Below are 83,419 nucleotides of genomic sequence, written 5' to 3' on the forward strand. Positions count from 1 at the left end.
GTTGCGCTTCACGCCGGGAGAGCTGAGGATAAACGCGCTGTCCGGGCCAAAATGCGCGCCCATTTTGTTCATCAGCGAGGCGATGCGCGCACGCGGCGCTTTTCGTACTACCAGATTGAGCACCGATTCCGGCAGCAGCCAGGCAATGACGGGCAGGAACAGCAGGGGAAGTGCGCCGCCAAATATTAACACGGCAGGCCAGTTAAACCGGGCCAGCAGCCCGGCGGCAATGAATCCGCCCAGTCCTGAACCGATATTGAATCCGCTGAACATTAGGGTAATCATGATGCCTTTGCGGCGCTCGGGCATATATTCCGACAGCAGCGTCACACAATTTGGCATCACCGCACCCAGCCCAAGACCGGCGATGAAGCGTAACAGCGCCATCTGTGTCGCCGAAGCGGCGAAGGCGCAGGCAAGGCTGAAGGCCGAGAAAATCAACACTGAAACCAGAATGACGCGCTTGCGGCCGATCCGGTCAGAGATGGGGCCGGCAATCAGTGCGCCCAGCGCCACGCCCGCCATCGCCGCACCCAGAATCGGGCCCATCGCCGGGCGGCTGATGCCCCATTGTTCAATCAGTGCCGGGGCGATAAAGCCCATCACGGCGGCATCGTAACCATCAAACATAATAATGATCAGACACAGCACCAGTACGCGCCATTGGAAGGAAGAGACCGGGCGTGCATCAATCCACTCTTTTACATTAACCAGGTTATTCGCTGTCATCGGGTACGCTCTCTGCTTTGCTACCAGCGGCAGCTTCGTTGGGGTGAGAGAAAAGTAACAATCCGATGACACGGTAAGCGGGGCCCCTGGCCGTGTCTGTCAAAAAAGGCTTTTAGCGGTATGAGTTAGCTTTATAGTGTGATGCGTCTGGCATTGTCGCTCAGCGGCTAAAAGGCGATGACAAGCCAGACAGAGCCAGTGCGGGTGACAGCCATCATGATTACCGCTATGAGTTTCATTTAGGCTGTTAGCGCAAGTGTCTCATCAATGCAACGCAGCAGCGCCTGGGTGGCAGGCGAATGCAGCGCTCCCGGACGAAACGTTAACCCTATTTCGCGGCGCGTATCGGGTAAGTTCACCGCCAGCGGCGTCAGTATTCCGGCCTGTAATTCATATTCAAGCTGATGTGATGAAACCACCGCCACCATATCTGAATTGAGCAGTAGCCCACGCACAATCGCCAAATCACCACTTTCCACTACCGGCTGAGGCGCCGGCATCCCGGCGGCCTGAAACGCGCGATCCAGCAGATGTCGGGCAGGAGAGTTCTCTCGCGGCAGGATCCACTGCGCTTGCTGCAGATCCTCCGGCGTGACCGGACGCCCGCTCAGAGGATGATGCGGACGCGTCAGCAAAATCAGTTCCTCATCGAACAGCACCTGATTCTGGATATCTGACGCGCTGTGGTGCTGACGCAGTGCGCCGAGGATAAAATCAAGATCGCCGGCGCGCAGTTCTTTAATCAGCGCGTTAAAGGCGCTCTCGTTGGTTACCACTTTAATACCGGGATAACGCGTGACCAGACGGGTAATCGCCAGCGGCAACAGGCTACTGCGGCACAGCGGCAGTGCACCGACATGCACTGTTCCGGTCAGAATGCCGCGCTGTGCGGCGAGATCTTCCGGGATATGGCGTATCTCATTCAGGGCACGACTGATAAACGGGGCGATCTCCTGTCCCGCTGACGTAGGCATCATGCCTTTTGGCGTGCGCTGAAACAGCGGCATCCCGGCCCCTTTTTCCAGCACTTTCAACGCCGCGCTCACCGCCGGCTGGCTGATGCCCAGCAGCGTCGCCACGCTTTGGGTGTGATGAAGCCGGTCCAGCGCTAAAAATATTTGCAGACGTCTCAGGTTAAATAACCAGATGGGTTCCGCCTCTTCACGTCCGTTATCCCGCCGACGCATTTTGCTGAGTATCGGGGGAATGGCGTGCAGTTCGGTAATGGCTCGCCGGGCGCGCGGCAACGCACACTTTCCCATCTCAGTCAGCAGCATTCCGCTGGCATGCCGCTCAAACAGCGGCGTCTGTAAACTGTGTTCCAGATCACGCAGGGAGCGAGTGATCGCCGACTGGGTGCGAAATAAATTTATCGAGGCTTCGGAAATCGTACCGTAGTCTGCAATCATACAAAATGCCCGTATTTGCATGATTTTAATGCTAAATTCTGGTTTGTCGTTTTCCATTTTTTTTATGCCTGCAATGAGCCCTGACTCACAACATAAATAAAAGTCATAACCCATGCAACGAAAGACATTATCCAGCCACAGAGGCGCATGCCAGGATGAAAAAAACGGCAAATGCAGGATGAGATAATGGAAAAGATGAGTAAAAAGAGTGCGTTAGTGGTCAGCGCCCACTCGGCTGATTTTGTCTGGCGTGCCGGTGGTGCCATTGCGCTGCATGCATCGCAAGGTTATGAGGTTCATGTGGTTTGCCTCTCCTATGGCGAGCGGGGCGAATCGGCCAGACTGTGGCGCAGCGGAAATATGACCGAGGCGAAAGTGAAACAGAGCCGTCAGGAAGAAGCGGAGGCGGCTGCCCGCATTCTCGGTGCCAGCATCGCCTTCCTGGATTTAGGCGATTATCCGCTGCGCGCTGATAAAGAGACGCTGTTCCGGCTGGCGGACATATTCCGTCAGGTGCAGCCGCACTTTGTCCTGACGCATTCGGTTAACGATCCCTATAACTACGATCATCCGCTGGCTGCTCATCTGACGCAGGAAGCGCGGATCATTGCGCAGGCGGAAGGTTACCGCCCCGGTGAAACCATTATTGGCGCGCCGCCGGTCTATAGCTTTGAGCCGCATCAGCCAGAACAGTGCAACTGGAAACCTGACGTGTTACTCGATATCAGTGCGGTCTGGGACAAAAAATATGCGGCCATCCAGTGCATGGCGGGTCAGGAACACCTGTGGGAATACTATACGCGGGTAGCTTTGCAGCGGGGCGTTCAGGCGAAACGTAACGTTGGGATCAACTCATCGACAGTAATCAGCCACGCTGAAGGCTATCAGAGCCTGTTGCCCCGGGTGACGGAGGATCTGTCATGAGTCTGGTGAATAAAAAAGGGATCGTGGTCCGGCACATTGAGCGTGCTGATGCCGCACTGGTTGCCGGTTTTGCACGTTATGGCGTGGCGACCACCCATGAAGCGCAGGGTCGCAGTGGTCTGCTTGACGTTCGCGTCCGACCGATTCAGCAGAACTGCGCGGTAGCTGGCAGCGCGGTGACCGTGCTGGTTTCACCCGGCGATAACTGGATGTTTCATGTGGCGGTTGAGCAGTGCCAGCCCGGTGATATCCTGCTGGTGGCCCCGACCTCAGATTGCCACGATGGTTATTTTGGCGATTTGCTGGCGACTTCTTTACAGGCACATGGCGTGGTCGCGCTGGTGGGTGATATCGGGATTCGTGACAGCCAGACGCTGAGAGAGATGCAGTTTCCGGTCTGGTCGCGGGCGGTTTACGCACAGGGAACGGTGAAAGAGACGCTGGGTTCCGTTAACGTACCAGTCATCTGTGCCGGGCAGCTCATCCATCCGGGGGACATTGTTGTCGCGGATGATGACGGCGTGGTGATTGTGCCGCGTCAGCGGGCTGAATCCGTCGCGGCTGCAGCGCAAAAACGGGAAGCGCTGGAGCAGAGCAAACGCCAGCGGCTGGCCGCGGGTGAGTATGGCCTCGATATCTATCAGATGCGTCCACAGCTGGCCGAAAAAGGGCTGCGCTACGTTGACTCCCCTGAACAACTGCAGCAGAGCGGCACATGAAACAGACTCTGATACCCTGCATGCTGATACGCGGCGGCACCTCAAAAGCTGCCTGCTTTCTGGCGGCGGATCTGCCAGGGGAGAGCGCAACGCGCGATCGTGTCCTGCTGGCAGCGATGGGTTCCCCGGATGCCCGGCAGATTGACGGTATCGGAGGTGCCGATTCGCTGACCAGTAAAGTGGCGATTATCTCTTCTTCATCGCGTCCGGATGCTGACGTGGACTACCTGTTCGCTCAGGTTAGCGTGGATAAAGCCGTGGTGGATTACGGACAGAACTGTGGAAATATTCTTGCCGCAGTGGGGCCGTTTGCGATTGAAAAAGGGCTGGTACCGGTAACCGGCGCGGTAACATCGGTGCGCATTTATATGGTCAATTCCGGACAAATCGCTGAAGCCGCGATCGTCACGCCGGAGGGCAGCGTTGAGTATGAGGGTGATACCCGCATCGATGGCGTGCCGGGTTGCGCCGCGCAACAGGTCCTGAATTTTCAGGATATCGCTGGATCGAGTTGCGGTACGTTGCTGCCGACCGGTAACGCACGCGACAACATTGATGGCATTGAAGTGACCTGTATCGATAATGGTATGCCGGTTGTGGTCATACGTGCCGACGATCTGCAGCGCAGCGGACGGGAAACGCCGGAACAGCTGGATAAGGATGAGGCGCTGAAAGCACGACTGGAGTCGATTCGCCTAAAGGCGGGACGGTTAATGCAACTGGGCGACGTGGCTCAGCGCAGCGTGCCAAAAATGACGCTGATTTCGGCACCGGTTCACGGCGGCGCGATAACCACCCGGACCTTTATTCCTCACCGCTGCCACGCAGCCATCGGCGTATTTGGGGCGGTCAGTGTCGCTACGGCCTGTCTGGTTGCCGGTTCGGTAGCTGAAGGGCTGGCCAGCATCAGCGCTGCGGCTGAACAGCGGCTGAGTGTTGAACATCCCAGCGGTGAATTTAGCGTCGTGCTAACGCGTGATGCGGCGGGTGAGGTGATCAACAGTGGCCTGATCCGCACAGCGCGGCTGTTGTTTGACGGGCGGGTGGCCATTTCCGGTTCAATCTGGTCACGGCAGGAGGGCTAATAACATGAGGCGTATAGCGATTATCGGATTTGGCGAGGCGGGGCAAATTTATGCCCGCGATCTGGCAAGGGTGGCGCAGGTACGAGTCTGGGATAAAAAATTCTTCGGCCACCAGGCGTCATCCTTGTGGGAAATAGCACACCAGTCTGGCGTACAACCGGCGGCTTCCGTGGCTGAAGCTGTCGAGGGTGCGGACTGGGTAATATCGCTGGTCACCGCATCAAACGCACTCTGCGTTGCGCGCGAGGTATCGCCATTACTGGTGAATGGCCAGCTTCTGCTGGACTTTAACTCAGTCTCACCGGAGACAAAGCGTGCCGCCTCGAGGGCGATTGCCGCAGGCGCGGGCGCGTATCTGGATGTGGCGGTCATGGCGCCGGTGCCGCCTGAACGGCTGGCGACACCGCTGTTAATGGGCGGGCCGACCGCTGGCAAGGTTACGCATCAGCTGAATAGTCTGGGCCTGAACGCCCAGGCTGCCAGCGAGCGCGTCGCGATGTCTCAGCCATTAAGATGTGCCGCAGCGTGATGATTAAAGGACTGGAAGCACTGACTACCGAATGCCTCAGCGCAGCGCGGCAATACGGGGTCGAAGAGGCGGTGTTAGCTTCGCTGGCTGCCAGTTTCCCGTCGCTGGGATGGCATGACAAACTGCCGCATTATCTTATCAGTCGGGTTGCCGAACATGGCGTCCGGCGGGCAGAAGAGATGGCTGAGGTGGTCAAAACCTTACAGGATGTGGCCGTAGCAGGCCTCATGAGCCAGGCGACTCAGCAGGTGCAGGCGGAATTACCTGCCCGTATGGCGGCGCTGGCAATAGATTACCGGGAACTGACTCCCTTTAAATGGCAGGAGGCACTGGACCGCCTGAGATAAATTTACCTGGTTTCGCATTCACCGGTGGACGTTTGCTGAACGCATCGGCTGTTGACGCCATCACACAATAAAGGAAACGCCTCTCTGACCAGGTAAAATCCACTGATCACCAGAGAGAAAAGGCGGTAACGTCTGACCCTAAAATAAAAACATCGGTACGCCTACGCAAATAAGGAGGTCCTCATGACCACAGCGCATTCTGAGCCTTGTCATGATATTGCACATCTTGCACATGTTGAGATTTATACCGACAAGTTCGAGGAGAGTCTCGCCTTTTTCGTCGACGTTTATGGACTGACGGTCTCGGCCAGGGATCACGATCACGCGTGGTTGCGCGCCTGGGACGATTATGAATTCCACACCCTAAAACTGACGCGTCATTCGACTACCGGAGTGGGACATATCGCTTACCGGGCCAGTTCTGAGGCGGCATTGATGCGGCGCGTGGCGGCCATTGAAGCCAGTGGATATGAGGTGATTGGCTGGAAAGAGGACGATCAGGGCCACGGGCGTGCATTCCGTTTTGCCGATCCCTTTGGTCATGTGTTCGAGATTTACTATGATACGGTTCGCTATCAGGCAGAAGCGGATGAGCGGCCGTCATTAAAAAACCTGGCACAACGCTATCACGGTCGTGGAGCGTCTCCCCGGCGTATTGATCACCTCAATCTGCTGGCGGAAGACGTCAGTGAGTTCAAACGTTTTATGGAAGTCTGCCTCGGTTCACGGGTCACCGAGATGATCGCGCTGGATAATGGCCGGATTGGCGGCTGCTGGTTCACCATCAATAACAAAACCTACGATCTGGCCTGTACTGAAGAGCAGGGAGGCGGCAGGGGCCGTTTGCATCACATCACCTATGCCACGGACAGCCGGGAAGATATCCTGCGTGCCGCCGATATTTTTCTGGAAAACAGGGTACATATTGAGACCGGCCCGCATAAACATGCCATTCAGGGCACTTTTTTCCTTTATGTCTGGGAACCGGCCGGCAACCGAGTGGAGCTGGCCAACTCAGGTGCGCGGCTAATTCTGGCACCCGACTGGCAGCCGATTATCTGGACCGAAGCGGAGCGCAAAAAAAGGTCAGGCCTGGGGCCTCAAGACAATTGAAACCTTCCACACGCACGGTACGCCGCCAGTTGTGAAGTAAACAGAGATCAGCCAGATGACGGATTGGTGCAACAGGTCATCTGGCTGATGTTAAAAACAGGGTTTAAGCAGAAAAATAGCAGAGAAAGCGAAATTTCCAGCCAATATTAGTTACATCATACATTGATTATAAATTAAATAATGCATCAGACATCGTGCCAGTATCTATTAGCTAAACAGCGTAAGAAATCGAACTCAATGGGATTTCAGCGGAGCCGATCAGTCAAAGCAGCTGGAATTAACACGCTGAACGCTGACTCGAGACACGACCGGCATTGACCACAGCAACGAATCGTCATGAATGCTGACAATAAAAATGCTAAAAGAGCAGGGCGTACGCAGTGCAAATGAGCTGTCAGGCGGATAATCGCGGCTGCAGCTGGTAAATCCAGGCGGATAACTGCTGATTGTTGCCAGTGTTGACCGTGACTTCAACCCGATCGTAACCCTCTTCAAATTCATCCAGCATCGGCCAATGCGCTTCGAGCCGATCGGAGATAAACAGATAACCCGGCACGGGTGCCGCTTGATCATCAAGAATAATGCCGGGGAAATCAGCCGCCGCACCCCAGCCACGCGGGTAGAAAATGCCGGACACCGAACCGGACAGCCATTCACCGCCAATCTTTTCCAGGATATGGGCATTTTCACGGCCAGGGCAAAGCGTGCCATAAACAAATAAGCGTTTCATTTTTCATCGTCAGGATTACAACCGAAGCCGGCAACTTTAACCTGGCTGAAAGGCGTTGTCATGCAGGCCGGGTGCATTTCAGTGTTCATTATCAGGCGTTGATTCAGGCAGTAATAAAATGACGCGCTGTGATAAATTCTGCGACCCAACAGTCACGCGTCTGGCGCAGAATTCACGTAGCGTTGTCAAAATCGCGGAGTGTTTCGACAGTTTTAACCCGATTGGTCGATAAAGAAGGCAGACGATCGCAATCGGGCAATTTAGCGTGTTAGCTATAGCGCAGGCCGGTTTAGTGGGTATTAGCGGGCAGAAAGATAGCAATGACTAAGCCTGGTACAGTGCGCATTAACTGGCAGTGCGGCAACCAGCAACCACGTCGCGCCGTTTAAAATGAATGGTGCAGGTCATCGGTTGCGGCCGCGAACGTGTCGTTGCAGAACAACGGTTGCCGCAAGGGGTACTGAAGCAAGACGTGTTGCATTAAAGAATGTTGAGCGAGAACGGTGTCGCCATGAGGATTGCAGAATAGTAACCGGCGATACCGCGAGCCTGACGCAGAGAGGAATATTTCCCGTATCGGTCGCGGGCGGATTATGACAAGGAACAGAATCCGGGGAATAATGTAAGTGCATTGGCTGGCTATGATAAACGTAAAGTGAATTTTTGAGTCAGCCAGTCAGGATCAACGGTCGAACGGCCAAATGACAGAAAACGGCAGAATTAAGCGATGTCCGGTCAGCATAATCAGGCCGTTATCTAAGGGCGCATAATGTATATTATGTTAAATTAGAGGCGTGCTTGTATTATGTCTACGTTCAGCCCGCTTTATTTCAGGCAGACTTTTGTGCTCTGGCTACTAAACGTATCCCCTGACCTACCCGTGCCAATCCTCAGGCCAGTCGTTTTAAATAGAGATCATAATTGTCCGCATCAAAGCAGACTAAGTTAACCTTCCCGATTTTACTGTTCTCAGCGATGCAATGTTTGATGACCTCTAAGGCAATCTCTGCGGCACGTTCTTTAGGGAAACCATAAATTCCTGTGCTGATGTTGGGAAACGAAACCGTTTCGATGCCATGCTGGTCGATGAGTTTAAAACAACTCAGGTAAGCACTTCTCAACAGCGCATCTTCGTCATGTTGTCCATCGCTCCAGCGCGGACCAACGGTATGGATGACGTAATCAGCAGGCAAATTGCCTGCACCTGTAATTACCGCATCACCGACTTTGCAGCACCCCTGACGATTGCGGATTGTCTGGCACTCAGCCAGAATCGCCGGACCGCCTGCGCGGTGGATTGCGCCATCAACGCCACCACCACCCAGCAACGACGTATTGGCTGCATTGACAATAGCTTCTGCCGCGACTTTGGTAATATCACCCTGAATTACGGTTATTTTATTCATCATATTCCACGATTTTTAACTTTAGTGACTGGTGCGTACCCACTGGCTGTGCGCTTCGCTGTCTTCAGCAGAAGACCTGTTTTCTCCTGATATCAGGAGAATTTTTATCAAGGCGCAATGATTGCTTACTATAGATGACTCACTACAGAATAGAACAGTCGTTCGCAATCCTGCCCGAAAATCGGTGAGTCTGCCAGGCGCCTCTGGCTGGTCGTTTATAATGAATGCCTTCTCAGTGCCCTGATTCCGGCGCCGCACCGTTCACCCCTGACGCTGCTGTATAGCTGCGCACGAAAGAAAGACCCAGCCGCCGGGCTGAGTCTTATATGCAGGAAAGACGTTCAGGAAAGAAGATAATTCGGACGGCTTCATCACTACCGCCCGGCTCCCTTATTTCAGATGTAACCGCAGCGCTTCACCCGCCTGGTTGATGGCCGTTCTGACGGTAGGTTCCTGGCTCAGTGCGTTCAGCAAACCGTAATCATGGATCATGCCGTTATAGCGTGTCACGGTAACCGGCACGCCTGCCGCATCCAGTTTCCGGCCAAAGGCTTCACCCTCATCACGTAACACATCCAGCTCTGCGGTCTGAATCAGTGTTGGCGGCAACCCTTTCAGCTGCCCGGCAGTTGCGCGCAGCGGCGATGCCAGGATGTTATTACGATCTTTCTCTGATGTGGTGTAATTATCCCAGAACCACTTCATCATGTTCTTCGTCAGGAAATGGCCATCGGCAAACTGATCATAGGAAGCGGTGTCAAAACGCGCATCGGTAACCGGCCACAGCATCACATCATAACGGATCGCTGGGGTTTTAAACTGCTTCGCCTGCAAGGCAACCGCAGCCACCATATTACCGCCGACGCTGTTACCGACCAGCGCCAGACGTTTACCATCCACGCCAATTTCAGCACCATGTTCTGCCACCCATTTCGTGGCTTCATAAGCCTGCGTAATCGCCACCGGGAAATGCGCTTCTGGCGACGGTTCATAATTAACAAATACTGCCGCCGCGCCGGAGGCATTCACCATGTCACGAACCAGACGCTCATGGGTCGGGAAATCGCCCAGCACCCAGCCACCGCCGTGGAAGAACATAAACACCGGCAACGTCGCGCTGGCATTCTCTGGTTTTACGATAGTCAGCGTCAGTGGCTTGCCCAGTACCGTAATGATCTTTTGTGAAACCTGTGCCGGCGGCAGTTTTGCGCCCTTTTGTGCCCCGGTCAGCACCGCACGGGCGTCTTTGACAGAGAGCTGCTCGATCGGCTTGCCTCCCCCGCTGTTGAGCGCCTTCAGAAAAGCGGCAACACCTGCGGTCGGTTGCGGATTATTTCCAGTAGGTGCAGCAATGGCGGCACTCATCTGGCTGGCTAATAACAGTGCGCTGGCGGTCAGTTTCATGTTCATCAGGGGCTTCCTTTAATTTGCTATTAAGTAGTGCGCTATCTGGTTGACGCAACAATGCCACGCTGCATTTTGATTGTAAACTATTAAATAGCGTACTATTAAATAGGCAGATTGACCTTTCTCATCCTTTTTCGTCGTTTATAGATGAGTTTGACGCTATCTGCGGCGATTACCTACCAGCTTCACCCTTCCTGAAAGGAAGAAAAAAAATAAAAAAAACCATCCGGCGCGATTTTTTTCTGTATGGCGAATGAAAACTGCACCTTGTCTGATGATTGTTAGTTGAAAGAATGACTGTATGATGTAACTAAAATGACTTATAACCCACGACTTCTGATCGCTCCACCTCAGAAATTTCACATTTTCTGCCGCAAAATATCGCTTTGCGGTTATCCACCCTACTATTGCTGCAAATAACCCCGTCAATAAAGGAAACATTGATGAAAACCTCACATGCTTTGATCGCAACTCTACTTCTGGCCACTGGCGTTTCTGCTTCTGCTGTTGCTGCGCAACCCGCTGCGGCTAAAAATCCGTTAAGCGTCCACGTTCTGAATCTGCAAACCGGACAGCCTACCGCCGGCATTGAAGTGGAGTTGGATCAGAAGCAGCAGGATAACTGGGTGAAGCTGGCAACCGGCGTCACCGACAATAATGGCCGCATCAGCGCCCTGTTCCCGCAGGATAAAACGGCCAGCGCTGGCAGCTATCGCGTCGTGTTCAAAACCGGTGACTTCTATAAAAAGAACAACCAGAAAACCTTCTTCCCGGAAATCCCGGTTGAGTTCAATATGGACGCCAACGGTGAGCACTACCACATTCCGTTGCTGCTGAGCCCGTTCGGTTACTCGACCTATCGCGGTAACTAAGATTCTGAATGAATCCGGCGCGCCTGCGTGCCGGATTCCTCTTCTCCCGCGACCCGCCGCGGAAACCAGTCTGCCAGCCAGTCAATAAACACCCGCAAGCGATGCGTAACGTGTCGATTCTGAGGATAAACCAGATGAAACGGATAACCCGCTGGACGCCAGTCAGGCAGGACTTCCACCAACTCTCCCTGCTGTAAAAGCGCCCCAAGGCTATAGCTGAATGTCTGAATGATCCCCAGACCCGCCAGTCCTGCCGCCAGATGAGCATTACTTTCATTGACCCCGATGCGATGCGCACACGTAATCTCGATTTTTTCGCCATTGCGCTCGAAACGCAGCGGAAATGGTCTGCCGCTTTGCGGAGAGAGATAGCTGACCAGCCGGTGACCGTTGCGCAATTCGTCCGGATAAGCAGGCACGCCGAAGGCTTTCAGGTAGGCCGGCGTTGCGCAGGTCACCAGCGTGGCATAACCAATGTTGCGGGCAATCAGGGAGGAATCGACCAGCGGCCCGCCGCGTATTACGCAGTCAACGTTATCGCTGATCAGGTCAATCGGCCGATCGGCCACGCCAAGATCCAGAGTAATGTCGGGATATCTGGTAAAAAAATCGGGCAGCAGCGGAATCAGCACCTCTCTGGCGGTGGAACCGCCGATATCGATACGTAAATGTCCGCGCGGCTTGCTGCGGACCGCATTGAATGCGGCGTCAATATCGTCGAGATCGTGCAGGATACGCAGCGATTTTTCATAATATTCCCGCCCTTCGGCGGTGACAGTGACCCGCCGGGTAGTACGGTGCAGCAGTCTGACGGACAGATGGGTTTCCAGCGCCTGCACCAGTTTGCTCAGCGTCGCTTTCGGCATATTCAGTGAGTCAGCCGCCCGGGTAAAGCTGCCGCTCTCCACCACGCGTGAGAAGGCTTTGATTGCCAGTAACTGATCCATTCTCTTTCTCCTATTATCCACAGCGGTGGATAGTCATTTTCATTTTACCCGATTTATCTTCCAATCCTCTCTCTTTACAGTCGTCATCAGCCCGGCATCATCATGGCCCGAGGCAAATCAGATTGATCACCCTTTTATCCGGAGAGCAGCAGATGAACGCATTACTGGCAGGAAAAATTGCACTGATTACTGGCGGCACCAGCGGAATTGGCCTGGCGACGGCTATCGAACTGGCATCACAGGGCGCGCAGGTCTTTATCACCGGTCGACGCCAGGCCGAGCTGGACGCCGCCGTGGCAGAAATCGGCAGCGCCGCTACCGGTATTCGCGCCGATGCCTCACAGCTGCATGACCTTGACAAAGTCTATGCTCAGATAGCGAGTCAGACCGGACGGCTTGATATCCTCTTCGCCAACGCAGGCGGCGGCGACATGATGCCATTGGGGGCCATCACCGAAGAACATGTTGACCGTATCTTCGGCACCAACGTGCGCGGCGTGTTGTTTACGGTACAGAAAGCACTGCCGCTGCTGGTCGACGGTGCTTCTATTATTCTGACCGGTTCAACCACCTCGATTCAGGGTACCGCGGCTTTTAGCGTATACAGCGCCAGCAAAGCCGCGGTGCGTAACTTCGCTCGTTCCTGGGCGCTGGATCTGAAAGACCGGGCCATTCGCGTCAACGTGGTCAGTCCCGGCCCGGTCCGTACACCTGGCCTGGGCGAGCTGGTAAGTGAGGATCAGCGTCAGGGATTGTTTGATGCACTGGCGGCACAGATTCCTCTCGGTCGTCTGGGAAACCCCGGCGAAATCGCTAAAACGGTGGCGTTTCTCGCCTCGGATGCGGCCAGCTTTATCAATGCCACGGAGCTGTTTGTCGATGGCGGGATGGCGCAGGTCTGATTCTCAGCCCGCGAATTACCGCAGAGAGCGGCGCAGTCCGCTCATTCTCTGCGGAGAAAAGCGTTATCTCACCGCGCCGTCTGCGTCGGGCGGCAACGCTAAGCGCACGAAAATCCCCCGCCCCCGCGCGCTGACATAAAATGTCACCGTGCGCCGCCCCCGATCCGCCCAATCGCCCGCTATAGTTATTCCCTGTCACGTTAGTCATAAAACCATGGAGATAACATGAGCCAACTTTTTTCACCTGTCTCACTGGGGGAACTTACGCTGGATAACCGCATTGTGATTGCGCCGATGTGCCAGTATTCAGCCGATGCTGGCAACGCGTCCGCCTGGCACCGTATTCATCTTGGTCAGCTGGCCTTTTCCGGCGCCGGCTTGCTGATTATTGAAGCGACCGCCGTCGAAGATATTGGTCGTATTTCTCCCGGCGATTTGGGGCTATGGAATGATGACAATGAAGCGGCCCTGAAAAGCGTGCTGGAGGATGTACGCCGTTACTCTTCGATTCCGATTGGCATTCAGCTGGGACACGCCGGACGCAAAGCGTCATGTGCGGTGCCGTGGGAAGGCGGCAAACAGATTGCGCCTGATGCTGCCGAGGGCTGGCAAACCGTCGCGCCTTCTGCACTGAGCTACAGCGAAGGTGAAGCCAGACCGCTGGCAATGGATCGCGATGCGCTGGCGCGGGTCAAACAGGCCTTTGTCGACAGCGCCCGTCGGGCAGTGAAACTGGGCATTGAGCTGATTGAGGTACATGGCGCGCACGGTTATCTGCTGCATCAGTTCCTTTCACCGCTGTCGAACCAGCGCAGCGATGAGTACGGTGGCTCACTGGAAAACCGGATGCGCTTCCCGCTGGAAGTGTTCCAGGCGGTGCGTGATGCGGTACCGGCATCGGTGCCGGTCGGCGTGCGCATTTCGGCCACGGATTGGGTAGAAGGTGGCTGGGAAGTGAATCAGTCGATCGCTTTCTCACGCGAGCTGGAAGCGCGCAACTGCGCCTATATTCACGTTTCCAGCGGTGGCCTGTCAGAGAAGCAAAAAATCAGCGTCGGCCCGAATTACCAGGTACCGTTTGCCCGCGACATCCGTGAGCAGGTCTCCATTCCGGTGATTGCGGTGGGCCTGATTACCGAGCCACAGCAGGCGGAAGATCTGCTGCAACAGGGCGAAGCCGATCTGGTGGCGCTGGCGCGCGGCATTCTCTATGATCCGCGCTGGCCGTGGCACGCAGCGGCCGCGCTGGACGGTAAAGTCCAGGTTCCGCCGCAGTATCTGCGTTCAGAACCGCACGATGTCAAAGGTATCCTGACCCGCGACGAATAAGCACATTGGCAGGCCGTGTCGCTGCGGCCTGCCAGCCTGACGGCGTGCTAAAGAATGCCTTTCAGCCGAAGATGCAGCAGCATGATGGTTTTGGCATCCATGATTTCACCGTCCGTAATCGCTTGCAGCGCCTGGTCAAAATCCATCTCCAGTACCTCAATATCCTCGCCCTCTTCTGCGATGCCACCGCCTTCACCGCTGCGCTGCTGATCGGCATATTCAGCAATAAAAAAATAGAGCTTTTCCGTGACCGAACCGGGACTCATAAAGGCTTCAAACACCTTTTCTACCCGCGTAACACGAAAACCGGTCTCCTCTTCGGCTTCGGCGACAATGCGCGCCTCCGGGGAGGCGTTATCCAGTAACCCCGCCGCCGCCTCAATCATTTTGAAGAGGCCACGGTAAAACGCGCACTGGCTGGCCGGGCAGCGGAAACCGTGGTGATGGCCTCAGCGGAGAAGCTCAATTCCGCCTCCGCCTTTGCGATTGGCGATCTCTCGCTGGCCAGTACGCTGATCGTCGATACCCCGCCGGGCGAGCCACTGCAGCAGGCGCTGACCGACCACGGCGTCACTCTTATCTGAGGGCATAGCAGGCCTGCAAGGCCAGATGCGGGCCGGTCAGCGGTCGCTGGCCGACAGCAAACCGCTGCGCCACCGGCGTCATGGAACTTTGCGCCAGCGCCACCAGACCGGCGCCCTGCTGATAAGCCTGCTCTGTCGCATCGGCAATCAGAGCAAAGTAACGCGCATTATCACCGGCTTTGAAAGCGGCCCAGGCACCGGCCACCAGCCGCACTTCAACCTCTCCGCCGGCCTGGCAAAACAGTGCACGGGTCGCCTCAAGCGTCGATTCCGCTGCACAGAGTGCCACCGAGGGCCCTTTATGACGCTGCAGCGCCTCGGACAGCATTTTATCGCTGCGCAGCACCCAGCCAGGCTGACCGGCAGCGGCAAAATCATCAGCAACCGGCGCCAGGGTTGAGCAGGTGATCACTATCGCATCCATCTGCGGCAGCAAAGCATCAATCAGCCGGGCAATCCGGGCGCGTAATTCCGCGCTCATCCCGCCGCTGCGTTCCGCCTCCGCCAGCCATTCCGGCATCACCAGATGGTTAAGCGGGCGCGCAGTCACGGCCAGCGAGGCAGCAGCGTCATCGAAAATGGCGATATTACTGGCCGCAGTATGAAGACAGAGCAGGTTCATGGTTCTCTCCGGACAGGGTTAGCGGTGAGTGGAGTAAGCAGCTAACCAACTTACCGCGTTTATGCACTCTGTCCAGCGCCTGAGGCGATCCGTTGACGTAAGAAGTCGATAAATCCCCGTACCTTTTCCGGAACGTGGCGGGTATCCGGATAGACGGCGTAGATGCCCTGCATCGGAAACGCGTAATCCGGCAGCAGGTGACACAGGCTGCCGAGATCGATCGCCTCCCTCACCAGCCACGCCGGCAGCAGCGCGACCCCATTCCCCTGCAGCGCAAATGCCATCAGTGCCGCCGCGCTGTCCGCCGAAAACCTGACCGGCTGGGTTATCTCAAACGCTAACGGCTGACGGTCCGGACCACTAAGCGGCGAGCGCAACGGGTCAGCCTGCCCGTGTCGCTGCTGACGCTGTTACTGGCGGCCTGCTGGATCCGACGCGAGCCAGGGCCAGCAACCCGACCGGCCGCTGCACGTTGCTGGCCTGGTCAGCGGCTGTGGTGCGCTGGCCGCCCTGCTACTGGGATTAACCTGGATCAGCGATCCGGCCCGGCGGCTGCAGGCGGTTGCGCTGCTGCTGACCGGCGGGCTGCTGGCAACCCTGTTTATCCGCAGCAGCCGTCGCCATACCCATCCATTGCTGCCGATGCATCCCGGTCAGCTGATGCGTTTCTCCATGACGGTCTATCAGTGCGTGCCGGGGATGTTTATCGGTATCAGTCTGATCGCCATGTTCTATCTGCAGGCACAGCTCGGGTTGACGCCGGTGGCGTGCGGAATGCTGATGCTGCCGTGGTCACTGGCCTCAGGACTGGCGATCGTGCTGACGGGTAAGTGCTTTAATCACACCGGCCCGCGCCCGCTGATCGTCACCGGCTGTCTGTTACAGGCGCTGGGGATTGGCGTGCTGGCGCAGGTGACCGTTCCGGTTCCGCTGCCAGGGCTGATGCTGGCCTTTGCCTGATGGGGGCCGGCGGCAGCCTGTGCAGCAGCACTGCGCAGAGCAGCGCGTTTCTTGAGACCGACGACGACGCGCTGCCGCACGCCAGCGCCCTGTGGACAGTTAACCGCCAGCTCAGCTTTTGCTTTGGCGTGGCCCTGCTGAGCCTGTTGCTTGATCTGCTCTCCGCCCATCTGGCGTTACACCAGGCCTGGCGGCTGACCTTTTACAGCGCCGCGCTGATTAGCCTGCTGCCGATTCTGGCCAGTTTTGGACTTGATAACCGCGCCATTGTCCGGCGTTTGTCCCCCTACAAGGAGTCTGTATGAACCGTTATTTTCGTGAAGTCATCGAAGCACACCAGGCGATTGAAGCCTGGCTGAGTGAAGGCCGCGGCGACGCGCTACTGAGCCGATTTGATGCCGACTTTTCAATGATTACTCTGAGCGGCGTCGCTATTGATCACGCTGCGCTAAGCGCCATGTTCAGCAGCCAGCGCGCCGCCCGCCCTGGGCTGCAGATCACGATCGATCAGCTCACCCTACTGGCGGAATGGCCGCAGGGGGCGGTGGTGTTATACCGTGAACATCACCACCAGCCGGACCAGCCGCCCATTGTCCGCTGGTCCAGCGTGCTGTTCACGCGACAGGGTGAGCGGCTGCTGTGGCGGCATCTGCACGAGACACGTCAGCCAGAGTAGTCAGGGTTGCCAGGCGGCGTGCTGCAGGACCACCCGATAGCCATCGGCATCCATAAAGGTGACCCCCTGCCGATCCCAATAAGGATTGAAGGCCGGCCGCCGCTGGAACCCTGCCTGATCCATGCGTGTGCAGCAGGTCAGCCACGGCTCTCTGACGGGAATATAGAGCACCAGCAGGTCGTCGTCGGAAACCTGCGGCGTCAGCGGATGCGCATCACAGCGGGTAAATTCCAGATGCCAGCTTAAATCGGCCCGACCCAGCATCACGCCGCTGAATCCCTGATGCTGTTCAAACGCGCCGATCCGGTGCAGCGCCAGCCCATGACAATACATCTCACTGCTTCTGATCAGATCGGCCACCGGCCGTGCGATACGCAGGTGCTGAATATTCATCACTTTCTCTCCGTCGGGTTTACTGTTATTTATCACAAGATTCCGATCCTCCCGTTACGCCAGGTGCGCAACCGCATCCCGCCGAGGCTGAAAATGTTGCAGAGTGAACGATTACTGTTACGGCCGGTGCGGCCAGAAGATGAAGCCGATCTGTTTCGGATATATGGCGACCCCGCCACCAACACCTTTAATCCTGCCGGCCCGATGCGCGATCGCCAGCAGGCCCATAGCGTGCTGCGTAACTGGTTACAGGGCTGGCAGGATGACGGCTTCGGCCGCTGGGCGATTGCCCGTCTGGCGCAGCCCGATCACCCGATCGGCTTTGGCGGGCTGAGCGTGCACCTGCAGGATGAGCGACGGATGAATAATCTGGGATATCGCTTTGAAACGGCCGCCTGGGGCCAGGGATACGCCACGGAGTTTGCCCGCTTCACGGTCGTTTATGGTTTTACCGCGCTGGGACTAAGTACGATTGAAGCGCGGGTCAGAAAGCACCATCAGGCGTCAATTAAGGTGCTGGAGAAAGCCGGGTTGCATTATGTCAGTGAGATTCAGGATGTCGCTGATGCCCCACCGAGCCGGCTTTATGCCCTGTCACAGGCTGAGTGGCTTGCCCGGCGCTAATCCACGCGCAATTTTTTCCAATATTCCCCTGGCCGGTTAGTGATGAACTCGGGTTTTCTTTCGACAGATAACAGGAAACCCCGATGCCATACCACACTCATAGCAGTACTTCACCCTCAGGCGGTGAAGAATGATGCCCTTTTCGAATGGTTTTCTGCTGAGCCTGTCGCTCTGTCTGGATATCGGTATCGCTAATATTGCCATGATCACCCTGGCGATGCAGCGCGGCTATTTCCAGGGATTCTGGCTGGGGATCGGGACCTGCATCGGTGACCTGTTTTATGCCCTGCTGGCGCTCTCTGGCATGGCGGTGCTGCTGCAGTTTACTCCGGTACGCTGGGTATTGTGGCTGGGCGGCAGCGCGATGCTGCTGTGGTTTGCGGTGAAAATGGCAATGTCCGCATGGCAACCCGCCGCGCCAATTGCCTTTGAAAAAGCCGCACCGCCGCGTCCACTGCGACAGGAATTTTCCCGTGGCGTGCTGCTGGCGATCTCCTCGCCCAGTGCGATTCTGTGGTTCGCCACCGTCGGTGGCGCGCTGATTTCCCGCATCGGTCAGCAGAGCGCTGGCACTTCCGTCGCCTTTCTCAGCGGTTTCTTTATTGCCGGTGTGATCTAGACCGGCGCGTTGTGCCTGGTCGGACATCTGGGCGGTCGGGCGTTGGGTCAGCGCTTACTGAAATATTGCGCCATCGCCTCGGCCATCATCTTCAGCTATTTCGCGATCACCGTGATCGTCTCTGGCTACCGGGAATTTATACTGCGCTGAACTCTTTGCTGCGCATAGTCGTGCGGCGTCACGCCCATTACTTTACGAAACGCATTGATGAAATGACTCTGATCGTAAAAGCCGAGTTCCAGCGCCGCTTCCAGCGGATGCACCCGATTACGCAGCAGCTGACGGGCGCGATGCAGACGCAACTGCATGTGATATTGCAACGGCGGCAGACCGGTATGTCGGGTAAAGCAGCGCACCAGATAATACTTGCTGACGCCCGCCTGACTGGCCAGATCGTCCAGCGAGGGTTTGATCTCAAGCGTCGCCAGCAGTGCTTCTTTAACGCGGGCCACCAGCCGATGCTCCGCCGGGTCGGCGGGCGGGGCGGGTTGCAGCAGTTCACTGCACAGTGACAGCAGCTGCTGTTGCTGTTCTGTCAGGCTATCGCAACTGCTTGCCTGGGCGAAGCGGCACAAGGCGCTGAACAGACGAGGTTCATCCAGCACCCCTTCGCGTAACGCCGGAGCCTGATGGTGACTGGTCAGGTTGTGCTGAGTGGCGAGATTTTGCAGCAGCGACTGCGGCAGATGCACGCTGATAAAATTCACACCCTGATGATCAAAGCGCGAGGCCTGCAGCGTAGCCGGATTGTAAAGCGTGACCTGCCCGGCCTTCACCTCGGCACTTTTGCCCGCCAGCCAGATCTGCTCTACGCCGGTCAGGTTGGCACTGATCACATACTCGTCATGCAGATGACGCGGAAACACGGCGTCGTGGGCGCTGACCTGCGAGCATTCAATGCCGTTGAAACTGAACCACGCCGAGGAGTGTAACGCCACGCTGTCGATCCTTTTGCAAGCGGATATTTCTATCACGATGATTCATCACACCATTTTGCCGCCGCTAATGCAATTGCCGCTGCGCGCCGCACAACTTACATCTGCCCGCGCCATTCCTTTACCGCCCACAGCGCTAAACGCACACCGCCAGATGTCATCTACACTTTGTCGACGTTCACCCGGCAGTGCACTGCGCATTGCCCCGCAATAAAAGGATGACAGCATGACTGAACACGCCAGCCAGAATCACGCATGGTTACTGGCTTCTCGCCCACAGGGTGAGCCGACCAAAGAGAATTTCCGCTATGTGGCGCAGCCCACCCCGGAACTGAAAGAGGGTGAAGTGCTGCTGCGCACTGTCTATCTCTCGCTCGACCCGTATATGCGGGGCCGGATGGATGAGGGAAAATCCTACGCCGCGCCCGCCGAGCTGGATCAGCCGATGGTCGGCGGTACCGTCTGTCAGGTCGCCGAATCCAAAAACAGTGACTTTAAGACCGGTGACTGGGTGCTGTCACAGAGCGGCTGGCAGGAATATGCCGTCTCGGATGGCAAAGAGATCGCAAAGCTGGGCAATGACCTGCCACACCCGTCATGGGCGCTGGGCATTCTCGGGATGCCAGGCTTTACCGCCTATATGGGGCTGATGGATATCGGCCAGCCTAAAGCAGGCGAAACCCTGGTCGTCGCGGCAGCCACCGGACCGGTCGGCGCAACCGTCGGTCAGCTGGGTAAACAACAGGGCTGCCGGGTAGTCGGTGTCGCAGGCGGAGAAGAGAAATGCCGTTACGCGGTGGAAACGCTGGGCTTTGATGCCTGTCTCGATCATCACAGTGCCGATTTTGAACAGCAGCTGAAAAATGCCTGCCCGGATGGCATCGATATCTACTATGAAAACGTTGGCGGCAAGGTGTTTGATGCGGTGTTCCCGCTGCTGAATACCGCGGCGCGCGTGCCGGTCTGTGGTCTGGTTTCCGCCTACAGCCAGCGCGAGTTGCCTCCCGGCCCGGACAGAACCTCGCTGATCATGGCGGGCATCCTGAAACGCCGCATTCGTATGCAGGGCTTTATCATCTTCCAGGATTACGGTGACCGCTATCCGGAGTTCCTTGAGGCGATGCGCCCGCTGGTGGAAAGCAAAAAAATCCATTATCGCGAACATATGATTGAAGGACTGGAGAATGCGCCACAGGCGTTTATCGATATGCTGAACGGCAAAAACTTCGGTAAGACCGTGGTGAAAGTCGCATCCTGACGGACAGCGTGCAGCGTCAATGACGCTGCACGCCCGCTCATCAGTGTGGCAGTCGCGAAACGTGCTCTGCCGCCGCCCGGTTCGCCTCCTCCACCGCAGTCGCCAGCGTTGCCCCGTCGCTTAAGCGCTGACACAGCACTCCGACAAAGCAATCACCCGCACCATGCGTGCTGACCAGCGTGACTTTTTGCGCCGCCAGACTGCCGGTGTCGCCCGCCTCGCTATACGCCACCCCATGTTCGCCTGCCGTGACTACCACCTGCGCGAAGCGTCTGCCCAGCGCCTCGGCGGCGGTCCGCGCCGAAGCCAGATCCTGCACGCTGATCTGACACATATCGCGCGCCTCAATTGCATTCACCACCAGCAGATCGATACAGCGTTCGAACTCCGCCGACAGCGTTCTGGCCGGAGCGGCATTGACGCACACCGTAATGCCGCGTGCCCTGGCCGCCTGTGCCGCCCGCAGATTGACTGCTTCCGGCACCTCATTTTGCAGCACCAGCATCGACACATCCTGCCAGTAAGCGGGCTGCTCAAACACCGACAGTGCAATGTGCTGATTGGCGTTTGAGACCACCACCGCACCATAATCGCCTTCGGCATCGGTAATCGCCACGCTCATACCGGATGGCAGATGATCAATGGTGGTGACAGCAGTGCAATCCACCCCCGCCTGTTGCAGCTGATCCAACAGGAAACGACCTTGTGGATCATCACCCACCGCCCCGGCAAAGTGCACCGCTGCGCCCGCGCGGGCCGCCGCCACCGCCTGATTCCCGCCCTTGCCGCCAAACTTATAGTGACAGGCACTGCCCATCACCGTTTCGCCTTTCTCCGGACGATGTGGCGCGTCCAGCATAATGTCGTAATGAAGACTGCCGGTGACTGCAATTTTGCTCATAGCTAGAATTCCCGCAGATCCTGAACCGCATGCTGGGTTTTCATCAGGTTTTTCTCCGCCCGCTTTAAATCTTTTTTTGCGATAGCGACAAACAGCGCATCCAGAATATTGAGCTGGGCGATGCGTGACGCGGCGTTTTCACCTAACAGATGCGATCCCTGAGAGGTTGAATTGAGGACCACATGCGCGCTGCGAGCAATCGGCGATTCGGCATAGTTGGAAATGGCGATCACCTTCGCGCCATTCCGTCCCGCCAGTTTCACCGGATCGTTCACGGCACGCGTGGTACCCGAATGACTGATGGCGATAACCACATCGTCATCAGATAACACGGCGGCGGACATCAGCATAATATGGGCGTCATCATAGGCGGTCGACTTAATGCCTATCTTCAGCATCTTATGCGAGAGATCGCGCGCAACGGCGGCCGATCCACCTACTGCATAAAGATCGATATGACGCGCTTTAAAGATAATGTCTGCCGCGCGATTAAATTCAGAGACATCCAGAATCGACAGCGTTTCTTCGATTGCCTGAATGGAGGTTCTGAATACTTTTGCCAGCAATTGTTCCGACGAGTCATCCGGCTCAATTTCCGCATGCAATCCCGCCACCTCAGACTGGTTGTAATAAATCAGGCTGCTTCTGAAATGCCGGAAACCGGTGAAGTTAAGCTTTTTAGTGATCTTAACAATCATCGCTTCAGAGACATTATTCTCACCGGCAATCTCTTTTAATGACGACTGCTCGGTAATATCGGTTCTGGCGATAATCGCCTCAACAACACGGCGTTCTAACGGCGTCAGCTGGGGCAAACGCATACGAATCTGAGCACCAATGGCTCGCGGATCTTGCTTCATTACTTGCCTCGGGTCGCCCGGTCAATCAACATCGCTATGATAATAATAAGGCCGGTAGCGAGCAATTGATAAAAGGCCTGAATGTTCAGTAAGGTCAAGCCATTACGTAACGCACCGAGGATAATCACGCCAATCAGGGTGCCGAAGATGCTGCCCTTACCCCCCATTAATGACGCGCCACCAATCGCCGCCGCCGCGATGGCATCCAGCTCCCACAGGTTACCGATGGTTGGCTCCGCCGCGCCCAGTCGGCCAATCAGGATCAGCGATGCCAGTGAGGCCAGTAATCCGGAGAAGATATAGACCGTCACTTTGGTGCGTTTCACCGGGACACCGGCGACCCGCGCCGCCTCTTCGTTGCCGCCAATCGCCAGAATATATTCGCCCAGCGGGGTTTTGTTCATCACCGTCCACAGCAGCAGCGCGATTACCGCGACCACCACTATCGGCATCGGTACGCCGAACAGCGTGCTGTTCACCAGGCTGCGGAACGACGGCGGAATGCCAAAGATCGGATTGCCGCCGGTGTAGATCAGCGCAATAGCACGGAACAGTGACAGTCCGCCCAGCGTGACAATAAAGGGTTGCAGGCCCGCATAGGCAATCAGGGTGCCGCTGAACAGGCCACACAGCGCACCGACGCCGAGGGTAGCGAGGATCGCCAGCGGCACCGGCACGCCCGACACCATCAGGGTTGCGCCGAGCACTGCCGACAGTGCCGCGCTCGGACCCACCGAGAGATCGATACCGCCGGAAATAATCACCAGCGTCATCCCCAGGGCGATTAACGCATTAATCGAGGACTGTTGCAGAATATTCAGCAGATTCGGCAGGGTAAAAAATACCGGCGACAGAAATGAAAATGTCACCACGATGATTAATAATCCAATTAAGGTGCCGGCATCGCGTAGATTAAATTTCAGCATCGCGGGCATGCGTACACCCGCTGGTGTGGTGGTCTGAGTCATCATAGTTATAACCTTCAATAGAGTCCGATAAGAGGTCAGGTGGTCTGTTCAATCTCTTTAATGGCAAAGCGGGCAATATTCTCTTCCGTGATCGCGCTACCGGTTAATTCTTTGGTAATTCGCCCTTCGCGCATCACCAGCACCCGGTCGGAGATCCGCATGATTTCAGTCATTTCGGACGAGACCACCACAATGGCCTTGCCCGCCTGGGCCAGTTTTTCAATTAAGTGATAAATTTCAGACTTGGCACCAATATCAATACCGCGGGTCGGCTCATCAAATAAAAACACCCTGGCATCCGCCGCCACCCAGCGACCAATAATCACCTTTTGCTGATTTCCGCCGCTCAGCGTGCCGATGCTTTTTTCGATATCCAGCGGGCGCAGTTTCAGATCGCCCATCACCGTCTGCGCTTTGCGGTTCAGCCGTACCTGGCTGAGCAGGCCGCCAAAGGTGAAATGGTGCATCGAAGGCAGCGCCATATTCATCTTCACCGCCCGCTCCTTAATGATGCCCTCTTTTTTTCGGTCTTCCGGTACCAGACCAATACCCGCTTTGATGGCGGCCCGCACGTTGTGATTTTTCACGGCGGTGCCGTTCACGCTCACCGTACCGCTGGTGCGCTTGTCGATACCGGCAATCAGTTTAAGCAGCTCGGTACGGCCTGCACCCACCAGACCGGCAATACCCAGCACTTCACCAGCCCGTACGCTGAAGTTCGCCGCCATCACCTCATTGCCGCGCCCGAGGTTCTCCACCCGCAGCACCTCGCGGTCACTGACGAAGGCTGATGATCGAGCTTGTCAATCTTACGCCCGACCATTTTGGCGACGATGCTCTCTTCATCCTCATCACAGATATTAACCACCCCAACCTGCTTGCCATCGCGCATGATGGTGGCCCGGTCACAGACCCGGAAAATCTCATTCATCTTGTGTGACACGTAGATCAGTGAGACGCCGGTCGATTTCAGATCGGCAATCAGTTCCGCCAGCCGATCAAATTCGGTCGGCGTCAGGCTGGAAGTTGGCTCATCCATTGCGATGATTTTGGCGTCATCGAGCAGCGCCCGGGCGATTTCCACAATCTGCTGCTGCGACACCTTGAGATTTTTGATCGGCGTGTTGGGATCGATGCTCGGGTCCAGCGTTTTCAGGATCAGCGTCGCCCGCGCCAGCTGGGCCGATTTATCCACCCAGCAGCCGCCGGCTTTGGTCAGCGGGCGACCGAGAAACATATTCTGCGCCACTGAGAGTTCCGGAACGTGCTGCAACTCCTGATGAATCATCGCAATACCGGCGTGACGGGCGCTGAGTGGATTCTTCATCTGCACCGGCTGACCGTTCACGCTGATTTCGCCACTGTCCGCCGCCCGCACGCCGGAGAGAATATTCAGCAGCGTCGATTTACCGGCACCGTTCTCGCCAATCAGGGCATGAACTTCGCCAGGCCGCACTGAAAAATCGACACTCTGTAGCGCGGCGGCGTTGCCGTAGGTTTTACTGATTCCACGCATCATTAAACGATTCTGTTCCATACGCGCTCCGCCTGACTTATTACTGGGTCAGCAGCTGACGCAACCGGCTGTTGTCTTTGGTCGAAAAGGCCTCGACATTCTCTTTGGTGATCAGCGCCTGCGGCGTCGAGATTACCCGGGAGAGTTTCTGGCCGTTGACCAGGCGAATCATCACGTCCATCGCCACTTCGCCGGTCAGCACCGGGAAACTGTCTACCGTGCCGGTCAGCTCACCGCGCTTGATCGAGGCATAGGCATCAGAGATACCGTCGGTGCCAAAAATCGCCACCTGTGACGCTTTATTCTGCGCCCGTACCGCTTCCACCACACCGAGTGCCATGGTGTCGTTGTTGGCGTAGAAACCAATCAGGTCCGGGTGCTGTTGCAGAATGGTCGAGGCGGCATTGAACGCCTGCTCGCGGCTCCAGTTGGCCGGTACGCTGGCGGCAAGGGTGAATTTGCCGTTGGCCTGCAACGTCTCCTTAAATCCACGGGTGCGCTGTCCGGCGGCATAGACGCCCGGCTGCCCTTCAATCACCGCCACTTTACCGCCCTGTGGATGGTGTTCGATAAACCATTTGGCTACCCGTACGCCATTATCTTTCTGCACGTTACCCACGTAATACTGTGCATTGGGCATCACCGCATCGTTGACGTTAACCACCGGGATATTCTTGCTGTTGGCCGTTTCCAGCGCGGGTTCCAGATTGCTGTCGGTCTGCGGCGAAACCAGCAGGCCGTTAAAGCCCTGGGAGATCAGGGTTTCGGCGATAGAGAGCTGACCCAGCTGATCGTCTTCATTGGCTGCCGCCTGATACGCAACGGTGAAGCCATATTTTTTCGCCACGTTCTGATAACCCTGGCCGAGTGAGCGCCAGTATTCATTGGTCAGGGTTTTCGATACCCCACCAACCTTCAGCGTCTTGTCCACTTTTGGCAGAGCGCCATATTTCGTATCAAGCTGGGTCCAGTCAGTGCGATCCGGTTCAGTGTCGGACTGCAGCGGTGCCAGTTCCGCCGCATACACGGTGCTGCACAGCAGTGAGGAAGCAATGACGGCGATCAGGAGTTTCTTCATACGATGACCTTTCTTCTCTGGGTGTTGGGTAGAGGTTGTTAACTTTTTTACCGGCGGTGTGACCGTTAGCGTGCCAGCATGATGTCATTGACGATCTGTTGTGAAGCCACGGCATCCTGACAATCGATTGCCGCCTGTAATGCCGCGTTATCATCCAGTTGCTCACACAATTTCAGTAAACGGATGACGGTGGCGATATTGCTTTCCGCTTCCCGAATCGGGTCGAGTCCGCTGGCGTCCGGAAAAGTATCGAAGTAGTAAGCGCCGCTGTAGCCGTCACGCTGCATCTGCCAGAGAAACTCCAGCGTGGCGCGCGGATTCACCGAGCCGACCATCAGCCCGTCATCGCGTTTACCCCAGCCGTCGTTCAGATCAAGTCCCAGCAGACGGGAACGGCGCGCCACCATCGCCGCCGCGTAAGCCGGGATCTCATTGGCAAACAGCACGTGGGCGAAGTCGAGCGTAATGCCCAGGTTTGGACAGCCCGCTTCCTCCACCGCCAGCAGACAGGTGGTGGCGTTAGGGAAAATGCTGTAAGCACGCGGCTCGTTGGGTTTGTATTCAATGCTGACGTCGACGTCGGGCGCATAGTCCGCCACTTCACGCACCGCACTGACCGCGTCTTCCCAGATCTTTTTGTAATCTGCCTGGAAGCAGTAATCGAAACCATCCTGCCCCATCCATAACGTCATCAGCTTTGAGCCAAACTCCCGGCCGGTATCAATGCCGCGCTTGGTCAGCTCGATCGCTTCACGACGCACTTTCGCATCGGGATGGGTAAAGGCGCCGATTTTGAACTGTGGTGCGTCCCAGCGCATCTGCATCCCGTTGACCGCCAGACCGGCATCAGCAATCGCCTGCCGCAGTGTGGCAATGTCGCTGGTGAGGTGCTGCGGGAAATTGAGATCAAGGTGGGTTAAACCCTTTACCTTACCGGCGCGGTCAATCATCTGCAGTACCGACGGTTTGCCCTGCAAATCAGGCCAGTAAAGATGAGCGCCCGAGGCGAAGGAGTTCAGACGGGTGGCAAATTTCAGTTCGGACATGAGGATTAATCCTTCAGATAGTGACTTGTGATGTACTTTCCATATTCACGATTATTTGTGAAGTTATACATTAATCTACTCTCTGTACTCTGGCGCGCAAGCGTCTCCGGCCGGGATAATCGCCAAATTGAGAGAGCTGTCACGAAATAGTTTCGGGACGTCATTAAGTCAGATACCCAAAGAGACAGAAGAAAAATCTGGTGAAACAAGGGGTTAAACGGGAAGGCCAGGCGAAGCTGAGAAGAGAAAAACGGGGAAAGAAAATCAGAAAAGCTGAGCGCCAGTCACTGGCGCTCAGCCTGTCAGGTTACTTCAGACGGAAAGCGACCACGCTGTCGCCCGCCGTGGTGCCGAGCGAACCGTGTCCGCCTGCCGCAATCACCACATACTGCTTACCATCTTTACCCATAAAGGTGGATGGCGTGGCCTGTGTGCCTGCGCTCAGTTCGGTCTGCCACAGCAGCTCGCCGGTGGTGCTGTCATAGGCACGGAAGAAGTTATCCGCCGTCGCACCGTGGAACACCAGATCGCCCGCGGTCAGTAACGGACCGCCGTGTGCCACCATCCCCATCGGGAAACCGATTGGGAAACGGCCCGGCAGGAAGCTGGTTTTCAGGTTTTTGGTGTTGCCCACCCGACGCAGCCATTCGGTTTTACCGGTTTTCAGATCGACACCCACCATGCGTCCCCACGGTGGCGCGATGCACGGAATACCCAGGCCGGAAGCCAGCTGCTGGATGTGAATCGCATAATCGCCGTGGAAGTTTTCATTCCAGTACGGCGTGCCGTCCTTGCTGAAGGTACGCTGGGTTTCGGTTTCCGGCGTGCGCTTGATCAGGGTGTATTTGTAAGCCAGACGGACCGGCGCAGCAATCAGCATCTGACGCTGCGGATCGACGGCCACTGAGCCCCAGTTGAAGACCCCGATGTTGCCCGGGAAAATCAACGAGCCTTTCTCGGTTGGCGGCGTCCACGGGTTACCGTCATAACGCAGCTCACGGAAACTGGCCCGGCAGCTCATCTGGTCAAACGGCGTGATCCCCCACATCGACTTTTCAGTCAGCGGCTGCGGGATGAAGTTCAGGCTGGAGACTGGCTGAGTGGCGGCATACTGCTCGCCCTTGATGCCGTCAGTCGAGACCTTAACCTGCTCCACCGGATAGATCGGTTCGCCGGTCAGACGGTTCAGCACAAACAGGTTGCCGGTTTTGGTCGGCAGGATCACCGCCGGTTGTGACTTGCCCTGATAGTCGATATCAATCAGCGAAGGCTGCGAAGGGTTATCACGATCCCACAGGTCATGGTTCGAACTCTGATAACGCCATTTAAACGCACCGGTTTTCAGATCCAGCGCCACCAGCGCATCGCGGAACTTCTCGGTGTTGCTATTGGGATCACGTTCGATGCCGACTTCATCCGGCGAGGCGTTGCCAAACGGCACATAGACCAGGCCATTTTTCAGATCAGCACTCAGGGTCGCCCAGGCAACCGGCGTATCCTGCGGATAAGTAGCTGCCGTATCAAGCGGCGCGGTATTCGCCGGATTCGCCGGATCGAAGTTCCACACCAGACGACCGGTGATCGCATCGTAGGCACGGATCACGCCAGACGGGTTACCGGTATTGAAACCGTTATCCATCACCGAGCCGCCGACAATCACCAGATTGCCTGCCACCAGCGGTGCCGCGGTCTGCATCAGCGCATGAGGACGCAGATCGCCCATGTTGGCGCGCAGGTTCACTACACCGTTATCACCGAAATCGGCGCACGCTTTACCGGTATCGGCATCCAGCGCGATCAGGCGGGCATCAGTGGTGGCGTTGAAGATACGCTTGCGGCAGATCGCCGGCTGTGCGCTGCTCTGCTGCTGCGCCTGCTGACCGGCGTCGAAGTAGCTGACGCCACGGCAGGTCTGGTGCTGCTGCAGATAGGAGCGGTTTTTATCCGGCGCGGTCTTCCACTTCACCGCACCGGTTTCCGGATCGAGCGCGTGTACTTCGTTATGCGGTGTACAGAAGTAGAGCATGCCGTTGGCTTTCAGCGGCGTCGCTTCAAAGGTGTACTCGGTGGCATCATCACCCTGACGCAGATCCCCGGTATGATAGGTCCACGCCACTTCCAGATCTTTCACGTTATCTTTGGTGATCTGATTCAGCGCCGAGAAGCGCTGGCCGTCTGTGGTTCCGCCGTAGGCGCTCCACTCGTCTGCCGCGCCATTGCTGGCTGCCGGGGTCCGTGCGTTGTTGATGGTGCCCTGCTGGGGGATCGGATCGTAGAAGCAGAGGCCGATCACCAGCAGCACCATCAGCATGACCGTGCTGCCGAGGAAAGGATGGAAGCGGCGCTGCCCCTGATAGAGTGGGCGAACCACCCAAGGCAGGGCCAGCCAGACACCCAGCACGCCAAACAGGTCACCGCGTGGGATCCACTGCCACTTATCGAAGCCCACTTCCCAGATAATCCAGAACAGGGTGATCCACATCAGCAGCGCATAGAGCATCAGCGCGCTACGCTTGTTCATAAAGAGCAGGATAGCGCTGAGCAGAACGCCTACGCCCATCAGCGCATAGAATGCACTGCCTCCCACCAGCAGGAGTTGTCCTCCCATGTAAATCAGGGCGATAGAAAATATCGCCATGATTACACTGGTAATTTTGTTAATCATGATCCATCCTCGGGTCATTAGCGGTGGTAGAAAATCAAATTTGAAAACATAAAATCAACGGGATTTTAACTAACGTAAGAAATATGTAAAAACATGTCGAAAGGTAAGACATTAGACAGCCTTATTAATCCCCCTCTCCGTAAGAGCGTAACGGCAGGTTTTTTTACTTTCCGAAGCGGCAATTACGCGACTTCCATCACAAAAAATTAATCATTGGGCAAAACAAACCGCACCTTTTGTTCAAAGGTGTGGATTAAACAGACAAATTCTGCTTCAGCAAATCCCGTCCGGGGGCGATCCGGCTGTGACAGTGAATGTCAAAAATTAATAATCAGTGCCCTGCCGTACGGCTGTAATAAATCTTATGCCGCTGCGGGAATATCCAATGCGAGTTTTACGTAATGTAAAATGATTCTGAAAAATAATTCCTCCGCACAACCGGTTAGCCCCTGGTCGTTTCGTCTTGATTAATTTCATTCCGACGTTTTACAACTCACAATCTTTTTACATCCTCTCCCGAAATCCCGGAAAAACATTAATTACCCTGTTAAATATAACGTGTTTAAACGCTTTAAGATATTCCTCAGCCTGGCAGCTCTTTATGATGTGATATAAATAGAAACACATCCCCCTTCTTCTCTGCGGGCGCAGCAGGCTTTGCGTGGCAGGATAAACAGGCAGGCTAATCATGTCCGCACTACACGCTATCTATCGTAAATTTCGTTTCCCGTTTAAATTAATCAATGCGGCGATCCGTTATCCGGCGGCGCAGGCGCAGGTTAAACGTTATTCGGTGATGTCGATTGAAGAGACTATCGATCTGTTATTAGCGAACCCGCAATTATCGCTGGCACGCTACGGGGATGGTGAACTGGAGATGACCTACTATAAAAATATAGGTTTTCAGCCTTTTAACCCGCAGCTTTCGGCCAGGCTGAAAGCGCTGCTGCAACAGGGACCGCAGGCAAATCCTCACTGTCTGCTCTGCCTGCCGGATGCCTTTCGCACCACGCGAAATATGCGTTCAGGTTCGGCACTGTTCTGGTTCTTTCACAAGTCATTTTATTTTAAATATTATGCTTCTCTGCTCAATTCTCAGTACCAGTATGGTAATACCTCTGTCACCCGTCCTTATCACGATTATAAAACTAAACAATTGTCCCAGACGATATTTGATAAATTTAAGCAACTCTATAAAGACCAGCGGCTGTTAATTGTGGAGGGCAGCGGAACGCGGCTGGGATTAGGCAATGATTTACTGGCAGATGCGCGCGAAGTTAAACGCATCACCACGCTCAACCGTAATGCCTTTTCGGTTTATGACCGTTTATTCGCCGCGATATTAGCGCACGCCTCTGATTATGATCTGGTCTTAATTTCATTAGGTCCCACCGCAACGGTACTGGCCTATGATCTGAGCCAGCATGGCATTCGCTGTATTGATAGTGGTCACGTTGATATTGAATATGAATGGATGCTGGCCAGTGCCACCACAAAAATGAAAGTGGCGGGTAAAAACGTTAATGAAGCGGGTGTGCTGCTCAGTGAACAGAGTGCAGTAGCCGATGCCGGTTATCAGATGCAGGTGCTGCAACATGTCGGCGAAACGGCCGAACCCCCGGTAGTTCCGCTGCCCCCGGACCCGCTGGCGCAGCACAGCGCGGCCTGATGGTTTGCCCTGCGCTCCCTGTTTTCAGGCAGCCACTGCACCGGATGGATGCGCAGGCGAATAATTAGCCGGGTAATTCTCCATGCCGGCTATCCGATGCGGCAGCGGGAAACGTCCGTCGTCGCGGGCAATCCGGTCCTTTTTCCCCTTTCCGCCATTTCCGGCACTTATTTTGCTTCATCGATCCTGTTATCCCCATTCAGGAGAAGTGAGATGAAGGCCAGCCGTTACCGTTACACGATATTTTCACTGTTGTTCCTGATCGCCCTGATCAACTACATCGACCGCGGCGCGCTCTCGTTTGCCGCCAATGCAATTGCCACAGAGTATCACTTCAGTAAAGTTCAGCTGGGCGCAGTGCTGGGCTACTTTGGCTTCGGCTATCTGTTTGGTTCGCTGTGCGGCGGCTTTCTTGCCGATCGCATCGGCACCAAAAAAGTGTGGTTAATGGCAGGCGTACTCTGGTCACTGCTGGAGATTGCCACTGCCTGGGCCGGTGAGCTGGGCATAGCGCTGTTTGGCGGTTCCGCCATTATGGGGTTTGCCGCCCTGCGCATCCTGTTCGGCTTCTCGGAAGGCCCCGCCTATGCGCTGATGAACAAGGCGATTGCCCACTGGGCACCGGATAACGAGCGTGGCTTTGCGCTTGGCATTGGTCTGCTCTCTACTCAGGTCGGCGCACTGCTGACTGCGCCGATTGCGGTCGGGTTGCTGCTGCTGACCGGTGACTGGCGCATGATGTTTATCCTGCTCGGCGTTTTTTCGCTGCTGGCGATGATGCTGTTTGCCCGTACCTTCAGTGACGGCCCGGAGAGCAGCCCTGCCACCAGCGCAGCAGAACGCAGCCTGATCCGCGACGGCCAGCGCCAGCGCACCACCGATGGCGTGGCGCTGCCGTGGTGGCGCTTCTTCACCAGCCGCACGCTGGTGTGCAACGCGCTGGGCTATTTCTCCTTCCTCTACATCACCTTTACCCTGGTGACGTGGATGCCGAAATACCTGCAGGACAATTTCCATTACGATCTGCATTCGCTGTGGTACGTGGCGATGATTCCGTGGAGCGGTGCCTGCCTGACCGTGCTGCTGGGCGGACGCATCGCTGATATCCTGCTGGCCCGCTTTAACAACCTGCGGCTGGCGCGTAATCTGTTTGCTGCCGTGACGCTGTGCGGTACCGCCTGCTGTTTTATGGCGATCCCCTACGTGTCGTCAGCTGCCGGAATTATTGCTCTGATGACGCTGGGTAACGCCCTCAATGCGCTGGTGAATAATGTCTACTGGTCAGTGGTGATTGACGTGACACCCAAAGCCTCGGTCGGAACCTACAGCGGCATGACGCTGGCGATCGCCAACCTGGCGGCAATTATCTCGCCAATGCTGTGCGGCTGGCTGGCAGAATATTATGGTTATAACGCGATGTTCACCGTCACCGCGTTGATCGCCTTTGGCAGTATGCTGGCGATGACCCTGCTGCAGCCGGAGAAAACGCTGGTGGCGGAGACCCCGTCATCTGAGGTGGCGGAAACCTCCGCCGCCTGACAGGTCGCCTCTCCGCTTAACCCCGGGGGGCGCTATGTTGATCTGATGGCTGATCGGAGGTCGTGACGCTGGCAAAACTGTTCAATATCGCCGTGCTGAAAGTCCGCCAGGTTGGCCAGCAGTTTCTCCAGCGGCCAGTCCCACCAGGCAATACGTTGCAGGCTGGCCGCAATCGCCGGGGTAAACCGCACCCGCAGAGGTTTCGCCGGCACGCCACCCACCACGCTGTAAGGCGCCACATCTTTGGTCACTACCGCGCCCGCGGCCAGTACCGCACCATCGCCAATGGTCACGCCCGGCAGCACGATCACCCCGTGACCTATCCAGACATCATGACCGATGATCACCCGATCGGCCCGACGCGCAGCGAAGAAGCCGTGATCGCGCGTGGCGTCTGTGTGGTAATACTCCGGGCAGTAGGTGAAACGATGCTGTGAGGCGCGGTTCATCGGATGATTGGGTGCCCCGATGCGCACCTGATTGGCGATGGCGCAGAAGCGGCCAATCTGGGTATCGGCGATGCTGCAATGCTCCCCGACGTAAGAGAAGTCACCCAGATCGCAATATTCCAGCGTCGAATGCGCCAGAATTTCACACTGCTGACCGATGCGGGTTTCACGCATACGCACACTCTCATCAATCCGGGTGTGCTGGAGTCTGGCGGGCATAACGGCGGCAACTGACATAATGCTCCCGAGGGTAAAAGGCGACACCAGGCTGGCGTCACGCTGCCGCACTACAATATCCGGCCAGCATGACAGCCAATTGACAGCGAAAAAAGGCGGAGTGGTTAGCTCCGCCTTGTTTCAAGTTCCGGTTAACCTGCGTGACCGGTCAGTTGCATAAGGGCAACGATGATCTGCAAGATGACCCGGATGAGATCCAGAATCAGCTTAGTCAGTTCCATCACTTTCCTTCTCCTTTAACAGGAGCGCGCTGTTCGGCAACCGAGGCTTTGACTCTACCCGCCGGGCGCCTAAGCACATCTTTGTGGAGAGGGCTGAGCGGCACTCATGGTTAAAGCCACAGGCCAGCACCACCTGATGCCTGCCGGGATTTTAGAAACCGTGCCCCTGGGAGCGGCCAGTCGACAATGAGGCTTTGCTCAACACCCAACACATGTATAAACATACAGTATTTTAGCGAAACTTGAAATCCTTAGCCGCACATTTTACAATCTGCTGTGTGGAGAGTGCTGAGCACCTCGTTCGCAGCGCGGTTACCAGCCGGGTGGCGAACAAAAAAATAAAGGATTTGGCATCATGCCAAATCCTTTTTTTTATGCCCGTCATAAACCTATTAATTGGCGGCGCTGATCCGCCAGACGGTATTGCCGGCGTCATCGGCGATTAACACGCCGCCCTGCTGGTCGCTGGCCAGGCCAACCGGCAGACCCCGCACCTGCTTCTCATCCTCCGTCAGGAAGCCGGATACCACCGTTTGTGGCTGTCCGACCGGTTTGCCGTTTTCAAACTTCACCCAGACCACTTTATAGCCGTTGAGCGGCGTGCGGTTCCAGCTACCGTGTTCGCTGATAAAGGCGCCACCGCGATACTGCGGCATGTTATCTGCGCTGTAAAACAGCAGTCCCAGCGGTGCAACGTGCGAACTCAGCGCGTAATCCGGCTTTATCGCCTTCTCAACCAGGTCAGGACGCTGCGGTTCGGCACGGCTATCAACATGCTGACCAAAGTAGCTGTAGGGCCAGCCATAAAAGCCCTTGTCCTGTACCGAGGTCAGATAGTCCGGCACCAGATCGGAACCAATTTCATCACGCTCGTTAACGATGGCCCACAGTTTGCCGCTCTGCGGTTCCCACTGTAAGCCGGTCGGATTGCGCAATCCGCTGGCGTAGATACGGCTGGCCCCGCTGGCGGCGTCCACTTCCAGTACCGCCGCGCGCCGGTATTCCGCCCCAATGCCATTTTCGGTGACGTTACTGTTCGAGCCGACGCCGACATAAAGTTTGCTGCCATCCGGGCTGGCTAACAGCGATTTGGTCCAGTGGTGGTTAATCGGGCCGCCCGGCAGCTCGGTCACCTCTTCTGGCGGCGTGCGAATCTCCGTTTGCCCTTCCTGATACGGGAATTTCACCAGACTATCGGCATTGGCAACGTAGAGCGTGTTACCAATCAGCTGCATACCAAACGGCGAATGCAGATTTTCGATAAAGCGGTGCTGCTCCCATTTCCCGTTGACGTTACGCAGCAGCGTAATGCGATTCCCGCCGGCACCGCCTTTGCCTGACGCCTTCTGCACGATGCCCATAATCAGCTGCTTGGGACGGGTGGTCGGCTTGGGCGGTCCGTTTGATTCTGCCACCAGCACATCATTATTCGGTAGCACGTAAACCTGGCGTGGGTGCTGCAGATTCTCCGCGATTTTCTCGATTTTCAGCCCCTGCGCCACTTTTGGCATCTCGCCCGCTTTCCACGGTGTCCCTTCCGGCACCTGCATGGGCGGCATAAAGAAATTCTGCGCCTGCGGCAGTTCCGGGTTGGGTCCAATCTGTTTTTGCGGATCGACCAGCGCACCATCATCACAGCCGGCCAGCAGAGCCGTCAGGGTGAGCGCCAGTAAGGATTTATGCTGCATTTTCATGGTGGCTCCTCCTTAAGCGCTACGCTGACGTAACGCAAGTTGCACATTCGCCAGCAGCAGCAACGCCACCACCAGCGTGGAAAGCGTTACACCAAGCGGTATCACGGCGGCGGCATCGCGGCTGTGGATAAACGCATTAACGATGGCAATGACGATCGCCGCCAGCCATAGCCAGAAATGGCTCTTTTCTGCGCTGTCGCTGCCGCGAAACAGATAAACCAGCGCGATGAGTCGTGGCACAATCGCCAGCATCAGTCCCAGCGCGATCAGCCAGCCAGCCGCATCGGTCCAGAACAGCACAAAGGTCTGGCTATAGAGGATGTCAAACAGCCAGGCGGCGACAAAAAAGCCCAGCGGCACCGGCTCCAGCAGAGCGTACAGCGTCACGGCGAACGCCGATCTTCCCGAGGTATTGCGCATGTTTCTCTCCATTTTAGCGATGAAAGCGGATCGGTCCAGCGGTGAAGCTGCCGGCAACAACCGATCTCGCGCCTGTAAAAGATTAGTAAACATGAAGAAAAGCGAAGGGTTAATTCAACAGGAAGTGAAATTCAGGGCGGTGACAGCAAGGTCACCGCCAGGGGATCAGGACTTATCGGCGGGCAGCGTCACCCAGTAACCCGGCTGATACGGCAGCGGCAGGAACTGCTGATGGAACGTGCGGAAGGTCGCATCCGGATCGAGATCGGCAAACAGATCGGGATGCAGCCATTTGGCCAGCACCTGAATCGCAACAAACTGATACGGGCTGTCATAGAACTGATGCCAGATGGCGTGTGCCTTGCCGTTATGTGCCACTGGCAGGGTTTTAAACGCGTCCCGCATCATCAGGGTTTTCAGCCGTGCGATGGCTTCTGCCTGATTCGCGCCCGGTCCGACGCCGACCCATTTACCGACGGTGTTGTAGTTCTTCCAGTTCGCCCCGGTGACCACCACCACATCCGGCTGGCTGGCGATAATCTGCTCCGGATTAACCGTGCCAAAGGTGCCAGGGATCAGATCCTTAGCGATGTTACGGCCGCCAGCCATCTCCACCATCTGACCGAAGTTTTCATTACCAAATGACATGCAGCATTCGTCGCTGTAGCCGCCAGCCCGGTCAATCATCACTTTGGGGCGGTAGCCGGTGAAATTCGCCAGTTTTGACGTGACCCGATCAATCTGCTGCTGACGAAAATCGATAATCGCCTGCGCCCGCTCAGGTTTATTCAGCAGTTCGCCCATAATGCGGATACTTTTCTCCGCATTCACAAACGGGGATTCACGGAAATCGATAAACACCACCGGTACACCTACTGCCTGCAGCTTCTCGATCAGTTTGCCTTCGTCGGTTGCTGCTTTCGATTCCAGGTTCATCAGCACCAGGTCGGGCTTGAGCGTTAACGCCTGCTCCACGTTAAAAGTGCCATCTTTCGCGCCGCCAAAGGTCGGTAGCTGCTTAATCTGCGGATAGCGCTGTTCATAGGCCTGATAGCCATCCCAGTCCGCTTTCGGAAAATCATCGCGCCAGCCAATCACCCGCTTAAACGGCGCGTCGGTGTCAAACGCAGCCAGCAGGTAGATCTGGCGTCCCTCGCCCAGAATGATGCGTTTTGCTTCCTGCGGCACCTCAACCTGACGGCCAGCCACATCGGTAAGGGTTTTGGCTGACGCCATCCCTGCCAGTGTTATTAGCCCCAGCGCTAAAAACCATTTTTTCATTGTTAACACCCAGAGTAATGATAATGAGAATTATTAATATAAAGCGGCGTTACTATCACTTAAAAACAGCATCATGGGAAGTGATGACAGGAAATCTTTTAGCACCCGCGCTACCTGAATTAACAGTGCCCGCCAGGGCAGTCGAAGCTGACTGAACACTTTTATCGTCCTGATCACGCCGGAAAGCGGCTGTGTCACTGCTCACAAAATGGCCAGCTTTCGTGAATATGCTCACAGCGCCCAGGGCGATTGCCCACATATTCGCCATCAATGTAATCGGTTTGGCTAATGCGTTAACAAAATGTTGCAGTTAGATTGAAAAATGAAACGACGTTTTAATAATCGTCAGGACAGTCAGCCACAGGAGCTCAGCCGTGAAGATTAGCGCAATTGATGTCACTCTCTTTACCTATCCGACCCAACGCTGTAGCGACAGCGCCGGGCATTCCCATCCCGGTCCGGAAAATGAGGCGCAGATGGCGCTGCTCACCCTGACCAGCGAGGACGGTGACTGCGGTTACGCCTTTGCCCCGCCCGAAGTGATCCGGTCGCACGTGGTTAATGCCTTCTTCCGTAAAGTGCTGATCGGCCAGAACGCCTTTGATCGTGAGCGCTTATGGCAGGACCTGGTGCACTGGCAGCGCGGCAGCGCTCATCAGCTTACCGAGCGGGCACTGTCGGCGGTAGAACAGGCGTTGTGGGATATGATTGGCCGCAAACTTAATCAGCCGGTGCATAAGTTGCTGGGCGGCTACCGGGAAAAAATCCCGGCCTATGGCAGCACCATGTGCGGCGATGAGTTGCACGGCGGGCTCTCTACCCCGGATGAGTATGCGCAGTTCGCTGAAAAACTGGTGGCGCGGGGCTATCAGGCGATCAAGTTGCACACCTGGATGCCGCCGGTCTCGTTTGCGCCCAGCCCGGCGATGGATATCAAAGCCTGCGCCGCGGTGCGGGAAGCGGTCGGCCCGGATATCGCGCTGATGCTGGATGGCTACCACTGGTACAGCCGCAGCGATGCCCTGACCATCGGCAGGGCGCTGGAAAAACTCAACTTCGCCTGGTTTGAAGAGCCGATGGAAGAGGAGAGCATGGCCTCTTACGCCTGGCTGGCGGAGAATCTGTCGATTGACGTCCTCGGCCCGGAGAGTCTCGGTGGCAAGCATCACAGCCGCGCCGACTGGGTGCGCGCCGGTGCCTGCGACATTCTGCGTGCCGGGGCCAATGGGGTCGGCGGTATCTCTGCCACCCTCAAAGTGGCTAACCTCGCAGAGGCGTTTGGTATGGACTGTGAAGTTCACGGCAACGGTGCCGCCAGCCTGGCGGTGATCGGCGCAATCCGCAACTGCCGCTGGTACGAACGGGGATTGCTGCATCCGTTCCTCGACTATGAGACGCCACCCGCCTATCTCAACAGCCTGGTCGATCCGATGGACGCGCAGGGTTTTGTCACCCTGCCGACCCGCGCCGGACTTGGCGAGGACATTAATTTTAGCTGGATCGAGACCCATACGCTGAATCGCTGGTAAGTCGCGAATGCGCGACAGCAAACAATAATAATCCCGCCTCGCTACCGGCTTCCCGCCGACCTGACTGCGGTCAGTCCGGCTGACAGGCGGGTAGCCGATCGGGAAACCTCTGACCTGGCGGATCCGACTTATGAAACTGATTCACTGTTGCCGCACGTGGCTGATTGCGATACTGCTGATCGGCAGCCCGTTGCTGCAGGCACAAACGCCTGACAACCAGCTAATCGTTGGTATGAACATGAATAACCTGCTCACCCTGGATCCGGCTGCGATGACCGGCAATGAGGTGGTGGGTATCGTGGTTAATCTTTATGACGGGCTGGTCGAACTCAACCCGAAACAGCTGACCGACGTGCGTCCGGCGCTGGCCGAACGCTGGTCCATTAGCCCCGACAAGACAACCCTGACCTTTACCCTTCGTGACAATGTCACTTTCCATTCCGGCAATCCGCTGACCAGTGACGATGCTGTCTGGTCGATGCGGCGGGTACTGCACCTTAATCTGGCGCAGGCGTCGGTCTGGAAATCCTATGGGTTCACCCGTGACAACGTTGACCAGATGATCACCGCCCCTGACGCCCGCACCGTGGTCATTACCCTGCCGAAACCCAACGACCCGCAGCTGGTGATCTATTCGCTGGCCGCGCTTGGCAGCATGGTGGTACTGGATCGTAAAACGGTGCAGCAGCATGAGGTCAATGGCGACTGGGGTAACCGCTGGCTCACTACGCATGAAGCGGGTTCCGGTCCGTTCCGGCTGGATCTCTGGCAGGCAAAAGATGTGCTGCGCATGAGCCGGGCCGCCGGTTACTGGCGCGGCGAGGCAAAAATGTCTCGGGTGGTGTTCCGTCATCTGCAGGAGTCGCAGACGCTGCGACTGATGATGCAGAAAGGCGATCTCGACATCGCCAGTAATATGTCGATTCCCGATGTACGCGCCCTGCGCCACGATCCCGATCTGGCGATTGATACCGTCAGAAGAGGCACGATCTACTACCTGGCGATGAGTATGAAGGACCCGCACTTTAACGACCGACGGGTTCGCGAGGCGGTGCGTTATCTGGTGGATTATCAGGGGATCAACAAGAGCCTGATGACCGGCTATGGCGAACTGCATCAGCGGCCGATCCAGGCGGGTATGCCGGCCACGCTGCCGACCCGGGCTACCGGCTGGATGTGCCGCGTGCCAGGGCGCTGCTGGCCGAGGCAGGCTACCCTGACGGTTTCGACACCACGCTGCGGGTGCTGGCCGATCAGCCGTTCCTGAATATTGCCATTGCCATTCAGTCGACGCTGCTGCAGGCGGGCATCCGCGCCAGAATCATCACCGGCACCGGTAACCAGATCTATGGGGCGATGCGCGATCGTCAGTTCAACCTGCTGGTCGGCCGCGGCGGCAGCGGCGTGGAGCCGCATCCTCACTCCAGTCTGCGTTCGCTGGTTTATAACCCGAATAATGCTGACAGCGCCCGTCTGACCAATTTCCAGGGCTGGCGCACCGGTTTTTATGATGCGCAACTCAACAGCATGATCGATCGCGCGCTGGTGGAACGCGACAGCGCCCGGCAACAGCAGGCCTATTTCGCCATTCAGCAACGCTATGACCAGCTGGTGCCGGCGCTGATGCCGCTCTCCCAGATGCTCGATTCGGTAGTGATCAACAATCGGGTGCAGGATTATCAGCCACATCCGTCGGCCACCACCTTTCTGCGCGACGTCTGGAAAACCCCTGATAGCCTGGCCGGAGGTGCACAATGACCCTGACACTTACCCGAAATCACTGTCGTCGCATCAGCAAACGCGGCCTGCAGGTGCTCATCACCCTCTCTGGCCTGCTGATGCTGACCTTCTTTATCGGGCGGGTCATGCCGCTTGATCCGGTGCTGGCGATTGTCGGACCGGATGCCGATCAGGCGACCTACCAGCAGGTTTATCATCAGCTCGGTTTTGATAAGCCGCTGTGGGTCCAGTTTGGCATTTACCTCAATGCGCTGCTGCACGGCGATCTCGGCCATGCGCTGCTCACCGGCCAGCCGGTGGTCAACGATATTCTGCGCGTTTTTCCGGCGACGGTTGAACTGGCAACGCTGGCGATTGTGCTGGGTGCCGGCCTCGGCGTGCCGCTGGGGGTGCTGGCCGCCGCCCGTCGCAACAGCGTCATCGATTATCTGGTGCGGATGATCAGCCTCGCGGGTTACTCCACGCCAATCTTCTGGGTCGGGATGATGGGCCTGCTGCTGTTTTATGCCCACCTCGGCTGGGTCGGTGGCGCGGGTCGGGTTGACTTCAGCCTTGATGGCCTCGTGCCACGTCGCACCGGCTTTATGCTGATCGACGCCCTGCTGGCCGGTAACAGTCAGGTGTTCTGGAATGCGCTGAATCATCTGGTATTACCCGCCTCACTGCTGGGTTTTCATTCGCTGGCCTACATCAGCCGCATGACGCGCAGCTTTATGCTGGCGCAGCTGTCGCAGGAGTTCATCCTCACCGCCCGGGTGAAAGGCTTAACCGAGTGGCAGGTGATCTGGCAACACGCCTTCCGCAATATTCTGGTGCAGCTGCTGACCGTGGTTGCGCTGGCTTACGGTTCGCTGCTGGAAGGCGCGGTGCTGATTGAAACCGTCTTCTCGTGGCCGGGCTTTGGTTCCTATCTGACCGGCAGCCTGATGCTGGGCGATATGAACGCGGTGATGGGCTGCGTACTGGTGGTGGGCCTGATTTTCGTGCTGCTTAACCTGCTCTCCGACCTGCTCTATCAGGTGTTTGATCCGAGGACTAAAGTATGACGATTTCCTTTGATGCGCCGGCCACCAGCCCCACGCGTGAGCGACTGGCGCGCTGTCGCCGTTTCGCTGCCCGAAGCGGACACTTTATCTGGCGCATGGCCTGTAATCCGCTTACCGCCATCGGCGGCGGCATTGTGCTGCTGCTCTGTATCGTGGCGCTGTTTGCGCCGTGGATCGCCCCTTATCATCCGCTGATTCAGGATCTGAACAATGCGCTGATGCCGCCAGGGGCGGCGCACTGGTTCGGCACCGACGAGTTTGGCCGTGACATCTTTAGCCGGCTGGTCTGGGGGGCGCGCATCACCCTCTATATCGTGCTGCTGGTGTCGGTGACCGTCGGGCCGCTCGGCCTGCTGCTGGGCGTGACCGCGGGTTATTTTGGTGGCAAGGTCGATGCCGTGCTGATGCGGGTCACCGATATTTTTATCTCCTTTCCCAGCCTGGTACTGGCGCTGGCTTTCGTCGCCGCGCTGGGTCCGGGACTGGAGCACGTGGTGATCGCCATTACCCTTACCGCCTGGCCGCCGATTGCCCGCCTGGCGCGGGCAGAAACCCTGTCGCTGCGTCAGGCAGACTTTATCTCTGCGGTGCGTTTACAGGGTGCCTCGCCGCTGCGGGTGCTGTGGAAACACATCATCCCTCTCTGCCTGCCGTCGGTGATTATTCGCATCACCATGAACATGGCGGGCATTATTCTCACCGCCGCAGGCCTTGGCTTTCTCGGCCTCGGTGCGCAGCCGCCCGATCCTGAATGGGGCGCGATGATCGCCAGTGGTCGTACCTACATGCTGGAGTGCTGGTGGGTGGTCACCGTACCCGGTCTGGCAATCCTGATTAACAGCCTGGCATTTAACTTCTTAGGAGATGGCCTACGTGACCTGCTCGATCCCCGCAGTGAGTAACGCTTCGCCGTTGCTCGACGTGCGCGATTTGCACGTAAATTTTGTTAACGGACGTCAGAGCACCCCGGCGGTACGCGGCGTCTCCTTTCAGCTCGGCCAGGAGAAGCTGGCCATTGTGGGTGAATCCGGCTCCGGCAAATCGACCGTTGGCCGGGCGCTGCTGCAACTGCTGCCGGCGAAAGCGCGGATTGAGGCCAGCCGGATGCAGTTTGGCGATGTCGATTTATTGCACGCCAGCCCGGCCCGGATGCGCGAGATCCGCGGTAAACGGATCTCGATGATCATGCAGGACCCGAAATATTCGCTCAATCCGGTGGTACGGGTCGGCGAACAGATTGCCGAGGCGTGGCGCAGTCATCATCGCGGCCAGCAGGCGGCAGCTCGTCAGCGGGCGCTGGCGATGCTGGAAGTGGTACAAATCCGCGACCCTGAACGGGTCTATCAGCTTTATCCGCATGAAATTTCCGGCGGTCAGGGACAGCGCGTGATGATAGCCATGATGCTGATTACCGAACCGGAGCTGGTGATTGCCGATGAACCGACCTCCGCGCTGGATGTGTCGGTGCGCCTGCAGGTGCTGGCGCTGCTCGACGATCTGGTGAAGGCACGCGGATTGGGGCTGATTTTTATCAGCCACGACATAAATCTGGTCCGCCGTTTTTGCGATCGGGTGCTGGTAATGTATGCCGGCCGCGTCGTGGAGTCGCTGGCCGCCAGCGAACTGGATCGGGCACAGCATCCCTACACCCAGGGGCTGATGGCGGCGCTGCCGGACCTCGATCACCGTCGCAATCGCCTGCCGGTGTTACAACGTCACGCCAGCTGGTTAACCGAATAAGGGAAAATCATGATTACCGTGAATAATCTTAATCTCAGCTTTGGTGAAGACAACGCCCGCAGTCAGGTGCTGTTCGACGTCAACCTTCAGGTCAGACAGGGCGAAATCTTTGGGCTGGTCGGCGAGTCAGGCTCAGGCAAAACTACGGTGCTGAAATGTCTGGCGGGACTCTTTAACCACTGGCAGGGTGCGCTGGAGATTGACGGACAACCACTGGCGCACTGTATCGATCGGGCGCGCTGCCGGCGGGTGCAGATGGTGTTTCAGGACCCCTACGGTTCGCTACATCCGCGCCATACGATTGGCGATATCCTCGAAGAGCCGCTTCAGATTCAGGGCATCGGCCAGCGTCAGCAGCGGGTGATCGCCATGCTGGAAAAGTCGGATTAAATCGCGCCTGGCAGACCCGTTATCCGCACCAGCTCTCCGGCGGTCAGCGTCAGCGCGTGGCGATCGCCAGGGCGCTGATTCTGGAACCGGCGGTGCTGTTACTGGATGAGCCGACCTCGGCGCTTGATGTGTCGGTACAGGCGGAAATCCTTAATTTGCTAAGCGACCTGCAGCAGCAGGATAACCTGACCTATCTGATGGTAACGCACGATCTGGGCGTGGTGGCGCACCTCTGCCATCGGGTGGCGGTGATGCAACAGGGCAAGGTGCTGGAGACGCTGGATGTGCCGACGCTGGTGAGCAATCGGGCAAGTATGCCTTATACCCGAATGCTGGTGGAGGCGAGCCGCCACGCTACCCCGGTAGCGGCGCACTGAGCACGGCGTCGGGCAACAGGCATAAAAAAGGCCAGGTTACCCTGGCCTTCAGCACGTCTGAGCGCTTACTGCGTCAACTGACGCACAAAGGAGGCAATCTCCGTGTTCTGTCCATGCTCAAACAGGCACTGCTGGAAGCGTGGGCCGCTGACCGCGGTCTGCACCAGTTCAGGATCGATGGCACGCAGCGTATCAAGGTAGTTCTCTTTGATTACGGCCGCTTTAACCTGGTTCAGCAGACCGGCATTGCGCACCTGTGGCTCTCTGCGCTCTGGCGGATAGCCCATGCCTTTCTCGCCGGTAAAGGCTTTTTCGAAGATAAAGCGCAGGTTGAGTTCTGCGCCCCAGCCGAAGCCTTTCGCGAACGGCAGCGCCAGCGCGTTACCGTTGTTAATCTGCGCAAACAGATAGGCATCAGCCGGATCGATACAGTATCCGCAGTTGACGCCCGGATGAATATTGAGCGACATCAGAGCGCCCTGTCCGGTGCCGCAGCCGGCCACCACGAAACCAACCGCCTTGCTGTTCAGCAGCAGGCTGGCCTGAATGCCGAGGTGAATATAGGTCAGATGGTGATCCTGTTCGTCGCTCATCCCGACGTTGAAGACCTGATGGCCCAGCGGCTGCGCGACGCCTTCCAGTTCTTTCAGCACGATAGCGTTTTTAGCCGCCTGGCTGTTTTCCATCATTAACGCGATTTTCATGATCTACCCTTAGCATTTAATTGAAACACCGTTTCATTTTAATGAAAAACCGCTAAAGTGCATGGACTAATTCACCTCCTCGCTGTGAGTAGCGTCACAAAACGGCTACCCTGGCGTCCACCTGCATAAGGAAGTTCTGATGTTTATCTACAAAAAAGAGCGGCCACTGGAAGATTTAGGCAACGGCGTGACCCGTCGGGTGCTGGCGTATGGCGGTACCATGATGGCGGTCGAAGTCAGTTTCGAAAAAGATGCCGTCGGTCCGTTGCACCACCATCCGCATGAGCAGTTAACCTATGTGCTGAGCGGCCGTTTCGCCTTTACCATTAATGGTGAGACGCGGGAAGTGGGTCCGGGCGATACGCTGTACAAAGCGCCCGATGTAGTACATGGCTGCGTCTGCCTCGAACCCGGCGTACTGCTGGATACCTTTACCCCACAACGTGAAGATTTCCTGCCCGCCCGCGACACCACCGCCTGATAAAACGTGAATCAGCCGCCGGGCAACCTGTCGCACGGTGGCTGATGCTGAACGATACCCCGCCTGCATATTGCGTTCATTCGACGGCTCTGGCTAACACTGGCCGGGCCGCGGATTATTTTTTTAACTTTTTTACCAGCAGACTCCTTAGCTAACCAAATGATTAGCAGGCTTTTAATATTTACCGGCTGCGTAATAGCCGGACGCTGCCACTCCGCATCCCCCGCCAGCCGCGGCCTGCTCGACTATTCTTATTGTGTTTCCCCCGCCTCTGATACCCGTTTCGCTTAAAAAGATTTCCACCAAAACCTGTACAAAAATCAGATTACTGCATAGGTTTAAAGCATTCATCAGGTCATTTTTTAACCCAAAACAGGACAATTCTATGAACTACACAGAGAGCAATACCCTGGCCGTGAAGGAAAATGTCCACTTGATCCCTCCGGCGTATCACGCCACTGAACAGGACAAGCTGATTTTTCTGGTCGAAGAGCTGATGGAAGCGGGCAAGGAAACCAGTTGCATGGCGCTGCTGCGTCATCTGGCAGCCGCAGAGAGTGCGGAAGAAGAGGCGTGCTGCCGGGAATTGCTGACTTTACTGATGGCGAAACAGGCGTGATGCTGACCGTTTGCAGCAAAGCGGTGGCTGCGCCCCGTTGCGGGTTACTGATAGCAGGCTGTCACCGCGCCCGCTGATCCTCCGTCCCGGTGCTCCGCCGCTGGCTGGTCCATCCCCCGTCAGTGCTGCGCGGCAGCCATTCCTGTCAGGCGACAGTGGCGCGATATCCGGCTGATTAATCCCGCTTACTTTGTTAGTCTCACAGGATGGACCGATACGCTTTACCTCAGTCAGAGAAGATTAACACCGCTTGCATTGCGGTGGGATAGCCTGTCTCTCTCCCGCCGGTAAGGCGGGCCTTACCGGCGTTAACCCGATAAGGAACCTTATGAATCGTGATACCGTGACTCCCGCAACGCTGCACCTGCTGTGCGGCAAAATCGCTTCCGGTAAATCAACCCTTGCTGCCCGTCTGGGTGCAGAACCGGGTTGCGTGATCCTCAGTGAAGATCACTGGCTGGCTGCGCTCTACCCGGATCAGCTGCAGTCGGTCGCCGACTATATCCGCTGTGCGGCGTGGCTGAAAACGGCCATGACCCCGCACCTGTTGGCGCTGCTCCGGACAGGTGTCTCAGTGGTGCTCGATTTTCCCGCCAACACCCAGGCGAATCGTGCCTGGATGAGATCGCTGATCACGCAATCCGCGGCGCAGCACCAGCTGCATTATCTCGACCTCCCCGACGACCTGTGTAAATCCCGTCTGCGTGCCCGCAATCAGTCAGGCACCCATGCCTTCGCCACCAGCGATGAGCAGTTCGCGTTAATCACCCGCTACTTTGAGCCACCGCAGGAGAGCGAAGGGTTTAATCTGGTGCGGCACCGTTAACGCACGGCAGCGGATAAGGCTGAGCCTTCCAGTGCCGGATTTAGCCGATGACGCTACGCCAGCGTCAGCGCGGCCAGCACGTCAGCAACCTGCTGAGCATCCGTTGCTGAAAGCGGCAGTAACGGACGCGGCAGACAATCTGGCGCGGTCAGGCCTGCAATGGCCGCCGCCGCTGCCATCACCCGCAGACTGCCGCCATGCTGACGGAACAGCGCCCATAAAGGTTGCAGCTGCGCATCCAGCGCGCTGACACGCTGATCATCATCCGCCTTCGCCGCCGAGGTGATCGCCTGTGCAATCCGGGGAAACAGCCCGCCGCAGACCGAGTACCAGCCATCGCAGCCCGCCAGCAGACCGGTAGCGGCAAATGCATCGCCGCTGACCCCGATTGAGACCGTCTCCGGCAGCAGGGACCGCAGTTGCGCAATGCGCTCCCGGGCAGCCTGCAAATCTGCAGGTACGCCGGGTATTTTTATTGAGGCAATACCCGGTAGCGCGGCGATGCGGCCAAGCAGCGCATCGGAAAAAGCAAAATGAGTAGTACCCGGATTGTCATAGACGCAGATCGGCACCGAGACGTGACGCGTCACCGTCTGGTAGAGCGTGAACACCTCGTCTTCCCGCAGTGCCTGATAGCCGAGTGGCGGCAACAGCAACGCCGCCGCACCTGCCTGCTGGGCATCCTCTGCCAGCTGCAGCACTTCAGTCGTACTGACCGCACCAATGCTAACCATCACCGGAATCGCCTCTGAATGGGCAACCGCCAGTTCGGTAATTCGCCTGCGCTGGGCGCGGGTCAGATAGGCGTAACTGCCGGTGGAACCCAGCACCCCAAGCGAATCGACCTTCGCCTCCGTCAGCCGCTGCAACAGCCGTAAAAATGCCGCTTCATCCGGCTTATCCGCCGCAAAAGGGGTCAGGGGAAACGCACTCAGTCCGGTAAACATTGTCACTGCTCCATAATGGGGGATTACCTGGCTGGCTCACTCATCTCGTCAGCACAGGGAGATTTCGTTACTGGCCGAAGCATCACGCCGCCCCGCCCGCTATTTTACTGCTGACACCCAAAGGAGGAGGCTGGTCAGAGAGTATGCCTCTGAACAGGAGGTAAATTACAATGTTTGATCTTAATGTGATCCTGCAAAAGCGTTTCGGCATCCCGACACCTGGCCCGCAGCTATGACGATTGCCTGGCGGGAGAGGTTGCGGTGCAGATCTGCGACGCTCTGCTGCAACCCGCGGACGGCAGCGCCGTCACGCTTTACGACCAGCAACAGTCTGCCATCCCAGGTGGTCAGCGTCAGGAGACCGCCAGCCCCGATTCACGTCAGCTGTAACACAGTTATGAATTCTGTCACATTTCTGCAAACTGACGTCGCGGGCAACATGACCGGGTGAAGATTGCACCTGACGACTAATCACCTGATATTGCTGACTTTATGGCTTCACCCTGTCTGAATCATGCAGGTCACGCATCAATCCATGCCCTTTTTGCACTTATTTACCGCTGGTCGCTGATCCACTCTTCGATGACAGGCGCGGTAAAAAGCGTCATTCACAGACTGGAGCTCACTGATGCAAACCCCCTCACCCTCTACGCTTTCCACCCGCGCCCGGATCGGCGCAATATTTCGTGTTACCTCAGGTAACTTTCTTGAGCAGTTTGATTTCTTCCTGTTTGGTTTTTATGCCACCTACATCGCCCATACCTTCTTTCCGGCCAGCAGTGAATTTGCTTCGCTGATGATGACCTTTGCCGTGTTTGGTGCCGGTTTCCTGATGCGTCCGCTCGGCGCGGTGGTGCTGGGTGCCTATATTGACAAAGTGGGCCGCCGTAAGGGGCTGATTGTGACGCTGTCAATCATGGCAGCAGGCACCTTCATGATTGTGCTGATCCCCTCTTACCAGAGTATTGGCCTGTGGGCGCCGCTACTGGTGCTGCTGGGACGTCTGCTGCAGGGCTTTTCCGCCGGAGCGGAGCTGGGCGGCGTTTCTGTCTATCTGGCCGAGATCGCCACACCAGGCCGTAAAGGCTTCTATACCAGCTGGCAATCGGGCAGTCAGCAGGTGGCGATCATGGTAGCCGCGGCAATGGGCTTTATCCTCAACGCAGTGCTGGAAGAGAGCGCCATCCGCGACTGGGGCTGGCGCATTCCGTTCCTGTTTGGCTGCATGATCGTGCCGTTTATTTTCGTGCTACGCCGCAAGCTGGAAGAGACTCAGGCGTTCAACGACCGTCGCAGCCATCCTGATGTGAAGCAGGTATTCCGCATCCTGCTCGCCAACTGGCAGGTGGTGATTGCCGGGATGCTGATGGTGGCGATGACCACGACGGCGTTTTACCTGATTACCGTCTACGCGCCGACCTTTGGCAAGAAAGTGCTGCTGCTCAGCGCCTCTGACAGCCTGCTGGTGACATTACTGGTGGCGGTGTCGAACTTTATCTGGCTGCCGATTGGCGGCGCGCTGTCAGATCGTTTTGGCCGCAAGCCGATTCTGATCACCATGACACTGCTGGCGCTGGCAACCTCCTATCCGGCGCTGAGCCTGCTGGCGGCGGCTCCGGGCTTCTCGATGATGCTGGGCGTATTGTTGTGGCTTTCAATGATCTACGGCCTGTATAACGGCGCGATGATCCCGGCACTGACCGAAATTATGCCAGCCGAAGTGCGGGTGGCGGGCTTCTCGCTGGCCTACAGCCTGGCGACCGCGTTGTTTGGCGGCTTCACGCCGGTGATGTCTACTGGCCTGATTGAGCTGACCGGGGATAAAGCCTCGCCCGGCTACTGGATGAGTTTTGCCGCAGTCTGTGCCCTGCTGGCAACCCTCTACCTCTACCGCCGAACCAGCGAGCGCCTGCCGCAGACCCGTAAATCCTTCAGCTAAGGAAACCTGCATGAAACGTTGTTTATTATTCATTGCTCTGCTGAGCAGCGTCGCGGGCAGTGCCTGCGCGCAGACCAAAGAACTGACCGTGATGATCTCCGGCGGCTTTAAAGCGGCATGGGATAAATTATCACCGCGCTATGCGCAACGTGAAGGCATTCAGATCCGGACCGTCGCTGGCCCCTCGATGGGCAGTACGCCACAGGCGATCCCGGCCCGGCTGGCGCGGGGTGAATCCGCCGACCTGGTGATTATGGTGGGCGACGCGCTGGGCGATCTGGAAAAACAGGGCCGCACGCTGCCCGGTTCACGGGTTGAACTGGCCGATTCCCGCATCGGTGCGGTGATCAGTCAGGGTGCAACGCCGGTGACTATCGACAGCGAAAGCGCGCTGCGCCGCACGCTGCTCAATGCCCGCTCGATCGCCTATTCAGACAGTGCCAGCGGCAAATACGTCAGCAGTCAACTTTTCAGCCGACTGGGGATTGAGGATCAGGTCAGGGCGAAGGCATTTAAAGTCGAACGCATTCCGGTCGCCTCGCAGGTCGCGGCAGGCAAATACAGCATCGGGTTTCAGCAGGTCAGTGAGCTGCTGCCGGTCGCCGGGGTCACTTTCGTCGGCGAGTTGCCGGACACATTACAATACACCACCCGCTTTGCCGGTGCGGTGGTCCGGCAGTCCGCGCAGCCGGACGAGGCGCGTCAGCTGCTGCGCTGGCTCGCCTCGCCCGAGGTTCAACAGGTGGTACGTGAGACCGGGTTGCACCCGATCGTGACGTCGCAGCCGACCCGCGTCACCCAGCCTGATACTGTTCAATAATCAGCGTTTCCAGCTCGACGGCCAGATGCGACAGCGTCCGACCGGTTTTACGCAGCAGACCCACGGTGCGTAAAACCGGCGGATCGGTCAGCGGCACCGAGGCCAGCGCAGAATGCCCCGAAACCGGCATCGACATCGCGGGCACCGCAGCAATGCCCAGGCCCGCTTCGACCATGCCCAGCATGGTGGTGACATGCCGGGTTTCGCAGATGCACGCCTTCTCCGGCACGATGTGCGCCAGCGCCTGATCGAGCAGGTTACGGTTACCGGAGGTTTTATCCAGCCCGATCCAGGCCTGCTGATAAAATTGGTGCCAGCTCAGGCTCGCTTTCGCCGCAATCGGGTGCTCATGCCGGCAGGCCGCCACATAAGGATCGTCGCGCAGCGGCAGAAAATGCACATCGGGCTGGCTACGGCCGGAGAAGCTGATACCAAAATCCGCCTGACCGCCTATCACCGCGTCATAAACATTGGCGGCGCTGCTATCGATCAACTTAACCCGCACCCGCGGATAGCGAGCCTGAAATAGCCGGATGATATTGGGCATGAAGTAATAGGCGGCGGAAGGCACACAGGCGACGGTGATCAGGCCGGTACGGGTCATGCTGACCTCACTCAGATCGGCCATCACCTCTTCAAAATCCACCAGCAGCTTGTCCGATCGCTCGGCAAAGGCGTGTCCCTTTAACGTCAGGGTGACCCGCCGTGTGGTGCGTTCAAAGAGGCGAATACCCAGCACCGTTTCGAGCTTGTCTATTCTGCGGCTCAGGGCCGACTGCGACAGGCAGATCGAATCCGCCGCGAGGCGAAAATTGCCGTACTCCACCAGCGCGCGGAACGCATAGAGATCGTTGAGATCAACATTAACCGGCATAGTGACTTCCTCCTCTTCTGCGCATCAGGCCTCCTCCCGCTCGTCGCCACGCAACGCGCTGAAATCGTTGACGAAACGCTGCAGTAACTGCTCCAGCGCGGCACGATCCTCCTCCGGCCAGTGCGCAAACACCCGCTGGTAGATCTGCACCCGTTGCGCATCAATTCTATCGGTCATTGCTGTGCCGGCCGGGGTGATTGCCGCCTCGTTGATGCGTTTGTCACTGCCATTTTTCTGGCGCCGGACCAGACCGGTCTCTTCCAGCTTCGCCACCTGCCGACTGACGGTGGTGTAATCGCGCCCCACCCGATCGGCCAGTTCCCCGACGCCGATCGGTCCGAACCGGCCGACCTGCACCAGCAGTGGGAACAGTGCGCGATCAAGTTCAATGCCAGCACCCCTGATCATCGCCAGGTCGCGCTGAGGGCGGTTAAACGCCCCGACAAGGGTCAGTAAGCTGTTGTGCAGTGCATCAAACTGACCATTATGTGTATTTTGCACCTTTTTCATTGACGCCATCCCGAGGCAGGAATAATGTGTGTACTCTACACTCATTTAACCGCTGACAGAAGGCCACCCTCTATGAAAGCAGCCATCATCGCGCAGTCAGGTGAAAAACCGCACTACGGTGATTTTCCTGAACCCCAGGCGACCGCACAGCAGCTGCGGGTCAGGGTGAAAGCCGCCGCCATCAGCCAGCTGGCGAAATCTCGTGCGGCGGGCACCCATTACAGTTCAGCCGCGCACTATCCGTTTATTCCCGGCATTGACGGCACCGGCTATCTCGATAACGGCGATCCGGTCTACTTTCTGGCGTTTGACGGAAGCTGGGGCAGCATGGCAGAGACCACCCTGGTGCGTCGCGAAAGCCTGATTCCGCTGCCGCCGACGCTGGACCCGGTCATCGCCGCGGCGATTGCCAATCCCGGTATGTCCTCGTGGACGGCCCTGACCCGCCGGGCGGCGCTGCGGCCAGGGGAAACGGTGCTGATTAACGGAGCCACCGGTACCTCAGGTCGGCTGGCGATCCGCATCGCACGCAGTCTGGGCGCCGGGAAAATCATTGCCACCGGCCGCAACAAAGAGACGCTGCAACAGTTACAGCACGAGGGGGCTGATATCATCCTGACGCTGGATACGCTGACGACAGAACTGCCCGCACTGATGGCGCAAGGCGTGGATGTGGTGCTGGATTATTTATGGGGTGAGAGTGCGCTGGCGATCATGGCGGCGGCGGTGCGCGGCGGCGACAAGGTAGTGCGCTTTGTGCAGATTGGTTCGCTGAGCGGACAGGAGATTCCGCTGCACAGTAAACTGCTGCGTTCATCCGGATTGACGCTGATGGGCAGCGGCCTCGGCAGCGTCTCTGATAGCGAGTTAATCGCCTCAATTGGCGAAATGCTGCAGGCCGCCGGACCACACCATTTTTCAGTGCCTTTCCGCACACGTCCGTTAAGCGAGGTCGCGCAGGCGTGGGACGAAGACGACAGCCGCTGCCGGACCGTGTTTACCCTGTAAATTCTCAATCCGCTTCAGCGCGGCGGTTACAGTGGATGCAAAAAGCGCTCAGGATAATCGGGCGTAATCGCCTGCTGGCTGTCGTAGCGGCCAAACAGCTTATAGCGATTTAAGGCGATGCGGTCGTAAGCGAAATTGCTGATGGCATCAGGGAAATGGCGCAATACGCCGAGGCCGCGCCAGGGTGCCGGCAGATGCCGCATAACGCGAAATACCGCCTGTGCCCGCAACCAGTGCTGGTCACCGGCGATATAGACAATGGTACTGACGTTCTCTTCTGGTAAGCCCGCCCAGCGCAGCAGCGCCTTACCCTGCTCGCTCTGTACCGCCGCAAAACGAACCTGCCGCGCCAGCCGATGGCGCAGCAGGAACCGGACCCAGCCGTTGCACAGCTTACAGACGCCGTCATACAGCACGGCACTCTCACCGGTTTGCAGATAAGGGGGTGATGACATCCTGCAACTCCTCAATGGTCGGACATTGAGGTGAAGTGTAGCTGTTTCTCTCCAGCTGTTGCTGTAACCAGCGCGTGACGGCGGCCTCATCCTGGGCGACAGTGTTGACGGGCAGCACCGGCCCCAGCGCCATCGGCTGCGCCTGTTGCGCCAGCTGATGCAGTTCTGGCAGGTATTCCGCACCGGGATGACCGGGCAACCGCTGTGTCAGCCGCGCCTGATAACGCGCCACGGCCTCCTCCGGCGTGATCTGCATCCACAGCTCCAGTACCGCGCCAACCCCAGCCTGTTGCAGCCCCTGCTCCAGCAGCGCGCGCGGCTGGAAGCCGAACCAGGCGTCAATCAGCCAGATCTGACTGGCTGGTGCCTGGCCGACAATGTTCCAGATCGCCTGATAGGCAGCGCAGCCGAGCTGCCGGTTGCGCTGCCGATCCACCGGCGCGAAGCAGGCCATAAAAGGTTCCTTCAGGCTATCGAGTGTCAGGATCGGCCAGCCGAAACGCTGAGACAGCGCCCGCGTCAGCGTGCTTTTGCCAGAGGCGGGAATGCCGTTGACCAGCACCACGCGCTTTAACGGATTTTTAGTGATCATAAGATGTCGATAACCTCCGCGACGCTGCTGGCCTGGCGCAATTTCACCAGCGTCTCCGCATCCTCCAGCAGCGACACGATGGCGCGGATACCCTCTTCGATGTGCGCATTGCTGTCACGGGCACCAAACATAATCACAATGTCGGCTTTATCGCTGCCGTCAAAGGAGATCGGCTCAGCCAGCACAATCAGGCTGAAACAGTCACGAATCACCCCGGCCTCCGGCCGCGCATGGGGAATGGCAATCCCCTCTTCAAACACATAATAGGCACCATGAGCCAGGGTATTGGCGATCACCGCATCCGGGTAGCTGGCGTGAAGATAGCCACCGCTGACCAGCGGCTCGGCGGCCAGCGCAATCACCTGACGCCAGTCCGTGGCGTCAATCCCGACCTGAATCGCGTTGGCTTGCTGCAATAACTGCTTAATGCTCATCACGGCTCCTTAAATCGACTGGCGAATGACATTGCGTAATTCATCGATTTTGACAAACAGCGCATCGATTTCATTGCGGTAGTGACGACTTTTAGCAAATACACTTAATGCCCGATTATATTCCAGCATTAATTGCTTTTGCGTTTCGCCATTACGCGGATCGATTGCCAGCTTATTTTCCAGTTCGGTTATTTTTTCACGGCTTATTTGCGCCAGATGATCCTGCTGATCGTCGTCCGGCTGAACCTCCGCCGGCGACTTTTTTAAGAATCCAAACATAGCGTCTCCTGCCCCGAATGGCGCCGGGGCACCTCAGATTATGGCTTAATTAACATCGGAATGGCCGGTGAACAGACGGGCTGACGACTGTCACGCCCTTATCCCCACCGGTTAACGGAATAACTGCATCTTCTCTACCAGCACGCTGGTTACCGCATCATTGGCTGGCACCAGGAAATTACGCACGCTGTCGTTGACCTTGCCTTTTTCAAAGGTGCTTTTGCACTGCGCCACCCACTGCACGTTCATTTCCGTGCCGACATTCACCTTTTCAATGCCGCTGCTGACCGCTAAACGCATATCTTCGTCACTGACCCCGGTCCCGCCGTGCAGCACCAGCGGCGTATGGGTGGCGGCAGTGATGTCCGCCAGCCGCTGATGCTGGATATGCGCTTTACCGGTATAGAGGCCATGCACGGTGCCGATTGAAATCGCCAGCATATCGACGCCGGTCTCCTCGACGAAGCGGCATGCATCTTCTACCGGCGTAAACGCTATCGCCTCCATCTCCACGCATTTACCATCTTCCGACCCGCCAATCGCCCCGAGTTCCGCTTCAACCGAGACATTATGTGGCCGCGCCATATCGATCACCCGGCGGGTATTGGCAATATTCTCGTCAATAAGCAGATGTGAACCGTCATACATTACCGAACTGAAGCCCGCATCGATAGCGATCTGAATCGCCGCTAAATCGGAACAGTGATCGAGATGCAGACAGGTTGGCACGCCGGTACTTTCGGACAGCGATTTAATTGCATCAACCAGCAGTTTATGGCCGAGATATTTCGCCGTGCCGGTAGAGATCTGAATCATTAACGGGCTATTGGTTTTTCCGCCGCTTTAAAATAGGCGGGCAGCATCTCCAGACAGTGCAGATTAAATGAGCCGACCGCTTTAAAATCGCGTTGCTTAGCCAGCTGTAACAGATCGGCGAAATTATAAAGTTTCATGAATTTTTTCCTCTTGTGGCTTAGTGGATTTCCCGTTAACAAACCAGGCGAGTGCAGTTACGAAAGCGATAAACAGCGCGACAAACAGCCAGTTGTTCTGGAAGGCGTGGCCCAGTACCAGACCGGTGCTGATCACGTCGGAGTCGCTGAAGGTGACACCGGTGAAGCCGTAGCTCTCCAGCATCGGGACCAGAATGGCGGGCAGTAGCGTGATGAACAGGCCGTGGACAAAGCCGCCAATCATCGCCCCGCGCCGGCCGCCGATAGCATTACCAAACACCCCGGCAGTGCCGCCGGCGAAGAAGTTGGTCAGCAGTCCCGGCAGGATCATCGCCAGGCCAAACATCGGAAAGACGAGCATGCCAACGATGGAGCCGAGGGTGGTGGCCAGGAAACCGACAATCACCGCGTTCGGCGCGTAGGGAAACATCACCGGGCAGTCGAGCGCCGGTTTAGCGTCCGGCACCACCCGCATCGCAATGCCGCGGAACGCCGGCACCAGTTCGTTAAGCAGCAGACGGACCCCGCTATAGAGCACGAACACCCCGGCAACGAACTGAATCGACTGCATAAAGGCGTACATCAGGTAGTTCATGCCGTTACTGTACTGAGCGATAAATGCCGGACCGGCCGCCACCGCCGGAATCAGGTACATCGGCACCATCACCAGCGCCATCGACAAATAAGTGTCCTGCAGGAATTTGAAGTTATCCGGCAGCTTGAGATCTTCGGTCGAGCGCGAGCCTTTGCCGACCACTTTTGCCACCGCCGCCGTCACCAGATAGCCGATGGTGCAGAAGTGACCCAGCGCGACATCATCGGAATCCGTAATCCGGCGGACGACCGGTTGCGCCAGCGCAGGCATCACCACCGCCATAATCCCGCCGAAAATACCGCCGGTGAGGATCAGCGGCAGGCCGGTCAGCCCGGCTTTGTAGCCAATCACTGCACCAATCGTCGCCATCCACAGCAGCGCCTGGCCGGTGAGGAAAATGTACTTAAACGGCGTAATACGGGCGATGATGATATTGACGATAAAGATCACCAGCAGCGTCAGCGCCACTTCCGATCCCAGCTCCCGATTCGCCAGCCCGGCAATCGCCGCCACATCGGTGATATAGCCCTGCATGCCGAAGCCGTGGGTAAAAATGGTGTTGAGGAAGGTCAGCGTGCCGACAATGATATTGATCCCGGCCATCATAATTAAAAAGCCCAGCAGGGTTTTAAAGGTGCCTTCCACCACCTTGCCCGCCGATTTTTTTTGCAGTAACAGACCGATCAGGGCAATAAAGGCGATCAGAATCGAGGCCTGCCCTAATAAATCTTTTACCAGGAAGTCGATCACACTATTCATGGGCAGCGACCTTCATGTTGCGTTCCTTTAAAAAGGCCACAATCTTCTGCTCTATTTCCGCTTTATCGGTGAGCTTATTAAGAATAATGACCCGTTTGATCTGTTCCGGACTGGCGTCGGCATTTAACACATCGGCAAAGGCTTTTTGCGTCAGAATCATGTCTGATTTAAACGCATTGGCTTCTGAAATGGTGGTGTGATCAATATCCGCGTCAATTTCCAGCTTTTTTAATACCGCTTTTGCGCTCATCTCAATCGCAAAGCTGGACCCTAATCCGCAGCCACAAACACATAAAATTTTCAGCATGGTTATCTCCTCACAATATATTCAGTTGTTTAGCGAGTTTGTAATGATGCCCGTCAGTATCGACCAGGCGTTTTTGCATGCTTATTAAATCAATCGGAATCGGTTTATTGCTGCCATTAATAATGACGGCTTTATTACGCATTCCCGACTGAATACAACGCACCACTTCACTGGCCATAATGGTGCCCTGATAAATTTCCTCGCAGGTCGGCTCACCATTACGCAATCCGTAACCGAGAATGGTTTTGCGGATACGCACACCAATTAACGGTTCAAGCTGTTTGATTAAGGTATCGATCGCCCCCTGAAAACCGGGCGAGTATTCACGGGTGTAACCTTCTGAGCAGAGGATCACCACGCTATTCTGCTGCGCCAGCCGCTGGGTGATACGCTGGGCCAGCTGCGGCAGCGGGATCTGACACTCCGGGATCAGGGCAAAATCGGCGTTGGATTTCAGGGCCGACTGCAGAGTTAACTCGCCACAATAGCCGCCGAGCAGCTCCAGCATAAAGACTCGTCCGGGCAGTGCGCGCCCGGTATTACGCAGTTTTGCCACCTCTTTCAGCACCTGCTCGCAGGCGGTGGAAAAGCCGAGGGTATAGTCACTGCCAAATACATCGTTATCAATCGTCATGCCGACACCAAAACAATTGACGCCGAACTCCGACAGAGTATGCAGAAATTGCAGTGAGCCGTCCCCGCCCGCCATGATTAATAGATCGATGCGGGCGCTTTTCAGCTGGCGGGCAATTAATTCATATTCACTGCGCAGTAATTTTTTTGCGTCCGGCCTGATTGCATCACCGGGATCGGGGCGATAGCAAAGTCGAGCAGATCGCGCGGGCTTATATCACGATGATGATGCGCTAATAAGCCAGGAATGCCCCCATCGAATATAACGATCTCCGCCTGTGTCAGACGACCGAGCTGAAAAACAAAATTATTAATACCGCTGACATCGCCGCCGCTAATAACCATTCCGATTCGCATCACTTTTACCCCGCTGACGTAATTGGTGCTGGCGTTCATTGTTCCGGGATAAGGAGTTGTTATTTGCAATGGAGATCACAATTACGCACGGTATTTTTTTCCGGGCAGAGATTGACAGCGTTTAATTAACCGGTTTATTTGTGAGTCAGATCACAAAATAAAGCCACGCCGGAAATTTGCAGAATATAAAAAAATCAGTGACTTAGACTTTCATGGGCGGAAATAATGCTGAGGGTTCGCCCGCCGCGATAACAGCTCCGTGTTGTCGTTACAGATTTGTGATTTTCACCTCATTTTTTCCGGTTCGCTGGCTATTTTCGCGTTACACGCACCGGTAAAAATGAATTAAAAACACACTGAACACGCTTTTTTTGTTATTTCGCGGATGATTGATGATTGACAGAGGAATGTTGCTGACGGTCCAATGAGAACCCTTATTAACCAGAATAATGAGATGAAATGACTTCCTCGCAGCATATGCTTCGCCAGCTCGGCGATCTGGTCGGTGAGAAACATTTGCTCACTGAACGAGATGATAAGGCGTGGTACACCAAAGGATTTCGTGTTGGTCGGGGGGAAGCCCTGGCGGTGGTAGTGCCACAGACGCTGCTTCAACTTTGGCAAATCCTGCAAATCTGCTGCGCCAGCGACGCCATCGTGCTGATGCAGGCCGCCAATACCGGCGTGACCGGCGGCTCCACACCGGATGGCAATGATTATGACCGCGAGGTGGTGATTGTCAGTACCCGCCGGTTGAAAGGCGTACAGGTGATCGATCAGGGGCATCAGGTGATCGCCTTTCCGGGTGCTACCCTGACCGAGCTGGAAAATATCCTCGCCCCACTGGGCCGGGAACCGCACTCGGTCATTGGATCGTCCTGTATCGGCGCATCGGTGATCGGCGGCATCTGTAATAACTCCGGCGGATCGCTGATCCGACGCGGGCCGGCCTTTACCGAAAAATCACTGTTTGCACGTCTGCATAACGATGGGCGGCTGGAGATGGTGAATCATCTGGGTATCGATCTGGGGGAGACCCCGGAAGAGATGTTGAAGCGGCTGGAGCAGCAGAACTACACCACCGGCGATCGACCAGACTGGGCGGGAAAAATCTGGGCTGACGACTACGCCAGCCAGCTGCGTGATACCGCAGCGGACAGCCCATCGCGCTTCAATGGCGATCGGCGATATCTGCATGAAAGCGCTGGCAGCGCTGGTAAAGTGGTGGTGTTTGCGGTGCGTCTGCCGACCTTTGAAGCCAGTCCGCAGACCCGGACCTTCTACATCGGCAGCGACGATGAGCAGCAACTGGTGGCGCTACGGCGGATGCTGCTGGCAGAGATGCAGGCGCTGCCGATTCAGGCTGAGTATATCCATCGCAACGCTTTTGATCTCACGGTGCGTTACAGCAAGCATATGATGCTGGCGATTGGCAAACTCGGTCCGCAGGCGCTGCCCGGCCTGATGGCAAAAAAAGCCCGCTGGGATGTGCGGGTCAGCCATCTGCCGTTTTACCGCGAAACAGTGTGGACCGATTGCTACAATTCTTTAATCAGATTACGCCGCGTGCGGTTGCGCCTCGCATCCTCGCCTATCGCGATAAATTTGAACATCATCTGATGATCAAAGTGGAGGCACCGCAAACGGCGGAGCTTGAGAGTCTGCTGACCCGCTTCTTTAATGAAAATCGGGGTGACTTCTTCCTGTGTAACGACCGGGAAGCCCGTGATGCGTTTCTGGTACGCTTCGGCGTCGGCGGCTGCACTATCTCCTACTGCGATTATCTGGGCTATGACCCCGATCAGCGGCTGGTGGCGTTTGACGTGGCGCTGCGGCGTAACGATGAGGCCTGGCGAATCGCGCTGCCCTCTCATCTGGCGGAACAGGTGCAGGTCGACTCCTGCTGTGGCCATTTTTTCTGCTACGTCAATCATCAGGATTATGTGCTGAAACCGGGCGTGGATGCGAAGGCGTTTAAGCAGGCGGTGATTGCGGTGCTGGAGCAGCGCGGTGCGAAGTATCCGGCAGAACACAATGTCGGCCATCTCTATCACGCGTCAGACGAACACGCGGCGCACTGGCAGACGCTGGACCCGACCAACAGTTTTAATCCGGGGATAGGCAAAACCAGTAAGAAGAAATTCTGGCTGTCATGACAGCCACGCAACAGAAACTGCTGCCCTGTTGCATGGCGCGCTGTTACTTCGCGTAGGCTTCTGTCGACAGGGTCAGCTCAACCTCATCACCGACCGCCGGCACATATTTATCCAGCTTAAAGTCGGAGCGCTTGATGGTGCCGGTGGCATCAAACCAATCGCCTGCTTCTTCACCATCGGATGCTCGCCCTGCTTGTTCAGCGTCGCGTGCAGCGTCACCGGTTTGGTGATCCCTTTCAGGGTCAGATTGCCTTCAACGTCAAACTTGTTGTCGCCCTTCGCCACCACTTTGGTGCTGTGGAAGGTCGCGGTCGGGTATTTCGCGGTGTCGAAATAGTCTGCACCGTTAAATTCTTTGGTCAGTGCCGCAACGTGGCTGTCGATTTTGCTGACCGGCAGCGTGACGTCAACGCGGGACTGCTCAGGATGGTCTTTATCAAACACCAGCGACCCGCTGGCATCCGGGATGTCTGCGGTCGGATGTGAGAAACCGAAATGATTCCAGCTGACCACCACTGAGGTATGCTCCGGATTGAGCTGGTAGTGCATCGCTTCTGCCTGAGAGAAAGGGACATACAGACTGGCAACGGCTAACAGGGGCAGCGCAACACGCTTGAGGTTCTTCACGGTAAATTCCTTGTACAACTCAAAATGTAAGGTGAGTGTGGTGCAATTCGGCGGGAATAAACAGTGAAGAGATTTGTCGGTAATTTTCAAATAAATTCAGCAACCTTGCCGATGGTGCTTAGGCTGCGCCACCGGCAGTAAACAGCACCCGCCAGCGGCGACGGGCCTGAATCAGCTCCTGATGCAGCTGCTGTAACCTCGCGTGGTCCAGCGTCTCAATCGTCGCCGAGTCCGGCTCAGCCAGGCCATTCAGCTGGCGTAACCGGGCCAGCGCCGTATCAGAGCGCTCGCGGTGCAGAGCAGCCTTTAACGCCGCCAGGTCGCAGGTCGCCAGCGTCCCATTCAGCGAACGCAGGAAATTACGGCAGTAGCGCAGCAGCGACAGCGCGCTGTAATCGGGCGACTGCAGCGCAAACAGCACGCCATCCTGATCGGCACAGCGCAGATAGCGGCTGCTGACCACGTAGCCTATCTGCTGCTCCACCCGGTAACGCTGGAAAAAACGCGGCTCATACAGCAGCGCCAGCGCCTGTAGCGCCACCCGTTGCCGGGCATCCTGTGGTACCGAATGGGAGGCATTGTGCAGCGGAATAAACAGCAGCAAGGCGTTGTCGCGGCTGGCATGTGGCAGCACGGTCATGCCACTCTGTGCCGTCATCCGCATCGGCGGTGACGCCGGATTGACCGGCAGCGACAGTGCGCTCAGCCGTTGGCTAATCAGGGTATGCAGCGCCACGCTGCCGCCTGTCAGCAGAGCACGCCAGCTGCCCGGCGTAAAGTGGGTTGCCAGCTGGTAAGGCAACTGCCGGAGCAGCGCACGGATGGCAATCGTATCGGGTGCTGATGGCGATTCCGCTTTGACCGGCGGCGTCAGTGCCAGCACCAGCTGATACAGCGCCCAGTCGGCCACCTTCAGATCGGCGGTCAGTTGCAGCGTCAGTTGCCACACGCCCTCCACTTCCTGCCATTCGCCCCGGCCGCCCAGATGACGCAAGGCGGCAAACAGCGGACGCAGCCGACGGCCATAAGTCTCACCCATGGCCAGGCTGAATGTCGAAAAAAACTCCGGTCGCAGCAGCAGCGTGGCGGTGTTGCTGGCCGGACCGGCGTCGGAATGAGGTTCAGCGCCCGGACTGGCCGGGTCCGGATCGGGAGAACAATGCGGTAACGGCACCGCCTGTGACGGCAGTGGCCCGGCGGTCAGTTCCGCCGCCAGCGGGTAGAAGGTAAAGTCTGGCGCCAGGTGGGCGGTGGGCGGCGCGGGCTGCCAGGGATGCAGCGCCAGACTGAAGCCCTGAGTCAGCACGTTTTCCGCCGCCGCCTGCGGGCTGCAGACCAGCGTGGTGCCGGGCGCATCTGCCAGCGAGGCCAGCAATGACGGAAACACGTCGATTGCCGCCTGCGGCGCCTGCGCCTCAAAACCGAAGGCGCGCTCACGTAACTGATCCAGCGGGGTCAGCGCCATGAAACGCTGTTGCGCCAGCTGAAGATAGTGCCGATGCTGCGGTTCACCGGTTTGTCTGAGTACGGTTAACCAGCGGTCGAAAAGCGCGTTGACCGCCTCAGGCTGATCCGTCTCAATACCAACGGCCAGCCAGACCGCGTTATCCGCCTGATAGAGCCATTTCAGGCTCAGGCTCTCCGCCAGTTGATGTTGACGAAGCGTGGCCAGCAGTGAACCCGGCGCTTCATCCAGCAAAAACTCGCGCCATAAAGTGACACCGTCACTACTATTCAGCAGCCAGCTACGCCACAGCGCCGCAGGATTGCTATCACTCAGCCGGAACGCGGCGCTGGCGGGCAGCTCGGGGCGTGACGCCTCCTGCTGCCACTGGCCCTGCGGCAGTTCCGCAGCAAAGGCGTGCGCCAGCTGCTCCAGCTGATCCAGCGACTGCGGGCCCTGCAGCCAGAGCTGCATATTGCCGGCATAAAAATGGCGCTGATGGAACTGGCGTAACGCCTGTTGCAGCGCAGTTGTCTCCTCGCCAAACGCCGCCCGACTGCCCACCTGAAAGCGCTGAAATGCCGCCGGTGAAGCAGCCAGATGCAGCAGCGCTGCCTCAGTACGGGAAGGCTGATGATGCTGTATCAGCTGATATTCGGCATCAATCACCGCCACTTCCTGACCAATCGCCTGATGATCGAGCAGCGGATGGGCGATCATATCCTGCAGCCGTGCCAGCCCGTCAGCCAGCCGGGACGGCGCAACCTCAAAGAACCAGGCGCTGCGCCGCGCCAGCGTAGTGGCGTTAACCCGACCGCCCTGCGCCTGAATCCAGCTCATCAACCGCCCATCCTGCGGCCAGCCCGTGCTGCCGGTGAACAACAGATGCTCCAGCAGGTGCGCCAGTCCCGGCCAGCGGTCTGGTTCATCATGGCTGCCCGCGCCGACCTGAATTAACGCAGCGGCCTGGCGCGCATCGGGCTGATGTACCAGTTCTACCCGCAGGCCGTTAATTTCCAGGCGGCGCACCGTTACAGATTCCGGGTCTTGTAGATCAGCTGGGAATTACTGCGATTACGGAACTGCAGCTGACCAATTTTGATGTCACTGCAATCCGCTTCGCGGCGGGCTTCAAGGATTTTGCCATGATGCGGTGATTTGCTGCAGACCGGATCGGCGTTGTCGGCATTGCCGGTCAGCATGTATGCCTGACAGCGGCAGCCGCCAAAATCTTTCTCTTTTTCGTCGCACGAGCGGCACGGCTCAGGCATCCAGTCGTAACCGCGATAACGGTTAAAACCAAACGAGTGATACCAGATGTCATCCAGCCGCTGATTCAGCACCGACGGGAACTCCACCGGCAACTGGCGCGCGCTGTGGCACGGCAGCGCCGTCCCTTCCGGGGTAACGCTGAGGAAAATCGCACCCCAGCCGCCCATACAGCCTTTAGGACGTTCTTCATAATAATCTGGCGTGACGAACAGCAGATTGGTCAGGTTGCCGCTGGCGCTCATCTGCTCCCGGTAACGGCTGACCACGGCTTCGGCGCGGGCGATTTGCTCGCGGGTCGGCAGCAGGCCTTCCCGGTTGAGCTGCGCCCAGCCATAAAACTGGCAGGTCGCCAGTTCAACGTCATCCGCTTCCAGTTCGATGCAGAGATCGATGATTTTATCGATCTGGTCAATGTTATGGCGGTGCAGCACGAAGTTCAGCACCATCGGGTAGCCGTGTGCTTTCACCGCTTTCGCCATCTCCAGTTTCTGCTGGAAGGCTTTTTTCGATCCGGCCAGCGCGGCATTCAGAGTTTCATCACTGGCCTGGAAGCTGATCTGAATATGATCCAGCCCGGCTTCGCTGAACGCATCCAGCTTTTTCTCGGTGAGGCCAATGCCTGAAGTGATCAGGTTGGTGTAGAAGCCGAGGTCGCGGGCGGCTTTAATCAGCTCCGGCAGATCCTTACGTACCAGCGGTTCACCACCCGAGAAACCGAGCTGTACGCTGCCCATGGCGCGTGCCTGACGGAACACCTCGATCCACTGTTCGGTGGTCAGCTCTTTCTCCTGCTGCGCAAAATCGAGCGGGTTCGAGCAGTACGGGCACTGCAGCGGGCAGCGATAGGTCAGCTCAGCCAGCAGCCAGAGCGGCGGATTTACACCAGGTTTATGCGGGGTCACGGAACTGTATCCACTTCTGTTCATAGGCTGATTGCAGGAACTCTTTCACATCGTCACCGACGCCGCCCGCTTCCGGGAACTGGCTATCCAGCGTGGCGATAATCGCGGCGATATCCTGTTTACCGTCCACCAGCGCGAGGATCGCCGCCGCCGTTTCGTTGAGCTTCGCCATTCCTTCCGGGTAGAGCACCACATGGCTATCCTGCGCCGCTTCCCACTGTAGCCGGTAGCCGCGGCGGAACACCGCAATAGATTTTTCGTTCATCATTTATACCAGTCGGGTGGTGTGCCACGCCGCCTTGTCGGTGACGGTGTGGTAAGGCGGCCGTTTCAGCTCATAGGCCATGGTCATCGCGTCGAGCATACTCCACAGAATATCGAGCTTAAACTGCAAAATTTCCAGCATCCGGTTCTGCTTTTCGGCGGTGGTGCAGAATTCCAGCGCCAGCGCCAGACCGTGTTCCACATCGCGGTTCGCCTGGCTCAGGCGGCTGCGGAAGTAGAAATAGCCCTCTTCTTTGATCCACGGATAGTGCTGTGGCCAGCTGTCGAGGCGCGACTGATGGATCTGCGGCGCAAACAGCTCGGTCAGCGAACTGCAGGCCGCTTCCTGCCAGTTAGCGCGGCGGGCAAAATTGACGTAAGCGTCAACCGCAAAGCGCACGCCCGGCAGCACGTGCCGCTCAGAGATCAGCTCTTCACGCGTCAGCCCGACCGCTTCGCCCAGCTGCAGCCAGGCTTCAATGCCGCCCTCTGCGCCGTTGCTGCCATCGTGATCGAGAATACGCTGCACCCATTTGCGCCGGGTCGACGGATCGGGGCAGTTGGCCATGATGGCGGCATCTTTCAGCGGAATGGTGGTCTGGTAGTAAAAACGGTTCGCCACCCATCCCTGAATCTGCTCGCGCGTCGCCTGACCGTTATGCATCGCGATGTGATACGGATGATGAATATGGTAGTAAGCGCCTTTGTCGCGCAGCGCCTGTTCAAAAGCCTGCGGCGAGAGCGTGTCAGTGATCTGCATGATTTAGTCCTGAAGGTGGATCGCCATCCCGTCCCAGCTCACCTCTATCCCTTGCTCGGTCAGAAACTGACGCTGAGGTGACTGCTCGTTGAGGATCGGATTGGTGTTGTTAATGTGAATCAGAATTTTGCGTTTAGCCGGCAGCGAGGCCAGCAGTGCCATCAGCCCCTGCTCTTCCGCCAGCGCCAGGTGGCCCATCGCTTTGCCGGTATTTTTACCCACGCCGGTGGTCAGCAGCTCATCATCCTGCCATACCGTGCCGTCAATCAGCAGGCAATCGGCTTTCTGCAGCCACGGCAGGATCACCGCATCCGGCTCACCGAGTCCCGGCGCATACAGCAGCGTCTGGCCGCTGGCGCGGTTTTCGATAAACAGCGCCACGTTATGGCCCGGCAGGGGCCGATCGCGGTAAGGCGAATATGGCGGTGCGTTGCTGAGAATCGGAATCGCGGTGAACTGCAGATCGCGGCAGACGTCAACGCTGAACGGCGTCAGCGGCGCAATGGGCCGGTGCTGCAGACCGCCGTTCCAGTGGGTCAGCATCGGGAAGACCGGAAAGCCGCTGCTGAGATCCTGATGCACTTCCGGCGTACACCACACCTGATGCGGACAGCCTTCGCGCAGGCTGAGCAGCCCGGTGGTGTGGTCGATCTGGCTGTCGGTCAGGATAATGGCGCCGATCGCCGTGCCGCGCAGCACCCCGTGACGGACTAATTCAGGCGTATGCAGGATCTGCTGACTGATGTCGGGCGAGGCGTTACATAACACCCAGTCTTCGCCATTATCGCTGAGAATAATCGATGATTGTGTACGGGGACTGGCCTGTAGGGTGCCAGTGCGCACGCCGTGGCAGTTGGCGCAGTTGCAGTTCCACTGCGGAAATCCGCCACCCGCGGCCGAGCCGAGGACTTTAATAAACATGAAGGAAAACCAGAAGTTGAAACAAAATGCCCGCACAGAGGGCGGGCAGAATTATTAACGGTTGGAGATGTACAGCGTCACTTCCAGGCCGAGACGCAGATCAACGAAAGTTGGTTTTTTCCACATGAGTTTTTCCTCTTTAGTAACAGTAAATTAGCGGCCATAAAATAACGGCCGGGTGTGAAACGCGATCCGAGTCACAAAATTGCCGACAGATGTTGCGCCAATGGCGCGTCGAGATCAACCCGAAAGAAGTAAGAAAATTGTTATCACAGACCGGTTTGTCTTAAAACCCGCTGCCAGTTTCCCCACGCCAGCTTCTCTGTCAGTCTCTGATCATAGCCCGCTTCCCGCAAAGCGGCGAGCAGACGCGGTAAACCGCTGACATCGCCCAGGGCTGCTGGCGGCGTGATACCGTCAAAATCGGAGCCAAAGGCCACATGGTCGCTGCCCATTATCGTCAACAGATGATCACAATGCTTAACAATTTCTGTCAACGGGGTGTTACTGTCGCGCTGTCCGTCGGCGCGCAAAAATGCGTTGCCGAAATTGATACCGACCAGCCCGCCGCTGTCGCGTATCGCCAGCAGCTGAGCATCGGTCAGATTGCGCGGCTGTGGACAGAGCGCATGCGCATTGGAATGGCTGGCGACCAGCGGCGCACTGGAGAGACGCGCGGTATCCCGGAACGCTTTTTCGTTCATGTGCGAGACGTCGATCATCATCCGCAGCGCATTGGCCTGCTGGATCAGCGCTTCACCGGCCGATGTCAGCCCGGGTCCGGTATCGGGCGAGCCGGGAAACGCCCCATTCACCCCGTGACCAAAGCGGTTCGGCAAATTCCAGAACGGGCCGATGCTGCGCACACCAGCCTGCCAGAACGCCTGTAACGCCTCGCCGTCACCGTCCAGCGCATCGGCCCCTTCGATATGTGCCACCATCGCCAGCACGCCCGCGGCGCGGCAGGCCGCGATCTGCTCGCTGTCACGACAGAGTTGCGCCCGCCCGTCCGATTCATCGGCCAGCTGCTGCAATATCGCCAGCTGTTGCCACATGATCTGCTGCGGTTGCCACGGCTCCGCCGCCCGTTCCGGTGCCATCCGGGCGACATATTCCTGCGGCGGAACGAAAATCGCAAACAGCCCGCCGCCCATGCCGCCCTGTTGAATGCGCGGGAAATCGAGGTGCCCGTGCGCAATGCCGCGATAAAACGCCTGCACCGGCGCATCACGGTGATGCAGCCACAGGTTCAGCAGCAGATCGTTGTGACCATCAAAAATCAACATAAACACCCGACTGTAAGAAAGATCGCGCCATGCTACCGCTGCAAGGCGGATTCATCAAACCCGAGCGCACCCAGCGTTCAATGGCGGTATGGGTCGCACTTGTCACTTTTGCGCATCAGGTTGTCAGCATTGCGCGCGCGCCACTGCCGCGCTGCCGCCAGACTGGTAAAAAACCACCAGGAGAGAACAATGCTGACCCATCCCGCTGAGAAATACTGTCCATCCCCGCTGATTACCCTGCCCGATCGCCAGTGGCCTGCCCGTCAGATCACGCAGGCACCGCGCTGGCTGGCGACCGATCTGCGCGACGGTAATCAGGCGCTGGCGCAGCCGATGGATCGCGCCCGCAAAATGGAATTCTGGGCACTGCTGCTGCGCTGTGGCTTTAAAGAGATTGAGGTTGCCTTTCCCTCCGCCTCGCAGACCGATTTTGATTTTGTCCGCGATCTGATTGAACAGCGCCGGATTCCTGATGACGTGACCTTGCAGGTACTGACCCAGGCGCGCCACGATCTGATTGAGCGCACCTTCGAAGCATTGCAGGGCGCGCCACGGGCGATTGTGCATCTGTATAACGCCACCGCCCCGCTGTTCCGTGAGCGCGTGTTTAAACAGAGCAAAGCGGAGATTGTGGCGCTGGCAACGGCCGGTGCGCAGCAGATCCGCGCCGCCTGCGAGGCGCAGCCAGAGACGGCATGGACCTTTGAGTATTCGCCGGAAACCTTCTGTTTTACTGAAATGCCGTTTGCACTGGAGATTTGTGACGCGGTGGCCGATATCTGGCAGCCAGCTGCCGATCGTCCGATGATCATCAACCTGCCCGCCACGGTGGAGGTCAACACGCCCAACGTTTATGCCGACCAGATTGAGCTGTTTTGCCGCCAGTTCAGCCGCCGTGATGCGGTCTGTATCAGCGTGCATCCACACAACGATCGCGGTACCGGCGTCGCCTGTGCCGAGCTGGCGCTGCTGGCGGGCGCAGACCGGGTCGAAGGCTGCCTGTTTGGTAACGGCGAGCGCACCGGCAATGTCGATCTGGTGACGCTGGCGCTCAATCTCTACACCCAGGGCGTGGCACCGCAGCTGGATTTCAGTCAGATGAGTGAGGTGATCGAGGTGGTGACCCGCTGTAATCAACTGCCGGTCCATCCGCGCCATCCTTATGCCGGTGAGCTGGTGTTTACCGCCTTCTCCGGTTCGCATCAGGACGCGATCCGTAAAGGATTCGCCTGGCGTGCCAGCCAGCCGGAAGCCCGCTGGCAGATGCCCTACCTGCCGCTCGATCCGGCCGATATCGGCTGCAGCTATGAAGCGGTGATCCGCGTGAACAGCCAGTCAGGCAAAGGCGGGGCTGCCTGGCTGCTGGAGCAAAATCACGGCTTGCAGTTGCCGCGCGGCTTACAGCAGGATTTCAGCCGCTGCGTACAGCAGCACACCGATCGTCACGGCGGCGAAATGACGCATTACGCGCTGTGGCAGCTGTTTTGCCGTCACTATGGCGTGGACCAGCCGAGGCTGCAGTTGCTGAATGCCCGCAGCCAGAGCGACAGCGGTGGCGAGACGACGCTTAACGCCAGCGTCAGCGATCGGTCGCGTACCCTGACGTTACAGGGCCGTGGCAATGGCTGGCTGTCGGCCGGCGTGAATGCCCTGCGCCACTGCTTCGACCTGTCGCTGACCATTGAGGATTATCACGAGCACACGCTGGGTAAACGCAGCGAGAGCCGCTCGGTCGCCTACATCAGTTGTCTGGACGCCAGTGGCAACCGCTACTGGGGCGTGAGCATCGATAATGATACGGCGCGCGCCGCACTGCAGGCGCTGTTTAATGCGGCGAGTCGTTTGAGGGAAAATAGTCCGTCGGCGCCACGCCCAGCAGGCGACGAAACATCGCGCTGAAGGCACTCGGACTCTCATAGCCGAGATCCAGCGCCACCTGCAGCACCGAATCGCCCTGTGCCAGCCGCGTCAGGGCGATGGCGAGACGGGCGCGCCGGACCCAGTCGCTGAACTGCAGGCCGGTTTCGCGGCTGAAGTGGCGCGCCAGCGTGCGTCCTGAGACGTTGAGGCTGTCGCTGGCACGCTGCAGCGTCCAGCTCTCGCCAGGCGTCTGCTGAATGCGGTCACACAGCGCCTGCAAGCGGGGACTGTGTGGCGCTGGCAGCGCAAACGGCAGCACGTCCATGCCGCGAATTTCATCCAGTATTAACTCCACGATCCGTTCAGCCCGACTGTCAGCCGTATAGGCGTCTGGCAGGCTCAGCGCGCTGACAATCAGCTCGCGCAGCAGTGGGGTAATTTGCACCACCTGGCAACTGGCGGGCAGATCGGCGCGCGCCAGCGGATGGATAAACAGCGTACGGGCCGCCACCCTGCCGGTGATCTGCAGCGCATGACGGGTGAAGGCCGGGAGCCAGACGCCACGACTAGGTGGCACAATCCAGCTGCCATACTCGGTTTCGACCCGCACCACGCCGCTCAACGTGTGGATCAGCTGGGCGCAATCATGCTGGTGCCACGGCTCGCTGGCACCGTGCGCATAATCATGCGCCAGCGGCACCAGCGGACGCTGGCTGAAGTCAAAACCCGGCGGACAACTCATTGCGCCTTCAGATAGCGATAAACCACCGCCAGATCCTGTTCGCCGAGGCCGTCATCCACCGCCTGCTGCCAGAAATCTGCAATATTTGCCAGTGCTGGCAGTGGCGTGTCGGAGGCTTCCAGCGCCAGCCGCGCATCTTTCAGCGCCCAGACCAGATTCATCTGCGGGGTGTAGTCGTCGCTGGCGATCATGCCCAGCTTCATTTTTGCATAGGGTGCTGCCAGCGGACCGCCCTCCAGCACCTGCCACAGGTCGTCGGTCGAGAAACCAAACTGCGCCGCCAGTTGGGTGCTCTCCGCCAGGCTCTGCATCATGCCGATTAGCCAGCTGTTGATCACCAGTTTCATGCGCGAACTTTTGCCCGCCTCGCCCAGCCACTGCGTGCCTTTACCAATCGCAGCGAATACCGTTTCCGCGGCGGCGGCGCGGCTGCGATCGCCACTGGCCAGCACCAGAATCTGGGCATTTTCCGCCGGCGCTTTGGTGCCGGAGACCGGCGCATCAATAAACAGCATATCGCCGCGCGCTTCAGCGAATAACGCGATCAGCGCGTCGGTTTTTTCCACGCCAATGGTGCCCATCTGACACAGGATGGCACCCGATTTAAACGCATCCTGACTCTGCTGCAGCACCTGCCCGGTGGTCTCACCATCCGACAGCATCGCAATCACTACATCTGCCTGCGCCACGGCCTCCGCAGGGGAATCGGCCAGCTGCAATCCGGCGTCCAGCAGATCCTCGCCGCGCGCGCGGGTACGGTTCCAGCCATGAACCTTAAAACCTTTCTTCAGCAGGTTGGCGGCAAACGCGTGCCCCATTGCACCCAATCCCAGAACCGCCACTTCAGGTTGTTGACTCATGCTGACTCCCTTTGATCATTATCGAGGTGATGCGGCACCACCCCGCAGGCATGGGCGCATCATGGGTAAAAAAGGCCGTCCCCAGCCTGGCGGCAAATGGCCAAAAAATCCAGCGTAACAGCACGAGGAACCACTGGAGAATGCGGCAGTGGCGCTGCAATTCCCCGCAGAGAATATCCCTGGCGTCAGTACAATCTCTTTTTTTGCGTCCATGAAACAGGTTCAGGTTTGCCGCAGGCAATCGGGACGGGGAATATTCCGCATTCCGGTACAGACTCATTTTGCGTACTGCCACCCCAGAACTATGCTTTATTCACTTTCATTTCTGAGAGCGCCCCTTATGCAGCAATTTGATCCGCAGATGCTTCTGTTACTTTATTTCGTATTACCCGTCTGGCTTATTGCTGGCTTTGCCGACTGGATCTGTCATCGGGCGACCGATATTGAAAACACCACCGGCCTGAAAGAAACCTGGATCCATATTCTGATGTTTTTAGAGATGGGGCTGCCGTTATTGTCGGCCCTGTTTTTAGAAGTGAATGCGCTGGTGTTCGCCTTTATGATTGTGCTGTTTTTCTGTCACGAAGCCACCGCGCTGTGGGATGTCAGCTACGCGGTGACGGCGCGCGAGGTCAAGCCGATCGAGCAGCATATTCACAGTTTTCTTGAGATGGTGCCGCTGATGGCGCTGCTGCTGGTTATTTCACGGCACTGGTCGCAGTTCCAGGCGTTATTTGGTTTCGGCGATGAGCGCCCCGTTTTGAGCTGATGTGGCGCGCCGATCCGCTGCCAACCGGTTATATTATTTTCGTGCTGTCCGCTATTTTCCTGCTGGAGATGCTGCCCTATCTGGAAGAGTACTGGCGCGGTAAAAAAGCGCGTAAGCGTGCCGCGAATAAAGCCGCAGCCGGCGATTAATCCCGCAGTCTGCTGACGGTGGTTATTTGCGCACAGCAGACGAGCAGAAAATAAAATAACCGCTGTCGGCCGCAGAACCGATATAACAGAGGCTGCGGCTGCGCGGCGTCGGGTGAACGGAATAAGCCTGACGACACGTAAAGATCTATACCAGAACCCGGCAAAGCATTACCATACGCGCCAATTGTTCCAGCTGGTTCATTATTCATCTTTTTCAGGCCGCTAAAAATGAAAATAACGTTACTGCGTCAGGCGACGCTGCCGCTGTTGATCCTGCCCGCCCTGTTTCCGCTTTCGCTGCTGGCAGAAGAGAATGACAACACCCTGGTGGTCAGCGCGACCCCGTCCGAGAGCGGCCTGAATGTGCTCGACACGCCCGCCGCGGTCAGTGTGGTCAGCGGTGAGGAGATGCGTCAGGCCGCGCCACGCGTCAACCTGTCGGAAAATCTCAGCAGCGTGCCCGGCCTGCAGATCCAGAACAGACAGAATTACGCCCAGGACCTGCAGCTGTCGATTCGCGGCTTTGGCTCACGCTCGACCTATGGCGTGCGCGGTTTACGCATCTACGTCGACGGCATTCCGGCCACCATGCCGGACGGCCAGGCGCAAACCTCGAATATCGATATCGGTTCAATCGACCATGTTGAAGTCTTGCGCGGGCCGTTTTCCGCGCTGTACGGCAACGCCTCTGGCGGCGTGGTGAATGTCACCACCCAGGCCGGGCAACAGCCACCCACGCTGGAGGCCAGCAGCTGGTACGGCAGCTATGGCAGCTGGCGCAACAGCGTCAAAGCCAGTGGCGCGACCGGCGACGGCAGCCACGCCGGTGATGTGAACTACACCGTTTCCGCCTCACGCTTTACCACTCACGGCTACCGTGATCACAGTTCAGCGCAGAAAAATCTGGGCAATGCCCGGCTCGGGGTGCGGATTAATGATGTCAGCAGCTTAACGCTGCTGTTCAACAGCGTGCATATTGATGCGCAGGACCCGGGCGGGCTGACGCCGTCCCAGTGGCGCGACAACCCGCGCCAGGTGGTAAGCAACGTTTCGCTCTACAATACCCGTAAAACTGTCGATCAGACCCAGGGCGGCCTGCACTACCAGCGTCAGATGAGTGAAAACGACGATCTCAGCGTGATGGTGTATGCCGGTGTACGCGAAACCACCCAGTTTCAGTCGATTCCCGCCAGTGTTCAGAGCAGTCCCAGCCATCCCGGCGGCGTAATCGACCTGACCCGCCACTATCAGGGTATTGATACCCGCTGGACGCACCGCGACATGCTGCTGTCGATTCCGGTGACCCTGACCGGCGGCCTCGATTACGAAACCATGACGGAGCGACGTAAAGGCTACGAGAACTTCACCGTCAGCAACGGCGTGACCCATTTTGGCGATCAGGGCAACCTGCGCCGCAATGAGCGTAACCTGATGTGGAACCTCGATCCCTATCTGCAGACCGCCTGGCAACTGACCGATAAGCTGTCGCTGGATGCCGGCGTGCGCTTCAGCACCGTCAATTTCGACTCCAATGACTTCTACGTTGGTAACGGCAACGGTGACGACAGCGGCAATGCCCGTTATCACAAATGGCTGCCAGCGGCGTCGCTGAAATATGCATTTGATCCCGGCTGGAACGCCTATCTCTCGGCCGGTCGCGGCTTTGAAACCCCGACCATCAATGAACTATCTTACCGTTCAGATCGCCAGTCAGGCCTGAATCTTGGTCTGAAACCAGCCACCAGCGACACGCTGGAGATCGGCAGTAAGAAACGGATTGGCAATGGCCTGGTGAGTGCAGCGCTGTTTCAGACCGATACCCAGGATGAAATTGTCGCTGATGCCAGCAGCGGCGGACGTACCACCTATAAAAACGCCGGAGAAACCCGACGTCGCGGGCTGGAGTTAGCGCTGGATCAGCAGTTTGGCTGGGACTGGCAGTTGAAAATGGCTTATACCCTGCTGGATGCGCGCTATCGCAGCAACGCCTGTGGCAGCGACAGTTGCGACGGCAACCGCATTCCGGGCATCGCCCGCAATATGCTCTACGCCGGACTGGGCTATGTGCCGGAACAGGGATTCTATGCCGGAGCTGAAATGCGCTATCTGAGTCAGATCGCCGCCGACGATCAGAATGACGTCAAAACGCCGTCCTACACCGTCGTCGCGCTGAACAGCGGCTATAAATGGCAGGTCAGTGACTGGACGCTGGATCTGTTTGGTCGGGTCGATAATCTGTTTGACCGGGAGTACGTCGGGTCGGTGATCGTCAATGAGAGCAATGGCCGCTACTTCGAGTCGGCACCCGGCCGCAATTACAGCGTCGGATTAACGCTGGGTTACGCTTTCCGCTAATCTGCCCGCGGGCCGCCCCGTGCGCGGCCCGCCTGAGGTATTACCCTTCAGCGCTGAGCTTCGCCATAATATCAGCGCTGCTGCCGGTCTCGCCTAACCGTGGGAAGATCAGGTTCACGCTATTGTTGTGCGTATTGAGGTCCAAATCGGTCATCGCATCTGTCGCCAGCGTGACGTTGTAACCGAGCTCGTACGCCTGACGTGCGGTCGATTCCACCCCAATACTGGTGGCGATGCCACAGATAACGACCTGCGTAATTCCGCGTTTCTGCAGCTCTTCATGCAGTGGCGTCGCATGAAACGCGCCCCAGGTTTTTTTGGTAATGGTCAGATCGTTCTGCTGAGGCGTCATCTCCGGCACCAGTGTCGCCCAGTCAGCCGGCAGTTCGCCGCCATGACGCGCCTGCTCAGTCCGACCCGGCGCTCCGCCCGCTACGTTAACCAGTACTACTGGCAGATCGCTGGCACGAAACGCCTGTGCCAGGCGCGCGCAGTGTTCAATCACCGGCTGCGGCTGATGGACCAGCGGCAGCGCAACGATGCCATGCTGCAGATCAATAACAATCAGCGCCGTTTTCGCATCAAGTGTGGTTACAGCCATATCGGTTCCTCTCAGGATTTATGTTCAGTCAGTCGTTGAAGTAGTGGAATGGCATCGATCAACTGCTGCCGCTCGACCGCATTTAGCTGCGTCTCAAACGCGCCGATCAGCCAGTCATCACGCCTCGCACGGCTGGACGCTATGACCGCCAGGCAGGCTTCTGTGGGACGATAGCGGGTTTTGCGCCCGTCATGGGGATCGGGCTCACCGGTCACCATGCCCGCGTCCAGCAGCGTTGCCACCGTGGCGCCCATTGACTGGCTGCGGACGCTTTCCGCCGCCGCCAGTTCGGTGACCGTCATCGCCCCATCACGCACCAGATAACCCAGTACGGCCACCTGCGACCAGCTGAGATCGTCGGGTGGCGCGGACTCGCGCAGTCGACGGCCCAGCTTACCCACCAGCATACGCAAAGTGGCAGCAGGTTCGCTTAAATCGCACATCGCCCTTCTCCTCAGGTTTGACGGCCAGTATAGAGATACGAAGGTAAACTGTGTAGTTTAGCCTGGTTTCAATTTGTAAGTTCGGGGCGCTGCAGATAGTGGATCAGGCTATGAAATCGCAGCGGAGTGCTGAGCGGATTACGGTAGCTGTGGGTCACGTCAGCACGGAACTGAAACGCTGCGCCGCGGGGCAGACGCCGCCAGAGATCGCCAACCCCAAGCAGCAGTTCCCCCTCAATCACCACCACCTGCTCAACGCAGCCCGCTTCATGGGGCGAAGAGATGCTTTGTGCGCCGGCGGCCAGTTCAACCGCCAGCAGATCAAACCGCAGTTGCGGATCGTAGGGTAGCAGTGGCTGGACCGACATCTCGGCGTTGGGCTGACTGAACGCCGCAGGGGCGCCAGGCAACGGATTACCGTCGATAAAAAACGAAAACGGCACGTTAAAGCCAGTGGCAATTTTCCACAGCGTCGCCACCGTCGGGCTGGATTCGCCGCGCTCAATCTGGCCCAGCATCGCTTTGCTGACGCCGGTTCGTTCAGCTGTCAGCGTCAGGCTCCAGCCGTTAGCCTGACGTAACTGTCTGAGCGCGTTGCTCAGATGGTGCTGAATGCTCTCCATTTCTGCTCCTGATTCTGGCGCCAGTCCACGTGCTGGCCTTATGGCGGCAGTGTAGCACTTGTGCGTTATAGCGCATCATGCGACCATGTGCGCTATAACGCACAATCTGGCTAACATCATGTCTCAGACTCCTGCTCAACCCCGCCTGACCCTATCGATGCTGGTCTCTGGCTTTGTTGCCGTGCTGGTCGGCTACAGCAGCACCGGCGCGATTGTTTACCAGACTTTTCAGGCGGCCGGCGCGTCGCCCAGCCAAATTGGCGGCTGGCTGGCGGTGCTGGGCATTGCTTTGGGTATTGCCACACTGGGATTATCGCTGCGCTACCGCATGCCGGTGCTGGCCGCCTGGTCAACCCCTGGCGCGGCGCTGCTGGCGACCAGCTTTCACGGTATTTCCCTCAACGAAGCCGTCGGGGTATTTGTCTTCGCCAATCTGCTGATCGTTCTTTCCGGCGTGACTGGCCTGTTTGCCCGCCTGATGAACTTCATTCCCGCCTCGCTGGCGGCTGCGATGCTGGCCGGTATTTTACTGCGCTTTGGCCTGCAGACCTTTGCCGATTTGCAGACCAATTTTGCCCTGTGCGGCAGTATGTGTCTGGCGTGGCTGCTGGCCCGCCGCTGGCTGGCGCGCTACGCCATCCTGATCACCCTGCTGATCGGAACCGGGGTCGCGCTGGCGCAGCAGGCGATCCATTTCCCGCCACAGCCGATTGTGCTGACGCTGCCGCAGCCGGTGATGCCGCATTTTACCCTGACCACGCTGATCGGCATTGGCCTGCCCTATTTTCTGGTGACCATGGCGTCACAGAATGCGCCCGGCATCGCCACGCTACAGGCGCATGGCTACCGACCGCCGGTTTCATCACTGATAAGCTGGACCGGTCTTATCGCGCTGTTACTGGCACCGTTTGGCGGCTTTTCGGTCTGTATTGCTGCCATCACCGCCGCGATCTGCATGAGTGATGAGGTGGATGCCGATCCACAGCGGCGCTGGCGGGCAGCCGCGCTGGCAGGGCTGTTTTATCTGCTGGCGGGTGCGTCCGGTGCGCTGATCGCGGTGTTATTCAGTGCGCTGCCGGCGGTGCTGATACAGGCGCTGGCCGGACTGGCGCTGCTGGCCACGCTGGGCGGCAGCCTGCAACGGGCACTGGATCAGCCAGCTGAGCGCGACAGTGCGCTGATCACCTTTCTGATCACCGCCTCGGGCGTCTCGCTGCTTGGCATCGGCCCGGCGTTCTGGGGGCTGGTCGGCGGCGTACTCGCCCATCTGCTGCTGGTGCGAAAATTACGCTAAGCTGCCGTCCGGGCAGGTTGTTTTTGCGCCAGCCGGTGAAAAAACCGCTGCATTTGGCCCCTTTTCCGCCGTTTGATTTGTCATTGTCCCGCGTAAAATCAACCCAATCGTCGATAACACGCGATTTTCTGCCTCAGACAACGACCGATAAGGGCCCAACAGGTGGCAAAAACTTTTCTGCGCAGCGGTAATTTAGATGCGGTTCTGGCGTTAGGTGAAAATGGCCAGCCGGTCTACGCCTCGGCGCAACAAATTCGTGAGACCCTGCGCCTGCGCCGTCAGCGCGCACTGGCAGACTGCCTGGCCATTCCTCAGGCCAATGAACGGGGCGATCGCCTCGACTGGTATGCGCCCTTCAGCGGCAGGGTAAAATCCTGGCTGGGCGCCAGCGATCATGAACGTCGCGCCGCCCTGCAACACCTCACCGCCTGCCAGCAGGATATGCAGGACCTCAGCACGCGCGCGCGCGCGGCTGAGAATCCGGCGATGCGCCTGTTCGGCGCCTTGCTCAGCAAAAGTCTGCAGTTTCCCGATCAGCAATATGTTTATCTGGTGGATGGCAAACCCGTTATCACCTTCTGGGGCTTTGTCGATGCGCAGGCCCGTAGCCGTGATGACGCGCTGGCCTGCCTGCGCGACACGCTGGAAGAGAGCCTGCCGACCGTGCTGGTTGAGCCACCCGTACCGGTCGCCGAACCGGTCAGCGCCGAGCCGGTTATGGCCGAGCCGCTGCCAGTTGAACCGCAACCCGAAGCGGACCCGGTGGTTGCGTCTGAGCCGCCTGTCGCCGTCACGCCACCAGGGGTAGCTGCCCGTGGTCGTTTCCGGGTCTGGATGATTCTGCCGCCGCTGGCGATTGCCGCTGCCGTGGCGATGACGGTGCTGCTGTACCGCCCGCAACCGGTTCCTGCCCCGTCAGCGATGCCGGCAGTTCAGGCGTCGTTGACACAGAGTAAACCGCCGGCCGTAGTCAATGCCGCCGGGAAACTGGCGGCCTCACTGCCACAGAAACCCGCCACGGTCAACGCCGCCAGCGCGCCGCCCGCGCCCGCGGCTGCTACCCTTGCCAGTGTGGTCACACCGGCCGTGCCAGCCCGGCCTGACGATCTGATTGTTACCCCGGATGCGGTACGCGACGGCCAGGTTGAGGTGATTGATGGCCGCTGGCGCGTTACCATCGGCCCGATGCCAACCCCAACCGGCAAACTTCCGGTGATGCAGTTCCAGTTTAAAAACGGTAAAGGCAGCGTGCAGATTGCCCAGGGCAACACCCGCTGTAAGGCGGATGTCAGTGCGGCAATGACCAGCGCCGGCAATCTGGTGATTGAAAGCCGCTATACCGCCCGATGCGAGAACAAATCCCGCTATCGTATGCCGCTGCTGATCTGCCATGCCAGCATCGGTGCCGCGGTCTGCGAAGCGCAGTATGGTGATGACCGGGTTTTCCCGATGACGATTAAGCGTGAGAGTAAATAAACATGCTGGCTCCCCTGATCGATGACAAACAAAAGATTTCGCTGATTGAAAACAGCGGTGTGCAGTTTCTGGATTTTGGCCTGCAACTCTCTGCGACGCAGGCGCGTCGCCAGTTCGTGCGTCAGACTGCCAATGGCCCGCTGCTGCGGCTGAATGTCGATGGCAACAGTGGTAAGTTCCTGCTCTACCCGGAAGATGGCGGCGCGCCGGAAGTGGTGCGTCCGGAGTCCGATATTGCGCTGGCTGATTCGCTGACTCTGCTCTCTGCCTGCTGGCTGCCGCTGCCGATGCTGCGCTGTGCCAGTGGACGCCGCTTTATCGGCGGACCGGAAAACTGGGCGCGGATGCGTCTGGTGGCGCTGAATGCCCCGGATGCCGCGGGCAATACCCATCGCGTCAGCCTCGCCTTCGATACCCGCTGCGTGGCGGAACAGGATGGCGGCGAAAAGCTGGGTCTGTCGGCGGCCGATGCACAGAATGGCGTGACTTTTGCGCTGGCGTGGCACAACTACGAGCTGGGCGAGTTTCTCGACCACACCTGGGTTGACGGCTGGCTGCGTGAAGCCTTTACCGATCGGGTCTCCGATCGCCGCGAGCAGGCGATTAATCAGGCGCTGCGTGAGTTTGAATATCAGGCGCACTATCTCAATCTGCTGGAGCTGCTGGGCGAGCAACTGAATCTCAGTGAGATCCACATTCAGGCCGCCACACTGCAAACGCCAGCAGTCAATGTCGATATCATTCTGGACGTCGGCAACTCGCATACCTGCGGCATTCTGGTGGAAGATCATCCGGAAGAGAGCAACGGACTCAGGCAGACCTATGAACTGCAGCTGCGTGATTTATCCCAGCCGCACCAGGTCTATAACGAACTGTTTGATAGCAGACTGGAATTTGCCGAAACCCGTTTTGGTAAAGAAAACTTCTCGCTGGAGAGCGGCCGCGAACACGCCTTTATGTGGCCATCGCTGACCCGCGTTGGCCGTGAAGCAAGTCGTCTGGCCCTGCAGCGGGTCGGTCTGGAAGGCAGTACCGGCCTGTCCAGCCCGCGTCGCTATTTGTGGGACGAAGCGCGCTATCAGCCCGGCTGGCGCTTTAACAACGCCGGCGCGCAAACCGAACCGCTGGCCTGTGCCGCGCCCTTCACCACCCTGCTGAACGATGAAGGCCAGCCGCTTTACACGCTGCCGCTCGACGATCGTCTGCCGGTATTTTCTCCGCACTACAGCCGCAGTTCACTGATGACCTTTATGCTGTGCGAACTGCTGGCGCAGGCGATGATGCAGATGAACAGCGCCGCACAGCGCCAGCGGATGCCGCAAAGTCACGCGCCGCGTCAGCTGCGTCATGTGATCCTGACGCTGCCGTCGGCGATGCCGAAACCGGAGCGTGAAATTTTCCGCCGCCGGATGCAGGAGGCGATTGCGCTGGTATGGAAAGCGGAAGGCTGGCTGAGCGATGATGACGATGTTGCGCCATCCCGCCCGCATCAGACCCCGAAACCGTTGCCGGATGTGCAGATGGAGTGGGATGAGGCAACCTGCGGTCAGATGGTCTGGCTGTTTAATGAAACGCAGGTGAACTTTGCCGGACGTGCTGAAGATTTCTTCAGCAGCATGGCCCGTCCGGACCGCCCGCGTGAAGCGGATGAGCTGCCGGGTAAAAGTCTGCGCATTGCCTCGATTGATATCGGCGGCGGTACCACCGATCTCGCCATCACTCAGTATCGTCTGGATGATGGACAGGGAAATAACGTGAAAATCACCCCACGGCTACTGTTCCGTGAAGGCTTCAAAGTGGCGGGTGACGATATCCTGCTGGATGTGATCCAGCTGTGGATCCTGCCCGCGCTGCAACAGCATCTGCAGAAAGCCGGACTGACGCTGGCTGAGCCACTGATGAACAAACTGTTTGGTCACGACAGCCGCATGGACGGTCAGGCTACCCTGCGCCAGCAAGTGACGCTGCAGCTGTTCATTCCGCTGGCGCAGGCGGTGCTGGAGCGCTATGAGAACTGGGACCCGCTGGAGAGCCACGCCGAGATCAACGCACTGTTTGGCGAACTGGTAGAGCAATCGCCTGGCGAGTCGGTGCTGGCCTTTGTCAACGGTGAAATTCAGCGTGAACTGGGCGTGAACAGCCGCTTCGACCTGTTGCAGGTTCCGCTGGTGGTCAGCCTGGCGCAGCTGCACGGCGAATTTATGCAGCATCGGATGGCGATCATTCCGGCGCTACGCTCAATGTGCGAAGTGGTGTCGCTTTACCAGTGCGATGTGCTGCTGCTCACCGGGCGTCCGTCGCGCTTCCCTGGCATCCAGGCGCTGGTTCGCCATCTGCAACCGCTGCCGGGCAGCCGCATCCTGTCGCTGGAGGGCTACCACACCAGCGACTGGTATCCGTTTAACAAACATGGCCGGATCGATAACCCGAAATCCACCGCTGCCGTCGGCGCGATGCTCTGCCTGCTGGCGCTGGATCTGCGCCTCAGCAGCTTCTGGTTCCGCGCCGGGGATTTTGAACCCTATTCCACCATCCGTTACCTCGGCATGCTGGATGAAAACCAGGCCCTGACCGACGAAAACCTCTGCTACAGCGAGATCGACCTCGACGATGCGGGCTTTGCGCTGGATAAGAAAAGCAGTTTCCGTATTCGCGGCAATGTCTGTCTCGGCTTCCGTCAGCTGGATAACGATCGCTGGCCGGCGTCACCGCTCTACAGCCTGACGCTGAACGATGCGACCCTGGCGCGTAAAGTGGCCGGTGAAAGCGTGCTGCGCATCAGGCTGGCGGTGAAAGCGGGTCCCGATGCGCCCGGCCCGGAAACGCTGGTGCTGAGCGATGCGCGGCTGGACGACGGTACCCGCGTGCCGCTGGAGCAGCTGAGTCTGAAACTGAATACCTTGTCGGCCACCGGCAACGCTAATGCGCAGTACTGGATTGACAGCGGGAGCGTATGTAAACGATGAAAGCCCTGAAAACCCGCCAGCCGCAGACGCTGGCCAAACGCCTGACCCTGCTGCAGGAAACGCTGAACGGCAGCCTGAGCTGGATCGAGACTACCCGTGAACAGTCGCCGCGTCTGGCGCTGGAAGCCGATACCCTGACTCTGCAACTGCGTCAGGCGCGGGTGCAGACCCAGGCGCTGGCGCAGCAGGTGGCGCGCCCGGTGACGCTGGCCCTGTTTGGTCAGTCGCAGGCCGGTAAGGCCTGGTTGCTGAATGAGATGGTGGCCGATGCCCAGGGCCAGCTGATGACCCGGCTGGGCGATAAATCGCTCAACTATTTTCAGCACATTAACCCCGGTAATCTCGATTTTGCGACCGCCACGCGCTTCTGTCACCAGCGTGAGCCGCTGTCAGGCGAATGGCCGGTTGAACTGACGCTGCTGACTGATGCCGAGATCGTCCGGCTGGTCATGGCCTGCGCCACCAGCACCGTACCGCCGGATGTGGCGCTAATTGACAGCGGCCTGCAGCGTTTACAACGTCATCGTCTGACCAGCCCGCAGGCCGGTCTGGAGAGCGATGCGCTGGTGACCTTATGGTCATGGTGCCGCCGCCGTCAGCGCTATGATGTCCGCCTCGATCGGCACTTCTGGCCGCAGGCGGTAGAGCTGGCACCCTGGCTAAGCGTCGATGACCGGGTACAGCTGTTTTCGCTGCTGTGGCCAACAGAGCCGGCACTAAACGATACGCTGCGCAGCCTGCTGCACCTGCGCCATCAGCTGCGCAACAGCAGCCGGGTGCTGGCACCGCTCAGCCTGCTGACTGACAGTGCTTTGCTGCCGGCCGAGCAGCTGATTGTGCCCGCCAGCGAGCAGGATCTGCAGCAGACAGTGGAAGTCTGCCCGATGAACGGCAACCGGCCAGGCAAACCGCAAAACGTGGCGCTGGGTTTACTGGCGCTGCTGACGCTGGAAGTGGTGATCCCGCTGAGTTCGACGCCGCGTACCGCACTGTATGATGAAGCCGATATGCTGGAGCTGCCTGCGCCAGGCCAGCCGAACGACAGCGCCGCCCAGGAGATCGTCAGCGCCTG

Annotated in this window: 74 protein-coding genes and 12 pseudogenes; 39 read left to right on the plus strand and 47 right to left on the minus strand. The window is 57.7% G+C overall.

The genetic code is table 11. From position 1 onward, the window contains the following. Window positions 1-729 (minus strand): MFS transporter (locus HA41_RS06130; protein WP_143807265.1); only part of this gene is annotated, 729 nt, incomplete at its 3' end. Window positions 730-968: 239 nt separating this feature from the next. Next, window positions 969-2,195: a LysR family transcriptional regulator gene (locus tag HA41_RS06135; protein ID WP_094120027.1), complete on the minus strand. Its 1,227-nt coding sequence runs from the start codon at window positions 2,193-2,195 to the stop codon at window positions 969-971. A 129-nt stretch (window positions 2,196-2,324) separates the two neighbouring features. Between HA41_RS06135 and HA41_RS06140 the strand changes: the two genes are divergently transcribed. The 5 genes and pseudogenes from HA41_RS06140 to HA41_RS06160 all read left to right on the plus strand — a co-directional run bounded on the left by HA41_RS06140 (window position 2,325) and on the right by HA41_RS06160 (window position 6,855). Next, entirely contained in the window at window positions 2,325-3,062 is a 738-nt protein-coding gene (locus HA41_RS06140) for a PIG-L deacetylase family protein (RefSeq protein WP_094120028.1), read from the plus strand. After that, on the plus strand, window positions 3,059-3,781 hold the full coding sequence (locus tag HA41_RS06145) for a 4-carboxy-4-hydroxy-2-oxoadipate aldolase/oxaloacetate decarboxylase (protein WP_094120029.1): 723 nt from the start codon (window positions 3,059-3,061) through the stop codon (window positions 3,779-3,781). The genes HA41_RS06140 and HA41_RS06145 overlap by 4 nt, the downstream gene beginning before the upstream one ends. Then, a complete protein-coding gene (locus tag HA41_RS06150) occupies window positions 3,778-4,866 on the plus strand; it encodes a 4-oxalomesaconate tautomerase (RefSeq protein ID WP_094120030.1) in 1,089 nt (362 codons plus the stop codon). The genes HA41_RS06145 and HA41_RS06150 overlap by 4 nt, the downstream gene beginning before the upstream one ends. A gap of 4 nt (window positions 4,867-4,870) precedes the next feature. Beyond that, a pseudogene (locus HA41_RS06155) lies at window positions 4,871-5,742 on the plus strand (NAD(P)-dependent oxidoreductase). Between the two features lie 183 nt (window positions 5,743-5,925). Then, entirely contained in the window at window positions 5,926-6,855 is a 930-nt protein-coding gene (locus HA41_RS06160; RefSeq protein WP_244175096.1) for a VOC family protein, read from the plus strand. Between the two features lie 394 nt (window positions 6,856-7,249). On the opposite strand, the gene HA41_RS06165 is transcribed toward HA41_RS06160, so the two are convergent. The 3 genes from HA41_RS06165 to HA41_RS06175 all read right to left on the minus strand — a co-directional run bounded on the left by HA41_RS06165 (window position 7,250) and on the right by HA41_RS06175 (window position 10,401). Further along, the gene (locus HA41_RS06165; RefSeq protein ID WP_094120031.1) at window positions 7,250-7,585 is read right to left on the minus strand and encodes a gamma-glutamylcyclotransferase family protein; all 336 of its coding nucleotides are present in this window, start codon (window positions 7,583-7,585) and stop codon (window positions 7,250-7,252) included. Window positions 7,586-8,475: 890 nt separating this feature from the next. After that, window positions 8,476-8,991, minus strand: a complete 516-nt coding sequence (locus tag HA41_RS06170; protein WP_094120032.1) for an O-acetyl-ADP-ribose deacetylase — start codon at window positions 8,989-8,991, stop codon at window positions 8,476-8,478. A gap of 390 nt (window positions 8,992-9,381) precedes the next feature. Next, complete coding sequence (locus tag HA41_RS06175; protein WP_094120033.1) at window positions 9,382-10,401, minus strand: alpha/beta hydrolase; 1,020 nt, start codon at window positions 10,399-10,401, stop codon at window positions 9,382-9,384. Between the two features lie 440 nt (window positions 10,402-10,841). Here HA41_RS06175 and uraH point away from each other — a divergent pair, with 440 nt between their 5' ends. Beyond that, window positions 10,842-11,270 (plus strand): hydroxyisourate hydrolase, encoded by a 429-nt coding sequence (gene uraH, locus HA41_RS06185; protein ID WP_094120035.1) that lies wholly within the window; start codon window positions 10,842-10,844, stop codon window positions 11,268-11,270. Here uraH and HA41_RS06190 read toward each other — a convergent pair. Then, window positions 11,267-12,217 (minus strand): LysR family transcriptional regulator, encoded by a 951-nt coding sequence (locus tag HA41_RS06190; RefSeq protein ID WP_094120036.1) that lies wholly within the window; start codon window positions 12,215-12,217, stop codon window positions 11,267-11,269. The two genes, uraH and HA41_RS06190, sit on opposite strands and share 4 nt — an antisense overlap. Window positions 12,218-12,369: 152 nt before the next feature. Between HA41_RS06190 and HA41_RS06195 the strand changes: the two genes are divergently transcribed. After that, window positions 12,370-13,119 (plus strand): SDR family oxidoreductase, encoded by a 750-nt coding sequence (locus tag HA41_RS06195; RefSeq protein WP_094120037.1) that lies wholly within the window; start codon window positions 12,370-12,372, stop codon window positions 13,117-13,119. A gap of 225 nt (window positions 13,120-13,344) precedes the next feature. Beyond that, on the plus strand, window positions 13,345-14,448 hold the full coding sequence (locus tag HA41_RS06200) for an NADH:flavin oxidoreductase/NADH oxidase (RefSeq protein ID WP_094120038.1): 1,104 nt from the start codon (window positions 13,345-13,347) through the stop codon (window positions 14,446-14,448). A 47-nt stretch (window positions 14,449-14,495) separates the two neighbouring features. Here HA41_RS06200 and HA41_RS06205 read toward each other — a convergent pair. After that, window positions 14,496-14,834: pseudogene (locus HA41_RS06205) on the minus strand (NUDIX hydrolase); the annotation flags it as partial. Here HA41_RS06205 and HA41_RS06210 point away from each other — a divergent pair. Then, window positions 14,835-15,032: pseudogene (locus HA41_RS06210) on the plus strand (DeoR family transcriptional regulator); the annotation flags it as partial. It lies immediately after the preceding pseudogene. Here the strand turns inward: HA41_RS06210 and HA41_RS06215 are convergent. Beyond that, window positions 15,025-15,654, minus strand: coding sequence for a glutamate racemase (locus HA41_RS06215; protein WP_425270641.1), 630 nt, complete (start codon window positions 15,652-15,654; stop codon window positions 15,025-15,027). The pseudogene HA41_RS06210 and the gene HA41_RS06215 overlap by 8 nt on opposite strands. A 59-nt stretch (window positions 15,655-15,713) precedes the next feature. Next, window positions 15,714-16,040: pseudogene (locus tag HA41_RS06220) on the minus strand (LysR substrate-binding domain-containing protein); the annotation flags it as partial. A gap of 274 nt (window positions 16,041-16,314) precedes the next feature. On the opposite strand from HA41_RS06220, the gene HA41_RS21330 reads away from it, so the two are divergent. The 3 genes from HA41_RS21330 to HA41_RS06230 are packed head-to-tail and all read left to right on the plus strand — an operon-like array spanning window position 16,315 to window position 17,290. Further along, a complete protein-coding gene (locus HA41_RS21330) occupies window positions 16,315-16,614 on the plus strand; it encodes an MFS transporter (protein ID WP_244175097.1) in 300 nt (99 codons plus the stop codon). Further along, window positions 16,614-16,919: an MFS transporter gene (locus HA41_RS21335; protein WP_244175098.1), complete on the plus strand. Its 306-nt coding sequence runs from the start codon at window positions 16,614-16,616 to the stop codon at window positions 16,917-16,919. The genes HA41_RS21330 and HA41_RS21335 overlap by 1 nt, the downstream gene beginning before the upstream one ends. Beyond that, on the plus strand, window positions 16,916-17,290 hold the full coding sequence (locus tag HA41_RS06230) for a DUF4440 domain-containing protein (RefSeq protein WP_094120040.1): 375 nt from the start codon (window positions 16,916-16,918) through the stop codon (window positions 17,288-17,290). The genes HA41_RS21335 and HA41_RS06230 overlap by 4 nt, the downstream gene beginning before the upstream one ends. On the opposite strand, the gene HA41_RS06235 is transcribed toward HA41_RS06230, so the two are convergent. Further along, window positions 17,291-17,683 carry a prolyl endopeptidase gene (locus HA41_RS06235; RefSeq protein ID WP_094120041.1) on the minus strand — a complete coding sequence of 131 codons (393 nt, stop codon included), beginning with the start codon at window positions 17,681-17,683 and terminating at the stop codon, window positions 17,291-17,293. It abuts the gene before it with no gap. A gap of 93 nt (window positions 17,684-17,776) precedes the next feature. On the opposite strand from HA41_RS06235, the gene HA41_RS06240 reads away from it, so the two are divergent. Then, window positions 17,777-18,307 carry a GNAT family N-acetyltransferase gene (locus HA41_RS06240; protein ID WP_094120042.1) on the plus strand — a complete coding sequence of 177 codons (531 nt, stop codon included), beginning with the start codon at window positions 17,777-17,779 and terminating at the stop codon, window positions 18,305-18,307. A 130-nt stretch (window positions 18,308-18,437) separates the two neighbouring features. Beyond that, window positions 18,438-19,076: pseudogene (locus HA41_RS06245) on the plus strand (LysE family translocator). Here the strand turns inward: HA41_RS06245 and HA41_RS06250 are convergent. Next, the gene (locus tag HA41_RS06250; RefSeq protein ID WP_094120043.1) at window positions 19,052-19,864 is read right to left on the minus strand and encodes an AraC family transcriptional regulator; all 813 of its coding nucleotides are present in this window, start codon (window positions 19,862-19,864) and stop codon (window positions 19,052-19,054) included. The pseudogene HA41_RS06245 and the gene HA41_RS06250 sit on opposite strands and share 25 nt — an antisense overlap. Before the next feature lie 223 nt (window positions 19,865-20,087). Here HA41_RS06250 and HA41_RS06255 point away from each other — a divergent pair, with 223 nt between their 5' ends. Next, window positions 20,088-21,119 (plus strand): NADP-dependent oxidoreductase, encoded by a 1,032-nt coding sequence (locus HA41_RS06255; protein WP_094120044.1) that lies wholly within the window; start codon window positions 20,088-20,090, stop codon window positions 21,117-21,119. Window positions 21,120-21,159: 40 nt separating this feature from the next. On the opposite strand, the gene HA41_RS06260 is transcribed toward HA41_RS06255, so the two are convergent. From HA41_RS06260 to HA41_RS06290, 7 genes and pseudogenes are all read right to left on the minus strand, one after another. Then, window positions 21,160-22,020 (minus strand): PfkB family carbohydrate kinase, encoded by an 861-nt coding sequence (locus tag HA41_RS06260; RefSeq protein WP_094120045.1) that lies wholly within the window; start codon window positions 22,018-22,020, stop codon window positions 21,160-21,162. A gap of 2 nt (window positions 22,021-22,022) precedes the next feature. Then, window positions 22,023-22,880 (minus strand): MurR/RpiR family transcriptional regulator, encoded by an 858-nt coding sequence (locus tag HA41_RS06265; protein WP_094120046.1) that lies wholly within the window; start codon window positions 22,878-22,880, stop codon window positions 22,023-22,025. Next, on the minus strand, window positions 22,880-23,851 hold the full coding sequence (locus HA41_RS06270) for an ABC transporter permease (protein ID WP_094120047.1): 972 nt from the start codon (window positions 23,849-23,851) through the stop codon (window positions 22,880-22,882). The genes HA41_RS06265 and HA41_RS06270 overlap by 1 nt, the downstream gene beginning before the upstream one ends. Before the next feature lie 32 nt (window positions 23,852-23,883). Then, a pseudogene (locus HA41_RS06275) lies at window positions 23,884-25,385 on the minus strand (sugar ABC transporter ATP-binding protein). Between the two features lie 19 nt (window positions 25,386-25,404). Further along, window positions 25,405-26,442, minus strand: coding sequence for a sugar ABC transporter substrate-binding protein (locus HA41_RS06280; protein ID WP_094120048.1), 1,038 nt, complete (start codon window positions 26,440-26,442; stop codon window positions 25,405-25,407). A gap of 65 nt (window positions 26,443-26,507) precedes the next feature. Further along, complete coding sequence (locus HA41_RS06285; RefSeq protein ID WP_094120049.1) at window positions 26,508-27,488, minus strand: TIM barrel protein; 981 nt, start codon at window positions 27,486-27,488, stop codon at window positions 26,508-26,510. Window positions 27,489-27,795: 307 nt separating this feature from the next. Next, on the minus strand, window positions 27,796-30,153 hold the full coding sequence (locus tag HA41_RS06290; RefSeq protein ID WP_094120050.1) for a membrane-bound PQQ-dependent dehydrogenase, glucose/quinate/shikimate family: 2,358 nt from the start codon (window positions 30,151-30,153) through the stop codon (window positions 27,796-27,798). Window positions 30,154-30,841: 688 nt separating this feature from the next. Between HA41_RS06290 and HA41_RS06295 the strand changes: the two genes are divergently transcribed. Beyond that, on the plus strand, window positions 30,842-31,822 hold the full coding sequence (locus HA41_RS06295) for a GT-D fold domain-containing glycosyltransferase (RefSeq protein WP_094120051.1): 981 nt from the start codon (window positions 30,842-30,844) through the stop codon (window positions 31,820-31,822). A gap of 213 nt (window positions 31,823-32,035) precedes the next feature. Then, window positions 32,036-33,361, plus strand: a complete 1,326-nt coding sequence (locus tag HA41_RS06300) for an MFS transporter (RefSeq protein ID WP_094120052.1) — start codon at window positions 32,036-32,038, stop codon at window positions 33,359-33,361. A gap of 32 nt (window positions 33,362-33,393) precedes the next feature. Here HA41_RS06300 and HA41_RS06305 read toward each other — a convergent pair whose 3' ends face one another. The 4 genes from HA41_RS06305 to HA41_RS06325 all read right to left on the minus strand — a co-directional run bounded on the left by HA41_RS06305 (window position 33,394) and on the right by HA41_RS06325 (window position 37,663). Continuing rightward, a complete protein-coding gene (locus tag HA41_RS06305) occupies window positions 33,394-34,047 on the minus strand; it encodes a DapH/DapD/GlmU-related protein (RefSeq protein WP_094120090.1) in 654 nt (217 codons plus the stop codon). A 613-nt stretch (window positions 34,048-34,660) separates the two neighbouring features. After that, complete coding sequence (locus tag HA41_RS06315; RefSeq protein WP_143807267.1) at window positions 34,661-35,962, minus strand: PQQ-dependent sugar dehydrogenase; 1,302 nt, start codon at window positions 35,960-35,962, stop codon at window positions 34,661-34,663. 12 nt (window positions 35,963-35,974) lie between these two features. After that, window positions 35,975-36,382 (minus strand): DUF2231 domain-containing protein, encoded by a 408-nt coding sequence (locus tag HA41_RS06320; protein WP_094120053.1) that lies wholly within the window; start codon window positions 36,380-36,382, stop codon window positions 35,975-35,977. Window positions 36,383-36,547: 165 nt separating this feature from the next. Beyond that, window positions 36,548-37,663 carry an ABC transporter substrate-binding protein gene (locus HA41_RS06325; protein WP_094120054.1) on the minus strand — a complete coding sequence of 372 codons (1,116 nt, stop codon included), beginning with the start codon at window positions 37,661-37,663 and terminating at the stop codon, window positions 36,548-36,550. 374 nt (window positions 37,664-38,037) lie between these two features. On the opposite strand from HA41_RS06325, the gene HA41_RS06330 reads away from it, so the two are divergent. From HA41_RS06330 to HA41_RS06355, 6 genes and pseudogenes are all read left to right on the plus strand, one after another. Beyond that, entirely contained in the window at window positions 38,038-39,192 is a 1,155-nt protein-coding gene (locus HA41_RS06330; protein ID WP_094120055.1) for a mandelate racemase family protein, read from the plus strand. A gap of 271 nt (window positions 39,193-39,463) precedes the next feature. Beyond that, window positions 39,464-40,950, plus strand: a pseudogene (locus HA41_RS06335) (ABC transporter substrate-binding protein). After that, entirely contained in the window at window positions 40,947-41,978 is a 1,032-nt protein-coding gene (locus HA41_RS06340; RefSeq protein WP_094120056.1) for an ABC transporter permease, read from the plus strand. Before HA41_RS06335 ends, HA41_RS06340 begins: the two are co-directional and overlap by 4 nt. Continuing rightward, window positions 41,975-42,880: an ABC transporter permease gene (locus tag HA41_RS06345; protein ID WP_094120057.1), complete on the plus strand. Its 906-nt coding sequence runs from the start codon at window positions 41,975-41,977 to the stop codon at window positions 42,878-42,880. Before HA41_RS06340 ends, HA41_RS06345 begins: the two co-directional genes overlap by 4 nt. Continuing rightward, window positions 42,852-43,718, plus strand: a complete 867-nt coding sequence (locus HA41_RS06350; protein ID WP_094120092.1) for an ABC transporter ATP-binding protein — start codon at window positions 42,852-42,854, stop codon at window positions 43,716-43,718. The genes HA41_RS06345 and HA41_RS06350 overlap by 29 nt, the downstream gene beginning before the upstream one ends. Before the next feature lie 9 nt (window positions 43,719-43,727). Next, window positions 43,728-44,485: pseudogene (locus tag HA41_RS06355) on the plus strand (ABC transporter ATP-binding protein). Between the two features lie 65 nt (window positions 44,486-44,550). Here the strand turns inward: HA41_RS06355 and HA41_RS06360 are convergent. After that, on the minus strand, window positions 44,551-45,189 hold the full coding sequence (locus HA41_RS06360) for an RpiB/LacA/LacB family sugar-phosphate isomerase (RefSeq protein ID WP_094120058.1): 639 nt from the start codon (window positions 45,187-45,189) through the stop codon (window positions 44,551-44,553). Window positions 45,190-45,328: 139 nt separating this feature from the next. Between HA41_RS06360 and HA41_RS06365 the strand changes: the two genes are divergently transcribed. From HA41_RS06365 to HA41_RS06375, 3 genes are all read left to right on the plus strand, one after another. Further along, window positions 45,329-45,670: a cupin domain-containing protein gene (locus tag HA41_RS06365; RefSeq protein WP_094120059.1), complete on the plus strand. Its 342-nt coding sequence runs from the start codon at window positions 45,329-45,331 to the stop codon at window positions 45,668-45,670. Window positions 45,671-46,055: 385 nt separating this feature from the next. Beyond that, complete coding sequence (locus HA41_RS06370; RefSeq protein WP_094120060.1) at window positions 46,056-46,289, plus strand: hypothetical protein; 234 nt, start codon at window positions 46,056-46,058, stop codon at window positions 46,287-46,289. A gap of 328 nt (window positions 46,290-46,617) precedes the next feature. Then, window positions 46,618-47,115 (plus strand): P-loop nucleotide/nucleoside kinase family protein, encoded by a 498-nt coding sequence (locus tag HA41_RS06375; RefSeq protein ID WP_094120061.1) that lies wholly within the window; start codon window positions 46,618-46,620, stop codon window positions 47,113-47,115. Between the two features lie 53 nt (window positions 47,116-47,168). On the opposite strand, the gene HA41_RS06380 is transcribed toward HA41_RS06375, so the two are convergent. Next, the gene (locus HA41_RS06380) at window positions 47,169-48,062 is read right to left on the minus strand and encodes a dihydrodipicolinate synthase family protein (protein WP_094120062.1); all 894 of its coding nucleotides are present in this window, start codon (window positions 48,060-48,062) and stop codon (window positions 47,169-47,171) included. A gap of 261 nt (window positions 48,063-48,323) precedes the next feature. On the opposite strand from HA41_RS06380, the gene HA41_RS21525 reads away from it, so the two are divergent. The 3 genes from HA41_RS21525 (at window position 48,324) to HA41_RS06390 (ending at window position 50,821) form a co-directional block, all read left to right on the plus strand. Further along, on the plus strand, window positions 48,324-48,452 hold the full coding sequence (locus HA41_RS21525) for a hypothetical protein (RefSeq protein ID WP_279627059.1): 129 nt from the start codon (window positions 48,324-48,326) through the stop codon (window positions 48,450-48,452). A 238-nt stretch (window positions 48,453-48,690) separates the two neighbouring features. Continuing rightward, complete coding sequence (tcuC, locus tag HA41_RS06385; protein WP_094120063.1) at window positions 48,691-50,001, plus strand: MFS transporter; 1,311 nt, start codon at window positions 48,691-48,693, stop codon at window positions 49,999-50,001. Window positions 50,002-50,011: 10 nt separating this feature from the next. After that, entirely contained in the window at window positions 50,012-50,821 is an 810-nt protein-coding gene (locus HA41_RS06390; RefSeq protein ID WP_094120064.1) for a molybdate ABC transporter substrate-binding protein, read from the plus strand. Here the strand turns inward: HA41_RS06390 and psrA are convergent. Next, complete coding sequence (gene psrA, locus HA41_RS06395) at window positions 50,796-51,695, minus strand: L-proline-binding transcription factor PsrA (RefSeq protein ID WP_094120065.1); 900 nt, start codon at window positions 51,693-51,695, stop codon at window positions 50,796-50,798. The genes HA41_RS06390 and psrA overlap by 26 nt on opposite strands. Before the next feature lie 24 nt (window positions 51,696-51,719). Then, window positions 51,720-52,205: a MarR family winged helix-turn-helix transcriptional regulator gene (locus HA41_RS06400; protein WP_094120066.1), complete on the minus strand. Its 486-nt coding sequence runs from the start codon at window positions 52,203-52,205 to the stop codon at window positions 51,720-51,722. A gap of 72 nt (window positions 52,206-52,277) precedes the next feature. On the opposite strand from HA41_RS06400, the gene HA41_RS06405 reads away from it, so the two are divergent. Next, window positions 52,278-53,213 (plus strand): quinone oxidoreductase family protein, encoded by a 936-nt coding sequence (locus tag HA41_RS06405; protein ID WP_094120067.1) that lies wholly within the window; start codon window positions 52,278-52,280, stop codon window positions 53,211-53,213. Between the two features lie 26 nt (window positions 53,214-53,239). On the opposite strand, the gene HA41_RS06410 is transcribed toward HA41_RS06405, so the two are convergent. From HA41_RS06410 to HA41_RS06445, 8 genes and pseudogenes are all read right to left on the minus strand, one after another. After that, window positions 53,240-53,668 (minus strand): thiol-disulfide oxidoreductase DCC family protein, encoded by a 429-nt coding sequence (locus HA41_RS06410; protein WP_094120068.1) that lies wholly within the window; start codon window positions 53,666-53,668, stop codon window positions 53,240-53,242. After that, window positions 53,637-54,260 carry a P-loop nucleotide/nucleoside kinase family protein gene (locus tag HA41_RS06415; RefSeq protein WP_094120069.1) on the minus strand — a complete coding sequence of 208 codons (624 nt, stop codon included), beginning with the start codon at window positions 54,258-54,260 and terminating at the stop codon, window positions 53,637-53,639. Before HA41_RS06415 ends, HA41_RS06410 begins: the two co-directional genes overlap by 32 nt. Further along, window positions 54,257-54,694: a PTS sugar transporter subunit IIA gene (locus tag HA41_RS06420; protein WP_094120070.1), complete on the minus strand. Its 438-nt coding sequence runs from the start codon at window positions 54,692-54,694 to the stop codon at window positions 54,257-54,259. Before HA41_RS06420 ends, HA41_RS06415 begins: the two co-directional genes overlap by 4 nt. A gap of 9 nt (window positions 54,695-54,703) precedes the next feature. Then, window positions 54,704-54,973, minus strand: coding sequence for a hypothetical protein (locus tag HA41_RS06425; RefSeq protein ID WP_094120071.1), 270 nt, complete (start codon window positions 54,971-54,973; stop codon window positions 54,704-54,706). Window positions 54,974-55,084: 111 nt separating this feature from the next. Then, window positions 55,085-55,926 (minus strand): annotated as a pseudogene (locus HA41_RS06430) (class II fructose-bisphosphate aldolase). Continuing rightward, window positions 55,913-57,280: a PTS sugar transporter subunit IIC gene (locus HA41_RS06435; RefSeq protein WP_094120072.1), complete on the minus strand. Its 1,368-nt coding sequence runs from the start codon at window positions 57,278-57,280 to the stop codon at window positions 55,913-55,915. Before HA41_RS06435 ends, HA41_RS06430 begins: the two are co-directional and overlap by 14 nt. Continuing rightward, window positions 57,273-57,587: a PTS sugar transporter subunit IIB gene (locus tag HA41_RS06440; RefSeq protein WP_031377537.1), complete on the minus strand. Its 315-nt coding sequence runs from the start codon at window positions 57,585-57,587 to the stop codon at window positions 57,273-57,275. Before HA41_RS06440 ends, HA41_RS06435 begins: the two co-directional genes overlap by 8 nt. 10 nt (window positions 57,588-57,597) lie before the next feature. Further along, a pseudogene (locus HA41_RS06445) lies at window positions 57,598-58,577 on the minus strand (6-phosphofructokinase). A gap of 459 nt (window positions 58,578-59,036) precedes the next feature. Here HA41_RS06445 and dld point away from each other — a divergent pair. Beyond that, window positions 59,037-60,733, plus strand: a pseudogene (gene dld, locus HA41_RS06450) (D-lactate dehydrogenase). Between the two features lie 43 nt (window positions 60,734-60,776). Here the strand turns inward: dld and HA41_RS06455 are convergent. The 8 genes and pseudogenes from HA41_RS06455 to HA41_RS06490 all read right to left on the minus strand — a co-directional run bounded on the left by HA41_RS06455 (window position 60,777) and on the right by HA41_RS06490 (window position 68,209). Then, window positions 60,777-61,360, minus strand: a pseudogene (locus HA41_RS06455) (YceI family protein). Window positions 61,361-61,478: 118 nt separating this feature from the next. Continuing rightward, window positions 61,479-63,833 carry a pyrroloquinoline quinone biosynthesis protein PqqF gene (gene pqqF / locus HA41_RS06460; RefSeq protein WP_094120073.1) on the minus strand — a complete coding sequence of 785 codons (2,355 nt, stop codon included), beginning with the start codon at window positions 63,831-63,833 and terminating at the stop codon, window positions 61,479-61,481. 2 nt (window positions 63,834-63,835) lie between these two features. Beyond that, window positions 63,836-65,002 (minus strand): pyrroloquinoline quinone biosynthesis protein PqqE, encoded by a 1,167-nt coding sequence (gene pqqE / locus HA41_RS06465; protein WP_162287201.1) that lies wholly within the window; start codon window positions 65,000-65,002, stop codon window positions 63,836-63,838. Continuing rightward, complete coding sequence (pqqD, locus tag HA41_RS06470) at window positions 64,965-65,243, minus strand: pyrroloquinoline quinone biosynthesis peptide chaperone PqqD (RefSeq protein WP_094120093.1); 279 nt, start codon at window positions 65,241-65,243, stop codon at window positions 64,965-64,967. Before pqqD ends, pqqE begins: the two co-directional genes overlap by 38 nt. A 3-nt stretch (window positions 65,244-65,246) precedes the next feature. After that, entirely contained in the window at window positions 65,247-66,002 is a 756-nt protein-coding gene (pqqC, locus tag HA41_RS06475; RefSeq protein WP_094120075.1) for a pyrroloquinoline-quinone synthase PqqC, read from the minus strand. A 3-nt stretch (window positions 66,003-66,005) separates the two neighbouring features. Beyond that, window positions 66,006-66,923 (minus strand): pyrroloquinoline quinone biosynthesis protein PqqB, encoded by a 918-nt coding sequence (gene pqqB / locus HA41_RS06480; RefSeq protein ID WP_094120076.1) that lies wholly within the window; start codon window positions 66,921-66,923, stop codon window positions 66,006-66,008. A gap of 54 nt (window positions 66,924-66,977) precedes the next feature. Further along, window positions 66,978-67,049, minus strand: a complete 72-nt coding sequence (pqqA, locus tag HA41_RS06485; RefSeq protein WP_009090272.1) for a pyrroloquinoline quinone precursor peptide PqqA — start codon at window positions 67,047-67,049, stop codon at window positions 66,978-66,980. A gap of 143 nt (window positions 67,050-67,192) precedes the next feature. After that, window positions 67,193-68,209: a dipeptidase gene (locus tag HA41_RS06490; RefSeq protein ID WP_094120077.1), complete on the minus strand. Its 1,017-nt coding sequence runs from the start codon at window positions 68,207-68,209 to the stop codon at window positions 67,193-67,195. A 189-nt stretch (window positions 68,210-68,398) separates the two neighbouring features. Between HA41_RS06490 and leuA the strand changes: the two genes are divergently transcribed. Beyond that, window positions 68,399-70,108, plus strand: a complete 1,710-nt coding sequence (leuA, locus tag HA41_RS06500; protein WP_094120079.1) for a 2-isopropylmalate synthase — start codon at window positions 68,399-68,401, stop codon at window positions 70,106-70,108. Here leuA and HA41_RS06505 read toward each other — a convergent pair. Both HA41_RS06505 and HA41_RS06510 read right to left on the minus strand, forming a co-directional pair. Next, the gene (locus tag HA41_RS06505) at window positions 70,035-70,811 is read right to left on the minus strand and encodes an AraC family transcriptional regulator (RefSeq protein ID WP_094120080.1); all 777 of its coding nucleotides are present in this window, start codon (window positions 70,809-70,811) and stop codon (window positions 70,035-70,037) included. The genes leuA and HA41_RS06505 overlap by 74 nt on opposite strands. After that, window positions 70,808-71,671, minus strand: a complete 864-nt coding sequence (locus HA41_RS06510; RefSeq protein WP_094120081.1) for an NAD(P)-dependent oxidoreductase — start codon at window positions 71,669-71,671, stop codon at window positions 70,808-70,810. The genes HA41_RS06505 and HA41_RS06510 overlap by 4 nt, the downstream gene beginning before the upstream one ends. Window positions 71,672-71,819: 148 nt before the next feature. Between HA41_RS06510 and HA41_RS21165 the strand changes: the two genes are divergently transcribed. From HA41_RS21165 to pqqU, 3 genes are all read left to right on the plus strand, one after another. Then, entirely contained in the window at window positions 71,820-72,440 is a 621-nt protein-coding gene (locus tag HA41_RS21165) for a hypothetical protein (RefSeq protein WP_208612747.1), read from the plus strand. Beyond that, complete coding sequence (locus tag HA41_RS21170) at window positions 72,440-72,589, plus strand: hypothetical protein (protein WP_208612748.1); 150 nt, start codon at window positions 72,440-72,442, stop codon at window positions 72,587-72,589. Before HA41_RS21165 ends, HA41_RS21170 begins: the two co-directional genes overlap by 1 nt. Before the next feature lie 228 nt (window positions 72,590-72,817). Continuing rightward, the gene (gene pqqU / locus HA41_RS06520) at window positions 72,818-74,944 is read left to right on the plus strand and encodes a TonB-dependent receptor PqqU (RefSeq protein WP_094120082.1); all 2,127 of its coding nucleotides are present in this window, start codon (window positions 72,818-72,820) and stop codon (window positions 74,942-74,944) included. Between the two features lie 40 nt (window positions 74,945-74,984). Here the strand turns inward: pqqU and HA41_RS06525 are convergent, their stop codons facing one another. The 3 genes from HA41_RS06525 to HA41_RS06535 form a co-directional block, all read right to left on the minus strand. Beyond that, window positions 74,985-75,545, minus strand: coding sequence for an isochorismatase family protein (locus HA41_RS06525; RefSeq protein WP_094120083.1), 561 nt, complete (start codon window positions 75,543-75,545; stop codon window positions 74,985-74,987). A gap of 11 nt (window positions 75,546-75,556) precedes the next feature. Beyond that, window positions 75,557-75,988 carry a MarR family winged helix-turn-helix transcriptional regulator gene (locus HA41_RS06530; protein WP_094120084.1) on the minus strand — a complete coding sequence of 144 codons (432 nt, stop codon included), beginning with the start codon at window positions 75,986-75,988 and terminating at the stop codon, window positions 75,557-75,559. A gap of 68 nt (window positions 75,989-76,056) precedes the next feature. Next, window positions 76,057-76,611, minus strand: a complete 555-nt coding sequence (locus tag HA41_RS06535) for a helix-turn-helix domain-containing protein (RefSeq protein ID WP_094120085.1) — start codon at window positions 76,609-76,611, stop codon at window positions 76,057-76,059. A gap of 118 nt (window positions 76,612-76,729) precedes the next feature. On the opposite strand from HA41_RS06535, the gene HA41_RS06540 reads away from it, so the two are divergent. From HA41_RS06540 to HA41_RS06555, 4 genes are all read left to right on the plus strand, one after another. Continuing rightward, entirely contained in the window at window positions 76,730-77,905 is a 1,176-nt protein-coding gene (locus HA41_RS06540; RefSeq protein WP_094120086.1) for a benzoate/H(+) symporter BenE family transporter, read from the plus strand. Window positions 77,906-78,067: 162 nt separating this feature from the next. After that, window positions 78,068-79,381 carry an SrfA family protein gene (locus HA41_RS06545; RefSeq protein ID WP_094120087.1) on the plus strand — a complete coding sequence of 438 codons (1,314 nt, stop codon included), beginning with the start codon at window positions 78,068-78,070 and terminating at the stop codon, window positions 79,379-79,381. Window positions 79,382-79,383: 2 nt separating this feature from the next. Further along, complete coding sequence (locus HA41_RS06550; RefSeq protein ID WP_094120088.1) at window positions 79,384-82,347, plus strand: virulence factor SrfB; 2,964 nt, start codon at window positions 79,384-79,386, stop codon at window positions 82,345-82,347. Next, window positions 82,344-83,419, plus strand: a 1,076-nt coding sequence (locus tag HA41_RS06555; protein ID WP_244175099.1) for a virulence factor SrfC family protein, incomplete at its 3' end; no start/stop codon positions are given. The genes HA41_RS06550 and HA41_RS06555, both read left to right, overlap by 4 nt.

Source organism: Pantoea conspicua, assembly GCF_002095315.1.
Lineage (GTDB): Bacteria > Pseudomonadota > Gammaproteobacteria > Enterobacterales > Enterobacteriaceae > Pantoea > Pantoea conspicua.

What these genes read in the sequence shown, in the direction of transcription:
- HA41_RS06135 (WP_094120027.1), bottom strand. Translation starts at nt 2,195, where the DNA reads ATGGAAAACGACAAACCAGAATTTAGCATTAAAATCATGCAAATACGG.
- HA41_RS06140 (WP_094120028.1), top strand. Translation starts at nt 2,325, where the DNA reads ATGGAAAAGATGAGTAAAAAGAGTGCGTTAGTGGTCAGCGCCCACTCG.
- HA41_RS06145 (WP_094120029.1), top strand. Translation starts at nt 3,059, where the DNA reads ATGAGTCTGGTGAATAAAAAAGGGATCGTGGTCCGGCACATTGAGCGT.
- HA41_RS06150 (WP_094120030.1), top strand. Translation starts at nt 3,778, where the DNA reads ATGAAACAGACTCTGATACCCTGCATGCTGATACGCGGCGGCACCTCA.
- HA41_RS06160 (WP_244175096.1), top strand. Translation starts at nt 5,926, where the DNA reads ATGACCACAGCGCATTCTGAGCCTTGTCATGATATTGCACATCTTGCA.
- HA41_RS06165 (WP_094120031.1), bottom strand. Translation starts at nt 7,585, where the DNA reads ATGAAACGCTTATTTGTTTATGGCACGCTTTGCCCTGGCCGTGAAAAT.
- HA41_RS06170 (WP_094120032.1), bottom strand. Translation starts at nt 8,991, where the DNA reads ATGAATAAAATAACCGTAATTCAGGGTGATATTACCAAAGTCGCGGCA.
- HA41_RS06175 (WP_094120033.1), bottom strand. Translation starts at nt 10,401, where the DNA reads ATGAACATGAAACTGACCGCCAGCGCACTGTTATTAGCCAGCCAGATG.
- uraH (WP_094120035.1), top strand. Translation starts at nt 10,842, where the DNA reads ATGAAAACCTCACATGCTTTGATCGCAACTCTACTTCTGGCCACTGGC.
- HA41_RS06190 (WP_094120036.1), bottom strand. Translation starts at nt 12,217, where the DNA reads ATGGATCAGTTACTGGCAATCAAAGCCTTCTCACGCGTGGTGGAGAGC.
- HA41_RS06195 (WP_094120037.1), top strand. Translation starts at nt 12,370, where the DNA reads ATGAACGCATTACTGGCAGGAAAAATTGCACTGATTACTGGCGGCACC.
- HA41_RS06200 (WP_094120038.1), top strand. Translation starts at nt 13,345, where the DNA reads ATGAGCCAACTTTTTTCACCTGTCTCACTGGGGGAACTTACGCTGGAT.
- HA41_RS06215 (WP_425270641.1), bottom strand. Translation starts at nt 15,654, where the DNA reads ATGAACCTGCTCTGTCTTCATACTGCGGCCAGTAATATCGCCATTTTC.
- HA41_RS21330 (WP_244175097.1), top strand. Translation starts at nt 16,315, where the DNA reads ATGCGTTTCTCCATGACGGTCTATCAGTGCGTGCCGGGGATGTTTATC.
- HA41_RS21335 (WP_244175098.1), top strand. Translation starts at nt 16,614, where the DNA reads ATGGGGGCCGGCGGCAGCCTGTGCAGCAGCACTGCGCAGAGCAGCGCG.
- HA41_RS06230 (WP_094120040.1), top strand. Translation starts at nt 16,916, where the DNA reads ATGAACCGTTATTTTCGTGAAGTCATCGAAGCACACCAGGCGATTGAA.
- HA41_RS06235 (WP_094120041.1), bottom strand. Translation starts at nt 17,683, where the DNA reads ATGAATATTCAGCACCTGCGTATCGCACGGCCGGTGGCCGATCTGATC.
- HA41_RS06240 (WP_094120042.1), top strand. Translation starts at nt 17,777, where the DNA reads ATGTTGCAGAGTGAACGATTACTGTTACGGCCGGTGCGGCCAGAAGAT.
- HA41_RS06255 (WP_094120044.1), top strand. Translation starts at nt 20,088, where the DNA reads ATGACTGAACACGCCAGCCAGAATCACGCATGGTTACTGGCTTCTCGC.
- HA41_RS06260 (WP_094120045.1), bottom strand. Translation starts at nt 22,020, where the DNA reads ATGAGCAAAATTGCAGTCACCGGCAGTCTTCATTACGACATTATGCTG.
- HA41_RS06265 (WP_094120046.1), bottom strand. Translation starts at nt 22,880, where the DNA reads ATGAAGCAAGATCCGCGAGCCATTGGTGCTCAGATTCGTATGCGTTTG.
- HA41_RS06270 (WP_094120047.1), bottom strand. Translation starts at nt 23,851, where the DNA reads ATGATGACTCAGACCACCACACCAGCGGGTGTACGCATGCCCGCGATG.
- HA41_RS06280 (WP_094120048.1), bottom strand. Translation starts at nt 26,442, where the DNA reads ATGAAGAAACTCCTGATCGCCGTCATTGCTTCCTCACTGCTGTGCAGC.
- HA41_RS06285 (WP_094120049.1), bottom strand. Translation starts at nt 27,488, where the DNA reads ATGTCCGAACTGAAATTTGCCACCCGTCTGAACTCCTTCGCCTCGGGC.
- HA41_RS06290 (WP_094120050.1), bottom strand. Translation starts at nt 30,153, where the DNA reads ATGATTAACAAAATTACCAGTGTAATCATGGCGATATTTTCTATCGCC.
- HA41_RS06295 (WP_094120051.1), top strand. Translation starts at nt 30,842, where the DNA reads ATGTCCGCACTACACGCTATCTATCGTAAATTTCGTTTCCCGTTTAAA.
- HA41_RS06300 (WP_094120052.1), top strand. Translation starts at nt 32,036, where the DNA reads ATGAAGGCCAGCCGTTACCGTTACACGATATTTTCACTGTTGTTCCTG.
- HA41_RS06305 (WP_094120090.1), bottom strand. Translation starts at nt 34,047, where the DNA reads ATGTCAGTTGCCGCCGTTATGCCCGCCAGACTCCAGCACACCCGGATT.
- HA41_RS06315 (WP_143807267.1), bottom strand. Translation starts at nt 35,962, where the DNA reads ATGAAAATGCAGCATAAATCCTTACTGGCGCTCACCCTGACGGCTCTG.
- HA41_RS06320 (WP_094120053.1), bottom strand. Translation starts at nt 36,382, where the DNA reads ATGCGCAATACCTCGGGAAGATCGGCGTTCGCCGTGACGCTGTACGCT.
- HA41_RS06325 (WP_094120054.1), bottom strand. Translation starts at nt 37,663, where the DNA reads ATGAAAAAATGGTTTTTAGCGCTGGGGCTAATAACACTGGCAGGGATG.
- HA41_RS06340 (WP_094120056.1), top strand. Translation starts at nt 40,947, where the DNA reads ATGACCCTGACACTTACCCGAAATCACTGTCGTCGCATCAGCAAACGC.
- HA41_RS06345 (WP_094120057.1), top strand. Translation starts at nt 41,975, where the DNA reads ATGACGATTTCCTTTGATGCGCCGGCCACCAGCCCCACGCGTGAGCGA.
- HA41_RS06360 (WP_094120058.1), bottom strand. Translation starts at nt 45,189, where the DNA reads ATGAAAATCGCGTTAATGATGGAAAACAGCCAGGCGGCTAAAAACGCT.
- HA41_RS06365 (WP_094120059.1), top strand. Translation starts at nt 45,329, where the DNA reads ATGTTTATCTACAAAAAAGAGCGGCCACTGGAAGATTTAGGCAACGGC.
- HA41_RS06370 (WP_094120060.1), top strand. Translation starts at nt 46,056, where the DNA reads ATGAACTACACAGAGAGCAATACCCTGGCCGTGAAGGAAAATGTCCAC.
- HA41_RS06375 (WP_094120061.1), top strand. Translation starts at nt 46,618, where the DNA reads ATGAATCGTGATACCGTGACTCCCGCAACGCTGCACCTGCTGTGCGGC.
- HA41_RS06380 (WP_094120062.1), bottom strand. Translation starts at nt 48,062, where the DNA reads ATGTTTACCGGACTGAGTGCGTTTCCCCTGACCCCTTTTGCGGCGGAT.
- tcuC (WP_094120063.1), top strand. Translation starts at nt 48,691, where the DNA reads ATGCAAACCCCCTCACCCTCTACGCTTTCCACCCGCGCCCGGATCGGC.
- HA41_RS06390 (WP_094120064.1), top strand. Translation starts at nt 50,012, where the DNA reads ATGAAACGTTGTTTATTATTCATTGCTCTGCTGAGCAGCGTCGCGGGC.
- psrA (WP_094120065.1), bottom strand. Translation starts at nt 51,695, where the DNA reads ATGCCGGTTAATGTTGATCTCAACGATCTCTATGCGTTCCGCGCGCTG.
- HA41_RS06400 (WP_094120066.1), bottom strand. Translation starts at nt 52,205, where the DNA reads ATGAAAAAGGTGCAAAATACACATAATGGTCAGTTTGATGCACTGCAC.
- HA41_RS06405 (WP_094120067.1), top strand. Translation starts at nt 52,278, where the DNA reads ATGAAAGCAGCCATCATCGCGCAGTCAGGTGAAAAACCGCACTACGGT.
- HA41_RS06410 (WP_094120068.1), bottom strand. Translation starts at nt 53,668, where the DNA reads ATGTCATCACCCCCTTATCTGCAAACCGGTGAGAGTGCCGTGCTGTAT.
- HA41_RS06415 (WP_094120069.1), bottom strand. Translation starts at nt 54,260, where the DNA reads ATGATCACTAAAAATCCGTTAAAGCGCGTGGTGCTGGTCAACGGCATT.
- HA41_RS06420 (WP_094120070.1), bottom strand. Translation starts at nt 54,694, where the DNA reads ATGAGCATTAAGCAGTTATTGCAGCAAGCCAACGCGATTCAGGTCGGG.
- HA41_RS06425 (WP_094120071.1), bottom strand. Translation starts at nt 54,973, where the DNA reads ATGTTTGGATTCTTAAAAAAGTCGCCGGCGGAGGTTCAGCCGGACGAC.
- HA41_RS06435 (WP_094120072.1), bottom strand. Translation starts at nt 57,280, where the DNA reads ATGAATAGTGTGATCGACTTCCTGGTAAAAGATTTATTAGGGCAGGCC.
- HA41_RS06440 (WP_031377537.1), bottom strand. Translation starts at nt 57,587, where the DNA reads ATGCTGAAAATTTTATGTGTTTGTGGCTGCGGATTAGGGTCCAGCTTT.
- pqqE (WP_162287201.1), bottom strand. Translation starts at nt 65,002, where the DNA reads ATGAACAGAAGTGGATACAGTTCCGTGACCCCGCATAAACCTGGTGTA.
- pqqD (WP_094120093.1), bottom strand. Translation starts at nt 65,243, where the DNA reads ATGAACGAAAAATCTATTGCGGTGTTCCGCCGCGGCTACCGGCTACAG.
- pqqC (WP_094120075.1), bottom strand. Translation starts at nt 66,002, where the DNA reads ATGCAGATCACTGACACGCTCTCGCCGCAGGCTTTTGAACAGGCGCTG.
- pqqB (WP_094120076.1), bottom strand. Translation starts at nt 66,923, where the DNA reads ATGTTTATTAAAGTCCTCGGCTCGGCCGCGGGTGGCGGATTTCCGCAG.
- HA41_RS06490 (WP_094120077.1), bottom strand. Translation starts at nt 68,209, where the DNA reads ATGTTGATTTTTGATGGTCACAACGATCTGCTGCTGAACCTGTGGCTG.
- leuA (WP_094120079.1), top strand. Translation starts at nt 68,399, where the DNA reads ATGCTGACCCATCCCGCTGAGAAATACTGTCCATCCCCGCTGATTACC.
- HA41_RS06505 (WP_094120080.1), bottom strand. Translation starts at nt 70,811, where the DNA reads ATGAGTTGTCCGCCGGGTTTTGACTTCAGCCAGCGTCCGCTGGTGCCG.
- HA41_RS06510 (WP_094120081.1), bottom strand. Translation starts at nt 71,671, where the DNA reads ATGAGTCAACAACCTGAAGTGGCGGTTCTGGGATTGGGTGCAATGGGG.
- HA41_RS21170 (WP_208612748.1), top strand. Translation starts at nt 72,440, where the DNA reads ATGTGGCGCGCCGATCCGCTGCCAACCGGTTATATTATTTTCGTGCTG.
- pqqU (WP_094120082.1), top strand. Translation starts at nt 72,818, where the DNA reads ATGAAAATAACGTTACTGCGTCAGGCGACGCTGCCGCTGTTGATCCTG.
- HA41_RS06525 (WP_094120083.1), bottom strand. Translation starts at nt 75,545, where the DNA reads ATGGCTGTAACCACACTTGATGCGAAAACGGCGCTGATTGTTATTGAT.
- HA41_RS06530 (WP_094120084.1), bottom strand. Translation starts at nt 75,988, where the DNA reads ATGTGCGATTTAAGCGAACCTGCTGCCACTTTGCGTATGCTGGTGGGT.
- HA41_RS06535 (WP_094120085.1), bottom strand. Translation starts at nt 76,611, where the DNA reads ATGGAGAGCATTCAGCACCATCTGAGCAACGCGCTCAGACAGTTACGT.
- HA41_RS06540 (WP_094120086.1), top strand. Translation starts at nt 76,730, where the DNA reads ATGTCTCAGACTCCTGCTCAACCCCGCCTGACCCTATCGATGCTGGTC.
- HA41_RS06550 (WP_094120088.1), top strand. Translation starts at nt 79,384, where the DNA reads ATGCTGGCTCCCCTGATCGATGACAAACAAAAGATTTCGCTGATTGAA.